At 66.5% G+C, this 113867-nt stretch carries 98 protein-coding genes (2 of these 98 running past the window's edge); 40 read left to right on the top strand and 58 right to left on the bottom strand.

Annotated features, from left to right (window positions below):
- A protein-coding gene (accD, locus tag B2P87_RS18490; protein ID WP_058285400.1) for an acetyl-CoA carboxylase, carboxyltransferase subunit beta crosses the window boundary here: on the bottom strand, window positions 1-472 show its start. Its footprint begins 479 nt before the window's first position; the window shows 472 of its 951 coding nt (coding positions 1-472); it begins with the start codon at window positions 470-472; the stop codon falls past the left edge of the window.
- Window positions 473-535: 63 nt separating this feature from the next.
- Window positions 536-1426, bottom strand: coding sequence for a CPBP family intramembrane glutamic endopeptidase (locus B2P87_RS18485; RefSeq protein WP_141891874.1), 891 nt, complete (start codon window positions 1424-1426; stop codon window positions 536-538).
- Window positions 1427-1653: 227 nt separating this feature from the next.
- Between B2P87_RS18485 and B2P87_RS18480 the strand changes: the two genes are divergently transcribed.
- The 3 genes from B2P87_RS18480 to B2P87_RS18470 all read left to right on the top strand — a co-directional run bounded on the left by B2P87_RS18480 (window position 1654) and on the right by B2P87_RS18470 (window position 3679).
- Window positions 1654-2406 carry a hypothetical protein gene (locus B2P87_RS18480; protein ID WP_244940756.1) on the top strand — a complete coding sequence of 251 codons (753 nt, stop codon included), beginning with the start codon at window positions 1654-1656 and terminating at the stop codon, window positions 2404-2406.
- A gap of 92 nt (window positions 2407-2498) precedes the next feature.
- On the top strand, window positions 2499-3260 hold the full coding sequence (locus B2P87_RS18475) for a DUF6478 family protein (protein WP_141891872.1): 762 nt from the start codon (window positions 2499-2501) through the stop codon (window positions 3258-3260).
- A 41-nt stretch (window positions 3261-3301) separates the two neighbouring features.
- Complete coding sequence (locus B2P87_RS18470; RefSeq protein ID WP_141891871.1) at window positions 3302-3679, top strand: hypothetical protein; 378 nt, start codon at window positions 3302-3304, stop codon at window positions 3677-3679.
- 75 nt (window positions 3680-3754) lie between these two features.
- Here the strand turns inward: B2P87_RS18470 and B2P87_RS18465 are convergent, their stop codons facing one another.
- The 6 genes from B2P87_RS18465 to B2P87_RS18440 all read right to left on the bottom strand — a co-directional run bounded on the left by B2P87_RS18465 (window position 3755) and on the right by B2P87_RS18440 (window position 13156).
- Window positions 3755-4498, bottom strand: coding sequence for an isocitrate lyase/PEP mutase family protein (locus B2P87_RS18465; protein ID WP_141891870.1), 744 nt, complete (start codon window positions 4496-4498; stop codon window positions 3755-3757).
- Complete coding sequence (locus B2P87_RS18460) at window positions 4495-5559, bottom strand: bifunctional transcriptional activator/DNA repair enzyme AdaA (protein ID WP_141891869.1); 1065 nt, start codon at window positions 5557-5559, stop codon at window positions 4495-4497. The genes B2P87_RS18465 and B2P87_RS18460 overlap by 4 nt, the downstream gene beginning before the upstream one ends.
- 529 nt (window positions 5560-6088) lie before the next feature.
- A complete protein-coding gene (locus B2P87_RS18455; RefSeq protein ID WP_058285505.1) occupies window positions 6089-7426 on the bottom strand; it encodes a S41 family peptidase in 1338 nt (445 codons plus the stop codon).
- A gap of 7 nt (window positions 7427-7433) precedes the next feature.
- A complete protein-coding gene (locus B2P87_RS18450; RefSeq protein ID WP_058285393.1) occupies window positions 7434-8567 on the bottom strand; it encodes a murein hydrolase activator EnvC family protein in 1134 nt (377 codons plus the stop codon).
- Window positions 8564-10081, bottom strand: coding sequence for a 2,3-bisphosphoglycerate-independent phosphoglycerate mutase (gene gpmI, locus B2P87_RS18445; protein WP_141891868.1), 1518 nt, complete (start codon window positions 10079-10081; stop codon window positions 8564-8566). Before gpmI ends, B2P87_RS18450 begins: the two co-directional genes overlap by 4 nt.
- A 147-nt stretch (window positions 10082-10228) precedes the next feature.
- Window positions 10229-13156 carry an error-prone DNA polymerase gene (locus tag B2P87_RS18440; protein WP_141892140.1) on the bottom strand — a complete coding sequence of 976 codons (2928 nt, stop codon included), beginning with the start codon at window positions 13154-13156 and terminating at the stop codon, window positions 10229-10231.
- 230 nt (window positions 13157-13386) lie between these two features.
- On the opposite strand from B2P87_RS18440, the gene B2P87_RS18435 reads away from it, so the two are divergent.
- A complete protein-coding gene (locus B2P87_RS18435) occupies window positions 13387-13851 on the top strand; it encodes a DUF1203 domain-containing protein (protein WP_141891867.1) in 465 nt (154 codons plus the stop codon).
- 170 nt (window positions 13852-14021) lie between these two features.
- On the opposite strand, the gene B2P87_RS18430 is transcribed toward B2P87_RS18435, so the two are convergent.
- Window positions 14022-14954 (bottom strand): ABC transporter ATP-binding protein, encoded by a 933-nt coding sequence (locus B2P87_RS18430; RefSeq protein WP_141891866.1) that lies wholly within the window; start codon window positions 14952-14954, stop codon window positions 14022-14024.
- A 71-nt stretch (window positions 14955-15025) separates the two neighbouring features.
- On the opposite strand from B2P87_RS18430, the gene B2P87_RS18425 reads away from it, so the two are divergent.
- Entirely contained in the window at window positions 15026-15208 is a 183-nt protein-coding gene (locus B2P87_RS18425; RefSeq protein WP_058285389.1) for a zinc-finger domain-containing protein, read from the top strand.
- 131 nt (window positions 15209-15339) lie between these two features.
- Window positions 15340-15825, top strand: coding sequence for an NAD(P)H-dependent oxidoreductase (locus B2P87_RS18420; protein ID WP_141891865.1), 486 nt, complete (start codon window positions 15340-15342; stop codon window positions 15823-15825).
- A gap of 42 nt (window positions 15826-15867) precedes the next feature.
- Here the strand turns inward: B2P87_RS18420 and B2P87_RS18415 are convergent, their stop codons facing one another.
- Window positions 15868-16575: an SDR family NAD(P)-dependent oxidoreductase gene (locus B2P87_RS18415; protein ID WP_141891864.1), complete on the bottom strand. Its 708-nt coding sequence runs from the start codon at window positions 16573-16575 to the stop codon at window positions 15868-15870.
- Window positions 16576-16780: 205 nt separating this feature from the next.
- On the opposite strand from B2P87_RS18415, the gene polA reads away from it, so the two are divergent.
- Complete coding sequence (gene polA, locus B2P87_RS18410) at window positions 16781-19591, top strand: DNA polymerase I (RefSeq protein ID WP_141891863.1); 2811 nt, start codon at window positions 16781-16783, stop codon at window positions 19589-19591.
- Between the two features lie 94 nt (window positions 19592-19685).
- Window positions 19686-19949, top strand: a complete 264-nt coding sequence (locus B2P87_RS18405) for a hypothetical protein (protein WP_141891862.1) — start codon at window positions 19686-19688, stop codon at window positions 19947-19949.
- A gap of 105 nt (window positions 19950-20054) precedes the next feature.
- Here B2P87_RS18405 and B2P87_RS18400 read toward each other — a convergent pair whose 3' ends face one another.
- The 4 genes from B2P87_RS18400 to B2P87_RS18385 all read right to left on the bottom strand — a co-directional run bounded on the left by B2P87_RS18400 (window position 20055) and on the right by B2P87_RS18385 (window position 22269).
- Window positions 20055-20291: a DUF2798 domain-containing protein gene (locus B2P87_RS18400; RefSeq protein WP_141891861.1), complete on the bottom strand. Its 237-nt coding sequence runs from the start codon at window positions 20289-20291 to the stop codon at window positions 20055-20057.
- A 91-nt stretch (window positions 20292-20382) separates the two neighbouring features.
- Window positions 20383-20619 (bottom strand): DUF2798 domain-containing protein, encoded by a 237-nt coding sequence (locus tag B2P87_RS18395; protein WP_141891860.1) that lies wholly within the window; start codon window positions 20617-20619, stop codon window positions 20383-20385.
- A gap of 102 nt (window positions 20620-20721) precedes the next feature.
- Window positions 20722-21474: a hydroxypyruvate isomerase family protein gene (locus tag B2P87_RS18390; protein WP_141891859.1), complete on the bottom strand. Its 753-nt coding sequence runs from the start codon at window positions 21472-21474 to the stop codon at window positions 20722-20724.
- A gap of 210 nt (window positions 21475-21684) precedes the next feature.
- The gene (locus tag B2P87_RS18385; RefSeq protein ID WP_141891858.1) at window positions 21685-22269 is read right to left on the bottom strand and encodes a DUF1285 domain-containing protein; all 585 of its coding nucleotides are present in this window, start codon (window positions 22267-22269) and stop codon (window positions 21685-21687) included.
- A gap of 64 nt (window positions 22270-22333) precedes the next feature.
- Between B2P87_RS18385 and B2P87_RS18380 the strand changes: the two genes are divergently transcribed.
- The 4 genes from B2P87_RS18380 to B2P87_RS18365 are packed head-to-tail and all read left to right on the top strand — an operon-like array spanning window position 22334 to window position 29076.
- Window positions 22334-23341 (top strand): AAA family ATPase, encoded by a 1008-nt coding sequence (locus B2P87_RS18380; protein ID WP_141891857.1) that lies wholly within the window; start codon window positions 22334-22336, stop codon window positions 23339-23341.
- Window positions 23338-24231 (top strand): DUF58 domain-containing protein, encoded by an 894-nt coding sequence (locus tag B2P87_RS18375; protein WP_058285380.1) that lies wholly within the window; start codon window positions 23338-23340, stop codon window positions 24229-24231. The genes B2P87_RS18380 and B2P87_RS18375 overlap by 4 nt, the downstream gene beginning before the upstream one ends.
- Window positions 24228-27023, top strand: a complete 2796-nt coding sequence (locus B2P87_RS18370) for a DUF4159 domain-containing protein (RefSeq protein WP_141891856.1) — start codon at window positions 24228-24230, stop codon at window positions 27021-27023. Before B2P87_RS18375 ends, B2P87_RS18370 begins: the two co-directional genes overlap by 4 nt.
- A 10-nt stretch (window positions 27024-27033) precedes the next feature.
- On the top strand, window positions 27034-29076 hold the full coding sequence (locus B2P87_RS18365) for a hypothetical protein (RefSeq protein ID WP_141891855.1): 2043 nt from the start codon (window positions 27034-27036) through the stop codon (window positions 29074-29076).
- 149 nt (window positions 29077-29225) lie between these two features.
- Here the strand turns inward: B2P87_RS18365 and B2P87_RS18360 are convergent, their stop codons facing one another.
- The 3 genes from B2P87_RS18360 to B2P87_RS18350 all read right to left on the bottom strand — a co-directional run bounded on the left by B2P87_RS18360 (window position 29226) and on the right by B2P87_RS18350 (window position 37719).
- Window positions 29226-30074, bottom strand: coding sequence for a 2-keto-4-pentenoate hydratase (locus B2P87_RS18360; protein ID WP_141891854.1), 849 nt, complete (start codon window positions 30072-30074; stop codon window positions 29226-29228).
- A 26-nt stretch (window positions 30075-30100) separates the two neighbouring features.
- Complete coding sequence (gene pbpC / locus B2P87_RS18355; RefSeq protein WP_141891853.1) at window positions 30101-32122, bottom strand: penicillin-binding protein 1C; 2022 nt, start codon at window positions 32120-32122, stop codon at window positions 30101-30103.
- A 149-nt stretch (window positions 32123-32271) separates the two neighbouring features.
- On the bottom strand, window positions 32272-37719 hold the full coding sequence (locus tag B2P87_RS18350; RefSeq protein ID WP_208764510.1) for an alpha-2-macroglobulin family protein: 5448 nt from the start codon (window positions 37717-37719) through the stop codon (window positions 32272-32274).
- 149 nt (window positions 37720-37868) lie between these two features.
- Between B2P87_RS18350 and B2P87_RS18345 the strand changes: the two genes are divergently transcribed.
- Window positions 37869-40139, top strand: coding sequence for a response regulator (locus tag B2P87_RS18345; RefSeq protein WP_141891851.1), 2271 nt, complete (start codon window positions 37869-37871; stop codon window positions 40137-40139).
- A 447-nt stretch (window positions 40140-40586) separates the two neighbouring features.
- On the opposite strand, the gene yaaA is transcribed toward B2P87_RS18345, so the two are convergent.
- From yaaA to B2P87_RS18330, 3 genes are all read right to left on the bottom strand, one after another.
- Window positions 40587-41351, bottom strand: coding sequence for a peroxide stress protein YaaA (gene yaaA, locus B2P87_RS18340; protein ID WP_141891850.1), 765 nt, complete (start codon window positions 41349-41351; stop codon window positions 40587-40589).
- A gap of 42 nt (window positions 41352-41393) precedes the next feature.
- Window positions 41394-43460 (bottom strand): DNA helicase RecQ, encoded by a 2067-nt coding sequence (gene recQ / locus B2P87_RS18335; protein WP_141891849.1) that lies wholly within the window; start codon window positions 43458-43460, stop codon window positions 41394-41396.
- 140 nt (window positions 43461-43600) lie between these two features.
- Window positions 43601-43888 carry a YggT family protein gene (locus B2P87_RS18330; protein WP_008553493.1) on the bottom strand — a complete coding sequence of 96 codons (288 nt, stop codon included), beginning with the start codon at window positions 43886-43888 and terminating at the stop codon, window positions 43601-43603.
- Between the two features lie 133 nt (window positions 43889-44021).
- On the opposite strand from B2P87_RS18330, the gene B2P87_RS18325 reads away from it, so the two are divergent.
- The 11 genes from B2P87_RS18325 to B2P87_RS18275 all read left to right on the top strand — a co-directional run bounded on the left by B2P87_RS18325 (window position 44022) and on the right by B2P87_RS18275 (window position 53764).
- On the top strand, window positions 44022-44570 hold the full coding sequence (locus B2P87_RS18325; protein WP_141891848.1) for an acyl-CoA thioesterase: 549 nt from the start codon (window positions 44022-44024) through the stop codon (window positions 44568-44570).
- A gap of 17 nt (window positions 44571-44587) precedes the next feature.
- Window positions 44588-45985: an MFS transporter gene (locus tag B2P87_RS18320; protein ID WP_333868703.1), complete on the top strand. Its 1398-nt coding sequence runs from the start codon at window positions 44588-44590 to the stop codon at window positions 45983-45985.
- Window positions 45982-46851 carry a penicillin-insensitive murein endopeptidase gene (gene mepA, locus B2P87_RS18315; protein WP_141891846.1) on the top strand — a complete coding sequence of 290 codons (870 nt, stop codon included), beginning with the start codon at window positions 45982-45984 and terminating at the stop codon, window positions 46849-46851. Before B2P87_RS18320 ends, mepA begins: the two co-directional genes overlap by 4 nt.
- Window positions 46824-47738 carry an esterase-like activity of phytase family protein gene (locus tag B2P87_RS18310; protein ID WP_141891845.1) on the top strand — a complete coding sequence of 305 codons (915 nt, stop codon included), beginning with the start codon at window positions 46824-46826 and terminating at the stop codon, window positions 47736-47738. The genes mepA and B2P87_RS18310 overlap by 28 nt, the downstream gene beginning before the upstream one ends.
- 192 nt (window positions 47739-47930) lie before the next feature.
- Window positions 47931-48566: a queuosine precursor transporter gene (locus tag B2P87_RS18305; protein WP_141891844.1), complete on the top strand. Its 636-nt coding sequence runs from the start codon at window positions 47931-47933 to the stop codon at window positions 48564-48566.
- A gap of 258 nt (window positions 48567-48824) precedes the next feature.
- Window positions 48825-49244 (top strand): alternative ribosome rescue aminoacyl-tRNA hydrolase ArfB, encoded by a 420-nt coding sequence (gene arfB, locus B2P87_RS18300; protein ID WP_141891843.1) that lies wholly within the window; start codon window positions 48825-48827, stop codon window positions 49242-49244.
- 63 nt (window positions 49245-49307) lie between these two features.
- Window positions 49308-50054, top strand: coding sequence for an SDR family oxidoreductase (locus B2P87_RS18295; RefSeq protein WP_141891842.1), 747 nt, complete (start codon window positions 49308-49310; stop codon window positions 50052-50054).
- A gap of 85 nt (window positions 50055-50139) precedes the next feature.
- Window positions 50140-51162, top strand: a complete 1023-nt coding sequence (locus B2P87_RS18290) for a P1 family peptidase (RefSeq protein WP_141891841.1) — start codon at window positions 50140-50142, stop codon at window positions 51160-51162.
- A gap of 109 nt (window positions 51163-51271) precedes the next feature.
- Entirely contained in the window at window positions 51272-51733 is a 462-nt protein-coding gene (locus tag B2P87_RS18285; protein WP_058285363.1) for a c-type cytochrome, read from the top strand.
- A 153-nt stretch (window positions 51734-51886) separates the two neighbouring features.
- Complete coding sequence (gene idi / locus B2P87_RS18280; protein ID WP_141891840.1) at window positions 51887-52429, top strand: isopentenyl-diphosphate Delta-isomerase; 543 nt, start codon at window positions 51887-51889, stop codon at window positions 52427-52429.
- Between the two features lie 78 nt (window positions 52430-52507).
- Window positions 52508-53764, top strand: coding sequence for a flavin-dependent oxidoreductase (locus tag B2P87_RS18275; RefSeq protein WP_141891839.1), 1257 nt, complete (start codon window positions 52508-52510; stop codon window positions 53762-53764).
- A 237-nt stretch (window positions 53765-54001) separates the two neighbouring features.
- On the opposite strand, the gene glpK is transcribed toward B2P87_RS18275, so the two are convergent.
- The 3 genes from glpK to panB all read right to left on the bottom strand — a co-directional run bounded on the left by glpK (window position 54002) and on the right by panB (window position 57433).
- Window positions 54002-55492 (bottom strand): glycerol kinase GlpK, encoded by a 1491-nt coding sequence (gene glpK, locus B2P87_RS18270; protein ID WP_141891838.1) that lies wholly within the window; start codon window positions 55490-55492, stop codon window positions 54002-54004.
- Window positions 55493-55718: 226 nt separating this feature from the next.
- A complete protein-coding gene (gene panC, locus B2P87_RS18265; protein ID WP_141891837.1) occupies window positions 55719-56579 on the bottom strand; it encodes a pantoate--beta-alanine ligase in 861 nt (286 codons plus the stop codon).
- An 8-nt stretch (window positions 56580-56587) separates the two neighbouring features.
- On the bottom strand, window positions 56588-57433 hold the full coding sequence (gene panB / locus B2P87_RS18260) for a 3-methyl-2-oxobutanoate hydroxymethyltransferase (protein WP_141891836.1): 846 nt from the start codon (window positions 57431-57433) through the stop codon (window positions 56588-56590).
- 164 nt (window positions 57434-57597) lie between these two features.
- Here panB and B2P87_RS18255 point away from each other — a divergent pair, with 164 nt between their 5' ends.
- Entirely contained in the window at window positions 57598-59076 is a 1479-nt protein-coding gene (locus B2P87_RS18255) for an ABC transporter substrate-binding protein (protein WP_141891835.1), read from the top strand.
- A gap of 109 nt (window positions 59077-59185) precedes the next feature.
- Here the strand turns inward: B2P87_RS18255 and B2P87_RS18250 are convergent, their stop codons facing one another.
- Entirely contained in the window at window positions 59186-60310 is a 1125-nt protein-coding gene (locus tag B2P87_RS18250; protein ID WP_141891834.1) for an acetoin utilization protein AcuC, read from the bottom strand.
- 175 nt (window positions 60311-60485) lie between these two features.
- On the opposite strand from B2P87_RS18250, the gene B2P87_RS18245 reads away from it, so the two are divergent.
- The 5 genes from B2P87_RS18245 to B2P87_RS18225 all read left to right on the top strand — a co-directional run bounded on the left by B2P87_RS18245 (window position 60486) and on the right by B2P87_RS18225 (window position 65897).
- Complete coding sequence (locus tag B2P87_RS18245) at window positions 60486-61433, top strand: ABC transporter permease (RefSeq protein WP_141892139.1); 948 nt, start codon at window positions 60486-60488, stop codon at window positions 61431-61433.
- Window positions 61434-61572: 139 nt separating this feature from the next.
- Window positions 61573-62388, top strand: coding sequence for an ABC transporter permease (locus tag B2P87_RS18240; RefSeq protein ID WP_141891833.1), 816 nt, complete (start codon window positions 61573-61575; stop codon window positions 62386-62388).
- A complete protein-coding gene (locus tag B2P87_RS18235; protein ID WP_141891832.1) occupies window positions 62385-63977 on the top strand; it encodes an ABC transporter ATP-binding protein in 1593 nt (530 codons plus the stop codon). Before B2P87_RS18240 ends, B2P87_RS18235 begins: the two co-directional genes overlap by 4 nt.
- Complete coding sequence (locus B2P87_RS18230; RefSeq protein ID WP_141891831.1) at window positions 63974-64447, top strand: GNAT family N-acetyltransferase; 474 nt, start codon at window positions 63974-63976, stop codon at window positions 64445-64447. Before B2P87_RS18235 ends, B2P87_RS18230 begins: the two co-directional genes overlap by 4 nt.
- Complete coding sequence (locus B2P87_RS18225) at window positions 64440-65897, top strand: aldehyde dehydrogenase family protein (protein WP_141891830.1); 1458 nt, start codon at window positions 64440-64442, stop codon at window positions 65895-65897. The genes B2P87_RS18230 and B2P87_RS18225 overlap by 8 nt, the downstream gene beginning before the upstream one ends.
- An 83-nt stretch (window positions 65898-65980) precedes the next feature.
- Here B2P87_RS18225 and pncB read toward each other — a convergent pair whose 3' ends face one another.
- From pncB to pncA, 3 genes are all read right to left on the bottom strand, one after another.
- On the bottom strand, window positions 65981-67270 hold the full coding sequence (gene pncB, locus B2P87_RS18220) for a nicotinate phosphoribosyltransferase (protein WP_141891829.1): 1290 nt from the start codon (window positions 67268-67270) through the stop codon (window positions 65981-65983).
- A gap of 64 nt (window positions 67271-67334) precedes the next feature.
- On the bottom strand, window positions 67335-69596 hold the full coding sequence (locus tag B2P87_RS18215; RefSeq protein WP_141891828.1) for an ATP-binding protein: 2262 nt from the start codon (window positions 69594-69596) through the stop codon (window positions 67335-67337).
- A 69-nt stretch (window positions 69597-69665) separates the two neighbouring features.
- Complete coding sequence (gene pncA, locus B2P87_RS18210; RefSeq protein WP_141891827.1) at window positions 69666-70262, bottom strand: bifunctional nicotinamidase/pyrazinamidase; 597 nt, start codon at window positions 70260-70262, stop codon at window positions 69666-69668.
- Between the two features lie 179 nt (window positions 70263-70441).
- On the opposite strand from pncA, the gene B2P87_RS18205 reads away from it, so the two are divergent.
- Window positions 70442-71353, top strand: coding sequence for a rhodanese-related sulfurtransferase (locus tag B2P87_RS18205; protein ID WP_141891826.1), 912 nt, complete (start codon window positions 70442-70444; stop codon window positions 71351-71353).
- Between the two features lie 80 nt (window positions 71354-71433).
- Here the strand turns inward: B2P87_RS18205 and B2P87_RS18200 are convergent, their stop codons facing one another.
- The 8 genes from B2P87_RS18200 to B2P87_RS18165 form a co-directional block, all read right to left on the bottom strand.
- The gene (locus B2P87_RS18200) at window positions 71434-72102 is read right to left on the bottom strand and encodes a NapC/NirT family cytochrome c (protein ID WP_141891825.1); all 669 of its coding nucleotides are present in this window, start codon (window positions 72100-72102) and stop codon (window positions 71434-71436) included.
- Window positions 72102-72572 carry a nitrate reductase cytochrome c-type subunit gene (locus B2P87_RS18195; protein WP_058285349.1) on the bottom strand — a complete coding sequence of 157 codons (471 nt, stop codon included), beginning with the start codon at window positions 72570-72572 and terminating at the stop codon, window positions 72102-72104. Before B2P87_RS18195 ends, B2P87_RS18200 begins: the two co-directional genes overlap by 1 nt.
- Before the next feature lie 8 nt (window positions 72573-72580).
- The gene (gene napA / locus B2P87_RS18190; RefSeq protein ID WP_141891824.1) at window positions 72581-75079 is read right to left on the bottom strand and encodes a nitrate reductase catalytic subunit NapA; all 2499 of its coding nucleotides are present in this window, start codon (window positions 75077-75079) and stop codon (window positions 72581-72583) included.
- Window positions 75076-75354 carry a chaperone NapD gene (locus tag B2P87_RS18185; RefSeq protein ID WP_058285347.1) on the bottom strand — a complete coding sequence of 93 codons (279 nt, stop codon included), beginning with the start codon at window positions 75352-75354 and terminating at the stop codon, window positions 75076-75078. Before B2P87_RS18185 ends, napA begins: the two co-directional genes overlap by 4 nt.
- Window positions 75351-75866 (bottom strand): ferredoxin-type protein NapF, encoded by a 516-nt coding sequence (gene napF, locus B2P87_RS18180; protein ID WP_141891823.1) that lies wholly within the window; start codon window positions 75864-75866, stop codon window positions 75351-75353. The genes B2P87_RS18185 and napF overlap by 4 nt, the downstream gene beginning before the upstream one ends.
- A 12-nt stretch (window positions 75867-75878) precedes the next feature.
- Window positions 75879-76028 carry a periplasmic nitrate reductase, NapE protein gene (gene napE / locus B2P87_RS18175; RefSeq protein ID WP_008553292.1) on the bottom strand — a complete coding sequence of 50 codons (150 nt, stop codon included), beginning with the start codon at window positions 76026-76028 and terminating at the stop codon, window positions 75879-75881.
- Between the two features lie 436 nt (window positions 76029-76464).
- Window positions 76465-78882: a DNA topoisomerase (ATP-hydrolyzing) subunit B gene (gyrB, locus tag B2P87_RS18170; RefSeq protein ID WP_141891822.1), complete on the bottom strand. Its 2418-nt coding sequence runs from the start codon at window positions 78880-78882 to the stop codon at window positions 76465-76467.
- 85 nt (window positions 78883-78967) lie between these two features.
- A complete protein-coding gene (locus tag B2P87_RS18165; RefSeq protein ID WP_141891821.1) occupies window positions 78968-79561 on the bottom strand; it encodes an NAD(P)H-dependent oxidoreductase in 594 nt (197 codons plus the stop codon).
- A gap of 108 nt (window positions 79562-79669) precedes the next feature.
- Here B2P87_RS18165 and B2P87_RS18160 point away from each other — a divergent pair, with 108 nt between their 5' ends.
- Window positions 79670-80263, top strand: coding sequence for a TetR/AcrR family transcriptional regulator (locus B2P87_RS18160; RefSeq protein ID WP_141891820.1), 594 nt, complete (start codon window positions 79670-79672; stop codon window positions 80261-80263).
- Between the two features lie 9 nt (window positions 80264-80272).
- Here B2P87_RS18160 and B2P87_RS18155 read toward each other — a convergent pair whose 3' ends face one another.
- From B2P87_RS18155 to B2P87_RS18105, 11 genes are all read right to left on the bottom strand, one after another.
- Entirely contained in the window at window positions 80273-80893 is a 621-nt protein-coding gene (locus B2P87_RS18155; protein ID WP_141891819.1) for a LysE family translocator, read from the bottom strand.
- Window positions 80890-81987, bottom strand: a complete 1098-nt coding sequence (gene recF / locus B2P87_RS18150; protein ID WP_141891818.1) for a DNA replication/repair protein RecF — start codon at window positions 81985-81987, stop codon at window positions 80890-80892. Before recF ends, B2P87_RS18155 begins: the two co-directional genes overlap by 4 nt.
- A gap of 96 nt (window positions 81988-82083) precedes the next feature.
- A complete protein-coding gene (gene dnaN, locus B2P87_RS18145) occupies window positions 82084-83205 on the bottom strand; it encodes a DNA polymerase III subunit beta (RefSeq protein WP_008555993.1) in 1122 nt (373 codons plus the stop codon).
- Window positions 83206-83461: 256 nt separating this feature from the next.
- Window positions 83462-85912 (bottom strand): GcvT family protein, encoded by a 2451-nt coding sequence (locus B2P87_RS18140; RefSeq protein WP_141891817.1) that lies wholly within the window; start codon window positions 85910-85912, stop codon window positions 83462-83464.
- A gap of 83 nt (window positions 85913-85995) precedes the next feature.
- The gene (locus B2P87_RS18135; protein ID WP_141891816.1) at window positions 85996-87009 is read right to left on the bottom strand and encodes a GlxA family transcriptional regulator; all 1014 of its coding nucleotides are present in this window, start codon (window positions 87007-87009) and stop codon (window positions 85996-85998) included.
- Window positions 87010-87039: 30 nt separating this feature from the next.
- A complete protein-coding gene (locus tag B2P87_RS18130; RefSeq protein WP_141891815.1) occupies window positions 87040-87936 on the bottom strand; it encodes a homocysteine S-methyltransferase family protein in 897 nt (298 codons plus the stop codon).
- 124 nt (window positions 87937-88060) lie between these two features.
- Window positions 88061-90508, bottom strand: coding sequence for a GcvT family protein (locus tag B2P87_RS18125; RefSeq protein ID WP_141891814.1), 2448 nt, complete (start codon window positions 90506-90508; stop codon window positions 88061-88063).
- A gap of 15 nt (window positions 90509-90523) precedes the next feature.
- Window positions 90524-90895, bottom strand: a complete 372-nt coding sequence (locus tag B2P87_RS18120; RefSeq protein ID WP_141891813.1) for a GFA family protein — start codon at window positions 90893-90895, stop codon at window positions 90524-90526.
- Window positions 90896-90904: 9 nt separating this feature from the next.
- Complete coding sequence (locus B2P87_RS18115) at window positions 90905-91474, bottom strand: helix-turn-helix domain-containing protein (RefSeq protein WP_141891812.1); 570 nt, start codon at window positions 91472-91474, stop codon at window positions 90905-90907.
- A 197-nt stretch (window positions 91475-91671) separates the two neighbouring features.
- The gene (locus tag B2P87_RS18110; RefSeq protein WP_141891811.1) at window positions 91672-92127 is read right to left on the bottom strand and encodes a GAF domain-containing protein; all 456 of its coding nucleotides are present in this window, start codon (window positions 92125-92127) and stop codon (window positions 91672-91674) included.
- Between the two features lie 95 nt (window positions 92128-92222).
- Window positions 92223-93395 carry a thiolase family protein gene (locus B2P87_RS18105; protein WP_141891810.1) on the bottom strand — a complete coding sequence of 391 codons (1173 nt, stop codon included), beginning with the start codon at window positions 93393-93395 and terminating at the stop codon, window positions 92223-92225.
- Between the two features lie 94 nt (window positions 93396-93489).
- On the opposite strand from B2P87_RS18105, the gene B2P87_RS18100 reads away from it, so the two are divergent.
- From B2P87_RS18100 to B2P87_RS18090, 3 genes are all read left to right on the top strand, one after another.
- A complete protein-coding gene (locus B2P87_RS18100) occupies window positions 93490-93834 on the top strand; it encodes an STAS domain-containing protein (protein ID WP_058285320.1) in 345 nt (114 codons plus the stop codon).
- A 34-nt stretch (window positions 93835-93868) separates the two neighbouring features.
- Complete coding sequence (locus B2P87_RS18095) at window positions 93869-94318, top strand: ATP-binding protein (protein WP_027245331.1); 450 nt, start codon at window positions 93869-93871, stop codon at window positions 94316-94318.
- 312 nt (window positions 94319-94630) lie between these two features.
- Window positions 94631-96205, top strand: a complete 1575-nt coding sequence (locus B2P87_RS18090) for a gamma-glutamyltransferase family protein (protein WP_141891809.1) — start codon at window positions 94631-94633, stop codon at window positions 96203-96205.
- Between the two features lie 48 nt (window positions 96206-96253).
- Here the strand turns inward: B2P87_RS18090 and hspQ are convergent, their stop codons facing one another.
- Entirely contained in the window at window positions 96254-96580 is a 327-nt protein-coding gene (gene hspQ / locus B2P87_RS18085) for a heat shock protein HspQ (protein WP_027245329.1), read from the bottom strand.
- Between the two features lie 86 nt (window positions 96581-96666).
- On the opposite strand from hspQ, the gene B2P87_RS18080 reads away from it, so the two are divergent.
- Both B2P87_RS18080 and B2P87_RS18075 read left to right on the top strand, forming a co-directional pair.
- Window positions 96667-97554, top strand: coding sequence for an AEC family transporter (locus B2P87_RS18080; protein WP_141891808.1), 888 nt, complete (start codon window positions 96667-96669; stop codon window positions 97552-97554).
- A 67-nt stretch (window positions 97555-97621) separates the two neighbouring features.
- Window positions 97622-98209 (top strand): hypothetical protein, encoded by a 588-nt coding sequence (locus B2P87_RS18075; RefSeq protein ID WP_058285317.1) that lies wholly within the window; start codon window positions 97622-97624, stop codon window positions 98207-98209.
- A gap of 242 nt (window positions 98210-98451) precedes the next feature.
- Here the strand turns inward: B2P87_RS18075 and B2P87_RS18070 are convergent, their stop codons facing one another.
- The 4 genes from B2P87_RS18070 to B2P87_RS18055 all read right to left on the bottom strand — a co-directional run bounded on the left by B2P87_RS18070 (window position 98452) and on the right by B2P87_RS18055 (window position 104894).
- Window positions 98452-99036, bottom strand: coding sequence for a LolA family protein (locus B2P87_RS18070; RefSeq protein ID WP_058285316.1), 585 nt, complete (start codon window positions 99034-99036; stop codon window positions 98452-98454).
- 79 nt (window positions 99037-99115) lie between these two features.
- On the bottom strand, window positions 99116-102160 hold the full coding sequence (locus B2P87_RS18065; protein ID WP_141891807.1) for a DNA translocase FtsK: 3045 nt from the start codon (window positions 102158-102160) through the stop codon (window positions 99116-99118).
- A gap of 114 nt (window positions 102161-102274) precedes the next feature.
- Window positions 102275-103453: an aminotransferase class I/II-fold pyridoxal phosphate-dependent enzyme gene (locus tag B2P87_RS18060; protein ID WP_141891806.1), complete on the bottom strand. Its 1179-nt coding sequence runs from the start codon at window positions 103451-103453 to the stop codon at window positions 102275-102277.
- A 109-nt stretch (window positions 103454-103562) separates the two neighbouring features.
- Window positions 103563-104894 carry an amidase gene (locus B2P87_RS18055; RefSeq protein WP_141891805.1) on the bottom strand — a complete coding sequence of 444 codons (1332 nt, stop codon included), beginning with the start codon at window positions 104892-104894 and terminating at the stop codon, window positions 103563-103565.
- A 111-nt stretch (window positions 104895-105005) separates the two neighbouring features.
- Here B2P87_RS18055 and B2P87_RS18050 point away from each other — a divergent pair, with 111 nt between their 5' ends.
- Window positions 105006-106232 (top strand): FAD-dependent monooxygenase, encoded by a 1227-nt coding sequence (locus B2P87_RS18050; protein ID WP_141891804.1) that lies wholly within the window; start codon window positions 105006-105008, stop codon window positions 106230-106232.
- Window positions 106233-106374: 142 nt separating this feature from the next.
- Here B2P87_RS18050 and B2P87_RS18045 read toward each other — a convergent pair whose 3' ends face one another.
- From B2P87_RS18045 to B2P87_RS18025, 5 genes are all read right to left on the bottom strand, one after another.
- The gene (locus B2P87_RS18045) at window positions 106375-106563 is read right to left on the bottom strand and encodes a Trm112 family protein (RefSeq protein ID WP_141891803.1); all 189 of its coding nucleotides are present in this window, start codon (window positions 106561-106563) and stop codon (window positions 106375-106377) included.
- Entirely contained in the window at window positions 106560-107204 is a 645-nt protein-coding gene (locus B2P87_RS18040; protein ID WP_141891802.1) for an LON peptidase substrate-binding domain-containing protein, read from the bottom strand. The genes B2P87_RS18045 and B2P87_RS18040 overlap by 4 nt, the downstream gene beginning before the upstream one ends.
- Window positions 107205-107231: 27 nt before the next feature.
- Entirely contained in the window at window positions 107232-108158 is a 927-nt protein-coding gene (locus B2P87_RS18035; RefSeq protein WP_141891801.1) for a thioredoxin family protein, read from the bottom strand.
- 424 nt (window positions 108159-108582) lie between these two features.
- Window positions 108583-109371 carry an exodeoxyribonuclease III gene (locus B2P87_RS18030; RefSeq protein ID WP_141891800.1) on the bottom strand — a complete coding sequence of 263 codons (789 nt, stop codon included), beginning with the start codon at window positions 109369-109371 and terminating at the stop codon, window positions 108583-108585.
- Between the two features lie 234 nt (window positions 109372-109605).
- Entirely contained in the window at window positions 109606-110292 is a 687-nt protein-coding gene (locus B2P87_RS18025) for a response regulator transcription factor (protein ID WP_027245320.1), read from the bottom strand.
- Between the two features lie 173 nt (window positions 110293-110465).
- Between B2P87_RS18025 and ribA the strand changes: the two genes are divergently transcribed.
- Together ribA and B2P87_RS18015 are read left to right on the top strand one after the other, a co-directional pair.
- On the top strand, window positions 110466-111554 hold the full coding sequence (gene ribA, locus B2P87_RS18020) for a GTP cyclohydrolase II (RefSeq protein WP_141891799.1): 1089 nt from the start codon (window positions 110466-110468) through the stop codon (window positions 111552-111554).
- On the top strand, window positions 111554-112063 hold the full coding sequence (locus B2P87_RS18015; RefSeq protein ID WP_208764509.1) for a L,D-transpeptidase family protein: 510 nt from the start codon (window positions 111554-111556) through the stop codon (window positions 112061-112063). Before ribA ends, B2P87_RS18015 begins: the two co-directional genes overlap by 1 nt.
- Before the next feature lie 57 nt (window positions 112064-112120).
- Here the strand turns inward: B2P87_RS18015 and B2P87_RS18010 are convergent, their stop codons facing one another.
- Window positions 112121-112771 (bottom strand): YggS family pyridoxal phosphate-dependent enzyme, encoded by a 651-nt coding sequence (locus B2P87_RS18010; RefSeq protein WP_141891798.1) that lies wholly within the window; start codon window positions 112769-112771, stop codon window positions 112121-112123.
- Window positions 112772-112894: 123 nt separating this feature from the next.
- Window positions 112895-113867 carry the 3' portion of a porin gene (locus tag B2P87_RS18005; protein WP_141891797.1) on the bottom strand. The gene runs 41 nt beyond the window's last position, so 973 of the gene's 1014 nt are visible here — the last part of the coding sequence; its start codon lies off the right edge, out of view; it ends in the stop codon at window positions 112895-112897.

The raw sequence follows: 113867 nt of genomic DNA, 5'->3' as shown, positions 1-113867 counted from the left end.
GCGGGCGGCCCAGCTTCACGGCTTCCTCCGCCGCGGCGATGATGGCGTTGCCCACATACATGCCCATCGAGCCGCCCATGTAGGAGAAGTCCTGCGCGGCGGCGATGATCGGCGTGCGGCCGATCTCGCCCGCGGCGACCAGCATCGCTTCCTTCTCGCCGGTCTTCTTCTGCGCGGCCTTGATCCGCTCCGGGTATTTCTTCTGATCCTTGAACTTCAGCGGATCGGTCAGCGGCTCCGGCACCGCGACCTCGGTGAACACGCCGCCGTCAAACAGCGCGGTGAAACGGTCGCGCGGCGAGATATGCATGTGGTGGCCGCAGCTGGTGCAGACGTTCTGATTGTCGCTCAGCTCGCGGTGAAACAGCATGGTGCCGCATTCATCGCACTTCTGCCACAGGTTCTCGGGCACTTCGCGGCGCGAAAAGATCGAGTTGATCTTGGGCCGGACGTAGTTGGTGATCCAGTTCATATTGCTTGCCTCTCCGGGGGCGCGGTTTGCCCCCCAGATAAGGCGCATTTGCCGCAATTGCAATCAGCGGCGTATGGCAAGCCGTGCTGTCAGCCAGCTGACCAGCATCAGCGCAAAGTCGACGGCCATCCACGGGCGCAGGTTGCCGGTGTCGCCCATATCGAAGGGGATCAGGTACAACGCCAGCCCGTTCAGGCTGGTCGGCGAGGCAAACAGCAGGAGTGCTGCGGCGTTGTTGAAGAAATGCACCGCCATCGCCGGGCCCAGGGTGCCGGCCCGCGCCGTCAGGTCCGCCATCAGCAGCCCGAACAGCCCGGCCCAGGCGGTGATCAGCAGCGCATTCTCCCCGGCGTCGGCGGGCAGGTAGTGGCCCAGCGCAAACAGCGCCGAGGGCACCACCAGCCAGACCACGGGGCTGCGGAACCGCGCCGCCAGCGCCTGCTGGATATAGCCGCGGAACAGGATTTCCTCAGACCCGGTCTGCACCAGGACCGCGGCGGCGGACAGCGGCAGGATGCCCAGCCAGGTCCAGAACGGCAGGTTCGGGGTCATCGGCGGGCCCATGCCATAGGGCGGCAGGGTCATCAGCAGCAGGCCGAGGCCCAGCAGGTACAGGCTGACGCGGCCGAACTGCCGCACCAGCGGCCGCAGATGCCCGGTCACGGTGGCAAAGCTGCGCTGATGGAACAGCCGCGCCGCCATCGCCACCCCCAGCGACAGGAAGGCAAAGCTGCCCAAAAGCACCAGCATCGCGCCCGGATTGCTGCCATCGGCCAGCCCTTGCAGCCAGGCGCCGGGGAACAGCCCCGCCACCGTCACCTGCAGCGCTGCCGTCATCGCAAAACTGACCGCCGCCACCAGCACCAGCCCCAGCATCAGCCGCCACAGCTGCGGCTGCACCCGGGCAAACCGCACCAAGGCCTCATGCGCTCTGTAGCTGTGACTGTGCAGCATGGTTCCTCCGGACCGGGTGGCGGCAAGGTGCGCCAACGTTATGCATTGCTGCAACGCCAAGGCAAGGCACCGGTGCCCGGGACCGGTTCGCTCTTGCCCGTCTGCGCGCCCGCCCGCTATGAATTTGGGAAAAAACAAGACCGGCAGGGGCAGAAGTGAGCAGAACAACCAGCGGAAAACCCGCGCCTTTTCCGCCAGACGGCGGAAAGGCGCCGATCTTTGGGCAAATGGCCAAGGCCGTTGCCGCGGCGCTGACCGGTGCGCTGCTGACCGCCTGCAGCCCTGCGCCGCAGGAGCTGTCCTTTGCCGCCCGCAGCGCAGACCCCGTTGCCCGGAAGGACGGCCAGGTGATGCCCTTTGCCAACGGCGAGGTAATGCTGGCCGCGCCGGCAGGCTACTGTTTCGACCGCCGCAGCAGCCTGCCGCAGGCCGGCGGCGGCTTTGCCCTGATCGCCCATTGCAGCCGCCTGGAAGGGCGCGGCTGGTTCGGCGCCCGCAAGGCGGCGGTGCTGACCGCCTCCATCGGCCCCGCCAGGCAGAACGCCCTGGCGCCGCGGGCCAGCGACATCGCCGCCATGTTCCCCGGCGCCCGGCTGCTGGAAAGCCGCGAGGACCAGCTGCTGCCGCTGGTGCGGCTGGAATTCCCTCAGGCCGTGGCAAAGGGCGCCAGCCCGGTGCACTGGCGCGGCGCCTTTGTGCTGGACCGCCACCTGATCGCGCTGGCGCTTTACGCGCCCGATGGCAGCAGCGCCCTCGGTAGCCATGGCGCCGCCCTGCTGAACGAGGCGGCCCACCGCACGCTGGAGGCCTCCACCTTGCCGGCCCTGGAACAGGCGCAGGCCGCGCAGGCCCCGGCAGCAGCCGCACCCGCAGCGCTGCGGCCCCGGTTCCGACCCGCAGGCCCTGATACGGGGGCCAAAGCGGCCGCCCCCCGCAAAAAACGCGGGCTCAGCCAGCGGATTGCCGGTTTATTTCAATAGCGCGGCCCGGTTACACTGCCGCCAGCCCCCGCGGCCAGCCGCGCCGGGGCCGGACAGGCCAGCAAGACCTCGAACAGGCAAGAGAGAGCACGATGGGCAGGATTTTGGACCGGCTGATGCATCTGCGCAGCCTGCGCCGCTGGCGCGCAGCGGCTGAGGACTCGGCGCGCGCACCGCTGGCGGAGCTGCGCCGCCAGCGCAACCAGGCCCGCCAGCTGCGCACCCATCTGGACCGGCTCATTCACACCGCCGACGGCCGCCTGGCGCTGCCGCAGATCGGCTCTTCCTTCTTTCCGCGCCCGCATGGCACCGACTGGTCCTGGCGCCCGGAGCTGTGGCGCGGCCCCCTGCCCGAACGCGGTCTGGCCTCGGCCCCGCCCAAGGCGCGGCTGGGCGATGAGGTGCAGCTGTTCCACGACTGCGCCTTCTCCGAACTGACCCTGCGCCAGCTCCGCAACACCCGCGAGGAGGATCTCGCCCCCTTCGGGCTGCGCATGGACGTGTTCAAATTCGACGGCTCCTTCCTGTCGCTGGTCATTGACCTGCCGCCCGAAGCCGCCACCGGCATGACCCGCCAGCACCTCCTGCGGGTGGACAGCATCATCGAGTCTGAAAAGCCGATCGAGATCTTCGCCCGGCTCAACATCCAGCACGGCCCCAACACCGAACAGATCGTGCGCGAGCTGCCGATGGAGGAAAAGAACATCGTGGTGGAATTCGACCTGGCCTATTCCCGCCTGAACGAAAAGCGGATCGAAAAGATCTGGTTCGACCTGATCTTCGAGGCGCCCGACATGAACCAGGTGATCCTGCGCGACCTGACCTTCTCGCGCCACCGCCGCGCGGCGATCTGAGCCGCCCTGCCCCATGTGTGACTGGACATGAGTGACCTGACATGAGCGATCTGACACTGACCAAAATCCGCTTCCGCAACGGCGTCTGGGAAGGCCGGATCGGCAACGCCCCCGCCAGCGGCGCCAGGCCGGACATTACTGTGATGTTCCAGGATCAGCCGGTCCAGGACGTCCGGCTCAGCGAGGGCGAGACCGGCGGCGAATGGACGCTGGCGGTGCCGGTCCCGGCTGAGGCCGTGGCCGACGGGGTGCAGACCTTCGTGGTCTTCGACGCCGCCAGCAGCACCCGGCTGGGCGATTTCACCCTGATCGGCGGCGAGGCGGTGGCCGACGACCTGCGCGCCGAGGTGGAGCTGCTGCGCGCCGAGCTGGACATGCTCAAGCGCGCCTTCCGCCGCCACTGCCTGGAAACGTCCTGAATTGATGTCCCGGCGCTGCCCGGCCTGCCGGCCGGGCGCAAGATCAGCAATTGATCGAACGCACAGCCAAGCCGCCTACTCCAGCGCCTGAAACTGCTCCGCCAGCACCTGCATCAGTTTCGCGTGCGGGATCGGCCCGTAGCTGCAGCGCGCGACGCCCGCCTGCCGCGCGGTCTCCAGCGTAATGCCGCGCATCATCGTGTTGACCGGCAGCGCACTCGCCTCGCAGACCCGGGCAATCAGGTCGGGATCGCTCAGCCCCGGCACGAAAAAGCCGTTGGCGCCCGCTTCGGCATAGGCCGCCCCGCGCTCCAGCGCCTCCGACAGCAGGGCGCCGTGCTTGGCGGCATCCTTTTCCTTCAGAAACAGATCGGTGCGCGCGTTGACGAACATATCCGCATGGGCCGCCCGCACCGCGGTCACCCGGCGGGCCTGCTCGATGATGCCGTACAGATCCGCAGTGCCGACCACCTGATCCTCGAAGTTCAGCCCCACCGCGCCGGTGTGCGCCAGCCGCGTCGCATTGACGGTCAGCTGCTCCGGTTCGCTGGCATAGCCGCCCTCGAAATCAATCGTCACCGGCAGATCCGTGGCCGCAACGATGCGCTCTGCATTGCCCAGCACGAACTCCAGCGGGATCTGCTCGCCATCGGGAAACCCCTGCGCCGCCGCCACCGGGAAACTGCCGGTCGCCAGCGCCTTGGCCCCGGCCCCGGCAACCGCCTTGGCGCTGCCGGTGTCCCAGATGTTGTAAAGCACCACCGGATTGCCCGGCTGGTGCAGCGCCGCAAAAGCTCCCGCGCGGTCGGAATATGTCATGCTGAAATCCTTTGTCTGTAGCCTGTCTCAATTTCTATCAGCCTTTGCTTGCGCCACAAGCCGCCGCCATAGCCGGTCAGCGCGCCATCCGCCGACAGCACCCGGTGGCAGGGCACCACCAGCGCCAGCTGGTTGGTGCCATTGGCCCGCGCCACCGCCCGCGCGGCCGAAGGCCGCCCCAGCTCCCGCGCGATCTGCGAATAGCTGCGGGTCTCCCCCGCCGGAATGGCCAGCAGACAGCGCCAGACCTCGCGTTCAAACGCGGTGCCATGCAGCGCCAGCGGGGTGCGGAAATCCGCGCCCGCGCCGGCAAAGTAGCCGCGCAGCTCCCCGGCAATCTGTTCGGTCGGCGCAGGGCGGCCAAAGCCCAAACCGCCGGGCTGCGCCTTTTGCAGTTTCGCCACCTCCCGCGGCAGCGCCTTGCGATCGGCAAACTCCAGCAGATGCAGCTGATGGGCGCAGCTGATCGCAATCATCGCGCCCAAAGGCGTGTCGATCCAGTCCGCCAGCAGCAGCGCATCCTTGCGGAAGGCGCCGGGCGCAATCCCCACCAGCCTGGCAAAGGCCGCGCGAAAGGCGCTGGCGCTTTCAAACCCCGCATCGATCTGCGCCGCAATCACCGGCTCGCCCGCCTTCAGCGCGGTAAAGCCCTCGCGCAGCCGCCGCTGCCGCGCCATCTCCAGGAAAGTCATGCCGAAATGCCGCTTGAAGGCGCGCCGCACGGTCGAGGCATCCAGCCCCAGCCGGGCAAGGTCGCCTTCGCCCCAGCGGTAGGCCGGCCGTTCCTCCAGCCGCGCCAGCAGGTCCTGCACCATCGGATCATCGCCGGCGGCAGCGGCCAAGGGCTTGCAGCGCTTGCAGGCGCGGAACCCCGCCTCGATACAGTCGCCGGGGGTGGCATGGAACCGGCAGTTCTCGAACTTCGGCTTGCGCGCCGGGCAGGTCAGCCGGCAGAAGATGCCGGTGGAGGTCACGCCGACATAGGCGCGCCCCTCATAGGCGGCGTCACGGTCCAGCAAAGCTTGATACAGGGTCTTGGAATCAGGCAGGTCAAACATCATGGCCGGAGCATAGACCAGCCCGCCCGGTCAGTACGCCGGATATCGGGCGTTTATTTTCGCGATGACGCAAGGGCGCGGGCGAAGCTGCCTGAAAAGAAAACGCGGACCTCTTGGTTTCGGTTTCCCGTTTTCCACAGAGGGCTGCGCACCTTCATCCGGGCAAGGTGTTGCGTCCCCGCCGCACGCCCCCTTCACCTGATCCTCACCCCGCTATGCCATCCTGCCAGGCGATCGAGATCACCCGCCATGGCCCCGCGCAAGGGCCATGATACGAGGCGCAGGCATCTGTGCGGCTGCCTGCGCAACACCCGGAGACCGGCCCTGATAAAAAGGGGGTCGTCCAAGCGAGCTTGTCCGAGCAGGCCCCCCGCAGGGTCTGTCCACCTCCACCCGGCGGCGCCGCCCCCTTTCATCGGGACACAGCGCTTAAACGGCACAGCAACCACCCCCGCCAGACCCGGCGGCCATGCAGACAGAAAAAAGGCCGCCCAACCGGACGGCCCCTTTGTGCTGCGGTGTTGCGGCGGGTTTACTTCGGCCCCAGCGCGACCATCCCCTTCAGAATGTCGATGGCATAGGCCAGCTGGTAATCCTCCTCGCGCAGCTCGGCGGCTTTCTCGGCCTTCTCGCGCTCTTCCTCGATCTGGCGGATCTCATCCTCGCTCAGGGAGTCATTGCTCAGACGGCCGCGCAGGTCGGCTTCCGAACGGGAGCGGCGGGCGGCAGCAGCGTCCTCCTCCTCCTCCGTCGCGGCCACCCGGCGGGGCTGCTCCACCACGATATCGGGCGACACGCCCAGCGCCTGGATCGACCGGCCCGACGGCGTGTAATAGCGCGCGGTGGTCAGGCGCATGGCGCCGTCGCCCTTCAGCGGCATCACCGTCTGCACCGATCCTTTGCCAAACGACTTGGTGCCCACGACAATCGCCCGGCGGTGGTCCTGCAGCGCACCCGCCACGATTTCCGACGCCGAGGCCGAGCCGCCGTTGATCAGCACCACGATCGGCTTGCCGTCGGCCAGATCGCCCGGGGTGGCATTGAACCGCTCGCCATCCTCCGGGTCGCGGCCGCGGGTGGAGACGATCTCACCCGACTCCAGGAAGCTGTCGGCCACCTGGATCGCCTGGTTCAGCAGGCCGCCCGGGTTGTTGCGCAGGTCCAGAACGATGCCGTTCACCTGATCCAGGCCGCCAGCTTCCTCGATCTGCTCCTTCAGGCCCGCTTCCAGGTTCGGCGTGGTCTGATCGTTAAAGGTGGTGATCCGCATCACCACGGTATCGCCTTCGATACGGCTGCGCACCGCGGTCAGCGTGATGGTGTCGCGGATGATCGAGACGTCGAACGGCTCATCCTCGCCCTCGCGCACCACGGTGATCACGATCTCCGAGCCGACCGGCCCGCGCATCATGGTAACCGCCTCGTCCAGCGACAGGCCCAGCACGCTTTCGCCGTCCACATGGGTGATGAAATCGCCGGCTTCCATGCCGGCCTCATCCGCCGGGGTGCCGTCGATGGGGGAGACGACTTTGACAAAACCCTCTTCCTGGGTGACCTCGATCCCGAGACCGCCGAATTCGCCGCGGGTCTGCACCCGCATGCTGGCCGCGTCATCCGGCGACAGGTAGCTGGAATGCGGATCCAGCGAGGTCAGCATTCCGCCGATCGCCGCCTCGATCAGCTCCTTCTCGTCGACTTCCTCGACGTATTGCGCGCGGATGCGCTCGAAGATGTCGCCGAACAGGTCCAGCTGCTCATAGACATTGGCCTCGCGCGTGCCTTCCTGCGCCAGCAAGGGGCCTGCAACATATGTCGTGGCGACAATCCCTGCCAGCGTGCCGCCCAGGGCGGCCATCGCAAATTTTTTCATCAAGCCTTCATCCACCTTTTCCAGTGCGGAACCATGTTTCCGGATCCACCGGGCTGTTGTCCATTCTCACTTCTATATAGAGCGTTTCTGTCCGGTCAGTTCCACCCCCTTCACCGCTTGTTGACAGAATTGCGTCCGGCCCGGGGTTTTCGCCGCTCATCAGGCCGACGGGGGTGCCCTCGGGGATCACCTGCCCCGCCTCGCCGAACACCTCGGCCAGCCCGGACAGCACAAACAGGGTCTCCGGCTGCGGCTCCAGAATCACCACGTTGCCCAGATCCAGAAGCGGCCCGCGGTACCGGATGGTGGCGGCGGCGGGCGCGGTCACCAGCGCCCGCGGGCGGGCGGCGATCAGCAGGCCCGGGCGGGCAATCCCCGCCGCATCGCGCTCGCCGTAGCCGCGCAGCACCAGCCCTTCGACCGGCAGCGGCAGGGTGCCGCGCAGATCGCTGATATCGGCGCTGGATTCGGCGATTTCGCCATCCGCGATTTCGGCCAGCCCGTCGGCAAACCCCGACAGCGTCTCGGTCGAGGAGATCAGGATCGCGGTGCGCACCGGATCGGCGGTGAAGCGCTTGGGCAGCGTGGTGCGGTCGGCAATCGCGGTCGACAGCTGCACCCGCGCGGACTGCACGCCCGCCAGCCCCTCCTCCAGCGTCCTGGCGGCGTTCTGCTGCAGCAGCCGCAAGCTCTGCACCTCGTCCAGATCCGTCTTCAGCGACTGCGCCTTGGCGTGCAGCGCCGGCGTCACCTCGGCCAGCATCATGGCGGAGCGCGCCGCGCCCAAAGGCCCGGAGGGATGCACCATCAGGACCGGCGGCGGCGAGGTCTCAATCGTCTGGATGATCCCCAACAGCCCCGAGACCTCCTCCTGCCGCGCCGCCAGCTGGGCGCTCAGCTGCGCCTCGCGCCGCGCCACCCGGCGCAAGCCGTCGCGCATCGCCGCCAGCCCGGCCTCATAGGCCTGCACGGCCGAGGTCAGCGCCTTCACCCGGTCGCGGGAACTGGCGGCTTCCTGCAATTGCACCGAGGCAGCCTCCAGCTCTGCCGCCGCCTCGCGCGCCGCGGACGCCGGGTTGGCAGCCGCCGGCAGGGGCGCCGCCAGCAGCCCCAGCAGCAACAGGCCCGCCCGCCGGATCATGACAGCAGGCTCTCCCCGGTCATTTCGGCCGGCTTCTCCAGCCCCATAAGCTCCAGCAGGGTCGGCGCCAGATCGGCCAGCCGCCCGTCGCGCAGCCGCGCGCCCTCCGGCCCGCCGACCAGCACCGCCGGCACCAGGTTCAGCGTATGGGCGGTATGGGCGCCGCCGGTCACCGGGTCCACCATCACCTCGCAATTGCCGTGGTCGGCGGTGACGATCATCGCGCCGCCCGCCTTCTCCAGCGCCTGAACCACCTGGGCCAGCCCCTGGTCCACCGCCTCGCAGGCACGGATCGCCGCCTTCAGATCACCGGTGTGGCCGACCATGTCGGGATTGGCATAGTTGGTGACAATCAGGTCATAGCCCGCCTCGATCGCCTCGACGAATTTCGCCGTCACTTCCGGCGCGCTCATCTCCGGCTGCAAATCATAGGTCGCCACATTCGGCGACTTCGGCATAAAGCGGTCCTCGCCCACCTCCGGCTCTTCCTTGCCGCCGTTCAGGAAGAAGGTGACATGCGGGTATTTTTCGGTCTCGGCCAGGCGGAACTGGCGCTTGCCCTGTTTGGCCACCCATTCGCCCAGCGTGTTGACGATGGCCGCCTTGGGATAGCAGGTGGTCATGTAATCATTATGAGCATCGGAATATTCCACCATGCCCATCAGCGCCGCCAGCTTGGGCCGCGCGCCGGGATCGAACTCCGCAAAGCCCGGCTCGCCGATGGCGCGCAGGATCTCCCGCGCCCGGTCGGCGCGGAAGTTCAGGCAGAAAAACCCGTCGCCGTCCTTCACCCCCGAATAGCCCTGCAGCACGGTGGCCGCGATGAATTCATCGGTCTCGGATTGGTTATAGGCATGGTCCACCGCGCCATGGGCGTTCAGCCCCGGGCGCCCCTTGGCATGGATCATCGCGTCATAGGCTTCGCTCACGCGGCCCCAGCGGTTGTCGCGGTCCATCGCAAAATAACGCCCGGTGACGGTGGCGATCCGCGCGCCTTCGGGCAGCTTTTCTTCCAGTTCGCGGAAATAGCCGAACGCCGATTTCGGCGCCACGTCGCGGCCGTCGGTGATGGCATGCAGCCAGACCGGCACGCCGGCACTGGTGATCGCCTTCACCGCCGCCAGGATGTGGCTGATATGCCCGTGCACGCCGCCGTCCGAGACCAGCCCCATCAGATGCGCCGCACCGCCGGTCTCCTTCAGCTTGGCGGTAAACGCCTGCAGCGCCTCGTTTTCAAAGAAGCTGCCATCCTCGATCGCCAGGTCGATCTGGCCCAGGTCCATCGCCACCACCCGGCCCGCGCCGATGTTGGTGTGGCCGACCTCGGAGTTGCCCATCTGCCCGGTCGGCAAGCCCACATCCGGCCCGTGGGTGATCAGCTTTGCGCTCGGCCCCTTGGCCATGATGGCGTCAAACGCGGGGGTGTCCGCCAGATAAGGCGCGTTGGCCTTGCCCGGCTCCGCACTGCCCCAGCCATCGAGAATGCACAGGACAACGGGTTTGGGTGCGGTCATGGGTCAGACTCCGGGGCAAGGAAAGGTTCGCAAGCCTTCTAACGCCTCGCCGCGCCGGGGTGAACCGCCATTCCTGCCGCAGTTGGCGTTATCAGCCGCAAGATCAGGCGCAAACCCGCCCTGCGCCTTTCATCTTTCCCCAAATACTCAAATCCCCGGTCCGCCCTCCGCCCCGCCGCCGGTGTCCTGCGGCGTCAGCAGATGCCGGATCAGCGCCACCGGATGCGCCCGCAGGCTCAGCCGCATGGCGACGTAATCCTCCACCACCTCCTCGCCCAGCCCCATCTGCGGCAGGCTGGCCTCCGGCTCATGAATCGCCTCGCCGTCCAGTTCGCGGGCAAACAGCGGCAGCGGCTTGCGGGCCGAGACCGCCTTGGCCGCCCATAAGGCTTCCCGCCGGTTCATCCCCAGCGCGGCAAAGGCATCCGCCTCCGCCAGCCGCTCGATCACCGGCGGCGCCAGCCCCGCCTTGCGCCAGACGTCCTCCACCTCCGTGTAGCCGTTGCCGCGCGCCGCGGTCAGCCAGGCGGCGTCCTCATCCCGCAGGCCCTTCACCTGCCGGAACCCCAGCCGCAGCGCCAGCCCGCCGTGGCCGTCAGGCTCCATCACGTTGTCCCAGTAGGAATTGTTGATACAGACCGGGCGCACCTCCACCCCGTGCGCGCGGGCATCGCGCACGATCTGGGCGGGCGCGTAAAACCCCATCGGCTGGGCGTTCAAGAGCGCGCAGGCAAAGATCCCCGGATGGTGGCATTTGATCCAGGCCGAGGCATAGACCAGGAGCGCGAAACTCGCCGCATGGCTTTCCGGGAAGCCGTAGGAGCCGAACCCCTCGATCTGCGAAAAGCAGCGCTCGGAGAACGCCGCATCATAGCCGTTCTGCGCCATGCCGCGCAGGAACAGGCTGCGGAACTCGCTGACGTTGCCGTGTTTCTTGAAGGTCGCGAGCGAGCGGCGCAGCCGGTCGGCCTGTTCCGGCGTGAAACCGGCGCCGACGATGGCGATCTGCATCGCCTGCTCCTGAAACAGCGGCACGCCCAGGGTCTTGCCCAAGACCTCGCCCAGCGCGTCGGACGGGAAATGCACCGGCTCCTCGCCGTTCCTGCGGCGGATATAGGGGTGCACCATGTCGCCCTGGATCGGGCCGGGGCGGACGATGGCGACCTCGATCACCAGGTCATAGAAACAGCGCGGCCGCATCCTGGGCAGAAAGTTCATCTGCGCCCGGCTTTCGACCTGGAACACCCCGATGCTGTCGGCCCGGCACAGCATGTTATAGACCGCTGGGTCCTCCGGCGGCAGGGTGGCGAGGCTGTAGTCCAGCTGGTGGTGCTGGCGCATCAGATCAAACGCCTTGCGGATGCAGGTGAGCATACCCAGCGACAGCACATCGACCTTGAGGATGCCCAGCGTGTCGATGTCATCCTTGTCCCAGCAGATCACCGTGCGGCCCTCCATGGTGGCGTTCTCAATGGGGACCAGCTCGTCCAGACGGCCTTGGGTGATGATGAAGCCGCCCACGTGCTGGCTCAGGTGGCGCGGGAAGCCGATGATCTCCTCCACCAGCTGCATCGTCAGCTGCAGGCGGCGGCTGTTCGGGTCCAGCCCGATCTCGCGCATCCGCTCGGCCTCCACGCCCTTGGTGCTGAAAAAACCCCAGAGCTGCGAGGAAAGCGCCGAGATGGTGTCTTCGGTCAGGCCCATGGCGCGGCCCACCTCGCGGATGGCGCGCTTGCCGCGGTAGTGGATCACCGTGGCGCACAGCCCTGCGCGCTCCCGCCCATAACGCTCATAGATCCACTGGATCACCTCCTCGCGCCGCTCATGCTCGAAGTCGACGTCGATGTCGGGCGGCTCGTCGCGGGCCTCGCTGACGAAGCGTTCGAACACCATGGTGCCCAGTTCCGGGCTGACCGAGGTGACGCCCAGGCAGTAGCAGACCACCGAGTTCGCCGCCGAGCCGCGGCCCTGGCAGAGGATGCCGCGGGAGCGGGCAAAGGCGACGATGTCGCGCACGGTGAGGAAATAGGGGTCGTATTTCAGCTTGGCGATCAGGGCCAGCTCATGCTCCAGCAGGCCGCGCACCTTGTCCGGCGCGCCGCCCGGGTAGCGCCATTGCAGGCCCTCTTCGGCCAGCCGCCGCAGCCGCTGCGGCGGGGTTTCGCTGCCGCGCCCCTCGTCCGGGTAGTCATAGCGCAGCTCATCCAGCGAGAAGGTGAGCCGGTCCGCCAGCCGGGCGGCATTGTCCACCGCCGCCTCATAGCCCCGGAACAGGCGGCGCATTTCACCTTCGGACCGCAACCGCTGCTCGCCATTGGCCATGGCGGCACGGCCCAGCTCCTCCACCTTGCAGCGCAGGCGGATGGCACTCAGCACGTCGCCCAGGCGGCGGCGGCGGCCGTGGTGCATCCTGGGCGCGGCACTGGCGAGAAGCGGCAGATCGAGGCGGCTGGCGAGATCTGCGAGCTGCGCAAACCGCGCCCGGTCGCCGCCGTCATAGGCGGGCGTCATCAGCAGGTGCATCCGCCCGCCAAAGCGGCGCGTCAGCGCGTCCGTATGCGGCCCCCATCCGCCCGCGCCGCCCCGCAGGTGTTGCGCCTGCGGCAGCAGGAGCAGGTGCAGGCCGTCCGCAAATTTCAGAAGGTCGGCAAGGTGCAGGGTGCAGCTGCCCTTCTCGGCCCTCAGCCGCCCGGTGGAGACCAGCCGCGTCAGGCTGCCCCAGCCGGTGCGGGTCTGCGGCAGCGCGATCACCTCCGGCGCGTCGGTGAAGACCAGCCGCGCCGCCGGGATCAGCCGCACGGTGTCATAAACCGGGAAAGACGGGGGCTGCGGGATGCCCGCGGGGCGCGGCGGGCCGATCGGGGTGTTGCGGCGGTCCCAGGCCTGCCGCTCGCGCACCCGGCGGGCGATGCTGCGGCACTCCGCATGGGCGCGCACGATGCCCGCCACCGAGTTTTCGTCGGCAATGGCGAGGGCCGCGATGCCCAGCTCCAGCGCGCGGGCCGCATACTCCTCGGGGTGGGAGGCCCCGGTGAGGAAGGTGAAGTTGGACAGGCAGGCGAATTCGGCAAACATGGGCCGCATGATATTCCCGTTTTGTTCTTATGTGGAGTCGCACCGGACGCACCTGCCGCGACGTGCCCCGCGCCGCGCGCCAGCGCGGCGCCCGGCCCAACCGCCGCAGGGCATTTCCAATGCCCGCCCGGCGGGCGGGAGCGCCCCCGCGGCCTGCGGGATGCGCAGGATCCGGGTCGATTGCCGCGCGCGGGATGCGGCAGGATCCCGGCAGCAAAAGGAGACAGACCATGCCCAGAATCACCGCCCTGCCCACAGAGATTGTCCGCGCGCTGCAAGAGGGCGGGCCAGACGCACATGGCCAGATGCCGGAGCGCACGGTATCGGACGGCGGCGCCAACCCCTGCCGCCATTGCCTGAAATACATCCCCGAAGGCGCAGAAATGCTGATCCTGGCCCACCGCCCCTTTCCCGAGGCGCAGCCCTATGCCGAGACCGGGCCGGTCTTTCTGTGTGCGGATCACTGCAAGCGGCATGAGGGCGAGCAGGTGCCGGAGGTTCTGGAAGGCTCCCCCGATTACCTGATCAAGGGCTACAGCGCGGATCACCGGATCGTCTATGGCACCGGCAGTGTCATCCCGCAGGCGGAGATGATGGGGCGGGCCGAGGCGATTTTCGCGGATGAGCGGGTCGCCTACATCCACATCCGGTCGGCGCGCAATAATTGCTATCAGGCGCGGGTTGACCGGGGGTGAGGAGGAGTTGGTGTGCAGAACTCCACGTTGGCCTCAGGACTCTGAAGGCAGCGCACGTCCCGGCGGGGTGGGAAGCGAAGCGCCCGCGTCGTGCTGGAAGCGCGCCTCCGGCATGACGGGGGGCGGGACGGGCGCTGCCCGGCCTATCGGCCAGGCGGTGCAAATGGAAATTATGACACCGTTTTCGTCAGCGAGAGGAAGACATCCTCCAGATCGGCTTCCTCGGTCTTCACGTCGCGGATACTGATCCCGGCGGCGCGGACCGCGGCCAGCACGTCCTCGGCGCTGGTTGCCTGGCTGCGGTAGCGCAGCACCACGGCGCCGTCTTCGCGCAAGCTGGCCTCGATGCCTGCGCCCTGCGGCAGCGCCGCGGCGGGCTCTGCCGGATGCACCACCATGGTCTTGGCATCCAGCCGGCCCAGCAGGCTGGCCTTGGTGTCGCGCGCCACCACCTCGCCCTGGTTGATGATGGCGATCTCGTCGCACATCTCCTCCGCCTCCTCCAGGTAGTGGGTGGTGAGGATGATGGTCATGCCTTGGGCGTTCAGTTTGCGGATGTTCTCCCACAGCATCTGGCGCAGTTCGATATCGACGCCCGCGGTGGGTTCATCCAGCACCAGGACCGAGGGGCGGTGGACCAGCGCCTTGCCCAGCAAGAGCCGCCGCCGCATGCCGCCGGACAGGGTCCGGGCATAGGCCTCCGCCTTGTCCTCCAGACCCACCATGCGCAGGATCTCGTCGCTGTGGCGCTCGTTCTTCGGCACGCCGTAAAGCCCCGCCTGCACCTCCAGCGCGCCGCGCGGGGTGAAGAAGGGATCAAGGTTCAGTTCCTGCGGCATCACCCCGATGGCGGCGCGGCTCTGGCGCGGGTTCTCGTCCTGGTCAAAGCCCCAGATCGTCACCTTGCCGGAGGTCTTGCGCACCAGCCCCGCCAGGATGTTGATCAGCGTCGATTTGCCCGCACCATTGGGCCCCAGCAGGCCAAAGACGGAGCCGCGCGGCACCGTCAGATCGACCCCCTTCAGCGCGTGTTTCTCGGGCTGGCCTTTATAGCCGCCATAGATTTTGCGCAAAGCTTTGAGTTGGATTGCATCTGCGCTCATCGCCGCTCTTGCCCCCGGTATTTGCTTGGCTCATAAATGCGCCTAGCCGAAAACCGAAAGGACTGCCAGCCATGAGCATCGAAGCGCCGGAAACCAAGATCGTGGACAGCCGCAAGGTGGCCTGTGACGGCAGCGAAGGCGCGCTGGGGCATCCGCGGGTGTATCTGCTGATCCCCGAGGACGAGAATTTCGTGGAATGCCCCTATTGCGACTGCAAATACGTCTACCGGGACACGGCCAAGGCGGCGGAGTGACCCGGGCAGCGTGACACCGTTCAGGCGGAGGCCGGGTCCCGGAAAATCCGGATTTTCCGGCCAAATTTCTTTGAAGAAATTTGCAGGCACCCGGTAAGCTGCCGCGGGAGCGCAACAGGCGGGCGGCAGCGATGGCACAGCTCTTGATCGTTTACCACACACGCACCGGCGGCAGCCGCCAGATGGCGGAGGCTGCGGCAGCGGCGGCGCGGGAGGAGATCGGGACCGTCCTGAAACGGGCCGAAGACGCCGGGCCAGGCGATCTGCTGGCCGCAAGCGGCTATATCTTCTGCGCGCCGGAGAATCTGGCGGCCTTGTCCGGCCAGATGAAAGAGTTTTTCGACCGCTGCTATTACCCGGTGCTGGGAAAGATCGAGGGGCGGCCCTATGCGCAGATGGTCTGCGCCGGATCGGACGGGGAAAACGCGGCGCGGCAATGCGCGCGGATTGCCACCGGCTGGCGCCTGAAAGAGGTGCAGGCGCCGCTGATTATTTGCACCCATGCGCAGACGCCGGAGGCCATTTTGGCAGAAAAGGTGATCCCCGAGGATCAGCTGCAGGCCTGCTGCGACCTGGGGCTGGCCTTGGGGGCGGGCCTCAGCATGGGCGTGTTCTAGGCCCCTGCCCCGCGGCGGCCCCGGCAGCAGGCTGTGCTGCGCTTACAGCTCGACGCGGACCTCGTGCATCCACAGTTTCGGCGGGCGCGACAGCATGAAAACCACCACATCCGCCAGATCCTCCGGCTCGGTGAAGATGTGGTTGGGGACGTCTTCGCCCGCCTTGGCGAACATCCCGGTGTTGGTGCCGCTTTGATAGAGGCCCGCGACGCGCACGCCGGTCTCCGCCTCATCCAGCTTCAGCACATCGGTAAAGCCGCGCACGCCGTATTTGGTGGCGGTGTAGACCGACTGCCCCGCTTGGGCGGCCACCCCGGATTTGGAGGCGACGTTCAGAATCGCGGCCTCGTCGCGGGTGCGCAGCGCGGGCAGCAGGTGGCGGGTCAGCTGCATCAGGCCGGTCAGGTTGGTCTGCACAGTGGCCATCAGCATCTCCTCTGAAATGCTGTCGAGCGGCCCCGCCTTGTGCCAGATGCCCGCATTGTTGATCAGGATATCGACGCTGCCGAAGTCCCGCAGGATGTCTGCTGCGGCAGCCGCAACCGCCGCCGGATCGGTCATGTCCGCCGCGTAGCTGCGCGCCTCGGGGGCGCCGAGGCTGCGGGCCTCCCCTGCCGCCTGGTCCAGCCGCGCCTGGTTGCGGCCCAGAATTGCCAGCTTGCAGCCCGCGGCGGCCAGTTTCAGGCAGATGTGCTTGCCGATGCCATCGCTGCCGCCCGTGACAATGACCGTTTTTCCGTTGAGCTGCATGGGGTTCGATCCTGCTGTGCAATGAAGGGAGGCCGCAGGTCTATCACAGGCGGGCCGCGGCTGGAACATGGGCGGCGCGAGACGGCGCCGGACCGCCGCTGCCGGTTCCCGCCGCCGCCGGCAAACGGCAATTGCCCTTCCCCGCAGGATCACCGATAACCGGGAAACAGAACACGAACGGATTTCCAACGGGAGCGCGGCGCACATGAGCGGGACAACATTCGGCAAGGGCTGCCATCTGCATCTGATCGACGGCTCGGCCTTCATCTTCCGCGCCTATCACGCGCTGCCGCCCTTGACCCGCAAATCCGACGGGCTGCCGATTGGGGCCGTGGCGGGCTTTTGCAACATGCTGTTCAAGCAGGTGGAGGACAACAAGGGCCCGGATGCGCCGACCCATGTGGCGGTGATCTTTGACCATTCCGGCATGTCCTTCCGCAACGAGATGTACGACCAGTACAAGGCCAACCGCCCGCCCGCGCCGGAGGATCTGGTGCCGCAGTTCCCGCTGACCCGCGAGGCGACCAAGGCCTTCAACATCGCCTGCAAGGAAGTCGAAGGCTTCGAGGCCGATGACATCATCGCCACGCTGGCCTGCCAGGCGCGCGCGGCCGGCGGTCGGGTGACGATCATCTCGTCGGACAAGGACCTGATGCAGCTGGTCGGCGGCGGCGTCGAGATGCTGGATGCGATGAAGAACAAGCGCATCGACAGCGACGGCGTGGTGGAGAAGTTCGGCGTCGGCCCCGACCGGGTGGTGGACGTGCAGGCGCTGGCGGGCGACTCGGTCGATAACGTGCCGGGCGCGCCGGGGATCGGGATCAAGACCGCCGCGCTGCTGATCAACGAATTCGGCTCGCTTGAGGAATTGCTGGACCGCGCGGAAGAGATCAAGCAGCCCAAGCGCCGCCAGACGCTGATCGAGATGCGGGAGCAGATCGAGCTGTCGAAGAAGCTGGTGCAGCTGGACTGCGATATGGAGCTGGACTTCACCCTGGACGATCTGGAGGTGATGGAGCCGGACGCGGACACCCTGATGACCTTCCTGACCGAGATGGAGTTCCGCACCCTGTCCAAGCGCATGGCCGACCGGCTGGGCGTGGAGGCGCCGGCAATCCCGGAGGCGCCCGCCGCAGCGCCCGTTTCCGCGGCGGCAGAGGCGCCGGAAGCCGTGCCCTTTGACAAGGAAAAATACGAATGCGTCCGCGACGCCGCCGCCCTGCAGGTCTGGGTGGACCGCATCCGCGAGCGCGGCTGGGTGGCGGTGGACACCGAGACCACGGGTCTGGATGAGATGGTCGTCGATCTGGTCGGCATCTCGCTGTGCGTGGAGGCGGGCGAGGCCTGCTATATCCCCTTGGCGCATAAGGCCGGGGGCGATGACCTGTTCGGCGGCGAAGGCCTGTCGGAGGGGCAGATGCCGCTGGAAGAAGCGGTCGCGATGCTGAAACCGGTTCTGGAGGATCCGGCGATCCTGAAGATCGGCCAGAACATGAAATACGACGCCAAGATCCTGCACCGCTACGGGGTGGATGTGGCGCCGATCGACGACACCATGCTGATGTCCTATGCGCTGCACGCGGGCCTGCACGGGCATGGCATGGATGCGTTGTCGGAGCGCTATCTGGATCACACGCCGATCCCGATCAAGCCGCTCTTGGGCAGCGGCAAATCGGCGATCACCTTTGACCGGGTGCCGATTGAGGACGCGGTGCCTTATGCCGCCGAGGACGCCGACATCACCCTGCGCCTGTGGCAGACCTTCAAGCCGCAGCTGCATCAGGAGCGGGTGACGACGGTCTATGAAACGCTGGAGCGGCCGCTGGTGCCGGTGCTGGCGGAGATGGAGCGCAACGGCATCAAGGTGGACCGCGATACGCTTTCCCGCATGTCCAATGCCTTTGCCCAGAAGATGGCCGGTCTGGAAGCGGAGATCCATGAACTCGCGGGCGAGACCTTCAACGTCGGCTCGCCTGCGCAGCTGGGCGAGATCCTGTTCGACAAGATGGGGCTGGAAGGCGGCAAGCGCGGCAAAAACGGCAAGTACTCCACCGGCGCCGATATCCTGGAGGATCTGGCGACCGAACATGACCTGCCCCGGCGGGTCTTGGACTGGCGGCAGCTCAGCAAGCTGAAGTCGACCTACACGGATGCGCTGCAGGACCATATCAATCCGGACACCGGGCGGGTGCATACATCCTATGCCCAGACCGGGGCAAGCACCGGGCGCATGGCCTCGACCGATCCGAACCTGCAGAATATCCCCGTCCGCTCCGAAGAGGGGCGGCGCATCCGCGAGGCGTTTGTGGCGGAAGAGGGCAATGTGCTGCTGTCGCTCGACTACAGCCAGATTGAGCTGCGGATCCTGGCCCATATGGCCGGGATCGAGACGCTGCAGCAGGCCTTTGCCGAGGGGCAGGACATTCACGCCCTGACCGCCTCGGAGATGTTCGGGGTGCCGCTGGAGGAGATGACGCCGGAAATCCGCCGTCAGGCCAAGGCGATCAACTTCGGTGTGATCTACGGCATTTCCGGCTTTGGCCTGGCGCGCAACCTGCGCATCCCGCGCAAAGACGCGCAGGGCTTCATCGACCGCTATTTCGAGCGCTTCCCGGGCATCCGCAAGTACATGGACTCCACCGTGGAGTTCGCCAAGGAGCACGGCTATGTGCAAACCCTGTTCGGGCGCAAGATCCACACCGCGGAGATCAACGCCAAGGGGCCGAAGGCGGGCTTTGCCAAGCGCGCGGCGATCAACGCGCCGATCCAGGGCACCGCGGCGGATGTGATCCGCCGGGCGATGATCCGGATGCCGGAGGCGATTGCCCACCTGCCCGCGCGGATGCTGCTGCAGGTGCATGACGAACTTTTGTTCGAAGTGCCGGAGGCGGCCGTGGAGGAGACCATCGCCGCCGCCCGCGAAGTGATGGAAAACGCCGCCGATCCGGCGGTGCATCTGGACGTGAAACTGGTGGTGGATGCGGGCCGCGGGAAGAACTGGGCCGAGGCGCATTGACACAGCGCCGCCGGGCTGGAATGCCTGTGCCCGGGGCCGCCGCCGCACGCGGCTGAGGCCCCGGGATTGAGACCGGATATTTCAGGACGGACCATTGAAAACACTGATTTTTGCCGGCGTTCTCGCCGTTGCAGGCGGCTGCGCGCATCACATCCGGCCCGCGGTTACGGAGTATAACGGGGACAGCGTGACCATCGCCACGCCGCAGCATCACCCGCGGCATTGGGCGCTGAAAGCGGCGGCGCAGGAGGCGGACCGGATCTGCCGCAAGGGGCATGGGAAGCAGGCCGAGCATGCCTCCGCGCGCAAGGATTCAGCGGCCAGGACGAATTACGACCTGTTTCTCTGCCTGAACTGACAGCGGCACCGGGCGCAACCGCGCCGCGCCAGCGGCGCGCGGCCCAACGGCTGCTGCTGCATCTGTGATGCAGCGGGCAGCGGGCGGGAGCCGCCCCTGCGGCCTTTAGCCCTGCAGCGGCTGCCTGACCAGTTTCGCCACCAGCCGGCGCACCAGCGGCGCGGCGGTAAAGGCGACCGCAAAAGCAATGGGCCAGCTGAGCGACCAAGCCTGCATCCAGGCCGCGGTCAATCCGGTGGTGAACCCCAGCGCCTTCCAGGTCGCGACGCAGGTCACGATGCAGGACATCAGCCCCGACAGGATCAGGCTGAACAATACAGGTGCAAATCGGGCGGGCAGCATTGGCGTTGTCCTTTCGCTTATCGCGGACCTTTCTGCCCCGGGCGCGGTCACATTTCAATTGCTGAATGTGTATCCCCGCCCTCCGCGGGCATCATGCCGCATCCGGCGTGCGGATGGCGATGGCCACGGCGCGGCGCACCAGCGGGGCCACCACCAGCACGACCGGAAAGGCCACCGGCCAGCTGTAGGCCCAGGCGGAAAGCCAGGCGGCGGTGAAACCCTCCTCCGCGCCCACGGCCCGCAGGGTGGAGATGCCGGACACGATCGAGGACATCATCAGCGACATCAGGAAACCGGACAGAAGCGGGGCGAAGCGGGCGGGGATCATGGCTGTCTCCTTGGCGGCGGGATGCTGACGGAGATATGCGTTTGCCGGAAAGGGGAGCAATCTGCGCCGCTGCACAGGTTTCTGCGCAGAACGGCCGGGAGCTCAGCGCATCCAGCCCAGGCTGTCTTCGGTCCTGCGGGTGGAGGGGGTGTATTCGGCGCTGACCCAGCCGTCGTAGCCGCTGGCGTCGATGGCCGCGAACAGCCTTTGGAAGTCCACCGGCCCGGTGCCCGGCTCGCAGCGGCCCGGCGCGGCGCCGATCTGCACATGCACCGCGCGGCTGCCGAAGGTCTCCCACACCTTGGCCGCGTCGCCGTGGATCAGCTGGGCGTGGTAGGCGTCATACTGCAAGCCGACATTGGGCCGGTCCACCGCGTCCAGCACCTCTACCGCCAGGCTGTAGTCATCGAGGAAATAGCCGGGCTGATCGCCGCTGTTCAAAGGCTCGATGGTGAACTGCTGTTCCGGCGCCCGGTCTGCAGCCCATTGCAGGTTTTGGACAAAGGTCTTTTGTGCCTCTGCGCCCTTGGCATAGCCCGCCATCACGTGGATCTTGCCCGCCTTCAGCGCCTCGGCGTAGCGCAGCACCCGGCGGATGTCGCGCTGGAAGCGGTCGATGCCCTCCGGCACCGCCGCATAGCCGGGCATGCCGCCGGTGTAATTCGGCGGCGGCGCGTTGATCAGCAGCAACTGCAGCCCGTTGGCCAGCAGCGCGCGCTGGGTTTCCTTGGCGGCCAGTTCATAGGGATAGAGGATCTCCACCGCCTCGAACCCGGCGGCGGCGGCGGCCTGGAACCGGTCGAGATAGGGCAGCTCGGCAAACAGCATCGAAATGTTGGCCGCGAAGCGGGGCATAGGATTCTCCTTGTTGACTGTTGGTCTAGCGCCGCAGGACGGGCCAGCCAAGGCGTCAAAAGAGCAGAATTTTCATGTTAAACTTTCGTTAACCGCGGGTTGGCCGGATTCCGCCGCCTGTCTGCCAGGCTTGAGCTGCCTGCGGCAGACCGCAGCGGGCAGCGCCCGGCCTTTCGGGTGGAAGGCAGGCTGGCAAAGTGCCGGGGGTTATCAGCTTTCGTCCAGCTCGGCAGACGGAATCAGCGGGAAGAATTCCCCGCCGGACCAGACGCCGAACCAGTCATCGTGGTGTTCGCCCAGCTCCGCCAGCCGGTAGAAGCTCTTGCGGTCGATCAGCGCCTCAAGGCCTGCGCGGATCATCACATAAGGCGCAGGTTCGCCGCTATCACCATCGCGCGCCACCCGGACCGGATGCTCCGGCCCCGCCGCCGCGGTGTCGCCGATATTGGTGGTGAAGGTGATCACCTGCGCGCGCCCCTGCCCGGCCGCATCGAAATCCACCGCCACAAAGGGCGCGTCCTCGACGGTGATGCCGACCTTTTCGACAGGCGTTACAAGGTAGTACTTGCCGTCCTCCAGCTTGAGGATGGAGGCAAACAGCTTGACCAGCTCAAACCGGGTAAAGGGGGTGCCGAGGTAATGCCAGCTGCCGTCGCGGGCGATGCGGATGTCCAGATCGCCGCAGAACGGCGGGTTCCACAGGTGGACGGGCGGCAATCCCCTGCCCTTGCCGGCCGCTTTTGCCGCCGCGGCGAGGCCTTCGGCATCGGGTGTCACAGGTTTTTGTCCGCTCATTGCTTTTGCCATTTCCTGTCAGCACGATAGAGTAACAGCATATATCCGGGAAACGAGGAATGTCATGCCTGAAACGGACGATCTGCTGGCCGGTATCGAAGCGCTGGAAGCCAAGCTGCAAGAGGCGCGCGCGTCGATCACCAAGCGCTTTATCGGACAGGAGCGGGTGGTGGACCTCACGCTCTCGGTGCTGCTGTGCGGCGGCCACGGGCTGCTGATCGGTTTGCCCGGCCTCGGCAAGACCCGGCTGGTGGAGACGCTGAGCACGGTGATGGGGCTGGATGGCAACCGGATCCAGTTCACGCCCGACCTGATGCCCGCCGACATTCTGGGGTCGGAAGTGCTGGACACCGCCGCCGACGGGCACCGCTCGTTCCGGTTTGTGCCGGGGCCGGTGTTCTGCCAGCTTTTGATGGCGGATGAGATCAACCGCGCCAGCCCGCGCACCCAGTCGGCGCTGCTGCAGGCGATGCAGGAGCGGATGGTGACGGTGGCGGGCGAGGACCGTTCGCTGGGGGCGCCGTTCCATGTGCTGGCGACCCAGAACCCGATCGAGCAGGAGGGCACCTATCCGCTGCCGGAGGCGCAGTTGGACCGCTTCCTGCTGCAGATCGACGTGAATTATCCCGACCGCGCGACCGAGCGGGATATCCTGCTGGCCACCACCGGGGCCGAGGAAGAGCAGGCCTATCAGGTGTTCACCGCCGCAGAGCTGATCGCGGCACAGGCCCTGCTGCGGCGGATGCCGGTGGGCGAGTCGGTGGTGGAGATGATCCTGGACCTGGTCCGCGCCTTCCGCCCCGAAGAACCCGGCGTCTCTGACCACGTGGCGCAGACCGTGGCCTGGGGGCCGGGGCCGCGGGCGGCGCAGGCCTTGATGCTGGCGGTGCGGGCGCGGGCGCTGTTGCAGGGGCGGCTGGCGCCCAACGCAGAGGACGTTCTGGACATGGCGAAACCGGTGCTGAGCCACCGGATGCAGCTGAACTTTGCCGCGCGGGCGCGCGGGGAGAGCCTGGCGGCGCTGATCGAGGAAACCGCGAGCGAACTGGCCCGGACCGGGGCCGCCGCGTGACCAGGCCCGCCGCCTCTGACGCTGCAACCGGATTGCGGCACCGGGCGGAGGCCGAGGCCAGCGCCCTGCCCCCCTTGCTGGTGCAGGCGCGGCATCTCGCCGGATCGGTGCTGATGGGCGAGCATGGCCGCCGCCGTGCCGGCACCGGCGATGATTTCTGGCAGTACCGCCCGGCGCAGGCCGGTGACAGCCGCCGGATGATCGACCACCGCCGCTCCGCCATGGGCGACGTGCAATATGTGCGCGAGCGGGAATGGCATATCGCGCAGACCGTGCATCTGTGGGTGGATACCGGCGCCTCGATGCGGTTTGCCTCCTCCCCCAAGCTGCCGCAGAAGGTGGATCAGGCCCGGCTGCTGGGCCTCGCCGCCGCGGTTCTGATGGTGCAGGGCGGCGAGCGGGTGGGCCTGACCGGCGGCGGCCTGCCGCCCCGGCGCGGCAATGTGCAGATCCTGCGGCTGGCCGAGGCGCTGTCGGCGGATGAGGCGGAGGATTACGCCCCGCCCGGCCACCGCGCCCTGATCCCGCACGCGCGGGCGCTGTTCATCTCGGACTTTCTGGGGCCATTCGAGCCGGTGGAGCAGGCGTTGTCCAAGGCCGCCGCGCGCGGCGTCCGGGGGGTTCTGCTGCAGGTGCTGGACCCGGCGGAGGAAGCCTTTCCCTTCACTGGCCGCACCCTGTTTCAGAGCATCGCAGGCGGTGTCACACATGAAACACTGAAGGCCTCTGCCCTGCAGGAGCGCTATCTGGACCGGCTGGCGGAACGCCGCGATGCGCTGGAGCGGCTGTGCCGCGCGGCCGGCTGGCGGTTCGGTCAGCATCACACCGGCGACCCGGCGCAGGCGGCGCTGATGTGGCTTTACCACGCATTGGAGCGGACCGCGCCATGACCATGATTGCAGGCATCGGCTTTACCGCGCCCTGGCTGCTGCTGGGGCTGCTGGCCCTGCCGGTGCTGTGGCTCTTGCTGCGGGCGATCCCGCCCGCGCCCAAGCGCCAGCCGTTTCCGGCGGTGACGCTGCTTTTGGGGCTGAAGGACGACGAAAGCCTGTCGGACCGCACGCCGTGGTGGCTGCTGCTGCTGCGCTTGCTGGCGGTGGCGGCGGCGATCATCGGCTTGGCGGGGCCGGTGCTGAACCCCGCGACCGAGGAGGCGGGCGGCAGCGGGCCGCTGCTGATCGTGATGGACGCCAGCTGGGGCGGCGCGGCGGGCTGGGACCAGGCCAGCGCGCAGGCCGAAGTGCAGCTGGAGGAAGCGGGCCGCTCCGGACGCCCGGTGGCGGTCTTGCGCCTGAGCGCGCCGGAGGCGTTGCAGTTCCGCGCCGCCAGCGACTGGCAGCGGCAGCTGGCCGGGCTGGCGCCGCTGCCCTGGCAGCCGGGGCCGGAGCAGCTGGAACAGGCTTTGGCGGCGATTACCGGCACGGAGGGCGGTTTTGACAGCCTCTGGTTCAGCGACGGGCTGGAATACCCGGGCCGCGAAGGGCTGATCGAAGCGCTGAGCCGCCGCGGCGGGATCGAGGTGTTCGAACAGCCCGCGCCGGTTCTGGGGCTGCTGCCCGCCAGCTATACCGGCGGCGCGATCGAACTGACGGCGCTGCGCAGCCATGCCGGTCCCGCGCAGGAGGTTGCGGTGGTGGCGCAGGGCAAGGATCCCGGCGGCACCGAACGCAGCCTGGCGTCGCTCTCCCTGCGGTTTGCCGATGGCGCCCGCGCGGCCTCGGCTGAGCTGTCGCTGCCGGCGGAACTGCGGGCGCGGCTGTCGCGGTTTGAAATCCGCGGCGAGGCATCGGCGGGCGCAGTGGCGCTGACCGATGACAGCTTGCGGCGGCGCGAGGTGGCGCTGGTGTCCTCCGAAAGCGCCGATGAAGGGTTGGCGCTCTTGTCGCCGCTGCACTACCTGCGCCAGGCGCTGGCGCCCTCGGCGGAACTGCTGGAGGGCGCGCTGCGGGATCTGCTGCCCGCCAACCCGGATGTGATCGTGCTGGCCGATGTGGCGCGGCTGGCGCCCGCGCAGGAAGAGGCGGTGATTGAGTGGGTGGAAAACGGCGGCCTGCTGCTGCGCTTTGCCGGGCCGAGGCTGGCGGCCAGCGACACCGCGCGCAGCGGCGAGGAACCCCTGATGCCGGTGCGCCTGCGCATTGGCGGGCGCAGCATCGGCGGCGCGATGAGCTGGGGCGAGCCGAAGACGCTGGCGCCGTTTGCCGAAGGCTCTCCCTTTTACGGGCTGGAGGTGCCGCAGGAGGTGGCGATCAGCTCGCAAGTGGTGGCGCAGCCCGATCCCCAGCTGGCGGACCGCGTCATCGCGGAACTGGCCGACGGCACGCCCTTGGTGACCCGCAAGACGCTGGGACAGGGCCAGGTGGTATTGTTTCACGTGACGGCGAATGCGGAGTGGAGCAGCCTGCCGCTGTCGGGCCTGTTCGTGTCGATGCTGGAGCGGCTGGCGGTGTCTTCCTCTGCCGCCGCGCCCAAGGCCGAAGACCTGGAAGGCACCACCTGGACGCCGGTGGAGGTGCTGGACGGCTTTGGCCGGCTGGAGGCGGCGGAGACGCTGCCGGGGGTCAAGGGGCCGGATCTGGTGGCCGCGCCCGCGGGGCCGGAGCTGCGGCCCGGGGTCTATGACGGCGGGCGGCGGATGCTGGCGCGCAACGTGCTGCGCCCCGAAGATGAGCTGCTGGCGGCGCGCTGGCCTGCCTCGGTCCGGGTCAGCGGCTATGACGCGCCGCAGGAGATGCCGCTGGGCGGGGCCTTGCTGACGGGGGCGCTGATGCTGCTGGCGCTGGATGTGCTGGGCACGCTTCTGGTGTCCGGCCTCTTGGGCCGGGCCCGCACTGCCGCGCTGGCGGCGGCGCTGGGGCTGGCGGCGCTGGTTCCAGCGCAGGAGGCGCGCGCACAGGAGGGTCCGCCGCAGCAGCAGGCACAGGCGGATTTCCGGGCGGCGGAGCTGGCCTCGGAACTGGTGCTGGCGCATGTGCTGACCGGCGACGCGGAGGTCGACCGGATTGCCGAGGCGGGCCTGCGCGGGCTGTCGGACACGCTGTTCTTCCGCACCTCGGTGGAGCCGGCCAACCCGGCAGGCGTCGATCTGGAGCAGGATGAGCTGGCGTTTTTCCCGCTGCTCTACTGGCCCGTCACGCGGGACCAGCCGCTGCCCTCCTCCGAGGCTTACGGCAAGCTGAACACTTATCTGCGGGCGGGCGGGATGATCCTGTTTGACACCCGCGACGCCGATCTGGCCTCTGCCGGCGCCACCAGCCCGGCGGCGCGGCGGCTGCAGCAGATTGCGCTGCCCTTGGACATTCCGCCGCTGGAGGTGGTGCCGGAGGACCATGTGCTGACGCGGGCGTTCTACCTGCTGCAGGACTTCCCCGGCCGCCACAGCCGCGGCCCGGTCTGGGTCGAGGCGGCGCCGCCGGATGCGGAACAGGCCGAGGGCATCCCCTTCCGCAACCTCAATGACGGGGTGACGCCGGTTGTGATCGGCGGCAACGACTGGGCGGCGGCCTGGGCGGTGGATGAAAACGGGCGGCCCTTGCTGCCGGTCGGGCGCGGCTATGCCGGCGAGCGGCAGCGGGAACTGGCGTTCCGGTTCGGCGTCAACCTGGTGATGCATGTGCTGACCGGCAATTACAAATCCGACCAGGTGCATGTGCCGGCCTTGCTGGACCGGCTGGGGCAATGAGGGTGGTTTCATGACGCAGACGATCCTGTTCGACCCGCTGGTGCCCTGGCCCGTGATCTGGGCCGCGGGGGCTGTGACCCTGGCGGCGCTGCTGCTGGGGCTGTGGAAGGGCCTGTCCGGCTGGGCCTTGCGTGCCTTGGCGGCGCTGGTCTTGCTGGCCGCCCTGTCAGGTCCGGTGCATCAGAGCGAGGACCGCGCGCCTCTGGATGACATCGTGATCGTGGCCGAGGATCAGACCGCCAGCCAGCAGCTGCGCGACCGCCCGGAGCAGGTGGAGCGCGCCCGCAGCCAGCTGAAGGCGGCGCTGGACAACCGGCCCGGCACCGATGTGCGCTGGGTCACCGTGCCGGACGGCGAGGGCGACGAGGGCACAAGGCTGATGGCCGCCATTGCGCAGGCGCTGGCGGATGAGCCGCGGGCGCGGGTGGCAGGGATCATCGCCCTCAGCGACGGGCAGGTGCATGACACCGGTCAGGCGATCAGCCTGCCCGCGCCGATGCACCTGCTGCTGAGCGGGCGCGAGGACGACTGGGACCGCCGCCTGATTGTCCGCAACGCCCCCGGCTTTGCCATCATCGGCGAGCCGGTGACGCTGACGCTTCGGATCGAGGATCAGGGCGCGGCGCCGGTTGAGGGCGGCTTTGCCGATCTCGACATCTCGGTCGGGGGCGATGCGCCGCAGCGCTTCACCCTGCCCGTCGGGGTGGATTTCGAGCTGCCGATGGTGCTGCAGCACGGCGGGCGCAACGTGATCCAGTTCAGCGTGCCGGAAGAGCCGGGCGAGCTGACCGCGCGCAACAACCAGGCGCTGGTGCAGATCAACGGGGTGCGCGACCGGCTGCGGGTGCTGCTGGTGTCGGGCGAGCCGCACGCGGGCGGGCGCACCTGGCGCAACCTGTTGAAGTCCGACAGCGCGGTGGACCTGGTGCATTTCACCATCCTGCGTCCGCCGGAGAAGCAGGACGGCGTGCCGGTGGAGGAGCTGTCGCTGATCGCCTTCCCCACCCGCGAGCTGTTCCTGGAGAAGATCGAGGATTTCGATCTGATCATCTTTGACCGCTACAAGCGGCGCGGCATCCTGCCGGCGGTCTATTTGGACAATGTCGCCAATTACGCGATGGGCGGCGGCGCGGTGCTGGTGGCGGCGGGGCCGGATTTCGCCAGCGCTGACAGTATCTACCGCTCGCCCCTGTCGCTGATCCTGCCCGCCGAACCCTCGGCGCGGGTGCTGGAGGAGGCCTACCGCCCCGCGGTGACGGATCTTGGCAAGCAGCATCCGGTGACTTCCGGCCTGGAGGGGGCGGAGGACTGGGGCCGCTGGCTGCGCCAGATCGAGCTGCGCGCACCGGAGGGCCATGTGCTGATGAGCGGCGCGGGCGAACGGCCCCTGCTGGTGCTGAACCGGGTGGGCGAGGGCCGGGTGGCACTGCTGGCGTCGGATCACGCCTGGCTGTGGAGCCGCGGATATGAGGGCGGCGGGCCGCAGCTGGAGCTGCTGCGCCGTCTTGCCCACTGGATGATGAAGGAGCCGGAGCTGGAGGAAGAGGCGCTGTGGGCCGAGGTGACGGGCCAGCGGATGCGCATCCTGCGCCGCACGCTGGCGGAGCAGGCGGGGCCGGTGACGGTGACCGCGCCCGATGGCTCGGCAGTGGCTCTGGAGATGCGTCCGAGCGCGCCGGGGCAGTGGGAAACCCGCTATGAGGGGCCGGAGCCGGGGCTGTACCGGCTGCAGGAGGGTGAGGAGAGCGCGGTTGTGGGGCTTGGCCCTGCCGCGCCGAAGGAGTTTGAGGAAACCATTGCCACAGGTTCTGTGCTGGCGCCGGTGCTGGAGCCGTTGCGCGGCGGGGTTCTGCGGCTGGAGGACGGGATGCCCGCCCTGCGCAGCGTGCGGGCCGGGCGGCCGGCCTCGGGGCGCGGCTGGATCGGCCTGACCCCGCGGGAGGCCTATGAGACGCTGTCGGTTTCCCAAGGCCCGCTGCTGCCCGGCTGGCTGGCGCTGTTGATGGCGTCTTTCTTCATCGTTGCGGGCTGGCTGCGCGAGGGGCGGCGCTAGGCGGCTCTCGCAACCGGGGCGCTCCCGCCTGCCGCAGGTTTTCTTGCGAAACCCCGCGACAGTTGGGCCAAGCGCCGCGCCGAAGGCGCGGCGCGGGTCGCTTCGGGCGCAGCCCGAAGCGAAACACCTCATACCCGGCGGCCTGCCGGTTAGTCCTTGAATGCCACCTGCACCACCGGATCGCCGGGCAGCCCTTCATAGGTGACGCTGACGCCCCCCTTGCCCGCCTGCGGCGGGAACAGCGGACCGAAGGAGCCGACGGAAATCAGGTCGCCCGGCTTGAACGCGACGCCCTTGGAGCGCAGCCACAGGGCGGCGTTGACCGGGTTGCCCAGCACCGCGCGGCCCGGCGCCTGCACCAGCACGCCGCCCGCTGCGTCGCGCATGGTGACGGACATCTCTTCCAGCATCCGGGCCATTTCTGCCGGGTCCTCCACCGGCACCGGGGCGCCGAGGACGCCGAGGCGGGTGCCGACGCCCATGGCGGTGATCGTCTCAGCCGTGAAGGGCTGACCCTTGGCGAGCGTCAGGTCGGGCAGCTCGATGAAGGGGCGGATGGCGGAGATATGGGCCAGCGCTTCCTCAGGCGTTGCAGCGCTGTTGATCCCTGCGTCCGCAACCACCAGCACCAGGTCGGCCTCCACCATCGGGATCGCGCCCCAGGGCGCGTCCAGCGCGGCGCCGTCCTCCAGCATCATGTTTTGGAACAGCAGGCCCCGCACCGGCTCGGTTGCGCCGAAACGCTCCTGCGCGGGTTTGCTGGTGAGGCCCGCCTTGTAGCCAATCACCGGCCCCATGTGCGGCTCCAGCGCGGCGGCGAGTTTGGCCTGCGAACACAGCGCGTCCTCCATGCTGCCGTCGGGCGATAGCGCCTGGGCCGGAGTCTTGGCCAGGTAGCTGTCCACGAAGGCGGCGATTTCCGCGTCAGTGGCGCAGGCGGCCAGGGCGGCGGGGGCCGTGAAGGCGAGGGTGCAGGCGGCAAGGAGGGGTTTCAGCATGGAAAGGGCCTCGATCAAGACGGGGATCAGTCGATCCGCAGGTTAACCCGGTCGGAACGCCCCGCGCCATCGACAATCACCAGGGATGAAAAGCCGGGGCCGGGGCTGGGCAGGGCGAACTCGCGGCGGCGCTGGCCGGACAGCACCGGCTGGCCGTTTGCCAGCACCAGGAAGGGCGCGGTGCCGCCGCGGAGTTTGAGCGTGAGGTCCATGCCGTCCAGCGCCAGCCGGGCGCCGTCGGGCGGGAAGATCAGTTCCGGCGCATTTGCAGGCTCTGAGAAGGCGGCGTCGCGGGGGCGGAAGCGCTGCAGCGGCTGCGGCAGCTCGGCGGAGCTGACGATCAGCGTGGCGGGCGGCGGCGGCGGCAGCGGATCGAGCGCGGGTTTCAGGCGGCCGAAAGCCTCGAACAGCACCGGGGCGGCCAGATCGCCGCCGAAGATGCCCGGCACCGGGGTGCCGTCGGCCCGGCCCATCCAGACGCCGACCGCGTGGCGCCCGTCCCAGCCGATCGCCCAGGCATCGCGGTGGCCGTAAGAGGTGCCGGTCTTATAGGCGATGCTGCCTGCGCGCGCGCCAGCGGGAACCGGCAGGCCGCGCAGGATGTCGGCAACCTGCCAGGCGGCCTCGGGCGAGACCAGGCGGCCTGCGGGCTGGGGGGCGTCGCCCTGCATCACGCGCAGCTTCGGCCCCTGCCCGCCTGCGGCCAGCCCGGCATAAAGCTGCACCATGTCCTGCAGGCTGATGCCGAGGCCGCCGAGCGACAGGGCCAGGCCCGGCGTGCCGCCGGGGAGTTCCGGCCGGGCGCCGCTTGCCCGCAACGAGGCCAGCACCCGCGCCGGTCCCAGCTCCTGCGTCAGCTTCACCACGGGGATGTTCAGGGACAGCTGCAGCGCCTCGCGCACGGTTATGTCGCCGCGGAATTCGCCGTCGAAATTCTGCGGCGCGTAGCCTGCGAAATTCACAGGCCCGTCGTGGATCAGGGTTTCCGGGTGCGCCAGCCCCTGGTCGAAGGCGAGGCCGTAGATCAGCGGTTTCAGGGTCGAGCCGGGGGAGCGGATCGCCTGGGTCATGTCGACAAAGCCGCGCCGTTGCGCATCCGAATAGCCCGGGGAGCCGGCCAGCGCCAGCACCTCGCCCGTCTTATGGTCGGCGGCGATGAGGGCGGCGGAGAGGCGGTCCCCGCCCGTGCGCACGGCCTCTGCCAGCAGCGTCTCCATCCGCGCTTGCACCGCGCCGTCGAGGGTCAGGCGCAGCTGGCGCTGGCCGGGGTGCTGCGCCGCCATGCGGTCGGCAAGGTGCGGGGCAAGGCGCGGGAAGGCGGCCATTTGGTGCGGCAGCTGGGCGCGGCGGGCGGCCTCGGCCTGTTCTGCGCTCAGGAGGCCTTGGCGTTCCATGCGCTCCAGCACCCGGTCGCGGGCGGCGCTGGCGGCCTCGGGGAAGCGGTCGGGGCGGCGGCGTTCGGGGGATTGCGGCAGGGCAACCAGCAGGGCGGCCTCTGCCGGGGTGAGGCGTTTCGGTTCCTTGCCGAACCAGCTGTAGGCGGCCGCGCGGATCCCCTCTGCCGCGCCGCCATAGGGGGCGTGGGTCAGGTAGAGGGTGAGGATTTCGTCCTTGCTGAGGCGGCGTTCCAGCGCCAGCGCCACCCGCATCTGGCGCAGCTTGCCGGACCAGCGGCCGGTGGTGCCGTCCTCCAGCAACCGCGCGACCTGCATGGTGAGGGTGGAGCCGCCGGAGACCGTGCGCCCGTTCCACATCGCCTGCCCTGCGGCGCGCAGGAGGGCGATGGGGTCGACGCCCGCGTGCGAGCGGAAGCGCTTGTCCTCGTAGCGCAGGAGCATGGCGAGGAAGCGCGGGTCGACGCCGGCGGGCTGCACGGCGAGGCGCCAGAGGCCGGTGCCGACGGGGTAGGCGCGCAGGAGCTTGCCGTTGCGGTCGAGGACCTCGGTGGAGGTTTCAGTGAGGGTGAGGGGGAGGATTGTGCTGCCGATCCAAGTGTCGAAGCTGCGATAGGCAGAGGACGTCACCGCAACCAGAAGCGCCAAGGCCAAAGCGCTCCGCCTCCACCTCCTGCCTGGCCGATAGGCCGGGCATCGCCCGTCCGCCCCCGTCACGCCAGAGGCGTGCTTGCAGCACGACGGCGGGCGATTCTCGCCCCCCCGCGGACGGGCGCTGCCCTCTGAGCTGTTCAGCCAGCGTTTCACCTGACCTCCACGCGCCCCGTGCCGGTGCGGGCGCGGTAGGCGGGGCGGTACATGTCCTCGACCGAGGCGGCGGGGTGGTGGAACGTGCCGGGCGTCACCGCGCGGACCACATAGGCCAGCGTCACCGGCGCGGCATCGCGCACATTCACCGCCGCCAGGAAGCGGTCGCTGCGGAACTCAGCGTGTTCGGCCTCTGCCGGGTTCAGCCAGTCGAGATCGCGCAAATCGCCGGAGCGCAGCAGGTTGGGGTTGTCGATCTCAAATCCCGCGGGCAGCGGGTCGTTGATCATCAGCCGGGCGCCGGTCTCTTCATGCGGCATCACCCGCAGAACCGCCACGAACCGCGCGCCTGTCTGCACGGACTGCGCGTCCAGCGGCTGGCCCTCCAGCGTGTAGTAGCTGCGCTCGATGGTGTAGCCGAAGCCGCCCGCGGCAGGCGGGACCTCTGGCACGCCAAGGGTGGTGAGGGTGATCTCAGCCGTGCGGCCGCTGGCGGCGGTCAGGGCGAGTTCCGGCATGTCCTGACCGTCTGCGGCCTGCACAAACGGGCCTTTGACGGGCTGGCCGTTGACCAAGAGACCGGCCTCCTCGGGCCGCTGGGTCAGCGCATGGGCGGCCATCAGGGTCCAGGCGGCCTCCTGCGTGGAGCGTTGGCCGCTGGCGTTCGAGATCCGCGCCGACAGGCGGGTCCGGTCCACCGCCTCCGATCCGGCCTCCGCCGCCAGCGCCAGAACGCCTGCGGTGTCGCGCAAGGCGGTGCCGAAGTCGGCGCGCCAGAGGCGGGCTTCGCCCTGCGCTTCGGAACCGGTCATCCGGGCGGCGCGGGCAAACATCCGGTCGGCGCGGCGCTGGTCGCCATAGGCCGCCAGCGCGGCGCCGAGCTGGGCGGCGGCGAGCGGGGTGGCAAAGGCCTCCCCCTTCACATCCGCATAGTAGCGCAAATCGCCCATCTGGGCGGCGCCTTCACGCGCCAGCACCAGGAGGGCATAGGCGATCTCCTCGCCGCCCGTGTCGAAATCGGCGGCGTAGCTGATGCGGTTGCGCAGGTTATCCATCGCCTGGGCGAAGGCTTGCTGCGGCACCTCATACCCTTGCGCGCGGGCGCGGCTGAGGAAGTCGCTGGCGTAGGCATCCAGCCAGAATTCGCCGCTGTCGGCGCGCCACATCCCGAAGGCGCCGCTGGGGGCCTGGCGGGTCAGCACCTGGCGGATGGCGGCGTTAATGCGCGCGTCCACCGCCGGGCCGTTGCCCAGCCCAGCTGCCTGCGCGACGCTGCTGAGGTAGAGGAGCGGCAGCGCCTTGGAGGTCACCTGCTCGGTGCAGCCGTAGGGGTACTGGTCCAGCTCCGCCAGAAGGCCCGGCACGTCGAACTTGGCAAGCGGGCCGGAGGAGATGGTGGCCCGCGCGGTGCCGGGGCGCAGGCCCGCGAAGACGTCCTTGCTGAACAGGAAAGTGTCGCCTGCTGCGAGAGTGAAGCGGCGGGTTTCCGACGTCACCGGATCATTGGCGCGGACCGGCATCCGCAGGTCCTGCCGCAGCTGCTGCCCGTCGGGAGTGGTGAGGGTGAGGGTCAGCGCGTGGTCGCCGACGGTTTCTGCCGTGACCGGCAGGTCCAGCACGGTCTTGCCCTGCTCCTGCAAGGTGACAGCGGCGGGCAGGCTGCCGAGCGTCAGGCCGCCTGCGGTGCTGGCTGTCAGCTTCATCTCACCTGCCGGGCCGTCGGCGTGGACGATTTCGATGCGGGCGCGGCTTTGATCGCCCGGCGCCAGGAAGCGCGGCAGGGCGGCGGTGACTACCACCGGGTCGCGCACCAGCATGTCGGCCTCTGCCTGGCCCACGGCCTTGCCCGACCACGCCACCGCCATCAGCCGCACGGTGCCGTTGAAGGCGGGCAGCGTCAGGGGAAAGTCAGCCTCGCCATTGGCGTCCACTTGCAGCGGGCCGGAGAACAGCGCCACCAGATCCTGGGTTGGGGGCGGCGATTGCATCTTCATGCCGCCGTCCGCATCGCCGCCGGAGCGGATGCGGCCCATGGCGCCGTTGCCGGGATCGATGAGGCGGCCATAGACGTCGCGCAGCTCCATCCCCAGGCGGCGCTGGCCGAAGTAATGCGCGCTGGGATCGGGGCTTTGGAACCCTGTCAGATTGAGGATACCGAGGTCGACGGCGGCGGCGGTGAGCCAGACCTCTTCGCCCTCCGCCGCGCCATCCACACGGATTTTAGCCACTTGCGTGCCGCGCGGGCGGGCCACTTCGGGGACGTCAATCGCGACCTCCAGCTGCTGGCCGGGCTGGGTCACGCTGGCGTGGGCGAGGCCCAGGGCGCGCAGCGGGGTACGACCGCGGTCGCCTGCCACTGGCTGGATGACGGTTGCGGTCACATAGGCGCCGCTGCCCCAGTCCTGTGTCACCTCCAGCGGGATCACGGTTTCGCCGGCGGGGACTTCGACGGCCATGCGGTGGATCAGATGGCTGGAGACCACCGAGACCAGCGCGGTGCCCGCGGCCTGCGGCACGATGCGCAGGCGGGCGGTGTCGCCGGGGGTGTAGCTTTCGCTGTCCAGCGACAGGTCCAGCCGGGCGGGTGTCTCGGTGCTGCCCTCGGGCGCGTACCAGCCGGCATAGAAGTCCAAGGCGGCGGAGGCATATTCGCCGTCGAGGCGCTCCACCACCAGTTCATAGCGGCCCCAGTCGACCGGCTGCGACAATGGCAGGGGATCGCTGCCCAGTTGCGCCTCGCCGGTGGCGATGCGGGTGCGGCGTGTCACCGGCTCCCAGTTCCAGTTGCCGTAGAGCTGGTACCACTGATAGCGCGTCTCGACCCGGTTCAGGGTCCATTTGACGCGCATCGGCATCGGGGTCAGGTCCGGCGACAGGGCAATGAGTTCAAAGCCTGCTTCAGAACCTTCTGCCGCGGCCTCGTCAAACTGCGGCTTGATGCCGAGGACAGGGCCAGCGGGGCGGACGGGCAGGTCCAGGGAGCGCTCCACCGGCCGGGCGGACCCATCCGCGACGCGGGTGGTGAAGGTGGCGAGCAGCGGCTTGCCTTCTGCCGGGGGGACGGCTGGCAGGCTGACGGTGAAGGCCGCGGCGCCGTCAGGGCCGGTTTCCTGGCCGCCGAAGTGTTCGGTCTGGGCCGAAGACGCCTCATCATAGCGGCCAAAACGGAAACCCGGCCATTGTTCCAGGGTATTGGCGGCGGTGAGGCGGACGCTGCCTTCCACCTTCAGGCCCGCGCCCGGCGCGCCGAACAGGTAGTCGGCTTGCAGCGCGATCTGAGCTGTACCGCCGGGCTGGAGGCTTTCTGCATTCGTTACCTGCTGTTCAAAGTCGATGCGCTCCGGCAGGAAATCCTCAACCAGGATTTGGCGGCTGGCGAGCGCGGGGGCCTTGAGGTCGCTTTTGATCTCGATCCGCCAGGTGCCGCGCGGGGCGGCCGGGCCGGTGGGCAGCGCAAAGACATGGCCGCCCTGATGGCCTGCGGCGGAGGTCTGGCGGGTGTATTCCACCCCGTCCGGGCGCAGCAAGATCGCGGTGAGCGGCAGGCCGTCGATGGCTTTCGCCTGGCTGTCGCGGGCCAGCGCGGTCACATGCACGGTTTCGCCTGCGCGGAAGGCGCCGCGGGTGGTGGCGAGGAAGACATCCACCGGCCCCGGCGCGGGGCGGCCGGCCACACCGCGGTCAGAAAGGTCAAAGGCGGCATCGTTCAGGGGCAGGAAGGTGAAGTCGCCCTCCCCCGCGCGCGCGGTGATCAACGCGGGTGCCGCGCCGCCGGTGCCGCGGGTGAGGCCGGGGGCGAAATGCACATAGCCGCTGGCGTCGCTGGCTGCTGTCGCCAGAACCTCGTTGGCGGAGGAGATCAGGCTGACCTCGGCGCCGGCGTGCGGCTTGGCGTCCGCCAGGCCCTGCACCTGAACATGCAGGCCGTCGCTGCCGGACATGGTGGAGAGGCCCAGGGAAGTCAGCACAAACCACTGGGTGGCACCGGCGTCTTCATAAGGATCGGCACCCGGCACCCGGGCGGTAAGGGCATAAAGGCCCGGTTTCGCGCCCGTTAGAGCCTGATCCAGCGGCAGGCGGCTGGTCATCGCCTGATTGAGCGCGGTGTCCACTTCGGCGCTGCCGGTCCAGATTTCCTCGGCAATGTCCGCGGCGAAATGCTTGTCCTCCCACTGTGAGAGCGGCTTGGCAAAGTAGCCCTCCTGCAGGGTACGCAGCACGTTGCGGCTGCTGACCCGGCGCAGGCGCAGGTCGAGTTCCGTGAGGTTCACGGTTTCCACTGGCAGCGCCGCCAAGCCGCCGGCCGGCAGCACATAGGCACGGCCCGGGAAGCGGACCTGCGGGGCGCGGTCGCGCACGTAATGGGTCAGCTCCACGTCCTTATACAGCTGCTCGCCGCTGGCCGCGGGCAGGCCGCGGCGCAGGGTCAGGCGGTAGCGCTTGCCGTGCTCTGCACCGTCGAGGCACAGCTGGCGGCCCTGCACGGTGACGGCCAGGCTGGCCTCGGCCATGCGGACGTAGTTTTCGTAATCGGTTCCGGCCTGTTCCAGATCCTCCGAGAATTCGGCGCAGATGCGCGGCGCGGCGCTGTCGCTTTCAACGGTGCTGGCCAGCACGCGGAAGCCGTGTTTGGCAATCGCATCCTCCAGCCGGGCGGCGCGGGCCTCATCCGGGGCGATGTCCTGCGCCAGCCGCAACAGCGGCAGCATGGCACGGCCCCTGCCCTGCAGCTGCTGCGCCTCGGCTGCTGCCGCCAGCGCCTGGGCCTGCGCCGCCGGGTCCGCGGCCCGCAGATAGCCGTTCAGCGCGGCATGATAGGCCTGCGCGCGGTAGCGGTTCTGCTGGCTGCGGCTGCTGCTGTCCTTGGCCGCGCGCAGCAGATACGCGGAAAACTGCGTCCAGTCCGCGGCCGCGTCTTCCAGCACCACCGCTTGCGCCATCCAGCGCAGGGCAGCCGGGGAATCACCGTCCCGCAACAGGCTGCGGGCGGCGGCGCGGGCCTCTGCCGGGGCATTTGCGGCCAGCGGATAGTCCAGCCCCAGGGTGCGCGCCAAGGCGGCGGCGTCCTGCAACTCCTGCGCGGGCAGGAAATCCAGCCGCGCCGCGCGCGCCGCAGCCGCTGCAGCCAGACCCGGGGCGGCGGGCTGCTTCACGGCAGAGAGGGCGCCTGCGTAGGGGCTGGATTGCGCCAGCGCCGATTTGGGGAAACAGGCATTGGCGCGCTGGTTGAAAACAAAGCCTGCGCAATCCGCCTGCGCGGAGCAGGCGCGGGCGCAGGACTGCACGTCTGTGCCGTACAGAGGCTGCAGGTCGGAGCCGAAGAAATCCGTGTCCGCATAAGAGCGGTAACGGTAATCGGGCACCTCCGGTCCGGCCCAAGCCGAAGGTAAAAACGCAATAAAAGCAATAAAGTAAAATAAGGCAGAAGCAAACAGACGCGGCATGGCACCCTCCAATACTGGGGACAGGCTGGCACGGGCTTAACGTCATAGCAAGATTCCTCCGCGTAACACATGAGGGGCAGCCCTGCGGCCGCCTGTGCGGGAATTTGCCGCGCGTTGTATGTTTTGATGCATTGCCGGAGTTTGCAGGGATGAGCCTTGCCGACAAATTATCGGAAGAAAGGCGGGCCCGGCTGGCCGCCGAGCGGCTGCTTGAGCTGAAGCAGGCGGAGCTGTCTGCTGCCAACCGCAAACTTGGCCGCCACGCGCTGGCATTGACCAAGCAGATCGGCCAGACCCAGGCGGAAGTCGCCACCGTGCGCGACGAAAACGCCAAGGTGAAATCCGATCTCCACACCGCCAACGAGAAAATCGAAACCGCAGAGCGGCGCCTGTGGCATTCGATCCAGGCGTTTCAGGACGGGTTTGCCTTTTTCGACACTGACAGCAACCTCATTGGCGCCAACACCGCCTATCTCAACATCTTCGACGGTCTGGAGGAGGTGGCGCCCGGCATCTCCTACATGCGCATCCTGCAGCTGCTGACCGACGAGGGGCTGATCAACACCGGCGGCATGGCCCCGGATGCCTGGCGGGCGATGATGAACGAACGCTGGCTCTCCCCCGCGCCGGAACCGGTGGTGGTCCAGCTTTGGGATGAGCGGTACCTGCGCCTGATCGACCAGCGCGGCCATGACGGCGACATGGTGACCCTGGCGCTCGATATCACGTCGACCGTGCGCTATGAGGAGGAGCTGCGCGCCGCCCGCGCCCGGGCCGAGGCCGCCAACCGCGCCAAATCGGCCTTCCTCGCCAATATGAGCCATGAGATCCGCACGCCGATGAACGGGGTGGTGGGCATGGCGGAACTGCTGTGCGACACCGAGCTGGACGAGGAGCAGCGGCTGTATGCCAGCACCATCAAGAATTCGGGCGAGGCGCTGCTGGTCATCATCAATGACGTGCTCGACTACTCCAAGATCGAAGCCGACAAGCTGGAGCTGCATCCCGAGCCCTTTGACCTGGAGCGCAGCCTGCATGAGGTGGTGATGCTGCTGCAGCCCACCGCCCGGGACAAGGGGATTGCGCTGCTGGTCGATTACGACCTGTTCCTGCCGACCCGCTTTACCGGCGATCCGGGCCGGATCCGGCAGGTGCTGACCAACCTGGCCGGCAATGCGGTGAAGTTCACCAAGGAGGGGCATGTGACGCTGCGGGTGACCGGCATCACCTCTCCCGACGACAAGCAATGCGCGGTGCATGTCAATATCGAGGACACCGGCATCGGCATCCCGGAGGAGAAGATCAGCCACATCTTCGGCGAGTTCAACCAGGTCGAGGACGAGCGCAACCGCCAGTTCGAAGGCACCGGCCTGGGGCTGGCGATCTCCAAGCGGCTGATCGAGATGATGGGCGGCGAGATCTGGGTCGACAGCGAGGAAGGCAAGGGCTCCTGCTTTGGCTTCCGCCTGCCGCTGCCGGTGGAAGCCGGCCCCGAGGCGGCGGTTCAGGCGCTGCCCAGCACCCTGCGCCACGTGCTGCTGGTGGATGACATGCCGCTGAACTGCGAGATCCTGCAGAAGCATCTGCTGATGCTGGGCATCCAGGTCACCACCGCCGGCACCGCCGCTGCTGCGCTGGCGGCGATGCAGGACGGGATCGACCTGGTCATCAGCGGCCACAACCTGCCGGTGCTGGACGGTGTGAAGCTGGCCCGGAACCTCAGGTCCGGGCCGTGGAGCGGGGTGCCGGTGCTGCTGCTGAACTCCAGCCCGCAGGCGGCCAATGATCCGGAAATCCGCCAGCTGGTGAACGGCGTGCTGCAGAACCCGGTGCCGCGCGGCGAGCTGTTCCGCCAGCTGGCGCGCCTGGCCGGCCCCGGCAGGCCCGCCGCGGTGCAGGCGGCCCCTGTCGCGAAGCCGGAGCCTGCCGCCGCCGCCATTCCGCTGGCCGCGCCGCCGGAACCGCCCGCGGCGCCGGCCTCCCCCGAAGCCCGGCGGATGCGGGTGCTGGCGGCAGAGGACAACAAGACCAACCAGCTGGTGTTCCGCAAGATGGTGAAGGAGCTGGACATCGACCTGAAATTCGCCGGCAACGGCCTGGAGGCGGTCGACGCCTACAGCAGCTTTGAGCCGGATCTGATCTTCATGGACATCTCGATGCCCAAGATGGACGGCAAGGAAGCCACCGCCGAGATCCGCAAGATCGAGGCCGGAACCGGCCGTCACGTGCCGGTGGTGGCGCTGACGGCGCATGCCATGGCGGGCGATTCCGAGGGCATTCTGGCGGCCGGGCTGGACCATTACCTGACCAAGCCGCTGCGCAAGGCGCTGATCCACGAGAAGATCCGCGATTTCGCCCCGGCCGGCACAAGGCCGCTGGACCCCGGCAGCCCGCCCGCCGTCTCCGCCGCCGGAGCCTGACCGGCGTCCCGATTGCGTCTGCGCCGGGCTGCGCGCAGCTGGGATAACCGGCCTTCGGGAGCCGCGGCAGTGCCGTGCCCTGGCCCGGCCGCCGGACCAGCCGGTCAGGCGGAAGCCGGTGAGATGAAGGCCAGTCATGCCGAGGCCGGTCAGACGCAGGCCAGATATGCAGAAGCCAGTCAGGCTTCGGGCAGTCAGACGGAGACCGCTCAGGTGGAAGCTGCTCAAGCTGAAGGTGCTCAGCCCGGGCTGCAGCCTGCGCCGGGCAGGATTGCAGCCGCCAGGCCCTCCCGCGCCCGCGGGCGCACCGGCTGCGCCGGAACGCCCTCTGTGCGGCCTTGGGCCCGGCAGCGCGCGTGCCGCGCGCTGCCGGGCCCAACCGGGACGGTGCATTCTTTGAATGTGCCGGAGCGGGCGGGAGCTGCCCTCTTTTATGTCAAGTTCAGGTCAAGCCTTGCGCAGGAAGACGGGCTTGTCCGGCTCCGACATCTGCGGCTGATAGGCATAGCCGCCGGCGTCAAAGTCCTTGAGGCTCCGTGCATCCGTCAGCCGGTGCTGGATGATATACCGCGCCATCGCGCCGCGGGCGCGTTTGGCGTAGAAGCTCACCACCTTGGGGGTGCCGTTCTTGTCTTCCATGAAGACCGGCGTGATCACCCGCGGCTTCAGCGCCGCCAGATCGACCGCGCCGAAGTATTCCTGGCTGGCGCAGTTCACCAGCACCTGCGCGCCCACCGCGTCTGCCTGTTCATTCAGTGCTTCCGAAATCCGGCTGCCCCAGAAGTCGTAGAGGTTCTTGCCGCGCGGGGTTTTCAGGCGCGAGCCCATTTCCAGCCGGTACGGCTGCATCGCGTCCAAGGGCCGCAGCACGCCGTACAGGCCGGACAGGATGCGGAAATGCTCCTGCGCCCAAGCCATTTCCTCAGGCTCCAGCGAGACGGCCTCCAGCCCCTGATAGGTGTCACCGGCAAAGGCCAGCGCCGCCGGGCGGGTGGCGTCTGTCTTGGGGTCGGCGGCAAACTCCTGGAACCGCGCATAATTCAGCTTCGCCAGATCCTCGCTGATTTGCATCAGCTTCATCAGATCCGCCACCGATTGGCCGCGGGCCACCTCTGCCAGCGCCACCGCATCGTCATGCAGCGCGGGCCAGGTCATCTCCTGCTCCCGTTCCGCCCAGTCCAGCTTCTTGGCCGGAGAGGTCACTACCAGCATATCTGCCCCCAAATTTTCCTAGCCCGGTTTCTTGGCGCGACCCTAGCCCGCGCCGCGCAAGACGTCCAGAAACGCCGCTGCGAAACGTTCGGCGCGGCGCTCCCCCAGCAGTTTGGTGACGCCGGTCTCGTCCTCCGGGCGCATCTGCGCCACTTTGGCCAGGAGCGACGCAGAACAGGTGAGCGGTTTCAGCGTGCCGCACGCGCCGCGCGCCAGCTGCGCCTGCACTTCCAGCAGCGAATCGTAGACAGAGCCGGACTCCCGCCCCGCCAGCTTGCGCCGCGCGGGATGCAGCTGCTCCGCCGCGCCGGTGATCACCCCCAGGAAGTCGTCGCCGTAGCGTTCCAGCTTCTTGGCGCCGACGCCATTGATGCGGGCCATCTGGTCCAGCGTTTCCGGGCGCATCTCTGCCATCTCGATCAGGGTGCGGTCGGGGAAGATCACATAGGCCGGCACTTTCTGCGCCTCGGCCAGGGCGCGGCGCTTTGCCTTCAAGGCCGACAGCAGCGGCGCGTCCTCCTCGGAGACCAGCGCCTTCACTGCCGGGCGGCGGTCTGCGGATGTGATGGTGTCGCGGCGCAGCTCAATGGTTTGCTCGCCGCGCAGGATCGGCAGCGCGGCTTCGGTAAAGCGCAGGGCGCCGTGGCGTTCGGGGTCGGGGCGCAAGAGGTCGTGGCCCATCATCTGCCGGAACACCGCCTGCCACTGGCGCTTGCCGAATTCCTTGCCGCAGCCATAGACCGACAGCTCATCATGGCGCTTGGCGCGGATGCGCTCGTTGTCGGCCCCCAGCAGAATGTCGATCAGATGGCCGGAGCCGAACCATTCCTCGGTCCTGAGCACCGCTGACAGCGCCTTCCTCACCACGGTGGTGCCGTCGAACACATCCGCTGGCGTGTCGCAGAGGTCGCAGTTGCCGCAAGGCTCTGCCGCCTCGCCAAAATAGCCCAGCAGTTTCTGGCGGCGGCAATGCAGCGCCTCGGCGAGGCCAAGGAGAGCGTTCAGGCGGGCGTGGTCGGCGGCGCGGCGTTCGGGCGGGGCGAGGCCCTCGTCGATCTGCGAGCGGCGCAGGCGGATGTCGTCGGGGCCGAACAGGGTGAGGGTTTCGGCTGGCGCGCCGTCGCGGCCGGCGCGGCCGATTTCCTGGTAGTAGGCTTCGATGCTTTTCGGCAGGTCGGCGTGGGCGACCCAGCGGATGTCGGGCTTGTCGATGCCCATGCCAAAGGCGACGGTGGCAACCACGATCAGCCCGTCCTCGCGGGCGAAGCGGGTTTCGACGATGCGGCGGTCCTCGGCCTCCATGCCGCCGTGGTAGAAACAGGCGCTGTGGCCTGCGTCGCGCAGAGCGGCGGACAGCGCTTCGGTCTTGGCGCGGGTGCCGCAGTAGACAATGCCGGATTGCCCCTTGCGGGCGGCGGCGAACTCCAGGATCTGGCGGCGGGGGCTGTCCTTTGCGCCAAAGGCCAGGTGGATGTTGGGCCGGTCGAAACCGCGCAGGAAGCTGCGGGGGGCCTCGCCGTCGAACAGTTTCTGGACGATTTCTTCCTGGGTTTCCTGGTCGGCGGTGGCGGTGAAGGCGGCCAGCGGCACGTCCAGGGCGCGGCGCAGCTCGCCGATGCGCAGGTAGTCGGGGCGGAAGTCGTGGCCCCACTGGCTGACGCAATGCGCCTCGTCCACCGCGATCAGGCTGACGCCGATGCGGCGCAGCATCCCCATCGCGGCACCTGAGGCGAGGCGTTCGGGCGCCATGTAGAGGAGCTTGAGCCGCCCGGCCTCAATCGCCTGCCAGACCATTTCGGTCTCTTCATCGGTATTGCCGGAGGTGAGCGCGCCTGCTGTGACGCCGGCCTCCTGCAGGGCGCGGACCTGGTCGCGCATCAGGGCAATGAGGGGGGAGATCACCACGGTGATGCCGTCGCGCAGCAGCGCGGGCAGCTGGTAGCACAGCGACTTGCCGCCGCCGGTGGGCATGATCGCCAGCACGTTTTCCCCGGCGGTTACTGCGTCGACGATCTCTTCCTGGCCGGGGCGGAAGGCGTCGAAGCCGAAGATCTCGCGCAGGATCGGGGACGCGCCAGGGAGTTCTGCCGGGGATGCCGGGGCTGTCATGGGGGCGAAGGGCCTTGTTGTGGTGGTCTGCTCTTACTTGGCAGGCACAATCCCACAGGAGGCATGGGGCGGCAAGGGGGGCTTAGGCCAGCAGTGGGAATGCCCGGCGGTGCCGCCGGGCGAAACACTTTCAAGCTGGTTCAGTAAAACGCCGCCATGTTGTTCATCAGGATGATGCGCAGCGCGTAGACCGCGACCAGCACCACCAGCGGCGCCAGATCCAACCCGCCCATGTTCGGGATCACCCGGCGCACCGGGGCGTAAAGCGGTTCCAGAATCCGGTTCAGCCCGTACCAGATCTGCGCCACCAGCTGCTGGTGCAGGTTCAGCACCTGGAAGTTGATCAGCCAGCTCATGATCACATGGGCAATGATGAAGAACCAGACGATGTCCAGGATCAGCATCAGGATTTGGAACAGCGAGACCATCTGTATTTCCCTTTTTCGAACAGCCACACAGGTAAGCAGCCGGCGGGAAATACGCAAGGCTTCCGCGAGGTTGCGGTTGACGCGCTGTAAACGGGTGGCATCACGGGCACATGCGAAACAGGAGCGCCGTGCGATGTACCCGATTTTCCGCCTGATCAAGGATACCGTTCTGGCCAGCCGGATGGAGCGGCTGCCGATCACCGGCCTGCATGTGTCCAGCCACATCTGCTGGCCCTGGGATCTGGACATGTGGATGGAGCTGAACAACGGCCGCACAATGACCCTGTACGACCTGGGCCGCACCATGCTGGCGCAGCGGGTCGGGCTGATCCGCTGCCTGCGCGAGAACCGCTGGGGGCTGACGGTGGCCGGGTCCTCGGTGCGCTACCGCCGCCGCATCCGCGGCTTCGAGAAGTTCGAGATGCGCAGCCGCACCGCGGGCTGGGATGATAAATTCATCTATGTCGAGCAATCCATGTGGAAGAAAAACGGCGACTGCGCCAGCCATGTGATGCTGCGCACCGCGGTGACGGACAAAAACGGCATCGTGCCGCCCGCCAGGGTGCTGGCGGCGCTGGGGCAGACTGCGGAAACCTCGCCCGAGCTGCCAGCCTGGATCAAGGACTGGTGCCAAGCGGATGCGGGCCGCCCCTGGCCGCCGATGCAGGACGGGCTTGCCTAGGCCCCTGCCCGCCTGTCATACCTGAAGGCAACAATAAAAAGAGGCCGGGTATGCAGCAGGTGTCCACGCGCAAGCGGATCTGGGGGTGGTGGTTCTTCGATTGGGCCAGCCAGCCGTATCAGACGCTGCTGGTCACCTTCATCTTCAGCCCGTTCTTTGCCGCCGTGGCCGCCGAGCACTTCATGGGCCAGGGGCTGGACGGCGAGGCCGCCAAGGCGCAGGCGCAGACCGTCTGGTCGATGTGCCTGACCGTGACCGGGCTGATCATCGGCTTCGGGGCGCCGTTCCTGGGCGCGCTGGCGGATATCACCGGGCGGCGCCTGCCCTGGATCATGGTGTTTTCGCTGATGTATCTGATCGGCGCCTGGGGCCTTTGGTACATGGATCCCGCGGGCAGCAACCTGTGGTGGATGCTGGTCAGCTTCGGCTTTGGCTTCATCGGCGCCGAGTTTGCCCTGATCTTTGTCAACGCCCAGCTGCCGACGCTGGCCAGCCGCGAGGATGTCGGCGCCATTTCCGGCTCCGGCTTTGCCTTTGGCTACCTGGGCGGGGTGATCGCGCTGTTCATCATGCTGCTTTTGTTCGTCGAGCAGGGCAGCGGCAAGACCCTGATCGGCCTCAGCCCGGCCCTGGGCCTGGATGCGGCTTCGCGGGAGGGCACCCGCGCTGCCGGGCCGTTTACCGCGGTCTGGTTTGCCGTCTTCATGATCCCCTATTTCCTGTGGGTGAAGGACCGCGGCGCGACCGGGCGCAAGGCGACGCTGGGCAAGGCCTGGCAGATGGTGGTCAAGCTGGTCGCCGGCCTGCGCCGCCGGCTGAGCCTGGCGAGCTACCTTGGCTCCTCGATGCTGTACCGCGATGCGCTGAACGGGCTTTACGGCTTTGGCGGCGTCTACGCCAAGCTGGTGCTGGGCTGGGAGATCACCCAGATCGGCATCTTCGGGATTGTCGCCGCCCTCGCCGCCACCCTGTTCAGCTGGCTGGGCGGCAAGGCGGACCGGCGGTTCGGGCCGAAGCCGGTGATCATCGCCGCGATCCTGGTGCTGTCGCTGGTCTGCCTGATCATCGTCAGCATGTCGCGCACCCAGTTTTTCGGCGTCGCGCTGGCAGAAGGCTCCACCCTGCCGGACACGGTGTTCTTCGGCTGCGGCGTGCTGATCGGCGGCTTTGGCGGCATCCTGCAGGCCGCCAGCCGCAGCCTGATGGTGCGCCACACCAGCCCCAGGGACGCGACCGAAAGCTTTGGCCTTTACGGCCTGTCGGGACGGGCCACAGCGTTTCTAGCGCCCGCACTGATCGGCCTGGCGACCACGCTGACCGGCAGCGCCCGGCTGGGGATCACCCCGGTCATCGGGCTGTTTCTGATCGGATTGATACTGTTATTCTGGGTTCAAGGAGAAGGAGATCAGGGTTGAGACTGTTATTTGCCATATGTTTAGCGGTTGCTGGTTTACTCAGTCCGGCAAGCGCGCAGACCCCCGCCAAAGCCCTGTTCGGGGCCAAACCCGTTGCCTCCCCGCACCGTCCGGCCCCCTTCGGCTCTTACGCCAAGGGCTGTGTTGCCGGCGCCGAGCAGCTGCCGGAAACCGGCCCCACCTGGCAGGCCATGCGGCTGAGCCGCAACCGCAACTGGGGGCACCCGGCAGCGATTGATTTCGTCAAGGACCTGAGCCGCGTGGCTGCGAAACAGCGCGGCTGGAAGGGGCTTTATATCGGCGACATCAGCCAGCCGCGGGGCGGGCCGATGCTGTCGGGCCATCGCAGCCACCAGATCGGCCTGGACATCGACATCTGGATGCGCCCGCCCGACCGGCTGAACCTGAGCCGCAGCGCGCGCGAGAACATCTCCTCGATCTCGATGCGCCGGGCCAATGGCGCCTATGTGAACGCCAGCTGGACGCGGGCGCATCACGAGATCCTGAAGGCGGCCGCCAAGGACAAGCGGGTGGCGCGGATTTTCGTCTTTCCAGGCGCCAAGGTGCAGATGTGCAACGACGAAAAGGGCGACCGCCGCTGGCTGCGCAAGATCCGGCCCTGGTGGGGGCACCATTACCATTTTCACGTGCGGCTGAACTGCCCCCGCGGCGCCCGCGGCTGTGTCGATCAGGCGGCTCCGCCCAAGGGCGACGGCTGCGCCGATGCGCAGCAGTGGGTCAGCAACATCCTGAACCCGCAGCCGCCGAAACCGGTTGACCCGAACGCGCCAAAGCCTAAACCTCGGCGGGACTACACCCTTTCGGACCTGCCTCAGCAATGCGCCGCCGTTCTGCACTCAAACTGATCCTGGCATTTACCGCCGCCGCCGGGCTGGCGGCGGCGGCTTTTGCGGCCAGCCGCCCGGCCGCTGCCGTGACCGCCAAGGCGCAGTATCTGGGCAGCTATACCTGGAACCTGAAACAGCCCTGGTTCGGTGGCTTCTCCGCGCTGAAGATCAGCGCAGGCGGAAGCGAAATGACGGTGCTCAGCGACCGGGCCACGCTGGTGACAACCAGCATCCGGCGCAAGAAGGGGCAGATCTCCGGCGTGACCGCCCGCACCGCGCACGGGCTTCGCGCCTCCACCGGCAAGATGCTGAGCGGCTTTGCCGGCGACAGCGAGGGCCTGGCCATCGCGGCGGACGGCAGCCGTTACATCTCCTTTGAGGGCGCGGCGCGGGTCGCCCGCTACCGCCACGCGCAAGGCCGCGCCAAGGTGCTGCCGCGGCCCGCGGCGTTCCGCAAGCTGCCGGTCAACAAGTCGCTGGAAACGCTGGCGATCGATGCCCGCGGCGATCTCTACACGCTGCCGGAACAGGCCTTTGACCAGAACGGGCAGATCCCGGTCTGGCGCTGGAACGGCCGCCGCTGGTCGCGCCCCTTCAGCCTGCCGCCTTCAGGCAGCTTCCTGCCGGTGGATGCCGATTTCGGGCCTGACGGGCGCTTTTACCTGCTGGAGCGGGACCTGACCTTTCTGGGCTTCCGCAGCCGCCTGCGCCGCTGGGACATGACCGCTGGCGGGCCGGTGAACGAGACGGTCCTGCTGCAGACCGGCCCCGGCACCCACGACAATCTTGAGGGCCTGTCGGTCTGGACCGATGACACCGGGCGGCTGCGCGCCACCATGGTGTCCGACGACAATTTCCTGCCGCTGCAGCGGACGGAACTGGTGGAATACGCTCTGCCCCGCTGATCTGCGCCCTGCGCCGCGCCAGCGGCGCCCGGCCCAACCGCGGGCGGGGCATTTCCCGGATGCACCGCCCGCGGGCGGGAGCCCCTGCCCGCACAAGGGAGGCTTGCACCGCGGGCCGGAGCATTTTAAACGGGCCGGTCTTTTGCTGCCGCGGAGAAATTTTCCGCGCCCCGAAACAAACGGATCCGATCCATGACCCGCTCGCATATCCCCGGTATTCTTGCCATGGCCGCCGTGGTGGCAGCCTCCAACATATTGGTGCAATTCCTGTTCGGTCAGTGGCTGACCTGGGGCGCCTTCACCTATCCGGTCGCCTTTCTTGTCACCGACGTGATGAACCGGGTCTACGGCGCCGCCGCCGCGCGCAAGGTCGTGGCTGCCGGCTTTGTCGCCGGGGTGATCTGCTCGCTCATCGGCACTCAGGTAATGCTGCAGGGCGATGGCTTCACCTACCCGGCGGTGACCCTGCGGATCGCGCTTGGCTCCGGCCTTGCCTTCCTTACGGCGCAGATGCTGGATGTGGCCGTGTTCTCTGCCCTGCGCGAGGGCAAATGGTGGCGCGCGCCGCTGGCCTCCACCCTGATCGGCTCCTCCGTCGACACCGCGATTTTCTTCACCCTGGCGTTTTCGGCCGCGCTCAGCTGGCTGGAACCGGCCAACGACGTGTCCTGGGCCGCAGAGATGCTGCCGCTGCTGGGCATTGGCCCCGAATCCCCCTTGTGGGTTTCGCTGGCCGTGGCCGATTGGCTGGTGAAATTGTCGCTGGCCGTGGTCGCCCTTGTGCCCTTCCGCATCATCGTGCGTAAGCTCACCGCAAAGACCACATGATTTTGTTTTGACATTAACCGAATCTGTGGCAGGCTGGACTTACACGAAACATCAGAAAGGAGGTGCCCATTGTCTAGAGAAGCTATGGAGAGCAGTGCCGGAACAGTTCAGAAGGAGTGCGGCCGAGGCAGCCCTTGGCACGTATAGCCCGCTGAATTGGTGCTGACCTAACCGGTGCACCTCCTATCATCTCGAAGGGCTGTTCCCCCGTGTGGGAACAGCCCTTTCGATTTTCCGGTGGCTATTTCATAAAGAGCCATGATCCGCATTAACGACCAAATCAGCCTGCAGGACTGGGAATTGACCGAGAGCTTTGTCCGCGCCTCGGGCCCGGGCGGGCAGAATGTGAACAAGGTGGCCACCGCCGTGGAGCTGCGGTTCGAGGCCGCCCGTTCGCCCGCGCTGGCGCCTGCGGTTAAATCGCGGCTGAAGCGGCTGGCAGGCCGCCGCTGGACCAAGGACGGCGCGATCATCCTGCAGTGCGACGAGACCCGCTCGCAGCAGAGGAACCGCGACATCGTGCGCGAGCGGCTGGCGGAACTGGTGCGCCAGGCGCTGGTCGCACCGAAGCGGCGGATTGCCACCAAACCCACCCGCGGCTCGGTCCGGCGGCGGCTGGACGCCAAGAAGCAGCGCGGCGAATTGAAAGCGACGCGCGGTAAAATCGACCCGGATTGACATGGGATTGCGTCCGCCGCCCGCTCCCCGCATTCTGACGCCAAACAGTTCGGGAGGGAAATCATGCGGCTGGACGGAAAGACCGCCATTGTGACCGGCGGCGGCTCGGGCTTTGGCGCAGGCATCGTGCGCAAGTTCCTGGCGGAAGGCGCAAAGGTGATGATTGCCGACATCAACGGCGCCGCGGCAGAGGCGATGGCGGCAGAGCTGGGCAGCAGCGCCATCGCGCAGACCGTGGATGTCTCGGACGGCGCCTCGGTCACTGCGATGGCAGAGGCGGCGCTGGCGGACTTCGGGCATCTCGACATCCTGGTGAACAATGCCGGCGTCACCCACCTGCCCGCCCCGCTGGAGGAGATCAGCGAGGACGACTTTGACCGGGTGATGGGCGTCAACATGAAATCGGTCTACCTGACCGCCCGCGCGCTGGTGCCGCATATGAAGGCCAACAAGGCGGGCGCGATCCTGAACGTGGCCTCCACCGCCGGCGTGTCGCCGCGCCCCAACCTCAACTGGTACAACGCCTCCAAGGGCTGGATGATCACCGCCACCAAGACCATGGCGGTGGAGCTGGCGCCGCATGGCGTGCGGGTGAATGCGATCAACCCGGTTGCCGGGGAAACGCCGCTGCTGAAATCCTTCATGGGCGAGGACACCCCGGAAATGCGCGCCAAGTTCCTGTCCACCATCCCGATCGGCCGCTTCTCAACGCCGGAGGACATGGGCAACGCGGCCTGCTTCCTGTGCTCCGATGAGGCCAGCATGGTCACCGGTGTCGCGATGGAAGTGGACGGCGGGCGCTGCATATAGCGTCCAGGCTTTCATCTTTCCAAAAATACTCCCGCCGGAGGCAGCGCGCGCCAGCGCGCTTCATTCAGCAAAAGGACATCCCGCCATGCTCCCCGGCCCCAGGAACCTGATCACGGACGTGCCCGGCATCCTGGTCGGCAACGCCCAGGACGCGGCGCTGAAATCCGGCACCACGGTGCTGACCGCGGACAAACCCTTCACCGCCTCAGTCCACGTGATGGGCGGTGCGCCGGGCACGCGGGAGACGGATCTGCTGGCGCCGGACAAATCGGTCGCCAGGATCGACGCGCTGGTGCTGTCGGGCGGCTCTGCCTTCGGGCTCGACGCCTGTTCCGGCGTGATGGATGCGCTGCACGGCCAAGGCCGCGGCTTTCCGGTCGGGCCTGCGCGGGTGCCGCTGGTGCCGGGCGCGATCCTGTTTGATCTGCTGAACGGCGGCAGCAAGGACTGGGATCAGAACCCCTACCGCGCCCTGGGCCGGGCGGCGTTTGAGGCGGCGGCAGAGGATTTCGAACTTGGCACTGCCGGCGCCGGCACCGGCGCGCTGACTGCGATGCTGAAGGGCGGGCTGGGGTCTGCCTCGCTGGTGCTGGAGAGCGGCGTCACGGTGGGCGCGCTGGTGGCGGCCAATCCGCTGGGCGCTGTCACGACGCCGGGCGAGACGCATTTCTGGGCCGCCCCGTTTGAGATCGGCGATGAATTCGGCGGGATCGGACCGGACCGGGCCGCCGGGCTGGGCCGCAGCCTGCACAGCCGCAAGATCGAAGCGATCCAGACCCTGGGCGGCGCGCCGCTGCCGCCGGAGCGCGCCAATACCACCATTGCCATCGTCGCCACCGATGCGGCGCTCAGCAAGGCGCAGTGCCAGCGGCTGGCCGCCGCCGCCCATGACGGCATCGGCCGCGCCATCGTGCCGGCCCATGCCCCCGGCGACGGCGATCTGGTGTTTGCCGCCAGCACCGGCGCGCGGGTGCTGGAAGCTGCGGACGCAGAACTCGGCACTCTCTGCCATGCCGCCGCCCTGTGCCTCAGCCGGGCCATCGCCCGCGCGGTCTTTCACGCGCGCCCGGAACCCGGAGACCTGCTGCCCTGCTGGTCAGCGCCTTGAATTGCCGCAGTTTCCTGCCGGAACTTTGATGCGCGTCAAACTGCCGGTTGACACTGCCGGGTATTGGATCATGAGTCACACGTGCCAACTCATAACCGGAGCAAGCAATATGAAACCTCTCGTTACAGCCGCCATTTTCGGCCTCCTCGCCGCCCCTGCCTTCGCCGAAGGCGACCCCGAAGCTGGCGAGAAAGGGTTCAACAAATGCAAGTCCTGCCACATGGTCGTCTCCGATGACGGCGACGTGATCGTCAAGGGCGGCAAGACCGGCCCCAACCTGTGGGGTGTTGCCGGCCGTGCCGCGGCCAGCGTGGAAGACTTCAAATACAGCGATGACCTGACCGCCGCAGGCGAAGCGGGCCTGGTCTGGGATGAAGAGAAATTCGTCGGCTTCACCACCGACCCCAAGAAGTTCCTGCAGGCCGAAACCGGCAATTCCAAAGCCAAGTCGAAAATGTCCTTCCGCCTGAAAAAGGGCGGCGAAGACATCTATGCCTTCCTGGCCAGCCACGGCCCGGCCCCGGCAGAGGGTGCCGAAACTGAGGAAAGCGCAGAAGCGGCCACCGAATAACGCCCGGATTTCCGGCAAGCATTGCATCAAAGCCGCGGCATTTTCGCCGCGGCTTTTCGCGTAATTGCTTTCGCAACCCGCAGGCGTTAGCGGTAAGAGCCAGGCCATCGCATTTGCGGCAGGCCGGCCAGGGAACCACGTCACGGACACAGTATGAGCCACATGATCCCCGCCTGGGTGAACGGCGATTTGACACCTGTTGACAAGCTCGCCGCACATGAGCGCGGGCTGAAACACAAGGCGGTTTCCGTCTTTGTGGTGAAAGGCGTGGAAATCCTGATGCAGCGCCGGGCGATGGGCAAATACCACACGCCGGGCCTGTGGGCGAACACCTGCTGCACCCACCCGATGTGGGAGGAGCAGCCTTCGGCCTGCGCGGTGCGGCGGATGCAGGAGGAGCTGGGGATCACCGGTCTTTACCCGGAGTTCCGCCACCACCTGGAATACCGCGCCGATGTCGGCAACGGGCTGGTGGAGCATGAAGCGGTGGATGTGTTCCTGGCCCACGCCCACCGCCCGCTGAAGGTCACCCCGAACCCGGATGAGGTGATGGAGACCCGATGGGTCGACTATCACGACCTGCTGGCGGAGGTGAGCCGCCATCCTGAACGCTTCACCCCCTGGCTGAAGATCTACCTGCACAATTATGCCGACGTGATCTTTGGCCCCGACCTGATCATCGCCGGACGGCGCTGACCTCAATCCGCCTCTGCCCGCTTGCCCTGCTGCCTGCGCCGTGGTTATCTGCCCGCGCCATTAGGGAGTATGCTTATCATGTCCATTCTCATCGCCGGCGGCGGCATTGCCGGGCTGACCCTGGGGCTGACGCTGCAGCAGGCCGGGGTGCCCTTCCGCATCTTCGAGGCCGCGCGGGAGCTGAAGCCGATGGGGGTTGGCATCAACCTGCAGCCCAATGCAGTGCGGGAGCTGTTCGATCTGGGGCTGGAGGCGGAGCTGGACGCGATTGGCGTCAGAACCCGGCAGCTGGGGTTTTACAGCAAGCTGGGCAAGACCATCTGGGAGGAGCCGCGCGGCACCGGCGCGGGCTATGCCTGGCCGCAGTATTCGGTGCACCGGGGGGCGTTGCAGATGATGCTCTGCCGCGCGCTGGCGGAGCGTGCGGGGGCGGATTGCATTGAAACCGGCGCGCGGGCGGCGGGGTTTGAGAACACGGACGGCGGCGCGGCGCTGCTGCTGGCAGACGGGCGGCGGATCGAAGGCGCGCTGGTTGTGGGGGCGGATGGCATCCACTCTGCCCTGCGCGCGCAGATGGTGCCGGATGAGGGCGCGCCGGTCTGGAACGGCCGCATCCTGTGGCGCGCCACCACCCAAGCGCCCGCATTCAAGGGTGGCGCGTCAATGGCGATGATCGGCCATGACCATCTGCGGCTGGTGGCCTATCCGATCTCGGCGCCGGACGCGGACGGCCGCGTGACGATGAACTGGATTGCGGAGAAAAGCTTTGATCCCTCCGCGCCCTGGCGGCGGGAGGACTGGAACCGGCCCGCGGATATCACTGAGTTCCTGCCGGATTTTGCGGATTGGCAGTTTGATTGGATCGACGTCCCGGCCCTGATCCGCGGGGCGGAGGCGGTTTATGAATACCCGATGGTGGACCGCGATCCGCTGGCGCGCTGGACGCATGGCAACGTCACCCTGATGGGCGACGCGGCGCATCCGACCTATCCGGTCGGGTCAAACGGTGCCAGCCAGGCGATTGTGGACGCGCGGGTGATCGGCGCCAAGCTGCTGGAGCACGGCATCAGCGCCGCCGCGCTTGAGGCCTATGAGGCAGACGTGCGCCCGGTGACAACGGCAGTGGGCCTGGCCAACCGCGCGGGCGGCGGGCCGGACGGGGTGCTGCAACAGGTTGAGGACCTCTGCGGCGGCGACTTCGGGGACATCAGCGAGGTGATCCCGCAGGCGGAGCTGGCCGCCCATGCCGCCAAGTACAAATCCATTGCGGGTTTCTCGATCGAGGAACTGAATGCGCGCCCTGCTACCATCCCGGCAGGTGCCCGCGTCAGTTAGGGAACGCCTGCGGCCGGCCGCGGGTCAAGGGCGGCGCAGCCGCCGTGCCGCAGGCACGGTTCACCCTTGAGGCGCGGATGGGCGCACAGACCCTCGGCAAGGCGCGTTTCAGGGCAGCCCTGCCCTTAAACCGCTTCCCGGCAAAACGGGAACGCCGCGCAAAGCGCGGCGCCACGCCCAACTGTGAGGCGCATTCTGCGAATGCGGCGGAACAGGCGGGAGCCCCCGCCTGCTGCTTTAGACGCCGATCACGGCCTGCACCGCGCGCTGCCAGCGCCCGTAGGCGGCCTCGCGCGCGGCGGGCTGCATCAGCGGCGCGAACTGGCGGTCGAGCTTCCAGGTGTCGGCAAAGCCGGTCTGGTCCGGGTAGATCCCGGCCCGCATCCCCGCCAGCCAGGCGGCGCCAAGTGCTGTGGTTTCCTGCATCACCGGGCGGTCGACGGCGGCGCCCAGGATGTCCGACAGGCTCTGCATCGTCCAGTCGCTGGCGCTCATGCCGCCATCGACGCGCAGGGTCACGGTGTGGTGGCTGTCGTCCTCCCAGTCCGCCCGCATCGCCTCATAGAGATCGCGGGTCTGGTAGGCGACGCTTTGCAGCGCCGCGCGGGCAAACTCTGCCGGGCCGGAGTTGCGGGTGAGGCCGAACATGCCGCCGCGGCAGTCAGGCTCCCAATAGGGCGCGCCGAGGCCGGTGAAGGCGGGCACCAGGATCACGTCCTGGCCCGGATCGGCGCGCAGGGCCAGTTCGCCCGAATCCGAGGCCTGTTCGATGATGCCCAGACCGTCGCGCAGCCACTGCACCGCCGCGCCGGCGATGAAGATCGAGCCCTCCAGCGCATAGGTCGGCTTGCCGTCCAGCTGATAGGCGATGGTGGTCAGCATCCGGTTCTTTGACACCACCGGCTCATCCCCGGTGTTCAAGAGCGCGAAGCAGCCCGTCCCATAGGTGGATTTCATCATCCCTGGCTGGAAACAGGCCTGGCCGATGGTGGCCGCCTGCTGGTCGCCGGCCACCCCCAGGATCGGGACCGGCCCGCCCAGGATTTCCGGATCGGTGGTGCCGAAGTCCGCAGCGCTGTCCTTCACCTCCGGCAGCATCTGCTGCGGCACGTCCAGCAGATCGCTGATGGTGCGGCTCCAGCGGCCCTTGCGGATGTCATACATCAGCGTGCGCGCGGCATTGGTGGCATCCGTCACGTGGGAGGCGCCGCCGGTCAGGCGCCAGATCAGGAAGCTGTCGACGGTGCCGAACAGGAGATCCCCCGCCGCCGCCCGGTCCCGTGCGCCCGGCACGGTATCGAGGATCCATTTCACCTTGGTGCCGGAGAAATAAGGGTCCAGCAGCAGCCCGGTGCGGTCGGCCACCATGTCCGCGTGGCCCGCCTGGCGCAGCTGCTCGCAGATGGCGGCGGTGCGGCGGTCCTGCCAGACGATGGCGTTGTGGATCGCCTTGCCGCTGGTCTTGTCCCAGACCACGGTGGTTTCGCGCTGGTTGGTGATGCCGATGCCCGCAATATCCGCAGCGGAGACATCCAGATCCGCCATCACCTTGCGGCAGACCGCGACCGTGGTGCCCCAGATCTCCTCCGGGTCATGCTCCACCCAGCCCGCCTGCGGATAGTGCTGGGTAAACTCCTGCTGCGCGGTGCCCGCGACCTGCATTCCCGCATCAAACAGGATTGCCCGGGTCGACGTGGTGCCCTGATCAATTGCCAGAATATAGGTCATCTGCTGCCCTCCAGTCTCCTCTGACCGGAGAGCATAAACGCAAACGTGTTACCGCTGCCAGCCCCTACTAAGAATTTAGTTGAGGAACTTCCGGAAACATCGGCACCTTCGCCCGGCGGCACTGCCGGGCGGCGCCCGATCCTCCCCGCGGGAGGGCGCTTTGCACCCGCCCAGGGTCAGGCGCCGCCCTTGGTTAATCTATGCAGACCTGTCCGCGCGTGAGCCTTCAGGATTGTTTCTGTGGCACGTCGATATTGTCGATCAGCCGGATCCCGTCCATCCAGGCGGCGGCCAGCAGGCGGGCGGGGCGGGAGGGGGTCTCCAGCGCCTCCAGCGTTTCGGCGCAGCGCAGGTCGAAATACTCCACATCGCCGAAACCTGCCTCTGCCAGCGCCTTGCGCGCGGCGGCTTCCAGCGGCGGCCAAGGCATGCCTGCGGCGGCTTCGGCGGCAGCCTTGCGCATCTCCGCATTCAGAGCGGCGGCCTTGGCCAGCGCCTCCGGCGACAGGCGCAGATTGCGCGAGGACATGGCAAGGCCCGACGGCTCGCGCACGGTTTCGCAGCCGTGGACCGTGATCGGGATGTCCAGATCGCGGGCCATGCGGGTCACCACCATCAGCTGCTGGTAATCCTTCTGGCCAAAGAACGCCTGATCCGCGCCGGTCTGCAGGAACAGCTTGGCGACCACAGTGGCAACCCCGTCGAAATGGCCGGGGCGGAAGGGGCCTTCCATCACATCCGTGATGCTGCCGCCGACAGAGACATTGGTGGCATAGCCGCCGGGGTAGATCTGGTCCGGGTCCGGGACATAGATCAGATCGACGCCATAAGGCGCCAGCTTTTCCGCGTCTTCGGTTTCGGTGCGCGGGTAATTCGCCAGATCCTCGGCGTTGTTGAACTGCTTGGGGTTCACGAAAATGGTCACGATCACCCGGTCGCAGGCCTGATTGGCGGCCTCCACCAGCGACATGTGGCCGGCGTGCAGTGCCCCCATGGTCGGCACCAGGCCGATGGTTTCGCCATTGCTGCGCCATTCAGCCGTCTTAGCGCGCAGGTCAGCCAGACGGCGCAGGATCGGGGCAGTCATGTCAGCAGTCATCCTTTGGAGGGGGTCTTGGCCGCCGGGGCCTGGTCGGCAAAGACATGCTCCGCCCCGGGGAAGGCGCGCGCCCGCACGTCGGCGGCGTATTCGGCGATGCCGGCCTCGGCCAGCGGGCCAAGATCGGCGTAGCGTTTGACGAATTTTGGTTTGAAGGCGGTGAAGAAGCCCAGCATGTCGTCGACCACCAGGATCTGCCCGTCGCAGCCCGCGCTGGCGCCGATGCCGATGGTGGGAATCGCGACCTCAGCGGTGATCTTGTCGGCCAGTTTCTGCGGCACCTTTTCCAGCACCACCGAGAACGCGCCGGCCCCGGCCACCGCGCGGGCGTCGGCCAGAACAGCCTCAGCCTGTGCATCGCGGCCCTGCACCTTGTAGCCGCCCAGGGTGTTGATCGACTGCGGTGTCAGGCCGATATGCGCCATCACCGGAATGCCGCGCTTGACCAGAAAGCGGATGGTCTCGGCCATCTCGACGCCGCCTTCCAGCTTGACCGCGGCGCAGCCGGTCTCGGCCATCAGCCGGGCGGCGTTGCGGAACGCCTGCTGCGGGCCTTCCTCGTAACTGCCGAAGGGCATGTCGATCACCAGCATCGCCTGGCTGAGGCCGCGCGCGACCGCCTGGCCGTGCAGGATCATCATCTCCATGGTGACGCCCAGGGTGGAGGTCAGCCCGTGCAGCACCATGCCGACGCTGTCGCCGACCAGCACGAAGTCGCAGTGCTTGTCCATCAGCCGCGCCATCGGCGTGGTATAGGCCGTGAGGCTCACCAGCGGGGTGCCGCCCTTGCGGGCCCGGATGTCTTCGGCGTTGGGCGCCTGTTTCTTGGCTGTTGCGCTCATGGCTTCCTGTCCGCGGTTTAAAAGTGGGCACGGGTTATCAATTTACGCCGCGTGCTTCCAGTGGGCGAAATGTCCCCCGCCCTTGATTACGCATGGGAAACAGGGAAACTCGTTTCCAATAGGCGCCGCACACGGCCCGCAGATTGTACACGGGGAGTTCTTCAATGGCACTGAAATCATTTGTTTTTGCGGCAGGTTCCGCACTGGCCCTGGCCGCCGGCGGCGCCTGGGCCAAGGACAGCGTCACCATCGCCATGCAGCTGGAGCCGCCGCATCTGGACCCGACCAGCGCCGCCGCGCAGGCCATCGACTCGGTTGTCTACACCAATATTTTCGAGGGGCTGACCCGGTTCATGGGCGATGGGTCGGTGGTTCCCGGCCTCGCCGAGAGCTGGGAAATTTCGGAAGACGGCACCGTCTACACCTTTAAGCTGCGCCAAGGCGTCACCTTTCACGATGGCAGCGCGATGGATGCCGAGGACGTGAAGTTCTCGCTCGACCGCGCCCGCGCCGAGGACAGCACCAATGCGCAGAAGGCACTGTTTGACGGGATCGCCTCGGTCGAGGCGGTGGACCCGCAGACCGTGCGGATCACGCTGGAGGCGCCGAACGGCAGCCTGCTGTTCAACCTCGCCTGGGGCGACGCGGTGATCGTGGCGCCGGAGAGCATTGAGGGCATCAAGACCAATCCGGTCGGCACCGGCGCCTATACTTTCCAGGAGTGGGTGCAGGGCGACCGCATCACGCTGGCGCGCAATCCGGATTACTGGGGCGATCAGCCGGCGCTGGCCTCGGCCACCTTCAAGTTCATCTCCGACCCGACTGCCGCCTTTGCTGCGATGATGGCGGAGGATATCGACGCCTTCGACAACTTCCCGGCGCCGGAGAACCTGCCGCAGTTCGAGGCCGACCCGCGGTTTCAGGTGCTGGTCGGCTCGACCGAGGGCGAGACGATTCTGTCCATCAACAACAAGCAGCCGCCGTTTGACGATATCCGGGTGCGGCAGGCGGTTGCTCATGCCATCGACCGGCAGGCGATCATCGACGGCGCGATGTTCGGCTACGGCACCCCGATCGGCACGCACTTTGCGCCGCACCACCCGGCCTACAAGGACCTGACCGGCAAGTCCGCCCATGACCCCGAACAAGCCAAGGCGCTGCTGGCGGAGGCCGGGTTCCCGGAGGGGTTTGAGACCACGCTGCACCTGCCGCCGCCGTCTTATGCGCGGCGCGGCGGCGAGATCATTGCGGCGCAGCTGGCCGCAGTGGGGATCAAGGCCGAGATCATCAACGTCGAATGGGCGCAATGGCTGGAAAGCGTGTTCAACGGCAAGAGCTTTGGCCTCACCATCGTCAGCCATACCGAGCCGATGGACATCGGCATCTATGCCCGGCCCGAGTATTATTTCCAGTACGACAGCAAGGCGCTTCAGGAACTGATGAACCGGCTGACCGCGACCACCGGCCCGGACAGCCGCACCGCGCTGCTGCAGGACGCGCAGGAGATGATCGCGGCGGATTACGTCAACGGCTACCTGTTCCAGCTGGCCAAACTGGGGGTGGCCAAGGCCGGGCTGCAGGGCCTGTGGGAGAATGCGCCGACGGCGGCCATCGACCTGACGGCGGTCAGCTGGGCGGAGTAGCGATCGCCCCTATTCACGAAGGGCAGCGCCCGTCCCGGCGGGGTGGGAAGCGAAGCGCCCGCCCCGTGGGGGGCGGGACGGGCGCTGCCCGGCCTGCGGCCAGGCGGTGCTACATTTGGAGCCTGCGTCTTCTTCGCAAGAACTGCACGCGCTCCCGGATTTCCTGACGGATCTCCCCGCCCCGCGGCTGATCCCTGAGCGTGGTGAACCAGTGCTCTGGCGGATTGCGGCCCATGCGGTTGCCGTTGAACTCCAGCCCGCGCAGCACCGCTTCGCCCGCCGCGGGCAGCCGCTCCGGCACCTCAATCCCGTTCAGCGCCGCCCAGACCCCGGTCCAGAGCCGCCCGACCGACCACGGGTTATAGCCGCCGCCGCCCAGCACCAGATAGCGCGGCGCCATGCCCATCAGCGCCCGCACCACCGCCCAATGGGCGTTGTTTGACAGGTCCAGGTGCGGCAGCGGGTCCTCCGTCACCGCATCCGCCCCGCATTGCAGCACGATGGCGTCCGGCTGAAACGACTGCACCGCGGGCAGGATCAGCGCATCGCGCACCAGCGCCATCTCGTCATCGTTGAACCCGCGCGGCACCGGCAGGTTCAGGGCCGAACCGCCGGCATCCTCCGTCAGCGTGCCGGTCTTGGGCCAGAGGTTTTCCTCATGCACTGAGATCATCAGCACGTCAGGGTCGCCGGCAAAGCCATGCTCCACCCCGTCGGAATGATGGGCGTCGATGTCGACATAGGCGATCCGCTGCGCGCCGTGGTGGCGCAGCGACAGCATCGCCAGGACGGGATCGTTCAGATAGCAAAACCCGTTGGCCCGGTCCGGCATCCCGTGGTGGGTGCCGCCCGCCGGGTTGTAGACGATGCCGCCATCCGCCAGCAGCTCCCCGGCCAGGATCGAGCCGCCCGCAGCGGTGGCCGGGCGGCGGAAGATTTCCGGGAACACCGGGTTGGAGAGGGTGCCGAGGTGATGGCGCGCGCGGACTTCCGCGCTGACCGCCTGCGCGGCCTCCGCCGCCTGCAGCGCGGCGACATATTCGGGCGTGTGCCAGACGGTCAGCGCCGCCGGTTTGGCGCGGGGGGAATTCACATAGACCGCATCCGGCAGCCAGCCCAGCGCGCGGGAGAGGTCCATTACGGTAGACACCCGCGGCACCCGCAAGGGATGGGTGCGGCCATAAGAGGAGGTGCGGTAGATTTCCGAACCGATGAACAGGGGGCGGGACAGCATGACAGAGTGATAGACCGTTTCCGCCCGCTGCCAAAGAGCCTGCCGGACGCCATTGGCCTGTTTCCGGCCGGATTGCGCACAACCTTTTGACGCTGCGCATTTTTCGCCGCCTGCGGTTCGTTTCCCTCCGCGCTCCCTCTGGACCCGTTCCCCGCAGGCTCCTAACGTGGCAGCCATGCTCCGCTATGCCCTCAAACGCCTCCTGTCGCTGATCCTCAGCCTGGCTGTTGCCTCTCTGGTGATCTTCCTCGTGGTGGAGGTGGCACCGGGCGACCCCGCGTCGTTCATGCTGGGGGTCAATGCGCAGGCGGACACGGTGGCGGCCCTGAAGGCAGAGCTGGGGCTGGATCAAGGCAAAACCGCCCGCTACCTCAGTTGGGTTGCGGGGATGCTTGGGGGCGATTTCGGCACCTCCTACACCTACCGCACGCCGGTGGCGGGGATGATTGCCGACCGGATGTGGGTATCGCTGCCGCTGGCGCTTTATGCGCTGACGCTGTCGACGCTGATTGCCTTTCCGGCGGGCATCTACGCCGCTGCCCGCCGCGGCAAGGCCGGCGACATGGCGGTGATGGGGGCGACCCAGCTGGGCGTGGCGGTCCCGAACTTCTGGTTTGCGATGATGCTGGTGCTGATCTTTGCCATCAACCTGCGCTGGTTCGGGGCGGGCGGGTTTCCGGGCTGGGAGGCCGGGATCGGCGCGGGGCTTCATGCGCTTACCCTGCCGGCGATTGCGCTGGCGCTGCCGCAGGCGGCGATCCTGACGCGGGTGATGCGCTCAGCCCTGCTGGACATTCTGGACGAGGATTTCATGCGCACCGCCCGCGCCAAGGGGCTGACCCGGCGCCAGGCGCTGTGGCGGCACGGGGTCAGGAACGCGCTGATTCCGGTGCTGACCATCATCGGGCTGCAGTTTTCCTTCCTGCTGGCGGGCGCCATCATCATCGAGCAGGTGTTTTACCTGCCCGGCCTTGGGCGGCTGGTGTTCCAGGCGATTTCCGCGCGCGATCTGATCGTGGTGGAGTCGGTGGTGATGCTGCTGGTCTTTGCCGTCATCACGGTGAATTTCCTGGTCGATCTTGCCTATGCGCTGGTCGACCCGCGGCTGAGGAGCCGGGCATGATCCGGAAATTCGGACAACCATTTCTGTCTCTTGGCCCGGCAACGCCGGGCCGCGCACTCCCCTTCCCCCGGGAGGGCGCTTCGCCCCCCCCCAGGCTCGGGCGCGCCCCTCGGATCATTGACACAGCCGGGGGCGACAGATGACCCGCAACCTGATCCTTGGTGCCGTTTTATCCTCGCTGGTGCTGCTGGCGGCGGCGGTGTCGTTCCTGTGGACGCCATTTGACCACACCGCGATGAACATCCCGGCCAAGCTGCAAACCCCCAACGCGCAGCACTGGCTGGGGACAGATCATTTCGGGCGCGACCTGATGTCGATGATCATGGTGGGCGCGCGCACCTCCATCGCCGTCGCCCTGGTGGCGGTTGGCATCGGCATGGGCGCGGGCGTGCCGCTGGGGCTGACGGCGGCGGCGCGCAAGGGATCGTGGCTGGATGAGATGATCATGCGCGGCAACGATCTGGTCTTTGCCTTCCCCTCGCTGGTGATTGCGATCCTGATCACCGCCGTTCTGGGGGCGGGCGCCATCAACGCGATCATCGCCATCGGCATCTTCAACATCCCCGTCTTTGCCCGCATCACCCGCGGCGCGGCGCTGTCCCTTTGGGAGCGGGAGTTCATTCTGGCCGCCCGCGTGGCCGGCAAAAACGCGGCGCGGATCTCGGCGGAGCATATCCTGCCCAACGTCACCAACCTGCTGATCGTGCAGGGCACAATCCAATTCTCCCTTGGCATTCTGGCCGAGGCCGGCCTGTCCTATGTCGGCCTGGGCGCGCAGCCGCCCACGCCCAGCTGGGGGCGGATGCTGGCCGATGCGCAGACCATGGTGAGCTTTGCGCCGCATCTGGCGCTGGTGCCGGGCACGGCCATCATCCTGACGGTGCTGGGGCTGAACCTGCTGGGCGACGGCTTGCGCGACTGGCTGGACCCGAAACTGAGGATGGCGCGGACATGACGCTGCTGGACGTGACCCGCCTGTCGCTCAAGATCGGCTGCTACCCGGTGCTGAAGGACGTCTCCTTTCACATCGAGCCGGGCGAGATCGTCGCGGTGACCGGCGAAAGCGGCTCCGGCAAGTCGATGACCGCATTGGCAGTCATGCAGCTGCTGCCGGAACAGGCCGAGGCAAAGGGATACATCACCCTGGACGGCACCCAGCTGCTGGACCAGTCCGAGGCGCAGATGTGCGCCCTGCGCGGCCAGTCCATCGGCATGGTGTTTCAGGAGCCCATGACCGCGCTCAACCCCGTGAAGACCATCGGCGCGCAGGTGATGGAGACGATCCTGATCCACAAGGCGATGCCGCGCGGCCAGGCCGAGGCCCGCGCCCGCGAGGTGCTGGAGCGGGTCGGGCTGCCCGAGGACCGTTTCCCGCTCAGCCGGTATCCGCATGAGCTGTCGGGCGGCCAGCGCCAGCGGGTGGTGATTGCCATGGCAATTGCCCTGCGCCCGAAACTCTTGATCGCGGATGAGCCGACCACCGCGCTGGACGTGACCACACAGGCGCAGATTCTGGAGCTGCTGAAGGACCTGGTGCAGGACACGGGCATGGGGTTGCTGATCATCACCCACGATCTGGCGGTGGTGGCGGATCTGGCCGACCGGATCGTCGTCATGCGCCACGGCGAAGTGGTGGAGACCGGCGGCACGCGCCAGCTGCTGCGCCACATGCGCCATCCCTATACGCAGATGCTGTTTGCGGCTTCCAGCCACCAGGTGGCACTGCCGGAACCGCCCGCGCCGGCGCCGCTCTTGGAAGTCCGGAACGCCGTCCGCGACTATAAGACCCCGCGCAAGTCTCTGTTTGCCAAACCCGGCCGGTTCCGCGCCGTTAAGGATGTCTCCTTCACCCTGAACCGCGGCGAGCGGCTGGGGCTGGTGGGGGAGTCGGGCTGCGGAAAATCGACCCTGACACGGGCCATTCTGGGGTTGGAGCCGCTGCAGGGCGGGGAGATTCGACTAGATGGCGAACCGGTGACCGCCCAGCTGGATCCCGCGGTCCGGCGCAAAATGCAGGTGGTGTTCCAGGACCCTTACGGCAGCTTCAACCCGCGCCACCGGGTGGAGCGGCTGATCACCGAACCCTTCCATATGCTGCCGGATCCGCCCGTTGGGGCCGCGCGCAGGGAACTGATCGCCGAAACCCTCACCGCTGTCGGGCTGAAACCGGAAGATGCCGGCAAGTACATCCACCAGTTCTCCGGCGGGCAGCGCCAGCGCATCGCCATTGCCCGCGCGCTGATCACAAGGCCGGAGCTGATCATCTTTGACGAGGCGGTCTCAGCGCTCGACGTTTCGGTCCGCGCCCGCATCCTGGACCTGCTGGCGGAACTCTGCGCGGCCTATTCGCTGACCTATCTGTTCATCAGCCACGACCTGAGCGTGGTGCGCACGATCACCGACCGCTGTCTGGTCATGAGGCAAGGCGAGATCGTCGAGCAGGGCGAAACCGAAGAGGTCTTTTCCAACCCGCAGCACCCCTATACCCGGCAGCTGATCGCTGCGGCGCCGGTGCTGCCCGATCTGGATCAGGGGGCCGCATGAACCTGACGCTGTCGCTGATCCTGCCGCGGGAGCAGGCGCTGCTGACAGCAGCGCTGGCGCCCTACTTGGCCGAGGTGGCGCCGCGTGCTTCCATTGATCCGGCACGCCGTGCGGGCCAGATGCTGAACCGCAAGGACGTGACTGCCTTCTGGATCAGGAATGGCACCCAGCGCATCGGCTTTGCCATCGTGCTGAACCTGCCCGATGACCGGCGCGAGCTGTCGGAGTTCTGCATCCTGCCGCAGCACCGCCGCCGGGGCTGGGGCCAAGAGGCCGCCCGGACCCTCCTGCGCGAGTTTCCGGGCCGCTGGCGCATGGGGCTCTCGGCATCCTCTGCCGATGCGGTGGCCTTTTGGGGCACCTGCCTTAGCGCGATGCCCGGCATCCGGGACTTGCGCCAGGGGGCGCCGTTCACCGAACATCAAATCAAAAGCTACAGCTTTGAGATCGCAGGAGCGCATGATGACTGACACTTCCCCGCTTTGGTTCGACCCCGCGCTCTGCCTTATCGGCGGCACCTGGCAGCCTGCGGCAAGCGGCGGCACCCTGCCGCTTGTGAACCCCTCGGACGGCAGCGAAATCTGCCAGATCGCCCGCGGCGGCGCGGCGGATATCGAGGCCGCGGTACTGGAAGCAGAAGCGGCGCTGGATGGCGGCTGGGGGCGCATGACCGCGCTGGAGCGGGGCCGCATCCTGACGCGGATAGGCCAGTTCGTGCTGGAGCGAGTGGAGCTGCTGGCCGCGATCGAGGCGATGGACGTGGGCAAGCCGCTGAGCCAGGCGCGTGCCGATGCGGTGGCGCTGGCGCGCTACTGCGAGTTCTATGGCGGCGCGGCGGACAAGGTGATGGGGGAGACCATCCCGTATCTCGACGGCTACACCGTCTATACCCTGCGCGAGCCGCATGGGGTCACGGGGCATATCGTGCCCTGGAACTACCCGATGCAGATCATCGGGCGGTCCGTCGGCGCCGCACTGGCGATGGGCAACGCCTGTGTGCTGAAACCGGCGGAGGAAGCCTGCCTGACGGCCCTGGCTTTCGCCCATATCGCGATGGAGGCCGGGCTGCCCGCGGGTGCGCTGAACGTGGTGCCGGGGCTGGGGGCCGAGGCCGGCGCGGCACTGGCGGCGCATCCCGGCGTGCATCACATCTCCTTCACCGGCTCGGTCAGGACCGGCGCGCTGGTGCAGCAGGCCGCTGGCGCCAATGTGGTGCCTGTGACGCTGGAGCTGGGCGGCAAGTCCCCGCAGCTGGTGTTCGACGATGCCGACCTGGATGCCGCCCTGCCGTTTCTGGTCAACGCCGGCATCCAGAACGCAGGCCAGACCTGCTCGGCCTCCTCGCGCATTCTGGTGCAGCGCGGAGTGTATGAGGCGGTGAAGGCGCGGATGGCCGAGGCCTATGGCGCGCTGACCGTGGGGCCGGCGGCAGAGGACCTGCGGGTCGGGCCGCTGATCTCTGCCCGGCAGAAGCAGATTGTCGAGGCCTATCTGAAACAGGGGGCGGACCTGCCGGTTGCGGCGCAGGGGGCGGTTGTGCCCCATGCGCCGGAAAGCGGCGCCTATGTGCCCCCCACCCTGTTCGCGGACGTGCCGGAGGATCATGTGCTGGCGCGGGAGGAAATCTTTGGCCCGGTGCAGGTGCTGATCCCGTTTGAGACCGAAGAGGACGCCCTGCGGATCGCCAACGCGACCGAGTACGGGCTGGTGGCCAGCGTCTGGACCCGCGACGGGGCGCGGCAGATGCGGCTGGCAAAACGCCTGCGCGCGGGGCAGGTGTTCCTCAACAACTACGGCGCCGGCGGCGGGGTGGAACTGCCATTTGGCGGGGTTGGCAAATCCGGTCACGGGCGGGAAAAGGGCTTTGAGGCGCTTTATGGGTTTTCGCAGCTTAAGACCGTGGCGGCCCATCACGGCTGAGGGCGCCCGCCGCTTTCATCTTTCCAAAATACTCCGGGGGTGAGGCCGCCAGGCCGAGGGGGCAGCGCCCCCTATGTGCGCCCTCAGACGATAACGTCCTGCCGCTCCTGCTTGCCGACGCCGAAAACCCGCTTGTAGCGCGCGATTTCCTCCGCCGGGCCCATCGCCTTCTCCGGGTTGTCGGACAGTTTCACGGTGGGCCGCCCGTTGGCCGCAACCGCCTTGCAGACCAGCGAGAACGGTGCCAGCGCATCGCCCGGAACCAGACCGCGGAAATCGTTCGTCAGCAGCGTGCCCCAGCCGAAGGAGACCTTGGTCCGGTCCGAGAACTGCGCGTGCAGGTCCTGGATCTGCGGCACATCGAGGCCATCGGAGAAAATCACCCGCTTTTCCGCCGGATCCTCGCCGCGGTCCTTCCACCAGTTGATCGCCACCTCGGCACCCTTGGCCGGGTCGCCGCTGTCGATGCGGATGCCGGTCCAGCCCGCCAGCCAGTCCGGCGCCCGGTCCAGGAAGCCTTGGGTGCCGTAGGTGTCGGGCAGGATGATGCGCAGGTTGCCCTCATGCTCGTCATGCCAGTCGGACAGCACGTCATAGGGGGCCTGGGCCAGTTCCGCGTCGCTGCCCGCCAGGGCGGAATAGACCATCGGCAGCTCATGGGCATTGGTGCCGATCGCCTCCACCTCGCGGCGCATGGCGATGAGGCAGTTGGAGGTGCCGGTGAACTTCTCCCCCAGCCCCTCGATCATTGCCTGCACGCACCAGTCCTGCCACAGGAAGGAGTGGCGGCGGCGGGTGCCGAAATCGGCAATCGTCAGCCCGTCGATCTCCCGCAGTTTCTCGATCTTTTCCCAGACCCGGGTCATGGCGCGGGCATACAGCACCTGCAGCTCAAACCGCCCCATCTTGTCCAGAACCGCGCGCGAGCGAAGCTCCATCAGCACCGCCAGCGCCGGGATTTCCCACAGCATGACCTCGTGCCATTTGCCCTCGAACGCCAGCTCATACTGATCGCCCTTGCGTTCCAGATGGTAGGGCGGCAGGCGCAGGCCCTCGAACCACTCCATGAAGTCGGGGCGGAACATCTGCCGCTTGCCATAGAAGGTATTGCCGCGCAGCCAGGTGCTTTCCCCGCGGCTGAGCGACAGCGAGCGGATGTGGTCCAGCTGTTCGCGCAGCTCGCCCTCGTCGATCAGCCGGGCCAGCGGCACATGGGTGGAGCGGTTGATCAGCGAGAAGGTCACCGTGGTGTCCGGCTTGTTGCGGAACACCGACTGGCACATCAGCAGCTTGTAGAAATCAGTGTCGATCAGCGACCGGATGATCGGGTCGATCTTCCATTTGTGATTGTAGACGCGGGTTGCAATATCCACCGGCGGCCTCGTGCTTAAGGGGTCATTGATTGATAGGATAGCGCGCCTGCGGGGGCAAAGGAAATCAGCCCGCGCGGCGGGACTGCGCCTGCGGCGCCAGATGCGCCAGCAGGTCCAGCAGCTTGCCGCGGTTGACGGGTTTGCTCATGAATTCGTCCATACCAGCAGCAAGACAGGCCTCGCGGTCAGAGTCAAAAGCGTTTGCCGTCAGCGCGACAATCGCGGGCTGCGGCCGCGCCAGGGCGCGGATCGCGCGGGTGGCGTCCAGCCCGTCCATCTCCGGCATCGACATATCCATCAGGATGATATCCGGCGCAAACGCCTCAAACTGCGCCACTGCTTCGCGGCCGTTCTGGGCAAAAGCCACCTCCGCCGGGGTGGGCAGCAGAAATTTCTCCATCAGAACACGGTTCACGGCATTATCCTCCGCCACCAGCACCCGCAGCCCCTCCAGCGCGGCAGAACTGCCAGCCTGCGGCGTTGCGGCGGGGGCTGCTGCCGGCTCTGCCCGCGGCGGATCCAGGTGAAGCCGCACGGTAAAGCAGGACCCAAGCCCCAGGTCGGAGGTCACCGAAATGCTGCCGCCCATCGCCTCAGCCAGGCGGCGGGAAATGGCGAGCCCGAGGCCGGTGCCGCCAAAGCGGCGGCTGATTGCGGCATCCGCCTGGGAGAACCGTTCGAACACTTTGGAGAGCATTTCCCTGGGGATGCCGATCCCGGTGTCTGTGACCGAGAAGACCAGGCCGGTCCCCTGCCCCGCCGGTTCGGCATCCAGCGTCACCTGCACCTGGCCGTGTTCGGTGAACTTGATCGCATTGCCGGCAAGGTTCAGCAGGATCTGGCGGATCCGCCGGTCATCGCCGTGCAGCTGCGCGGGCACACGCTCCTTGATGTCCAGAAGGAGGTCCAGCCCCTTGGCCTCCGCCTGGGCCGTCAGCAGGCGCATGGTGTCTTCGAAGCAGGCGCGCGGGTCGAAATCGGTGCAGCTGAGGCTGACCCCCTCGGCATCCATTTTGGAGACGTCCAGGACATCATTGATCAGCGCCAGCAGGGTATCCGCCGAGCTGAGAATGGCGCCGGCATAAAGCTCCTGCTCTTCGTTCAGGCCGCTGTCGCGCAGCAGCTGGGCCATGCCGATCACCCCGTTCATCGGGGTGCGGATCTCGTGGCTCATGGTGGCCAGAAAGTCCGCCTTGGCGCGGGCGCCTTCCTCAGCCGCGATCCGCGCCTGCTCCAGCTGCCGGGCATGTTCCTTGGCGGCGGAAATGTCGCGTTCCACCGCGATCAGGGTCTCCATCTCCCCGGCGCTGTTCAGCATCGGCACCTGGCTGGTCTCGATCCAGATGTGCTGCCCGTCCTTGCGCCGGTTGCAGATTTCCACCCGCACCGGCCGGGCCTCGCGGACGCTGTCCCGCAGCAGGCGGATGGTTGCGGCGTCGGTCCGGCCGCTGTTCAGCAGATCGCCGGGCAGCTGGCCCAGCGCCTCGCCGAAGGAATAACCGGTGAGGCGGGTAAAACTGTCATTGACCCAGGTGATCCGCCCCTGGCGGTCCATCAGCATCACGCTGTCATTGGCGTTTTCCGCCACCAGCGCCAGGCGCTTGGCCTCCATCTGCTGATCAGAGAGTTCAGCATAGGCGGCTTCCAGCTCCTGCTGCTGCTGGGCCTGGGCCAGCATATTGCTGCGCGTCCGGCTGAAGTTGCGCCTGACAAAGCCCAGAAACCACAGATACGAGGTATAAAACACCAGCAGCCCTGCCAGGTGCAGCTGATAGGAGGCCGCCAGTTCCGGGGACTGGAGGATTTCGAAGGCCAGGAAGGCAAGCGGCATCGCCGCATAGGTGACCAGCTTGGCGACGACGGCCTGCGGATGGTAGGGCAGCACCAGCCCGGCATTGATTGCCGAGCCCAGAAGCAGGCCGACGGTAAACAGCGGCTCTGCATGGACCTGCGGCTGCAGGGACTGGAATTCAACCCAGAACGGAAGCGAGGCAGCCGCGCTGAGCGCCAGCGCGTGCAGGAGGGCGGTCAGTGCTGTCAGCAGCCGCAAGGCCCGCTCGCTCATCCCGCGGCTGGCCAGGTATCCGGCCCGGTGCAGCAGCAGGCAATCCGCCGCATCGCCGGCGCAGGTCACGGCATAGGCCAGCAGCGCATACTGGAAGGGGACGATCAGCCCCAGCACAAGAAAGGCCAGCGCCATGTACAGCTGGCGGCCCCAGAACATCCGCACGCGGCCGCGGGCATAGCGCAGCAGCAGCTCGAGCGAGCCGTACCGCTTGTCGTAGCTGGCCAGCGGGCCGGTGGCGGCCCCGTCCGAAATATCCATCAAAACGCCTTGCCGTCGGTGTGCCGGCCCAGTTTAAGCCGGGTATTGTTAATAAATCGGCAAATCAACTCAGGATTGAAGCACAATTCCCGCCTCTTTCATCTGATCCAGCGCCGCCTGCAGCGAGCCATCCAGATCAATCGCCCGGCAGGCGGCCAGATCAACCGTGACCTCAAACCCAAGCCGGGCCGCGTCCAGCGCCGTGAAGGCAACGCAAAAGTCGGTGGCAAGCCCGGCCAGGGCCAGCCGCGTGATGCCCCGGCTGCGGAGGTATCCTTCCAGTCCGGTGGGCGTGGTCTTGTCGTTTTCGAAAAAGCCGGAATAGCTGTCGATCGCGGGGCGGAACCCCTTGCGGATAATCAGGTCGCCATCGGTGCGCAGATCCTTGTGAAAGGCCGCCCCGCCGGTGCCCTGCACGCAGTGATCGGGCCACAGAACCTGGGTGCCATAGGGCATCTCCACCGTTTCGAACGGGGCCTTGCCCGGGTGCGCGGAGGCGAAGGAGGAATGCCCCGCCGGGTGCCAGTCCTGGGTCAGAATCACCGTCTCGAACTGCGCCATCATGGCGTTGATGGGGGCCACCACTTCGTCCCCGCCGGGCACCGCCAGCGCCCCGCCCGGACAGAAGTCATTCTGCACATCCACAACGATCAGGGCCTGGGTCATCGGCAACTCCTTTGCTGGCTTGCACAATTTGTAACGGCACAAGTGCCGCTTGGGAACTGCCGCTGGCGGGCGGCGGGCTGACGCAGGCGAAAACATACATGCCAAGCCCTTGTTTTATTGGCCCCGCGCAGGAGGTTCTTGGTCTTGAAAACCGCGCGCCATGGTTCTAAGGCCGGGGCATGTACACGATTGCTGCCCTCTATCACTTCACCCGTTTCCCTGATCCCGCCGCCATCCGCCCGGCGCTCTTGGACCTGTGCCAGGCGCAGGGCGTCAAAGGCTCGCTGCTGCTGGCGCAGGAGGGGATCAATGGCACCATCGCAGGCCCGAGGGCCGGCATTGATGCGGTGCTCGCCCATATCAAATCCCTGCCCGGCTGCGCGGGGCTGGAATGGAAAGAGGCCACTGCGGCAGAGCCGCCCTTTGGAAAGATGAAGGTGCGGCTGAAGAAAGAGATCGTCACCATGGGCCAGCCGGACGTGGATCCGCAGGCCTCGGTCGGGCATTACGTCGAGCCGGAGGAGTGGAACGACCTGATCCGGCAGGACGATGTGGTGCTGATCGACACCCGCAACGATTACGAAGTGGCGATCGGCACCTTTGAAGGCGCGATCGACCCCAAGACCGAGAGCTTCCGCGATTTCCCCGCCTGGTGGGAGGAGAACAAGGACCGCTTCCACAACAAGCGTGTTGCGATGTTCTGCACCGGCGGCATCCGCTGCGAGAAGTCGACCAACTACCTGCTCGGACAGGGGGTGGAGGACGTCTATCACCTGAAGGGCGGCATCCTGCGCTACCTGGAGGAAATGCCCGCGGAAAACAGCACCTGGGAAGGCGAATGCTTTGTCTTCGACAACCGGGTGTCGGTCGGCCACGGGCTGGTCGAAGGCCCGCATGAGCTGTGCCACGGCTGCCGCCGCCCGATCCTGCCGGAAGACAAGGCGCGGCCTGAATTCGAGCAGGGCGTCAGCTGCCACCTGTGCATCGATCAGACCTCGGAAGAGGACAAGGTGCGGTTCCGCGAGCGGCAGAAGCAGATGAAGCTGGCGCGGGAGCGCGGCGAAGACCATCTGGGCAGCATCCCGCTGTAAGCCTGAGCCTGAAAACAGGCACGAAAAAGGCCGCTGCCCATCGGGACAGCGGCCTTCTCGTGTTTTTTGGGCTGGCAGCGTCAGTTGCCGTTCAGACCCAGATAGCTGCGGGTGCTGGCCAGGAGACCCTCGCCATGGGCCGGGGCCAGCAGGCCTGCGTGATCCTCGCCTTCGGCTGCGGCCATGTCGGGCAACTGGTGGGCGATGCCCTTGTGGCAGCTGATGCAGGTCTTCTCGCCGGTGAACAGGAAGCGCTCATGCGCGTCCGCCGCCCGCTTGGACTGGCGGGTGATGTCCATCGATTCGTCCGAGTGGCAGTTGCGGCATTCCAAGCTGTCATTCGCCTCAAGCCGCGCCCATTCGTGCTGCGCCAGCTCCAGCCGGTGCTCCAGGAACTTCTCCCGGGTGTTGATGGTGCCGAAGATCTTGCCCCAGACTTCCTTGGAGGCCTGCATCTTGCGGGCGATCTTGTTGGTCCAGTTATGCGGCACGTGGCAGTCCGGGCAGGACGCGCGCACGCCGGAGCGATTGGAATAGTGGATTGTCGGCTTCAGCTCCTCGAACACGTTGTCGCGCATTTCGTGGCAGCTGGTGCAGAACGCCTCGGTGTTGGTCACCTCAAGCGCGGTGTTGAAGCCGCCCCAGAAGATGATCCCCATCACAAAGCCGCCCATGGTCAGGAAGCCGAGCGAGAAATAGGCGCTGGGTCGCCTGATGATCCACCAGAGCCGTTTCAGGAAAGCAATCATCAGTCCGCCCCGCCCTGTTTGGAGTGGACGTAATCCAGCACCTTGTCGACATCGACGAACTCATTCTCGACCAGCGGCCGGGCGTTGGTCTGCACCACATGGCACTGGGTGCAGAAATAGCGCCGCGGGCTGACCGCGGCGAGGGTCTGGCCCTCGCGGTTCATGAAGTGGGTGACCGAGATCATCGGTGCCTGGCTGACTTCCACGGCGGTGCGGCTGTGGCAGGTCAGGCATTTGTTGGAGTTCAGATCGACCTGGTAGTTGTCGGTCTTATGCGGGATCAGCGGCGGCTGATCCGGATAGTTGCGCACCTGGCGGATGTCGGTGTTGACGATGCCGGGGATCTGGGTGGCTTCGCCCTCTTCCGCCAGCGGCGCATTGTTGCGCAGCGTGGCGACCTGGTTCTGGGCGAAAGCGGCCGAGGCCAGCAGGATCGGTGCGGCCAGGATGGCGAGACGGAGATGTTTCATGACGGGCCTCACACTGCTTCGATACGGACTGCGCATTTTTTGAAGTCCGTCTGTTTCGAGATCGGGTCGGTGGCATCCAGCGTGACCTTGTTGATCAGCCGGCGCGCATCGAACCAGGGCACAAAGACCAGGCCTTTGGGCGGTTTGTTGCGGCCGCGGGTTTCCACACGGGTGCGGATTTCGCCGCGCCGCGAGATGATCCGCACCTCGGTGCCGCGCCTAAAGCCCTGGGCCTTGGCGTCGTCGGGGTGCATGTAGCAAAGCGCGTCAGGCACCGCCTGATAAAGCTCCGGCACCCGCTGGGTCATCGAGCCGGAGTGCCAGTGCTCCAGCACACGCCCCGTTGCCAGCCACATCGGGTATTCGTCATCCGGGCTTTCCGCCGGCGGCTCATAGGGCAGCGCAAAGATCACCGCCTTGCCGTCTGGCTTGCCGTAGAATTCATAGTCCGCGCCGGGTTTGACGTAGGGATCGGAGCCTTCCTTGAAGCGCCAGAGGGTTTCCTTGCCGTCCACAACCGGCCAGCGCAGGCCGCGCACCTCGTGGTAGGTGTCAAATGGTGCCAGGTCATGCGCCTTGCCGCGTCCGAATTCAGCGTATTCCTCGAACAGGCCCTTTTGGATGTAAAAGCCGAAGTCCTCGGATTCGTGGTTGCCGTATTCGCGGGCCTTCTCGGACAGCTCGTATTTGTCGACCTTGCCGTTGGCGAACAGCACCTCGAACAGGGTCTTGCCCTTGTATTCGGGGTTGGCGTCCAGGATTTCGGCCGGCCAGACCTCATCTGTTGTGAAGCGCTTGGAGAATTCCGCAAGCTGCCACAGGTCGGATTTCGACTCACCCGGCGCGTTGACCAGCTGGTACCAGAACTGGGTGCGGCGTTCGGCGTTGCCGTAGGCGCCTTCCTTTTCCACCCACATGGCGGCGGGCAGGATCAGGTCAGCGGCTTCGGCCGTCACTGTCGGATAGGCGTCCGACACCACGATGAAGTTGTCGGGGTTGCGGTAGCCCGGCAGCCCTTCCTCCATCATGTTGGGGGCAGCCTGCATGTTGTTGTTCACCTGCACCCAGTAGCAGTTGATCTTGCCGTCCTTCAGGTCGCGGTTCTGCTTCACCGCGTGGGAGCCGACCCAGCCCGGAATGGTGCCTTCGGGCAGTTTCCAGATTTTTTCGGCATAGGCGCGGTGTTCCGGGTTCTTGACCACCATGTCGGCGGGCAGACGGTGCGAGAAGGTGCCCACCTCGCGCGCGGTGCCGCAGGCGGAGGGCTGGCCGGTCAGCGAGAACGGCGAGTTGCCGGGAGTGGAGATTTTGCCGGTCAGCAGGTGGATGTTGTAGAGCAGGTTGTTCACCCAGACACCGCGGGTGTGCTGGTTGACGCCCATGGTCCAGAGCGACATCACCTTGGTATCGGGATCGGCGTAGAGCTTGGCGATCTTCTCCAGCGTCTCAGCCGGGACACCGGACATTTCCGCCGCTTTTTCAAGCGTGTATTCGGAAACGAATTCGGCGAATTCCTCAAAGCTCATCGGCTCGGCGCCGCCGGCCTTGTCCGCATTCTCTGCCGCCTGCTCCAGCGGGTGCTCCGGACGCAGGCCATAGCCGATGTCCTGGTTGCCGCGTTTGAAGTTGACGTGCTTGGCGACGAAGTCCTTATGCACTGCATCGTTCTGGATGATGTAGTTGGCGATGTAGTTCAGGATCACCAGGTCGGAGTGCGGGGTGAACACCGCCGGAATGTCCGCCAGGTCGAAGCTGCGGTGGGTGAAGGTCGACAGCACCGCCACCTTGACATGCGGATGGCTGAAGCGGCGGTCGGTGATGCGGGTCCACAGGATCGGGTGCATCTCCGCCATGTTAGAGCCCCACAGCACAAAGGCGTCGGCGTTCTCGAAGTCGTCATAGCAGCCCATCGGCTCGTCGATGCCGAAGGTGCGCATGAAGCCGCCCACGGCAGAGGCCATGCAGTGGCGCGCGTTGGGGTCGATGTTGTTGGAGCGGAAGCCCGCCTTCATCAGCTTGGAGGCTGCATAGCCTTCCCAGACGGTCCACTGGCCGGAGCCGAACATGCCGATGCCCTCGGGGCCCTTCTCGGCCAGGGTCTTTTTCCACTTCTCGGCCATGATGTCGAAGGCCTCGTCCCAGGAGACCGGGGTGAACTCGCCGTTCTTGTCATATTCGCCGCCCGTTTTCCGCAGCAGCGGCTGGGTCAGGCGGTCGGCGCCATACATGATCTTGGACAGGAAGTAGCCCTTGACGCAGTTCAGGCCGCGGTTGACCTCGGCCTGGGTGTCGCCATGGGTGGCGACCACGCGGCCTGCCTTGGTGGCCACCATGATCGAGCAGCCGGTGCCGCAGAAGCGGCAGGCGGCCTTGGACCATTTCAGCTCGGTCACATTGGCGTCGGTGACAAGGTTCTGTGCGGCCGCGGGGATCGGCAGCCCGGCGGCAAGGGCCGCGGCTGCAGCGGCCTGCGCCTTGATGGCGTCACGGCGTGTAAGTCCGGTCATTGGGGGGTTCCTTCCTGAAGGGCGAGTTCCTGGGCATCACAGGTCTGATGGAAGACAAGCGCCGCGCTGGCGACGCCGTCGAGAAGCTGGATTTCGGCCAGGGCATCGCCAATGGCACGGTCACTGTCCGCTTCGAACAAGACGACAATTTTGCCCGAGGGGTCTGTTTGCGAAATCTCGGCGTTCGGCATGGCTTTGATGGTGTCCAGCACGGCGGCCATGCGGGCCGGGTTGCTGCGCACCAGCAGGCTGGAAATATGAACCTCTTTTGTCACCCGTGGCTCCTTTGCTGGCGGGGGTCGCGGATCGCGATGGCGTTGTTGGGACAGGTGGCAAGGCAGGCGCCGCAGCCGGTGCAGGCATCCGCATCAACCTGGATGGCACCCGCCGGGCGGACCGACAGATCCATCCGCAGGGCGCGCGCGTCGCAGATGTCGGTGCACAGCTGGCAGGTGATTCCCGCGGCCAGCAGGCAGCTGCTGCCGATGTCCACGGTCACCGGCCAGGGGGCAGGCTGCGCCAGGTCGAACACGGGTTCCGGGCAGGCCTCAGCGCAGGCCGCGCAAAAGGTGCACTCGCCGCCGCGGAAATTGATCCGCGGGCGGCCCCGGCTGTCGCATTCGATAACCTCTTCCGGGCACGCCTCCACGCAGGCATTGCAGCTGGTGCAATGCGCCTGCACCCGGGCCTCATCGGTCCAGGGGGGGCGGAATTCCGGCTTGGGCCTGGCGACCCGTCCGGTCAGGAAGGCGCGCCGGGAAGGGGCTGTGCTGGCATGGGCTGGCATCGGCCTGGCCTCTTAACCTGCGGGCGGGCCCAGGAAGATCTGGGAGATCCAGATAATCAGGCCGTAACCGCCGACAATTCCCACCGCCAGAACCGGCGCCAGGATGACGGCGAGAAACAGGAAAGTGTTCCGCTCTTCGGCTTTGGTTGGCTGTTCGGACATATGTGCCCTCCTTGGCTCTCACTTTCTCAGCGGAGCAGGCCAGCCAGGAAACGGTCATCTCAGATGCTGTTTTTCCAGGTCGGTCGCGCTTCGCTGGACCGGAGAATGCGGAGGACCAGCGACCGGCACCTTGATCTGAGTCATTTTCTAAGTGGTTGATTTGGAAATTCAAAACATTCAAATAATCAGAAGTAAGATTTGGTTGACCTAGCGCAACCTCTTCTGCTGCTGGTTGTTAAGAATTTCCAAAAGTAGCAACGCGGCGGCCGATCAAACGGCCTGAAGCCTGCGGGCGGCCGCGATCACAGAAGCGGGCAGACCCGTAATGGCGGCGCAAAGCCGCCGCCGGGTCCGAGGCGGGCAGCCCTCACCCGCACGCTCTGCCGGCCCTTGCCCCACAGCCGCAGGCGGTGGGGCAAGGGCTGCAAGGGAGGTTTTAGAAGTCCAGGTTTTCGACGCTGAGGGCGTTTTTCTGGATGAATTCCCGGCGGGGTTCCACGACGTCGCCCATCAGCTTGGTGAACAGGTCATCCGCTTCGACCATATCGTCGACGCGCACCTGCAGCAGCGTGCGGGCGTCCGGGTCCAGGGTGGTTTCCCATAGCTGGTCCGGGTTCATTTCTCCCAGGCCCTTGTAGCGCTGCAGGGTGAGGCCCTTCTCGCCCTCCTCCAGAATCGCCTGCAACAGGCCCAGCGGCCCGTGGATGAGCTGGCTGCGGTCGCGGCGCACCAGTTGGGCGGTGGCACCATAGATTTCCTGCAGGCTCTTGGTGAAGCTGCCGGTCTTGCGGGCCTCGCCGGAGCGCAGCATCGGGCCGTCCAGGGTGCGCACTTCCTCCACCCCGCGCAGGATGCGGGCCAGGCGGATGCCGTGGTCCTGGGTGATCCGGCCCTGCCAGCCGCGCTCGTATTCCAGCGCGATGGCGTCGAGGCGGGTCGCCACTTTGTCAGCAACCCCCTGCAGGTCGGAGTCCACAGCCCCGGGCACAAAGGCGCCGGCCACCGCGGCCTGCTCCAGAATGTGGCGCGGGTAATGGGTCGGGAAGGCATCCAGCACGCGCTTGAGCTGGCGCGCCTCATCCACCACGCGGGTCAGGTCGGCCCCGGCAATCTCGGAGCCGTCGCCCAGTTTCAGCAGCGCGCCATCGACGCCCTGGTTGATCAGATAATCATCCAGCGCCGCCTGATCCTTGAGGTAGACCTCCGACTTGCCGCGCGCGACCTTATAAAGCGGCGGCTGCGCAATGTAGAGGTAGCCGCCCTCGATCAGCTCCGGCATCTGGCGGTAGAAGAAGGTCAGCAGCAGCGTGCGGATGTGGGCACCGTCGACGTCAGCGTCGGTCATGATGACGATCTTGTGGTAGCGCAGCTTGGAGATGTCGAACTCATCCCGGCCGATGCCGGTGCCCAGCGCCATCACCAGGTTGCCGATCTCCTGGCTCGACAGCATCCGGTCGAAGCGCGCCCGTTCCACGTTCAGGATCTTGCCGCGCAGGGGCAGAATCGCCTGGGTCATCCGGTCCCGGCCCGTCTGGGCGGAGCCGCCGGCCGAGTCACCCTCGACCAGGAAGACTTCGGTCTTGGAGGGGTCTTTCTCGGAACAGTCCTTCAGCTTGCCCGCCAGATAGTTCACGTCCATCGCGGTCTTGCGGCGGGTCAGCTCGCGCGCCTTGCGGGCGGCCTCGCGCGCCAGCGCGGCTTCGACGATCTTGCCGACGATCTGCTTTGCCTGGTTGGGGTTTTCCTCGAACCATTCGGCCAGCTTTTCGCCCATCAGGCTCTCCACCACCGGGCGCACCTCGGAGGAGACCAGCTTGTCCTTGGTCTGGCTGGAGAATTTCGGGTCCGGCACTTTGACCGACAGAACACAGGTCAGCCCTTCGCGGGCGTCGTCACCGGTGAAGGAGACCTTCTCCTTCTTGGCGATGCCCGAACTCTGCGCGTAGTTGTTGATGGTCCGGGTCAGCGCACCGCGGAAGCCCGCCACATGGGTGCCGCCATCGCGCTGCGGAATGTTGTTGGTGAAGGGCAGCACCGTCTCATGGTAGCTGTCGTTCCACCACATGGCGATCTCGACGCCGATGTCGTCCTTTTCCCCCACGATGTAGACCGGAGTGTCCATCACCGGGGTCTTGTGCCGGTCAAGGTATTTGACGAACTCCCTGACGCCGCCTTCGTAATAGAGTTCGGCCATGAGCTTCTCCGCCGGGCGTTCGTCCTCCAGAATGATCCGCACACCGGAATTCAGGAAGGCCAGCTCACGCAGGCGTTTTTCCAGCGTCTCGAACGAATACTCCAGATTCGAGAACGTATCGGTCGACGCCATGAACCTGACCTCGGTGCCGGTCCGGTCGCCGCAATCGCCGACCACTTCCAGATGCTTGACGGTATCGCCGCGCTCGAACCGGGCGATGTGTTCCTTGCCGTCGCGCCAGATGCGCAGTTCCAGCCAGTCGGACAGCGCGTTCACCACGGAGACACCCACCCCGTGCAGACCGCCGGACACCTTGTAGGAATTGCTGTCGAACTTACCGCCGGCGTGCAGCTGGGTCATGATGACTTCGGCCGCCGAAACGCCTTCTTCCTCGTGGATGCCCACCGGAATCCCGCGCCCGTTGTCGCTGACGGAGACGCTGGAATCGGCGTGGATCTTGACGGTCACATGGTCGGCGTGGCCTGCCAGCGCTTCGTCGATGCCGTTGTCCACGACCTCATACACCATGTGATGCAGGCCCGAGCCGTCATCCGTGTCCCCGATGTACATGCCGGGGCGCTTGCGAACTGCCTCCAACCCTTTGAGAACCTTGATGGAATCCGCGCCATATTCTGCGGGGGCCTGCTCGTTTCCGGACATTCACATCTTCCTGTCTTAGCTTCGGGATTTTATACGAAGTCTGACCGGGAATGTCACGCGCAACCCCCCTTTTTTCTTGGCAGAATCAAGCCGCTTTGGCCCCCAGCCCGCTTGCCGTTCTAAGCCAGGTTCCGACCTTGGCCTGCGGCGCGTCCGTGGCCGGCGCAAACGTGGTGAACCGCGTGGGTTTGATGCCGACAAAGCCAAGGATTTGGCGGCTGATGAATTTCTTCACCGCGTTGCCGTAGAACAGCCGCAGCCACAGGGAAGGCGTGTCAGAGGTCAGCAGCACCCGGGCGGTCTTGCCGGTCAGCATCGGTGCCGGCAGGCCCATGAAATTGACGTTGCGGGTGTCAAAGGCGCGGCCTGGCAGCAAGGCCCGGTCAAACACCGCTTTCAGCTTGGCCGGCACCGCCCCCCACCACAGCGGCGCGGCCATCACCACGTGCTCCGACCACTCCAGATCCTCCAGAAAGGCGGCCAGATCCGGCTCCAGAGGTTTGGGGTTTTTGTACCCGCTCTGCCCGTAGTCCATATCGAACTGCATCTGCGAGATGTCGTGGCAGCGCACGTGGTGGCCGTTTGCCTCAGCCGCGGCCTGATAGGCGGCGCAGAGCGACTTCGACAACGAGGTTTGGCCAGGGTGGCCGTTCAGAATCAGGATTTTCCGGGAAGACATATCGGGCTCCGCAAGTTAAGTTGACCATGGTCACTTTATTGAACAAAAAATGACCTTGGTCAATTATAAAAATGACCGCGGTCAGTAATGAACTCGTGAGGCTGAGACATGACACGCGCACCGCAGAAACGGCGGCTGGAAACCCGGGCGAAACTGCTGCACGTGGCGGCCGCCATCGTGCAGGAGCAGGGCTACAGCGGATTGCGGGTGGAGGATGTGGTCGCCCGGGCCGGCGTGGCCAAGGGCACCCTGTTTTCCCACTTCAAGGACAAGGACGGGCTGCTGGCGGTCCTGATCGGGGAAGAGGTGACGCGCCTGCTGGACCGGATGGAAGATGAAGGCACCCCCGCAGACGTTGCCGCCCTGACCGCCCGGCTGGCGCCGCATCTGGACTATGTGGCGCAGGACCGGGTGATCTTTGACCTGCTCCTGCGCTATTCAGGCACCACCGCCGCGGAACCGGACGAAGTGGTGGCGGCCAGCTTCATCCGCCAGGTCACCATGCTGACAGGCTGGCTGCAAACCCTTCAGGCATCGGGCAAGGCCCGCCAGGACCAGCCGCCGGACCTGCTGGCGGAAGGCATCCAGGGTTTTCTCAACCATGTGCTGGGGGTGTGGTTCTGCGCCGGGCACGCAAACGACGCATCGCCCGCCCAGGCGCTCGAACCTTATCTGCAGGCCTGGCTGCAGCCGCCCGGCTAGAGGCGGCGCTCAGGTGAACGGAATCACCAGCCCCACCCCGATCAGCAGCCCGCCCGACACCAGGTTGATGCGCCGCCGGATCCGCGGGGAGGTCACCGCGCGCCGCACCCGGTGCACCATGCCCGCCAGCGCCAGGTTGCCGACCAGCGGGATCACGAAGGACAAGGTCACGATCGCAGCCACATCCGGCCAGGAGGTGCCCGACAGGTCAAAGAACCCCGGCAGCACCCCCATGTAGAACAGGATCGCCTTGGGATTGCCCAGGATCGCGGCAATCCCCGCCATGAACCCGGCCCAGACACCGGGCCGGGTGAGCGCCCGGTTTTCCTCTACCGCGTCGCCGGCATGACGGATCAGCAGATACCCCATGCCAAGGAACATCAGGCAGGCCACCCAGCGCAGCGCGGTCATGATGCCAGTGAATTCCGACACCACCCAGGACATGCCCGCCACCGCGATCAGCGGCCACAGGATATCGCCGCAGGCCACCCCCAGCGCCAGCGGCCAGGCCGCCTGGAACCCGCCCGAGACCGAGCGCGCCACCAGCGCCAGCCAGACCGGACCCGGGGTCAGGAACAGGATCAGCAGTGCGCCCGCATAAAGGGTCAGGTCCCAAGGCGTGACGGTCATTTCTGCAAAACCTCCGAGGTGCCGCCGCGGTCGGAGACTTCCAGCATCTGCGCGCGGCCTTCCAGTTCGGCGAACAGCTCCGGCCCGGTGCCGGTCATCCAGGCCTGGGTGCCAAGCGCGCAGATCTCGTCATAAAGCGCGGCCCGGCGGCCCGCGTCCAGATGCGCCGCCACCTCGTCCAGCAGCAGGATCGGCGGCGCCCCCTCGCGCTGCGCCAGCGCCCGCGCGTTGGCCAGGATCAAGGACACCAGCAGCGCCTTCTGCTCTCCGGTGGAGCAATCCTTGGCCGGGATGCCCTTGGCCCGGTAGGTGCCGATCAGGTCGGTCCGGTGCGGCCCCACCAGGGTGCGGCCCGCCGCCAAATCGCGGAACCGGCTTTCCTGCAGCGCCTCTTTGAAATCGGTCTCGGAGGACGGCATGCTGCCCTCCGACTGCAGCAGTTCCAGCTCCGCGGCGGGGAAGGCGGTTTCCGCCTCCGCCTGCGCCTGCTGCAGCAGCTCCACCGCCTGCACCCGCGCCGCATGAATCCGGTGCCCGGCGGCGGCCATGCGGTCCTCCAGAACCCGGTACCAGGCGGCATCGCGCACCTGCTCCTTCAGCAGCCGGTTGCGCTCACGCATCGCTTTTTCATAGGCCAGCGAGGCCTCGGCATGGCCGGGCTCGAAACTCAGCGCGATCCGGTCCAGAAACCGCCGCCGCCCCTCCGCCGCCTCGATCCACAGCCGGTCCATTGCCGGGATCAGCCAGACCACCCGCGCCACCTGCCCCAGCGCCAGCTGGCTGGCGGACTTGTTGTCGATCTTCACCTGCCGGGCAGCGCCGCCCTCGGACCAGGTTTCCACTTCATAGGCCTGCGTGGGCGCCCGCAGCTCCCCCCTCAGCTTCCAGCCCAGCGCTTCCGGCTGGCGCGCCATCTCCGCCGCGCTGGCCCGGCGCAACCCGCGGCCCGGCGAAAACAGCGACACCGCTTCCAGGATGTTGGTCTTGCCCGCACCGTTGTCGCCGCAGATCGCCACCGGCCGCCCGTCCAAACGCAATTCCGCCCGCAAATGCGAGCGGAAATGGGACAGGGTCAAGGCAGTCAGGGCCAGCACGAGGCGCGCTCCCTTTTCATCTTTCAAAAATACTCGCGTCCCGCTGCCCGGCAGGCGGCTTTGCCGCCGAGAGGGGAGGCAGCGCCGTCAGGCGCTTCAGACCCGCATCGGCATGACGACGTAAACGGCACTTTCGTCGTTGCCTTCGCGCATCAGGGTCGGATCACCGGAGGAGTTGAACATGAACACGGCGTTTTCGCGGTCCACCTGGTTGGCAATCTCCAGCAGGTATTTCGCATTAAAGCCGATCTCCAGCCGCTCGTCATTATAGGCAACCGCCAGTTCTTCCTCGGCGGCACCGCTGTCGGGCGCATTGACCGACAGGATCAGACGGTCCTCTTCCAGCTGCAGCTTCACCGCGCGGGAGCGTTCGGAGGAGACGGTGGCAACCCGGTCGACCGCCTGGGCAAACTCGGCCGCATCGACCTCAAGGCGGCGGGTGTTGCCGGCCGGGATCACGCGGGTGTAGTCGGGGAAGGTGCCGTCGATCACCTTGGAGGTCAGGGTGATGTTCGGGGTCGCAAAACGCACCTTGGTTTCAGAGACAGACACGGCAATGTCCATGTCATCCTCGTCCAGCAGCTTGCGCAGCTCGCCCACGGTCTTGCGCGGCACGATCACGCCCGGCATGTCCTCGGCGCCCAGCGGCAGCTCCGCGTCGATGCGGGCCAGGCGGTGGCCATCGGTGGCGACCGCGCGCAAGGCTTTGCCGCCTTCGGCGCCATTGGCAACGTGCAGGTAGACACCGTTCAGGTAATAGCGGGTTTCTTCGGTGGAGATTGCGAATTTCGACTTGTCGAACAGGCGGCGCAGCACTGCGGCCTTGGCGGCGAAATTCGAGTGGTATTCGGACGATGCCATCACCGGGAAATCCTCCCGCGGCAGGGTCGCCAGCGAGAAGTTGGAGCGCCCGGCCTCAACCGCCAGACGGCCGGTTGCGGCGTCAGCGGTCAGCGTCACCAGCGCGCCGTCGGGCAGCTTGCGGACAATCTCGTGCAGGGTGGTGGCGGCCACGGTGGTGGCGCCGGCCCGCTCCACCTGGGCGGGGGCCTTGTCGACCACCTCGATATCCAGGTCGGTGGCACGGAACTGGACGCTGTCGCCCTCGGCTTCGATCAGCACATTCGCCAGAATCGGAATGGTGTTGCGGCGCTCGACCACAGACTGCGCCTGAGCCACAGCCTTGAGAAGCGTGCCGCGTTCGATGCTGATCTTCATATCCCAAATCCTCTTCGTCAGGCCCGTGTCATTGGCCGGGACAAGCAACCTACCTGTTTACCCCTGCCGTACAAGGCTTTTTATGGATTTCTCCAAGGGATTTCCGGCGGGGTCAAGAGGCGGCGGACGGCCAGACGGCGAAACCCCGGGAAGCGTTGCAGCGGAACCCGCAAGGTTCCCGTAAGGCAGCCGCAAAAAACGCCCCGGCGCCGGGACCGGGGCGCGGCAGAGGCTGGTGAAACCGCTAAAGGAAGGTCTAGGCCTTCACCCGCTCCGATTTCGGATCGTACATCGGCTTCAGCGCGGCCTCGGCCTTCACCTTCACGCCGCAAACGTCGATTTCGTAGGTGGAGCCCAGCACATCGGCTGCGCTTTCGCCCTCGCACGGGACATAGCCCATGCCGATCGCAGCGCCCAGCGTGTGGCCGTAGTTGCCGGAGCTGAGGTAGCCCACGTATTTGCCGTCGCGGATGATCGGTTCGTTGTGAAACAAGAGCGGCTCGGGGTCGGTCAGCTTGAACTGAACCATGCGGGCCTTGGGGCCGGTTTCCTTGCGCTCCAGCACCGCAGCCTTGCCGATGAAGTCATCCTTGCCGGTGGCGACCGCAAAGCCCAGGCCCGCGTCGATCACATTGTCCTCGCAAGTGATGTCGTGGCCGAAGTGGCGGAAGCCCTTCTCGATCCGGCAGCTGTCCATCATGTGCATACCGCAGAGCTTCAGCCCCATGTCCTGGCCAGCCTCCCAGAGGGTTTCGAACGCGTGGCCGGACATCTCAGCCGGGATGTAGATCTCCCAGCCCAGTTCGCCCACATAGGTCACCCGGTGGACGCGGGCGAGGCCCATGCCCAGCTCGATCTCCTGCGCGGTGCCGAAGGGGTTCACTTCGTTGGAGAAATCATTGGGCGAGACCCTCTGCAACAGCTTGCGCGCGTTCGGCCCCATCACGGCCAGCACACCCTCGCCTGCGGTCACATCGGTGAGCACGACGTTGAAACCGCCCTTGTTGCGCATCATCCAGGTCTGATCCGCCAGACGGGTCACTGCTGGGGTCACCACCAGATAGACGGTCTCAGACAGTCGGGTGACGGTCACATCCGCCTCGATGCCGCCGCGCGGGTTCAGGAACTGGGTGTAGACGATCTTGCCCGCGGGGACCGAGACATTGGCGCCGCAGATGTAATTCAGGAACTTCTCCGCATCCGGGCCTTCGACGCGGATCTTGCCGAAGGAGGACATGTCGTACATGCCGGCATTTTCCCGCACGGCGCGGTGTTCGGCGGCAGCGTTCTCGAACCAGTTCTGGCGCTTCCAGCTGTACTGGTACTCCCGCTCCTGGCCCGCGTTTGCGAACCAGTTGGCGCGCTCCCAGCCGCCGATCTCGCCGAAGACGGCACCCTGTTCCTTCAGATGATAGTGGAACGGGGTCCGGCGCACGCCGCGGGCGGTGGCCTTCTGGCGATAGGGGAAGTGGTCCGCATAAAGCAGGCCCAGCGTCTCTTTCGAGCGCTCGAACAGGTAATGCTTGTTGCCCTGGAACGGGTGCATCCGGGAGATGTCCACATCGCCAAGGTCAAACGGCTTCTGGCCGTCCTTCATCCACTGCGCCAGCGCCATGCCGGCACCGCCTGCAGACTGGATGCCGATCGAGTTGAAGCCTGCCGCGACCCAGAAATTGTCCATCTCCGGCGCCAGGCCCAGATGGTAGGCGTCGTCCGGGGTAAAGGATTCCGGGCCATTGAAGAAGGTGTGAATGCCCGCCTCCGCCAGCATCGGCATCCGGTTGCAGGCGGCTTCCAGGATCGGCTCGAAGTGGTCGAAGTCCTCGGGCAGCTGGTCGAATTCAAAGCTGTCCGGAATGCCGTTCATCGCCCAGGGTTTGGCGTTCGGTTCAAAGGCGCCCAAGAGGATCTTGCCGGCGTCCTCCTTGTAGTAGGCGCATTCATCCGGCACCCGCAGCACCGGCATCTGGGTCAGGCCTTCGATGCCTTCGGTCACGATGTAGAAGTGCTCGCAAGCGTGCAGCGGCACGTTGACGCCTGCCATGCGGCCGACCTCATGCCCCCACATGCCGGCGCAGTTCACCACCATGTCGCATTCGATATGGCCCTGCGCCCCGCCATCGTCGCTGACCCAGTCCACACCGGTGACGCGGCGGCCCTGTTTGGCGATGCCGGTAACCTTGATGCGTTCCTTGACCAGCGCGCCGCGCTGGCGGGCGCCCTTGGCCAGGGCCAATGCGATGTTGGCCGGATCCGCCTGCCCGTCGGTCGGCAGCCAGACGCCGCCGGTCACGCCGTCCAGATTGATGTGCTCATAGCGCTCCTTCACCTCCTTGGGCGACAGCTCCTCCACCGGCACGCCAAAGGCGCGGGCCATGGCGGCGTTGCGGTACAGCTCCTCAAGCCGCTCATGGGTCAGCGCCGCCGACACCGAACCGACCTGGCGCATGCCGGTGGCGACGCCGGTTTCCGCCTCAAGCCCCATGTACAGCTCTGCCGAATAGCGGGCGAGCTTGGTCATGTTGGAGGACGCGCGCAGCTGGCCGATCAGGCCCGCTGCATGCCATGTGGTGCCGGAGGTCAGCTGCTTGCGCTCCAGCAGCACCACATCCTGCCAGCCGAGCTTGGTCAGGTGATAGGCCACCGAGCAGCCGATCACACCGCCGCCGATAATGACCACGCGGGCCTTGTTGGGAAGATCGCTCATGTCATCGCTCCACAATCAGTGTCCTGGCCGGATTATCACGGACAGGCGGCGCAAAATGCATCAAAAACGTCAGACCCCCGGCGCTATTCTCCGGCCTTCAGGATATTTTCCGATCCGTCCTCCCCCAGCCTGCGGCGCTTGCGCAAGGCAAAGGGGGTGATGCCGAAAAAGCTTTTGTAAAGGCTGGAAAACCCGTTTGGAAACCCGCAGGCGAGGCCGATTTCGCGCACGCTCATGGTGGTGTTGAGCAGGAGGTTGTTGGCCTTGGACAGCCGCATTTCGCGGTAGAAACCGTTGGGGGTGGTGCCGAGGAACGTCCTGAACTTGCGCTCCAGCGAGCGGGTGGAGATGCCCAGCTCATCGACGATATCGCTGATTGGCACAGGTTCTTCGATATTGTCCTGCATGATGCGGATGCAGTGGTCCAGGTCGCTGTCGCCGGTGATGGTCGGCTTGGCGCCGGCAAAGGGCTGCAGCGAGGAGAAATCGCGCACCTGTTCATGCAGCATGATGTTGCCCACGGTCATCTGCGCGGCGGCAGAGGTGAGCCGCCCGACCAGCGCCAGGATGATATCCACGGTCGATCCCATGCCAGCGCAGGTCACCACCAGCCCGTCCTCGCTGGCCAGCGCGTGGCTGGAATCGGTCAGCCCCATCCGTTCGCGCAGAAGGGCGGAGTTTTCCCAATGGGTGGTGAGCCGCCCGGACGCCCCGCCCTGGTCGCGGATATACCGCGCCGCAGCCTCAGCCAGCAGGTAGACCTTGATGCCGCGGCAGGTGTAGCTGGAGATCACCCGGCCCAGGCTGAGGCCCGGGTGGTCAGGGTCGGAGTTGCCAAGGAAGAAGGCGAAATCGGCGTCCGGCTTGGCCGCAAAAGGTTCGGTATCAAGGCTGAGGCCCGCGCGGCAGCCGACGCGGCCGCCCTGCAGCGAGCGTACCCTCCATTTGAACGGTGGCTGGGCCAGCACCCGGTTGGCGATCCTGAGCACCTCAAGTATCGCCGACATTTCGACCAGGACAAAGCCTTCGGTGACGATGATGTCGATGGTCCAGACCCGGGCCGGATCCGCGGCTTTGGGTTTTTCCGGAGCAGCCATGCCAATCCCCCCTCCCCTGGGCAGACGATGTCAGACGATCCGATGCCCGGCCGCACGCAGCTGGCGGGCCAGTTCGGCAATGTGATCCGGGCCGATTTCGCAGCAGCCGCCGACGATGGTTGCGCCCTGGGCAACCCAGCCCATCGCAAGGGCCGCATAAGGTTCGGGCCCCAGATCCCGGCGCTGCTCCAGCGCGTCGACGGTCGGCGCATCCTTCAGGAAGCCTTCGGAGATCCGGGTGAAGCCGTTGGCATAGGCGCCAAACGGCTTGCCGAAGCCTTTGATGATGTCCAGCCCGCTGCCGACAACCTCAGGCCGCGAACAGTTGATCAGGACCGCATCGGGCTGGAACTCCTCAACCAGCGGCGCAAGCGCTGCCAGCGGTTCTCCGGAACGCAGCCGGGTGCCATCGTCGTCCTTCACGGACACGGCCAGCCAAACCGGCTTGTCGGTGCCCGCGCAGCCCAGCAGCGCGCCTTTGGCCTGCTCAACGGAAGACACGGTTTCGATCAGGAACAGATCAGCCGAAGGGTCAAGCCGCGAGACCAGCTCTGCATAGATATGTTTCGCTTCATCGTGCGGCGGGCAGATGTCCGGACGGTAGGAGGCAATCAGCGGCCCCAGCGCAGCAGCGATGCGCCCGGAGCCATGCGCATCCCGGGCAGCCGTCGCCTGTGCCGCGGCTTTCTCCAGCAGCTCTTCGAAATGGTCCTCGATGCCGGCGCGCTTCAGACGGTCGCGCAGCACGGCATAGGTGTTTGTCGTGGCAATCGTCGCGCCTGCGGCGAAATAATCGGCATGGATGCTGCCAACCACTTCGGGCCGGTCCATCATGACGGCAGTAGACCAGAGCGGCGTTGCCCGGTCGCCGGAGCGTTTGACAACCTCCTGCCCGATCGAGCCGTCCAGAAGCGTGATTTCCGCCATACCAAACCATCCTTTTTACCGGTGCCAAGCGCCGCCAGGTTACAGGAACCGGTCCGGCGGCGCAGGCTGTTTTGCAATGCGGCACCAGCCCGGGCAGATCGCGGCCCGGGCAGTTGCCGTTAGATCAGGCGCGCAACCGCGCGTTCGCCGGATCCCACAGCGGCTCGTCCTTCTGAACCACCGCGCGGTATTTCTCGCCGTAGATCTCGACCTCCAGCCCGGTTCCCGGCACCGCCAGATCGGCGCGCACCATGCCCAGCGCGATGGAGGCATTCACACGGTAGCCCCAGTCGCCGGAAGTGGTTTCGCCCACGATTTCCCCGTCCTTCCAGATGCAGGACATGTAGGGCGCATCCGCCTCACCGGCGTCGACAATCAGGGTGACAAAGGATTTCTTCACCCCCCGCTGCTTTTCGGCCTGGATCGCGGCCTTGCCCGGGAAATCCTGCGGTTTGTCCAGCTTGACGAACCGTTCCAGCCCGCCTTCAAGCAGCGAATAGTCGGTGCTGAGATCACCCTTCCAGGTGCGGTAGCCCTTTTCGATGCGCAGGGCGTTCAGCGCGTACATGCCAAACGGCTTGGCGCCGCCCGCCAGCAGGGCCTCGTAAATCTCCTGCTGATGCGCGTTGGCGCAATGGACCTCCCAGCCCAGCTCGCCGGCAAAGGACACCCGCGCCAAAAAGGCGGGCTTGCCCGCGACGGTGGCTTCCTGATGGGTCAGCCAGCCCAGCGACAGATCGGCATCCGAGATGCCCGCCAGCAGCTCCCGCGATTTCGGGCCGGTGACGATCATGGTCGCAAAGTCCGTGGTGCGGTCGGTCAGGGTCAGCCCCTCGGGCAGTGCTTTGCGCAGGATCTCGAAGTCGTGCCACTGGGCCGACCCTGCGGTGATCAGGGTGAAGTGGTCCTCGCCATGGCGGATGCAGGACATCTCCGTCAGGATGCGGCCGCGGTTGTCCGAGAAGTAGACCAGGTTCATCCGGCCCGCCTTGGGCAGACCCCCGGTGATCATCCCGCGCAGAAACTCGGCTGCGCCCTCACCGTCCAGGTTGAAGCGGGAGAAACCCGGCAGGTCCAGCACGCCAACACCGTCGCGGACCGCTTCGCATTCTTCCTTGATCCGCTGCTGCCACGGGCCGGAGCGGCCCCAGGTATGGGTGGCCTCCTCGGAGGTGTCGTCACCGTCCTTTGCAAACCAGTTGGCGCGCTCCCAGCCGTTGTAGGCGCCCATCTGGCCGCCCAGTTCCTTGATACGGCCATGCACCTGGCTGACCTTCTTGCCGCGCGCGGCCGGCCATTCGTGGTGCGGGAAGTGCATGGCGTATTCGTTGCCGTAGACCTCCATGCCTTTCTTGTTGCAGTAGTCCTGATCGGTGTAGTCGGTATAGCGGCGCGGATCGACCGCCCACATGTCCCACTCGGTCTGGCCGTCGGCGATCCATTCCGCCAGCACCTTGCCGGCACCGCCGCCCTGAGCGATGCCAAAGGTAAAGACGCAGGCCTCAAACGCGTTGTCCACACCCGGCATCGGGCCAATCAGCGGCAGCCCGTCGGGGGCATAGGGGATCGGGCCGTTGATCACGCTGGAGACACCGGAGGACGCCATCAGCGGCACCCGCTCCATCGCGTCGGTCACGATATCCTCGATCCGGTCCAGATCGTCCGACCACAGCTGGAACGAAAAATCGTCCGGCATCCGGTCGTCCTCGGTCATCCAATGGCCTTTGCAGTTCGGCTCATACGGCCCGAGGTTGTAGCCATTCTTTTCCTGACGCAGGTAATAGGACACATCCACGTCGCGGATCAGCGGGAGTTTCTTGCCGGTCTTCTTGGTGTGCTCTTCGATCTCGGGGATTTGTTCGGTCAGCAGATACTGGTGGCTCATCACCATCATCGGCACGGTGCGGCCGCCATAGGGCTTGAACCACTCTCCGACACGCTGGGCATAATAACCGGCGGCGTTCACCACATAATCACAGGCGATATCGCCCTTCCCGGTATGCACGATCCAGGTCTTGTCTTCCTTCTGGGTGACACCGGTTGCCGGGCAGAAGCGGATGATCCTCGCGCCCATGTCGCGGGCGCCCTTGGCCAGCGCCTGCGTCACCTGCGCCGGGTCGATGTCGCCGTCTGACGGATCCCACAGCACCCCCTTCAGATCGTGGGTTTCCAGGAACGGATAGCGCTCCTTGGCCTGCTCAGGCGTCCAGATTTCCATCCCGATGCCCTGGTAGCGGCCCATCGAACAGGCGCGCTCAAACTCCTGCATCCGCTCCTTGGTATGGGCCAGACGGATCGAACCGGTCTGGTGGTAATTCATCGGGTAATCGACCTCTTCGCCGAGGCGGGAATACAGTTCGGTCGAATAGCGCTGCATGTTCATGATCGACCAGGAGGTCGAAAAGGTCGGGACATTGCCCGCCGCGTGCCAGGTCGAGCCTGCCGTCAGCTCGTTCTTCTCCAGGAGCACGCAGTCGGTCCAGCCCTTCTTGGCCAGGTGATAGAGTGCCGAACAGCCGACGACGCCGCCGCCGATGATGACCACACGGGCCTTTGATGGAAAATCGGACATGATTGCTCCCTGATGTCAGTCCTCTTGCGGCACGCCGTCCGCGATGTCGTAGTAATCGCCCTTGGAGGCGGTAAAGATGTGCTTTTCGATGCTGAGTCCGGTGGCCCCGTCGACAGCGCCCAAAGCGAAACTGGTGGTGTCTTCGCCCTTGCCTTTCCAGAACAGGAAGCAGCCGCAGCGCGGGCAGCTGCCGCGTTTGGCCTGCGGCGTTGCCTCGAACCAGCTTACCGGACCAGTGATGATAAGATCCTCGTCGCGCACCTGCGCAGAGGCCCAGATGCCGCCCGACTGCTTGCGGCACTGGCTGCAATGGCACATCGAGGCACCCTGCGGCCGGGCCGCGGTTTCAAACCGGATGTCGCCGCACAGGCAGGAACCCTTGATCATCATCCCCTCCTAATAAACCGGCGGCGCGATCACCCAGACCGCCACGGCGGGCGCGTCATAGGGGTTCGACCACTGATAAGGCTCGTGCCTGATCCGGAAGCTGTCGCCAGGACCGACGGTGAAGCTGCGGCCGCCGATCAGCAGGTCCAGCCTGCCCGAGATCATGTAGCCGACCTCCTGCGTGGGCCGGTTGGCCGGTGTCTGCATCTGCGAGTGCGGCCGGAAGGTGGAATGCACCATCTCGAAATCGTCGGTCAGATCGGGCGACAGAAGCTCTTCGATCAGCCCCTCCTCGCCCGAGCCCATCGGACGGCGGGAGCCCGCGCGCACGATATAGCCGTGCTCATCCGCCGGGGCGCCGGAGTGGGCAAACAGCATCGACATCGGCACCCCCAGCGCCTCGGCAATCTGCCGCAGGTCGGAGATCGACGGCTCGGACATGTCGCGCTCCACCTGGCTCAGCCAGCCGACCGAGCGGTTCAGCACCGCGGCAATATCCGTCAGCGTCAGCCCGCGCGCCTTGCGCAAGGCCCGGATATCGGCCCCCAGTGTCGCTGCTGCCAGGGTTTGGTCGTTCACAGCCTCTCTCCCCGCTCGTGAAAAATTCCGCTCTATTTTCACGATGACCTGAGTCTGTGAAATTTCCAAGCATTTTTTCACGGAAGGCTTTTCCCATGAAAAAAACCCTGCGCATCAAGGCGCCGGGTTCTTTCATCTTTCAAGAAATACTCTGGGGTGAGGCCGCCAGGCCGAGGGGCAAAGCCCCTGCAGCCGAATCAGCTGCGGCCGAACACCTGCCGCAGGATCGCAGCCAGCTTGTCCGCGTCTTCCTGGGTGAAGGCATCGGGCTGGTCACTGTCGATGTCAAACACCCCGATCAGCTCCCCGGCGCCGTTCCAGACCGGCAGCACCAGTTCCGACCGGGTGGAAGAGGCACAGGCGATATGGCCGGGAAAGGCGTCCACATCGGGCACCAGCTGCACCGCGCCGCTGCGCGCAGCCGCACCGCAGACGCCGCGGGAGAACGGGATCTGCAGGCAGCCATGACCGCCCTGATAGGGGCCGATCTTCAGCAGCTCCGGTGCCGCAACGCGGTAAAAGCCGGTCCAGTCGAACCGGCCGTCGGCGTGATGCACCTCGCAGGCGACGGTGGCCATCAGCGCCACTTCGTCCGTCTCGCCTTCGGTCAGCGATGCGACGGTCTTGGCCAGGGTTTCGTAATCGGCCCGCATGGGCTTGCTCTCCTTCAACGCAGCAGAGGGGGCTGTCTGCCCCCTCTTGACCTCGCGGTCAATTCACCCCCGAGAGTATTTTGCAAAGGTGAAGGTCACACCCGCTCGATCGCAATCGCGGTGCCTTCGCCGCCGCCGATGCAGATGGCGGCCACGCCGCGCTTGAGGCCGCGCTTTTCCAATGCGTTCAGCAGGGTCACCATGATCCGCGCACCGGAGGCGCCGATCGGGTGGCCCAGCGCGCAGGCGCCGCCGTTCACATTCACCTTGTCGCGCGGCAGGCCCATTTCGTGCATGAAGGCCATCGGCACCACGGCAAAAGCCTCATTCACCTCCCACAGATCGACGTCCTCAACCGTCCAGCCGATGGATTTCAGCAGCTTCTGCGCGGCCGGAACCGGTGCGGTGGTGAACCAGCCCGGCGCCTGCGCGTGGCTGGCATGGCCCAGGATGCGGGCGCGGGCCTTCAGGCCCTGGGCCTCGGCAGCCTCAGCGGAGGCCAGCACCAGCGCCGCGGCGCCGTCCGAAATGGAGGAGGCATTGGCGGCGGTCACGGTGCCGTCCTTGCGGAACGCCGGTTTCAGCGTCGGGATCTTTTCCGGGCGTGCCGATTTCGGCTGTTCATCCGCATCCGTCACCACTTCGCCCTTGCGGGTTTTCACGGTCACGGCGGCGATTTCGCCGTCAAAGGCGCCGCTCGCCTGCGCGTCCAGCGCGTTGGACAGCGATTTCAGCGCATATTCGTCCTGGGCTTCGCGGGTGAACTGATACTTTTCCGCGCAGTCCTCGGCAAAGGTGCCCATCAGGCGGCCCTTGTCATAGGCATCTTCCAGCCCGTCCAGGAACATGTGGTCGATCACCTGGCCGTGGCCGATGCGGGCGCCGCCGCGCATTTTCGGCAGGATGTAGGGGGCATTGGTCATGCTCTCCATACCGCCGGCGATCATCGTGTCCGCGTGGCCCAGCGCAATCTGGTCAAAGGCGATCATTGCCGCCTTCATGCCCGAGCCGCACATCTTGTTGAGAGTGGTGGCCGGCACCTCTTCGCCCAGACCGGCCGCAAACCCGGCCTGGCGCGCCGGCGCCTGGCCCTGGCCCGCAGGCAGCACACAGCCCATCAGCACCTCGTCGACAGTGGATGCGCCGGCCCCTTCGAGGGCCGCCCGGATGGCCGCGCCGCCAAGCTCCGAAGCCGTCACCCCGTCGTACATCCCCTGGAACCCGCCCATCGGCGTCCGGGCTGCTCCGGCGATAACAACATCTTTCATGCAATTTTCCTCCAATCGTCAAAATTATACCTACAGAAAAGTAAGCTTTGCGGTCTAGAGTGCATCCAAATAACGTTACATCCCGGGGGAAGAAATGAGCCTGACGACCACCATGACGGACGATGTCCAGATCGTCAAAGTCAATGCCGAACGTATTGACGCCGCCATGGCCATCCAATTCAAAGAGGACATGCGGACGGAAACCGAAAGCGGACCCAGCCGCGTGATTCTGGACCTGTCCGAAGTCCAGTTCATCGATTCCAGCGGGCTTGGCGCGATTGTCGCTGCGATGAAGCAGCTGGGCGGCAGCCGCAAGCTGGACCTCGCCGGGCTGACCCCGATGGTGGAAAAGGTTTTCCGGCTGACCCGGATGGACACGGTCTTTGACCTCTATGGTTCGCTGAGCGAAGCAACCGCGCCTGCTAACGCAAATTCCTGAAGACGATGCGCTGGCGGCGCAAAGCGAGAAATTTATGGTAAAAACCTTTGCCTGCTCGTTCACAGCCACAAATCTGGATGCCCGCCAGGGGATCCAGTCCGTGGTCAGCAAACTGCGGTCCCTGGGGGTTCCAGGGGCCCGCGTGGACGAGGTGCAAATTGCCCTGACCGAAGCCGTGAACAACGTGGTCGAACATGCCTATGAAGGCAGCCCCCCCGGCGACGTCCGGATCAGGGGAGAGCTGTTCCCGGAACGTCTGTGGATCAGCATTCAGGATGCCGGCAGCCCGTTCCCCAAGGGCGAACTGCCCGAGGGCAAGCCCGCCGACGTCAGCGGACCCGCCGACAGCCTGCCCGAAGGCGGCTTTGGCTGGTTCCTGATCCGGGAGCTGGCAAGCCAAGTCCAGTATGAGCGGTCGGAGGGAAACAACAACCTGTCGCTCTGCTTTGAAATCCAGGTCACCAGCCCTTCTGCAAACTCCTGAGCCAGATCCTGCCCCCGCCCGCAGGCAGCCCGCCGGTTAGCTGCATTTTTAACGCTCCGCCACACCGGCGCCGCATTCCCGGCCAACCGCAGCCCAATACATATGCGAAACCTTACCTGTAGCTGAAACGAGCTTCCCCTGGTGCCGCGTATCCTAGCCCCCACCAGTGCACGGCACCGGGGACACTTCTTTCGGACTGCGCTCCCGCTTTTTGGCCCGTAACGTTCCGTCCCGCTGCACCGGGCAGGAAATTTTATTGCCTTCCCGCACCGCCTGCCTAGGCTCTGTCCGGCAGCAGCAAGGAGCCGGAGCATGCGCGACTTTCATCTTCCCGGGCGGTCAGCCGTTTTCGCAGGCAACGGCCTGTGTGCAACCTCTCATCCGCTGGCGGCCGGCGTTGCGGTGGATATCCTCAAGCGCGGCGGCAATGCGATGGATGCGGCGCTGGCCGGGGCTGTGCTGCTGGGCATTTGCGAGCCGCAGATGACCGGGATCGGCGGCGACTGCTTTGTGCTGTATTCGCGGCCGGGCAGCGGCGTTCAGGCGCTGAACGGATCCGGCTGCGCGCCCGCGGCCGCCAGCGCCGGCGCCATGCGGGAGCAGGGCCTGGGCGCAGTGCCGCTGGGCAGCCCCGAGTCCGTTACCATCCCTTGCGCAATCGACGCCTTCTGCCGCCTTGCCGAACGCGAGGGCCGGCTGGGGCTCGATACGCTGCTTCAGCCCGCGATAGATTATGCCGCAGAAGGCGTGCCGGTGGCTCCGCGCACGGCTTTCGATTGGAAGAATGGCGCCGCCACCCTGCAAGGCGCGGCCCGGCGCCACTACCTGCGGGACGGGCAGCCCCTGCGCAGCGGTGAGGTGTTCCGCGCGCCCGGTCAGGCCGAGGTGCTGCGCCGCATCGCCAGGCACGGGCGGGATGCGTTTTATACTGGCGAAGTGGCCGAGGATATGGTCCAGGCGCTGGCCGCAGCAGGCGGCGTTCACACGCTGGAGGATTTTGCCGCCGCAACCAGTTTTGCAACACAGCCGGTAACCGGCCAGTACAAGGCACGCGAACTGGCCGAGCATCCGCCCAACGGCCAGGGCGCCACGGCGATCCTGCTGCTGAATATCCTCAAGCACTTTGACCTTTCGCGGATGGAGCCGTTCGGGGCCGAGCGCGCGCATATCGAGGCCGAGGCCGCCAAGCTCGCCTATGATGCGCGCAACCGGTTTCTGGCCGATCCTGACCACACCTCGCGGCTGGCGCATATGCTGGCGCCGGAAAACGCTGCCAGGCTTGCCGCGCTGATCGATCCCAAACGCGCCATGCCCGCCGCCGCGCCGCTGAGCGAGGCTGTGCACAAGGATACGGTCTATATCACCGTGGTGGACAAGGACCGGATGGCAGTGTCGCTGATCTATTCTATTTTCCACGGCTTCGGGTCCGGCCTCGCGTCGGAAAAGTTCGGCATCCTGCTGCAGAACCGCGGCGCGGGGTTTTCGCTGGAGGAAGGCCACCCGAACGAGCTTGGCCCCGGCAAACGGCCGATGCACACGATTATCCCCGCCATGCTGCAACAGGACGGAGAGGTGATCATGCCCTTTGGCGTGATGGGCGGCGGTTACCAGCCCGCGGGTCATGCCCGGCTTGTCTCGAACCTCTTGGATTTCGGCATGGATCTGCAATCCGCCATAGACGCCCCGCGCATCTTTGCAGACGGCGGCGTCCTGAAGGTCGAGCGCGGATATGCGGCACCGGTTCATCAGGCCCTTGCGGACCTGGGGCACCGCATAGAGGTCCCGGACACACCGCTGGGTGGGGCGCAGGCCATCCGGATCCATGCCTCAGGCGTTCTGGAAGGCGCCAGCGATCCGCGCAAGGACGGCTGTGCGCTGGGGTATTGACGGGCAGATCTGCCGCTGCTCCGGGCAACGGCCCGGCAGGTGCGGCCCTCAGTTCAGCTGGTAGTGCAGCGCATAGGCGCCGCCGTCAAAAGTGCCGAACATCTCCGGCACGTCCGGGTGGCCGACCGGCTCGCCGGAATAATCCGCCACCAGGTTCTGCTCCGAGACATAGGCCACGTAGTAGCTTTGGTCATTCTCCGCCAGCAGATGATAAAAGGGCTGATCCTTCACCGGACGGCTGTCTTCGGGAATTGCTTCGTACCATTCTTCGGTGTTGGAGAATTCCGGATCGACGTCGAAAACCACCCCGCGGAAGGGGTGCTTCCGGTGGCGGACGACCTGCCCAAGATTGTATTTCGCTCGTGTTCTCAACATGGTCATGTTAGCCCCCGTTCTTTGTAAATAGCGCGCGCGCGCAGCAATTGTCCAACTCTTGACGCAAATTTTCGGGGAAACAGATTGTGAACCTGGCTTTGACAGTGCTCGAAATCACCGCTCCGGTGTTCTTCCTCGCCTCTGCCGGGTTCGTCTGGGTAAAGCTCGGGTTTGAGTTCCGGACCCAGTTTGTCACCCGGCTGGCGATGACGCTGGCGGTGCCCTGCCTGATCTTCACCGCGCTGATGAACACCAGCCTGGACAAGGGCGCGCTGGGGACGTTTGTGCTGGCCGCGCTGGCGGGCCATGCGGTGATGGCGGCGGCGGGTGAAATCCTTTGCCGCTTCAGCGGGCTGGAGCGGCGGACCTATCTGGCGCCGTTCATCTTCGGCAACACCGGCAACCTGGGTATTCCGCTGGCGATGTTTGCTTTTGGCGAGGCCGGGCTTGGCTATGCCGTCGTCATGCTTGCGGTGTCTGCCATCCTGTCCTTCACCTATGGCATCTACCTGGTGGCCGGGCACAGCGCGGGCAGCAAGGCCATCCGGGAGCCGATGGTCTGGGCGACGCTGCTGGGGGCGCTGTTTCTGTGGCAGGACTGGCACACTCCGCGCTTTCTGACCAACGCGCTGGAGCTGACCGGACAGATGGCGGTGCCGCTGATGCTGATTACGCTGGGCACCGCCGTGGCCCGGCTGACACCCGGGGAGACCGGCAAGGCAGTTGCGCTGTCGCTGGTAAAGTTTCTGGTCAGCGCCGCCGCGGGCTGGGGGCTGGCGGCGGCTTTCGGGCTGGATCCGGCGGCCTCTGGCGTGCTGATCCTGCAGCTGGCCACCCCCGTCGCCGTCACCGCCTACCTGCTGGCGGAGAAATTCGAGGCCGATTCCAGCGCCGTGGCGGGTCTTGTGGTGGTCTCGACCCTGATGTCAGCGCTGCTGTTGCCGCTGTTGCTGAGCCAAGTGCTGGAAATTTGATTTTCACACCCGCCGCAATCCGCTAGACTTTCAGAAAACATAGCCAATACAAAAATGGGCTGAGGCAATGAGCAGATTCCTGAGCGCCCTTGTTCTCCTGATGGCGGTAGCGTCATGCGGAGGCGGGCACAAAGCGCCGCCGCGCAACCTGGATAACGCGTGCAGCATTATCCAGCAGCGGCCAGAGTACCTGAAAGCATTCCGCGCCACCCAGCGCCGCTGGGGCGTGCCGGTGCATGTGCAGATGGCGACCATCTATCACGAAAGCCGCTTCCGCGGCGATGCCCGCACGCCGCACCAGTTCCTGCTGGGCGTGATCCCGGTCGGGCGGCAATCCAGCGCCTATGGCTACAGCCAGGCCCTGGACGGCACCTGGGACGATTACCGCCGCGACACCGGACGCCGCCGGGCCAAGCGCGACCGCATCAGCGACGCCACCGATTTCATGGGCTGGTACATGCGCAAGAGCTACGAGAAAAACGGCATCCCGCTTTATGACGCGCGCAACCAGTACCTGGCCTATCACGAAGGCCATTACGGCTATGCCCGCGGCAGCTACCGCTCCAAGTCCTGGCTGATGCGCGTCGCCGGACAGGTGGAGTCCCGCGCCCAGACCTACCAGGCGCAGCTCGCCACCTGCCGCAAATTCCGCTGAGGCGCAGCAGGCGGGGCACTCCCGCCCGCTTCGGAGGCTTTCTGGCGAAAGCCACTCAGCCGTTGGGCCGGGCACCGCGCTGAAGCGCGGTGCGGTCCCGTGCCGATTGCCCCGTTACAGCAGGAAAAACGCGGTTGCGCGCCGGGCGCCAGCCCGGCGCCGGGCCCAAGGCCGCCAGGCGGTTCCGGCAAAGCCAGCGCCGCCGCGGGCGCGGGAGCCGCTGTTGCGCTGAGGATCGTGCCTTAGCGGGACCTGCCGCTGGTGGTGAACAGGCTGGAGGACAGCTTCTGGCCGGTTTTCATCGCGCCCAGGATCACGGTTGTCTTGCCGCCTGCGCTGTCATGGATCACCCATTTGCGCAGCTCCACCGGATCACCGGTGAACATCATCTCGATACTGCCGTAATCCGGATGCTCCGGATCCTGCGCCCGCACGATGGTCGAGGTGCCGTCAAAGCTGTGCCCCACCACCATATTGGCGCGGCCCAGGTCCACCCGGCGGTCGAGGATGATCGACAGCGGCGTCCGCTTCAGCGGATAGGTCTCCGGCGGCTGGTTCGACTTGGGGTCGTGGATCACCACCGCCCCGCCGCCGGCCACCACCGTGCCGCCGCCTTTGCCGTCATACTCAAACCGCATCCGGCCCGGCCGGTGCATGTACAGCTTGCCGGTCGACAGGCTGCCGTCCTCGTTGATTTGGGTGAAGGGGGATGACGCCGTGGAGATCCCGTTCAGATAACGGGAAATCTCGTTCAGGCTCAATTTCTCTGCCGCCCAGGACGCCGGCGCGGCGAGGGTCAGCGCAATGGCAAGTGCAATCCGTTTCATGAGTCCAACATAGGTGCGGCATTGCAGATGTGAAGATGCCGGACCCTCGCGAATCCGGCATCGGCAGATTTTTGTCAGCTTACTGTTCGGGAACCAGAATTTCCCGCTTGCCGACATGGTTCGCGGCGGAGACGACGCCCTCTTCCTCCATCTGCTCCACCAGCCGCGCCGCCTTGTTGTAGCCGATTGCCAGCTTGCGCTGGATGTAAGAGGTCGAGCACTTGCGGTCCTTGATCACGATGGCAACTGCCGTGTCATAGAGCGCGTCCTCGGTGTCGGTGTTGCCGCCGGTATTCAGCCCCAGCACCGCGTCGATATTGTCGGCCTTGTCGTCATCCGGGCCATCCAGCACGCTTCCGACGTAGTCCGGCGGGCCGAACTGCTTGAGGTGGTTCACCACCTCCTCGACCTCTTCGTCCGAACAGAACGGGCCGTGGCAGCGGGTGATCTTGGCGCCGCCCGCCATGTACAGCATGTCACCCATGCCCAGCAGCTGCTCGGCGCCCATTTCGCCCAGGATCGTCCGGCTGTCGACCTTGGAGGTCACCTGGAAGGAAATCCGGGTCGGGAAGTTGGCCTTGATGGTGCCGGTGATCACATCCACCGAGGGACGCTGGGTGGCCATGATCAGGTGGATGCCGGAGGCCCGCGCCATCTGCGCCAAGCGCTGGATGCAGGCCTCGATCTCCTTGCCCGCCACCATCATCAGGTCAGCCATTTCGTCGACGATCACGACGATATAGGGCAGCGCCTTGGGCTCGAACTGTTCGGTCTCGAACACCGGCTCGCCGGTGTCGTCATCAAATCCGGTCTGCACCGTGCGCGAGAACATTTCACCCTTGGCGAGCGCATCCTTCACCCGGCCATTGTAGCCCGCGATGTTGCGCACGCCCATCTTGGACATCTTGCGGTAGCGGTCCTCCATCTCGCCCACCACCCACTTCAGGGCCACAACGGCCTTTTTCGGGTCTGTCACAACGGGCGAGAGCAGATGCGGGATGCCGTCATAGACCGACAGTTCCAGCATCTTGGGGTCGATCATGATCAGGCGGCATTCATCCGGGGTCAGCTTGTACAGCAGCGACAGGATCATGGTGTTGATCGCCACCGACTTACCGGAGCCGGTGGTGCCCGCGATCAGCAGGTGAGGCATCTTCGCCAGGTTCGCGACCATGGCGTCGCCGCCAATATCCTTGCCCAGCGCCAGCGGCAGCGCATGGTTGCCATCGCCGAAGTCGCGGGACGACAGGATTTCGCGCAGCACCACTTTCTCGCGCTTCTCATTCGGCAGTTCGATGCCGATCACGGTGCGGCCCGGCACCGTCGACACCCGTGCCGACAGCGCAGACATCGAGCGCGCGATGTCATCCGCCAGGCCGATCACGCGGGAGGCCTTGAGGCCCGGGGCCGGCTCCAGCTCGTACATTGTCACCACCGGGCCGGGACGGACCGAGACGATCTCGCCCTTGACGCCATAGTCGTCCAGCACCGTTTCCAGCATCCGGGCGTTTTCTTCCAGCGCCTCATCGCTGAGGTGGTGGCGCTCGATGCCGACCGGGTTGGTCAGCAGGCTCAGCGGCGGCAGTTCGAAATCGCTGCCGCTGTCGTCAAAGGCCAGATTGGGCTGGGCCTCAGCCTTGGCACGCGCCGAGGGCTGCACGGTCTTGCGCACCGGCTGTTCCACGACAGCCTTGCGCGGCTCTGCCACCGGCAGATCGACCGTCAGGCGCGGTCCTGCCGTCTTTGGCGTTTCCGGGGCGGGCGCGGGCGGCACAGCAGGCGCGGCATGATCCGGCAACGCCTCAGACGGCACGTGGTCCGGGGTCAGCATCCCGGCCTCAGCGGCAAAGTCCGCGTCATCGGTATCTTCGTGCAGATCCGCAACCGGTGCTTCGGGGATCGCGGGTTCGTCTTCCGGCGCCTGCCAGGCCAGAACCGGCTCTTCCGCCAGCGGCGGCACCGGGACCATCGCAGCGGTCAGCGGCGGCTCCGGCGGCAGACCGCCTTGAGCGGCAGCCGGGTTGAAGATCAACGGCGCAGGGCGCTGGCCGCGGCCCTTGGTCAGGGGCAGATTCGGGTCGTATTCCAGCGGCACATCGGCGGCGCGGCGGATGCGGACGGCGTTGGCGATCTTCTGGGAAATCCGGTCCTCGCCGGCCTCTCCGTCCGCCAGATCTTCTGCGCCATCGGCCTCCTGCAGCGTTGACGCGTAGGCGTTTCCGGCCTCCGGCGCAGGCGCGGCGCGGCGGATCAGCGACGGAACGCGGGACAGCAGCCCGCCCTTGGCCGGGGCTTCCGGCACTGCCGGGGCGGTCTCGGCCATGTAGTCGCCATAGGGGTCTTCGGGGTAGTCCTCGAACATCTCGGCGTCTTGGTCCGTGCTGTCATAGGCGGCGGCATCATCCGCAGCAGAATGCGCGCGCCCGCCCCGCTCCTTGCGGTAGGTCATCGCGGCCTGCAGCCCGCTGGAGGCCCCGCGGCCCAGCAGCGCGGCAACCGCGCCATAGCCCAGGATCAGCCCGACCGTGACCTTGTGCAGGCCCTTCTTCACCTCGGGCCAAGTGAAGCCCAGCACGGCGCAGCCCAGCGCCAGCATACCTGCCGCGCTCAGCAGCGACATGATCTTGACCATGAAATGCAGGCTGACCGGCAGCAGCGCCAAGAGCGCGCCCAGGAAGGTATAGCCGACCATGCCGCCCAGGCCGAAATCGTAATTCTGCTGCCAGGCGGAGCTGGCATTGAGGGTTTCCATATGCAGCGCCACCACCAGCAGCCACGGCACCGACAACAGGAGCGGCCAGACCACCCGGTCCTCGCCCCGGTGCAGCACAAACCGCAGGCCCCAGGCCGACAGGAACAGCGGCAGCGCCCAGCTGGCCTTGCCAAACAGGGTGATCAGAATGAAAGAGACAGAGGCCCCCGGCCGGCCCAGCCAGTTCTGCACCGGCGCGTCGGTCGACACGGTCCAGTTCGGATCCTCCGGCGTGTAGGAGCCGAGCATGGCTGCAATCATCAGCCCCGCCAGGATCAGGGCAATCCCGATCAGTTCCTTGCCGCGCTTTTCAATGGCCGCCTGCATGTTGCTGTCGAGCAGCGGATCGCGGCTGCGAGTTTGAAATGCCATGCCTACCTCAGTTCCGTTTCTTGTGCCTGTGCCCCGCTGTTCACCGCAGGGTCACGCGCCTGTCCGTTTTTTGGTCTTGGCTGTGCGGCCCCGGCAGGCGCCGCGCAGCAGAATTCAGTAAAGGCAGCCGCGCAGCGTGCTCAGCGCCTTGCGGGTGTCCTCGGCGGGGGCGACAAGCGCCACCCTGATGTAGCTCTCGCCCGGGTTCTGCCCAGGTTCGCCCTGCGCCAGATAGGCGCCGGGCAGCACCCGCACGCCGGTTTCCGTCCACAGCTTCAGCGCGGCCTGTTCGCCGTTGTCCACCGGAAGCCACAGAAAGAAGCCCGCTTCGGGCGCCATATAGCCGTTGAGGCCGTCAAAGACCTCATCGGCAATCTTGAATTTTTCCTGATAAAGCGCGCGGTTCTCCGCCACATGCGCCTCATCTGCCCAGACCCTGGCGGCGGCGGCCTGCAAGGGGCCCGGCAGCGGGGCACCGGAATAGGCCCGCAGCTGCTTCACCCGCTTGATGGTCTCCGCCCCGCCCGCAATCAGCCCGGAGCGCAGGCCCGGCAGGTTCGACCGTTTCGACAGCGAATTGAACAGCACCACCCGTTCCGGATCAGCGCCCAGCTCCTGTGCAACAGTCAGCGCCCCCACGGGGGCCTCGCCGCGGTAGATCTCGGAATAGCATTCATCCGCAAAGATGCGGAAATCGTATTTCTCGGCCAGCTGGATCAGACGGGTCCAGTATGCGCGCGAGGCCACCGCGCCCTGCGGGTTGGCAGGCGAACAGATATAGGCCACCGCGGTGCGGTTCAGAACGTCCTCGGGCAGGTTTTCATAGTCCGGCAGATGGCCGGTGGCTGCGGTTGCGGGGACAAACACAGGCTCTGCACCGACGGAGATCGTCGCCACCATGTAGACCTGGTAAAAGGGGTTCGGGATCAGCACGACGGGCGTCTGGCCGTTCTTCTGCTCCGGGCACAGCGCCATCGCGGCGTTATACAGCCCCTCGCGGGTACCGTTCAGCGCCATGATCTGCGTTTCCGGGTCCGCAGTCACGCCATAGCGGCGGCTGATCCAATCGGCGATGGCGCCGCGCAGTTCCGGCGTGCCGTCATTGTTCGGATACTGATTAAATCCGGCAGCATTCTCGGCGATGACATCGGTGACCCAGGCCGGGAACGCATGTTTCGGCTCGCCAATGGTCATATGCACCACATCCCCGCCGGGAGTGTGATGGTCCAGAAGCGCCCTCAGGCGCGGAAACGCATAGGCTGGCAGGTTCGAAAACCGCTCAGGAAAATCCATGTCTTGTGCCTCGGTCACGGGATCATTGGCGCCCCGTTTGCGCCTCAGGTTACAGATGGCGGGCGGGTGCGTCCACCCGGTGATGCGGCCGATGGGCCGAATGTGGCTTTCAGGCCAAGGCGGCCTCGATCGCGGCGCCGGTGCGCAGCAGCGCCTCCTCGCAGTCCGGCTGCCCCAGCACCTGCAGCCCGCAGCTGGGCGTGCCGGTGGGCAGCGACAGCGCGCAAAGGCCCATCAGGTTGCCGACCCGCGTGTTGCGCAAGGCCAGCAGGTTGGACTGCACGTAATAGTCATGGTCGCTTTGCAGCCTGTCCAGGTTGGGCGGCAGGTTCGGCGAGGCCGGGCTGAGCACCGCATCAAAGCCGGCAACCGCCTGATCCCAGGCCATCCGGCACTGTTCCAGCTTGGCCCAGGCCGCAACGTAATCCGGGCCGCTGAACTGCGCGCCGGTGCGGAAGCGCTCCAGGATCTCCGCATACATCAGCTGCGGCGCGGCCTCGATCACGTCTTTCCACAGCCCATAAGCTTCGGTGGTGTAAAGAACCGGGCTGAGGCCCATCGCCTCCTCCAGCTCCGGCACTTCCAGCGGCACGATCAGCGCCCCGGCCTGTTTCAGCCGCTCCAGCGTCTCCCGGTAGGCCGCGGCAATTTTCGGGTCCAGATCATCCTGCACAACATTCTGCAGGTCAGCAAAGCGGCGCCCTTTAAGGGCTGCGGGATTGCGCAGATCAGGCCCCGCGGTGCCCTCCAGCAGCCCCAGCAGCAGCCCCGCGTCCTCCACCGAGCGGGCCAGCGGGCCGATGGTGTCGAACTTCAGGCACAAGGGCACCACGCCCTCCAGGCTGATCCGGCCCGATGTGGTCTTGAGGCCCACCAGATCGTTCCAGGCAGAGGGGATGCGCACCGACCCGCCGGTGTCAGAGCCGATACCAGCCGCCGCCAGTCCAAAGGCCACCGATGCCGCGGCGCCGGAGGACGACCCGCCCGGCGCTGCGCCCTGGTCATTCACGCAGGGCGGCGTTTGTTTGACGGGGTTAAAGCCAAGGCCGGAAAAGGCCAGCTCGCTCATATGGGTTTTGCCCAGGCAGACCGTCCCCATAAGGGTCGCGTTGCGCAAGACAGCCGCGTCCTGATCCGGCACCCGGCCTTTCAGCAGGTCAGAGCCGGATTCGGTCGCCGTGCCGGCGCTGTCGAACAAGTCCTTCCAGCTGAGCGGAACCCCATCCAAAGGCGACCGGCGCAGGCCCAGGCCGGCGCGCTGCTCAGCCGCTTCCGCCTCCGCCAGCGCCCGGTCACGGGTCACCTGCGTGTAGATCCGGTCTGTCAGGGGGTGGGCGTCAATGGCGTCCAGATAGCAGCGGGTCAGCGCCACCGGGCCGATTTCACCCGTCTCAATCCCGCGTCCCAGATCGGCGGCCGTCATCGTCAGCCAGTCTTGCATAGGCCCGTCTCCCCATAAGCAGTTGCCGGTGACGGTAGCGGCAGCAGGACGCAGGCACAATCCCGCGCTTCCTGCATGGACAATCCCGCCAGCAGGCGCATATTGCGGGGCATGAAAAATGCGTCCGATATCCTGATCGTGGGCGGCGGGCTGAATGGCCCGGCGCTGGCCCTGGCCCTGGCACAGACCGGCCACAGCGTTACCGTGGTCGACTCGCTGACCCCGGACAAACTGGCCGATGACGGGTTCGACGGCCGCGGCTACGCGCTGGCGCTCGCCTCGCAGCGGCTGCTGCAGCAGACCGGCGTCTGGCAGCATGTCGGGGACAACGCGCAACCGATGCTGGAAATCAAGGTGACGGACGGGCACGCTGGCCACGGCCCCTCACCGTTCTTCATCCATTTCGACCATGCCGAGCTGGAAGAAGGCCCGATGGGATACATGGTCGAGGACCGCTTCCTGCGCCGCGCCTTCCTGCAGGCGATGGAAGACCAGCCGCAGATTACGCTTGTGTCCGGCAGGACCGTGACCGCACAGGCTCCGGACCAGACCGGCGTGACAGTGACTCTGGACGACGGCGGAGAGCTGCGCGGCCAGGTTCTGGTCGGCTCCGACGGGCGCCGCAGCGGCACTGCCCGGCGGGCGGGCATCAAGCGCACCGGATGGGACTACGGCCAGACTGCGCTGGTCTGCGCCATCGACCATGAAAAGCCGCACCACGGCATCGCGCATCAGTTCTTCATGCCCCCCGGGCCGCTGGCGATCCTGCCGCTGCCGGGCAACCGGTCCTCCATCGTGTGGAGCGAGCGGACGGAGACCGCCAAGGCCATTCACGCACTGAATGACGCAGAGTACATCCAGGCTTTGCGCCCCCGGTTCGGCGACTTCCTGGGGGAGATTTCCCTGGCTGGCAAACGCTTCACCTACCCGCTGAACCTGACCATCGCCAACAGCTTCATTGGCAACCGCATGGCCCTGGTTGGCGACGCCGCACACGGGATGCATCCGATTGCCGGCCAAGGCCTGAACGCCGGCCTGCGCGATGTCGGAGCGCTGGCCGAAGTGATCACCGAAGCCACCCGGCGCGGTGAAGATATCGGCTCGCCGCTGGTGATGGAGCGCTATCAGCAATGGCGCCGCTTTGACACGGCTTCTCTGGTGGCGGCCACGGATGTGTTCAACCGGCTGTTTTCCAACGACAACCCGCTGCTGCGGCTGGGCCGGGACATCGGCATGGGCGTGGCCGGCGCGATCCCGGGGCTGCGCCGCAATTTCGTGCGTGAAGCGGCCGGGCTGACCGGCGACCTGCCCCGGCTGCTGAAAGGCCAGGCGATCTAGACGGCGCCGCGCCGAAGCAACCTGCGGGCGGGCTCCCGCCTGCTCCGGACCATCCCCAGGGATGCCCCTGCACAGTTGGGCGCGGCACCGCGCTGGCGCGCAGTGCTGCGGCTGTCCGGACCGTTCCGTGCTGGAACCGGACCTAGTTCAGCTCGCGCGCCTCATCCACCAGCATCACCGGGATGCCGTTGCGGATCGGAAAGGCGAGATTGGCCGCGCGCGAGATCAGCTCCTGTGCCTGGGCATCATAGTCCAGCACCGTCTGGGTCAGCGGACAGACCAGCGCTTCCAGCATCCGCCGGTCAAAGGCCGGCACCTGTGGTTCGGTCATTGCAGGGTTTCCTCCTGAGAGCCGCCGCGCAGGGCGAATTCGATCAAAGTGACAAGCGTTTCCCGCCTTGTCGCAAGGCAGGGCGCCTCGAGCAAGGCCTGTTTGTCCTCGGGGTCGAACTCCAGCAGCATCGCCAGCGAATTGATCAGCAGCTCATCCTCAGCCTCTTTCAGCGCCTCCCAGTCGGTCGACAGGCTGCGGGCGGTAAAGAACCGTTCCAGCAGGTTCAGGAACGAGGGGCGGTCGAGCGCCGCATCCGCCTCGGTCCGGCCCAGGTCGCGTTCAAATCCTGCCCAGCTGACATCGCAGCGCCGGTACGGGGCAAACCCGCTGGACTCGCGGGTGACGCGGAACCGGGACACGCCAGACAGCGTGACCAGGTACCGCCCGTCTTCGGTCTCGGAGAACTGGGTGACCCGCCCGGCGCAGCCGATCGCATGCAGGTCTTCGCCCTGCCCGTTCGGCCCCGGGCAAGGCTGCACCATGCCGATCAGCCGCTGCCGCGTTTTCAGCGTGTCTTCAAGCATCTGCAGATACCGCGGCTCAAAGATGTGCAGCGGCAGGCGTGAGCGGGGCAGCAAAAGCGCCCCGGGCAAGGGAAACACGGCAATGGTGTCCGGCAGATCGGCTGGCTGGATCATAGGACAGAGTGTAGTGCTGCCCCGATCTTAGGCAAATATCATCGAGCTCAGCTTGCGCCGCCCGTTCAGAACCACCGGGTCGTTCGGCTTGAGCGCGTCGAAGATGGTGAAGAGCTGCGTCTTGGCGGCCCCGTCATTCCAGTCCCGGTCGCGGCGGAACAGCTCCAGCAGTTCAGCAACGGCTGCATCGGCGTCGCCGGTTGCATGCAGCGCCTGCGCCAGATCGAAGCGGGCCTGGTGATCGCCGGGGTTTGCCTCGACAGCGGCCCGCAGCTCCACCACCGGACCGGCATTCTCCGCCTGGCGGGCAAGCTCGATCTGCGCAAAAGCCGCTTCGATTTCCGCCGCGGAGGCGATGTCCGCAGGGGCGCCGTTCAGCACCGCTTCGGCCTGATCCAGTTCGCCCAGGGCAATATGGGCCCGCGCCAGACCGCCGTAGGCGGCGGCGCTCTTGTCGTCCTCGCCCAGGATGGCTGCAAAGGTCTGGGCCGCATCCGCAACCGCGCCTTCGGCCAGCATCTGTTCCGCGGCCTCCAGCGCTTCGCCAAGCCCGCCATCGGCGGTGCCGCCCGCGGCCTCGATCACTTTCTTCAGGAAGGCGTCGATTTCCGACGCCGGCAAGGCGCCCTGGAACATGTCGACCGGACGGCCCTGCACAAAGGCGACAACGGTCGGGATGGATTGCAGCGGCAGCCCCTGCTGCGCCAGCGCCTGCGCCAGGCGCTGGTTCTCGTCGACGTTGATCTTGGCCATGGTTACAGCGCCCTTGGCCTTGGTGACGGCCGCCTCCAGCATCGGACCCAGGGTCTTGCAGGGACCGCACCAGGGGGCCCAGAAATCCACGATCACCGGAGCCTGCATCGACGCATCGACAACGTCCTGCATAAAGGTGGCTTCGGTCACGTCCTTGATCAGATCGCCCGCCGGTGCGGCGCTGCCAAAAATGTCGCTCATCAGTTTGTTCTCCGCTTGGAACTTACCCCCTATATGGAATCCTGCGCGCCGGAAACCAAGAGAGGAGTTGACCGCGGCGCGGCCCCGGTCTGACCTCTTTGCCGCATCGCAACGGCTGATGCGGCCGGATGATGCCGCCTGCAACCGGCACGCACATCCCTGGAGCGTTAGCAGCCGCATGGCGGTGCTGCCGCTGATGACCCTGACCGCGTGATCCAAGGTCGGGCTGGGCTGGCCCGGCGCGCTCCCGCCCCCGCTGGCAGGCCCTGGCTGCGCCAGCTCCCTGGCGGCGTTGGGCCGCGCGCCGCGCTGCCGCGCGGCGTGCCCGCACTGCGCGCCAGCGCAGTGCCAGGCCCAACGGAGAAGGGTCCTCTAGCGGAGGACCCGGATCAGGCGGGAGACCCCCACCCTCCCCCGCCCGCGGTCAGAGATCGAAGGTTGCAAACACCGGCGCGTGGTCGCTGGGTTTTTCCCAGCCGCGGGCATCGCGCAGAATGCGGCTGGAATGGCCCGCCCCGGCAATATCCGGTGTCGCCCAGACATGATCCAGCCGCCGCCCCTTGTCCGCCGCATCCCAGTCGCGCGCGCGGTAGGACCACCAGCTGTAGAGCTTGCCCTCAGGGATATCGCGTCGTGTGATGTCGATCCAGCCGCCCGCCTCCTGGGTTTCGGCCAGATGCGCGACCTCCACAGGCGTGTGGCTCACCACCTTCAGCAGCTTCTTGTGATCCCAGACGTCATCTTCGCGCGGCGCGATGTTCAGGTCGCCGACGAGAACGGATTTCTCCGGCTTGTCCGCATGGAACCAGTCGCGCATGGCTGTCAGGTAATCCAGCTTCTGGCCGAACTTTTCATTCACCTCCCGGTCCGGCACATCGCCGCCCGCCGGCACATAGAAGTTGTGGATCACCACCCCGTTCTCCAGCCGCCCGGCCACATGCCTGGCATGGCCAAGGGCGGCAAAGTCCTGCTCCCCGGCATCCTCGATCGGCAGCCGCGACAGGATTGCAACGCCGTTATACCCCTTCTGCCCGCGCGCAACCATGTGGCGGTAGCCGAGCGCCGCAAACCCCTCCACCGGGATCTTCTCCACCGGGCTTTTGCACTCCTGCAGGCACAGCACATCCGGCCCTTCCTCCTGCAAGAGCTTTTGCACAATCGGCTCGCGCAGGCGGACCGAGTTGATGTTCCAGGTGGCAAGGGTAAATGGCATCGCGCGCCTCATCATGAAATCCGGGTTCGGGCGCGATACTGCCCGCCCCGGCCAGGAAGGGCCAGAGAGGAATTGCGCAAAGGCCCCGTGCGGCCCGGCGCCCAAAAAAAGGCCGGGCAAGAGGCCCGGCCAAGTCCAACAGGGAGGTGCATATCGTAACCCGGATATGCGCGGGATCGAATACAGTCTAAAGATGAACTCTAGTGTCTTCTTTGATCTGGCTCAACGCGTGTGTCAGGCAACCAGCCGGTATCCGCCTGATTCCGTCACCAGCAGGCGCGCATTCGACGGGTCGGGCTCGATTTTCTGCCGCAGCCGGTAGATATGGGTTTCCAGCGTGTGGGTGGTGACACCCGCATTGTAGCCCCAGACCTCATGCAGCAGCACATCGCGCGGCACCACACCGTCGCTGGAGCGGTAGAGGAACTTGAGGATATTGGTCTCTTTCTCCGTCAGCCGGATCTTGCGGTCATCCTCGGTGATCAGCAGTTTCATCGCAGGCTTGAACGTGTAAGGCCCCAGCGCAAAGACCGCATCCTCCGACTGCTCATGCTGGCGCAGCTGGGCGCGGATGCGGGCCAGAAGCACCGGGAACTTGAACGGCTTGGAGACATAGTCGTTGGCGCCGGCATCCAGCCCCAAGATGGTATCGGCATCGCTGTCGTGGCCGGTCAGCATCAGAATCGGCGACTTCACCCCCTGCTTGCGCATCAGGCGGCACAGCTCCCGCCCGTCGGTGTCCGGCAGGCCGACATCCAGAATGATAAGGTCATATAGGGCTTCCTTGGCGCGCTCCATCGCGCTTTGACCGTTCTCAGCTTCAAAGACATCGAAGTCCTCGGTCATCACCAGCTGCTCGCTCAAGGCTTCGCGCAGGTCTTCGTCATCATCAACCAGCAGAATTTTCTTCAGTTGCGCCATCGGCTCACCCTCCTGTTCTTGAAACCACAAATGCGCATCCCTTGCGCCCGCGGCAAGATTTGCTGCAAAACTCTCACGCCGACGTGTCCATGACATGGAAATTGTTTCACATCCGTTGCATTTGGGCGTAAAGACGGCGAGCCTTTGTTACAGAATAACACCGGATACCCCGCATGAGCCTGATGCCCACGATGATCGAACTGCTGGCCCGCGCCCGGGTCGATCTGCGCATGGGGCTGCCGGTGGTGCTGGCAAACGGCGAGGAAGCGGCCCTGGCGATTGCTGTCGAATCCCTGACAGAGGCACGCTTGGCAGACATGCGGGCGCTGGGGGACCTGTCGCTGGCCCTGACCGCGCGCCGGGCGGATACGCTGAAAGCCCGGGTTTACGACGAGGATATCGCCCGCGTGGCCGTTCCCGCATCCGAAGGGCTGCATTGGATCCAGGCGCTGGCAGACCCGGCAGACGACCTGAACACACCGATGAAAGGCCCGCTGTCGAGCCAGCGCGGCGGCAGTGCGGACCTGCACCGGCTGGCGATTGCGCTGGTGAAATCCGCGCGCCTGCTGCCGGCCGCGGCCCTCGTGCCGCTCAGCGGGGCGGCTGAATTTGCCGCGGGTCACGGGCTGACCACCCTGTCCCGGACTGCCGCGGCACCGCTGCTCAGTGAAAGCTCGCCCCTGCATCCGGTGGCTGCGGCCCGCCTGCCGATGGACGCCGCCGAAGCCGGGCGCCTGCACATCTTCCGGCCCGAGGATGGCGCCGAGGAGCATTACGCCGTCGAAATCGGCCGCCCCGACCGTTCCAAACCGGTGCTGGCGCGGCTGCATTCGGCTTGCTTCACCGGCGATGTGCTGGGCTCGCTCAAGTGCGATTGCGGCCCGCAGCTGCGCGGCGCGCTGGCGCAGATGGGCGAAGAAGGTGCAGGTGTTCTTCTGTACCTCAACCAGGAGGGGCGCGGCATCGGTCTCGCCAACAAGATGCGGGCCTATTCCTTGCAGGATCAGGGCTTTGACACGGTGGAAGCCAACCACCGGCTCGGCTTTGAAGATGATGAGCGCGATTTCCGCCTGGGCGCCGCGATCCTGCAGAAGATGGGGTTTTCCCAGGTGCGGCTGCTGACCAACAACCCGAACAAAATCGCGATGATGGAAAAAACCGGAGTGCATGTGGCGGAGCGGGTGGCGCTGCATGTCGGTGAAAACGCCCACAACCAGCATTACCTGGCGACAAAGGCCCGCAAATCCGGGCACATGCTGTAATGACGCCGGCCGATCTGGTCCTCACTCCGCGCGGCGTGCGTTTCCTAGGCCGGGTCCTGCCCTGCTCCATCGGCAAAGGCGGGCTGTCCCGCGCCAAACGCGAAGGCGACGGTGCCACGCCCGTTGGCATTCACCGGATTGCGGGAATGCTGTACCGCCCGGACCGCCTCGCCCGCCCTGCCCCCTGGGCAGAGCCGATCGGCCCAGGCGATCTGTGGTCGGATGATGCAGGCCACAGCGCCTACAACCGCCATGTCCGGGCGCCTTATGCCTTCAGCCACGAAAAGCTGCGCCGGGCGGATCCGCTGTATGATCTGATCCTGGTCACGGATTGGAACTGGCCGGACGCCGTGCCCGGCAAAGGCTCAGCCATCTTCCTGCATCAATGGCGGCGTCCGGGGTTTCCCACCGAAGGCTGCATCGCCTTTTCCCGGGCCGGCCTCCACTGGCTGGCCGCCCGCCTCCAGCCGGGCACCCGGCTCATCGTGCCGCCCTTGGGCCGCGCCTGACGCAGCCAAGACTTGTCTAATAAGTCTTGGCAAAAGTTTTTCCAAAACTTTTACGCCTCAGTAAGTCCGGGCACCAAAGATGGCAGAGCCGACCCGGACATGGGTGGCGCCAAGTGCGATGGCTGACTCGAAATCGCCGCTCATGCCCATCGACAGGCCCTGCAGGCCGTTGCGTTTGGCAATCTTGGCCAGCAGCGCGAAATGCAGGCTCGGCTCCTCATCCACCGGCGGGATGCACATCAGGCCCTTGACCGGCAGATCCAGCGCACGGCATTCGGCGATGAACGCATCCGCTTCTGCCGGCATCACGCCCGCTTTCTGCTCCTCTTCGCCGGTGTTCACCTGAATGAACAGGTCCGGGCACGTGCCCAGCTCCTGCGCCAGCCGGGCCAGGGTCTTGGCCAGTTTCGGGCGGTCCACCGAGTGAATGCTGTCAAACAGCTCCATCGCCTGGCGCGCCTTGTTGGTTTGCAACGGGCCAATCAGGTGCAGGTCGATCCCGTCGTAGCGCTCGGCGAAGGCAGGCCATTTGCCTGCGGCCTCCTGCACCTTGTTCTCGCCAAAACAGCGGTGGCCTTCTTCCAGCACCGCTTCGACCCGCTCGTCCGGCTGCACCTTGGACACCGCGATCAGCTGAACACTGCCCGGCGCGCGGCCTGCGTTTGCTTCGGCCTTGGCAATCCTGGATTTGATATCTTCTAGCGGCATGGGTCCGGCCTCATCTCTGTTTGGCCGCAAAAAACACTGTTTGGCCGCCAATGTTAAGAGGCAAAAGAAAAGGGCGGGCCCCGAAGGAACCCGCCCCGAAAGTCACGCTAGGCGTGCTTCAGCTTAGAAGCTGAAGTGCAGACCTGCCTGAACCGAGTTGTCGTTGTCGTCAGCTGCGGTGTTCACGTAGCCAGCAACAAAGGTCACGCCGCCGCCCAGATCGTACTCGTAGTTGATGCCGAAGGCGGTGCCGTCGGTCACGGTCTGACCTGCGGTCACGCCGGTGTCGATGTCGGTGGAGTTGACCCATGCGATCACGGTCGAGGCTGCGCCGACTTCTGCTTCACCAGCCAGGGTGATGCTGTCTGCTTCTTCGGTCTGTGCCAGCTGCAGAGTTGCGCCGAACTGGCCGAAGTCAGCACCACCTGCCAGGAAGATCACATCGTCGTCAGCTTCCACAGCAACGCCACCTTTGGTGATGGTACGGCCGTTGTCTGCGGACTGGTATGCGCCGGTCACGAAGTAGTCGCCGAACGAGTAGTTCAGCATCAGCGCGGTGCGCTCAACACCGTTCGCGTCGGTCGAGGTGCCTGCGGTGCCGTTCTGCTTCGAGTAGGAGACGTGACCGGTGAAGCCGCCAGCGGAGTAGATGGCTTCGATGCCGCCACGGCCAACGCCTGCGGAGGTGAAGGTGTCAAAGCCAGCGCCTTTGATGGCCAGGGAATTGAAGCCCATGCCGTCGATGCCGGTGCCAACCGAGGTGGTGTTCAGGTACAGGCCCGGTGCGGAGTCGATCGCGCCCCAGATGTTGCCGACGTTCACACGCAGGCCGCCGTATGCGACGTGGAACTGCGGGCTGGAGAAGGTTGCACGGCCCTGATTGCCGTCACGGTTTTCTGCCTGGGCGCGGATACGGCCGCCAACGGTCACGCCGCCGTCGGTTTCGGTCGACGCGTCAAAGGTCAGACGGAAACGGCTGGTGATGTTGGTTGCGTCGGTGTTGTCCAGGTTACCGGCAACGTCGTTTGCTTCGTTCCAGTCCAGGCCGAAACGGCCGTAGCCGGAGATTTTGACTTCTGCCGCGGCCATGCCTGCG

The organism is Leisingera sp. UBA4491 (assembly GCF_002388965.1).
GTDB lineage: Bacteria > Pseudomonadota > Alphaproteobacteria > Rhodobacterales > Rhodobacteraceae > Leisingera > Leisingera aquaemixtae.
This window is presented reverse-complemented; position numbering and strand designations above follow the sequence as displayed.

Excerpts from the sequence above, each read along its gene's own strand:
- B2P87_RS18485 (WP_141891874.1), bottom strand. The coding sequence starts at position 1,426 with ATGCTGCACAGTCACAGCTACAGAGCGCATGAGGCCTTGGTGCGGTTT.
- B2P87_RS18480 (WP_244940756.1), top strand. The coding sequence starts at position 1,654 with ATGGCCAAGGCCGTTGCCGCGGCGCTGACCGGTGCGCTGCTGACCGCC.
- B2P87_RS18475 (WP_141891872.1), top strand. The coding sequence starts at position 2,499 with ATGGGCAGGATTTTGGACCGGCTGATGCATCTGCGCAGCCTGCGCCGC.
- B2P87_RS18470 (WP_141891871.1), top strand. The coding sequence starts at position 3,302 with ATGAGCGATCTGACACTGACCAAAATCCGCTTCCGCAACGGCGTCTGG.
- B2P87_RS18465 (WP_141891870.1), bottom strand. The coding sequence starts at position 4,498 with ATGACATATTCCGACCGCGCGGGAGCTTTTGCGGCGCTGCACCAGCCG.
- B2P87_RS18460 (WP_141891869.1), bottom strand. The coding sequence starts at position 5,559 with ATGATGTTTGACCTGCCTGATTCCAAGACCCTGTATCAAGCTTTGCTG.
- B2P87_RS18455 (WP_058285505.1), bottom strand. The coding sequence starts at position 7,426 with ATGAAAAAATTTGCGATGGCCGCCCTGGGCGGCACGCTGGCAGGGATT.
- B2P87_RS18450 (WP_058285393.1), bottom strand. The coding sequence starts at position 8,567 with ATGATCCGGCGGGCGGGCCTGTTGCTGCTGGGGCTGCTGGCGGCGCCC.
- gpmI (WP_141891868.1), bottom strand. The coding sequence starts at position 10,081 with ATGACCGCACCCAAACCCGTTGTCCTGTGCATTCTCGATGGCTGGGGC.
- B2P87_RS18440 (WP_141892140.1), bottom strand. The coding sequence starts at position 13,156 with ATGTTTGCCGAATTCGCCTGCCTGTCCAACTTCACCTTCCTCACCGGG.
- B2P87_RS18435 (WP_141891867.1), top strand. The coding sequence starts at position 13,387 with ATGCCCAGAATCACCGCCCTGCCCACAGAGATTGTCCGCGCGCTGCAA.
- B2P87_RS18430 (WP_141891866.1), bottom strand. The coding sequence starts at position 14,954 with ATGAGCGCAGATGCAATCCAACTCAAAGCTTTGCGCAAAATCTATGGC.
- B2P87_RS18425 (WP_058285389.1), top strand. The coding sequence starts at position 15,026 with ATGAGCATCGAAGCGCCGGAAACCAAGATCGTGGACAGCCGCAAGGTG.
- B2P87_RS18420 (WP_141891865.1), top strand. The coding sequence starts at position 15,340 with ATGGCACAGCTCTTGATCGTTTACCACACACGCACCGGCGGCAGCCGC.
- B2P87_RS18415 (WP_141891864.1), bottom strand. The coding sequence starts at position 16,575 with ATGCAGCTCAACGGAAAAACGGTCATTGTCACGGGCGGCAGCGATGGC.
- polA (WP_141891863.1), top strand. The coding sequence starts at position 16,781 with ATGAGCGGGACAACATTCGGCAAGGGCTGCCATCTGCATCTGATCGAC.
- B2P87_RS18400 (WP_141891861.1), bottom strand. The coding sequence starts at position 20,291 with ATGCTGCCCGCCCGATTTGCACCTGTATTGTTCAGCCTGATCCTGTCG.
- B2P87_RS18395 (WP_141891860.1), bottom strand. The coding sequence starts at position 20,619 with ATGATCCCCGCCCGCTTCGCCCCGCTTCTGTCCGGTTTCCTGATGTCG.
- B2P87_RS18390 (WP_141891859.1), bottom strand. The coding sequence starts at position 21,474 with ATGCCCCGCTTCGCGGCCAACATTTCGATGCTGTTTGCCGAGCTGCCC.
- B2P87_RS18385 (WP_141891858.1), bottom strand. The coding sequence starts at position 22,269 with ATGAGCGGACAAAAACCTGTGACACCCGATGCCGAAGGCCTCGCCGCG.
- B2P87_RS18380 (WP_141891857.1), top strand. The coding sequence starts at position 22,334 with ATGCCTGAAACGGACGATCTGCTGGCCGGTATCGAAGCGCTGGAAGCC.
- B2P87_RS18370 (WP_141891856.1), top strand. The coding sequence starts at position 24,228 with ATGACCATGATTGCAGGCATCGGCTTTACCGCGCCCTGGCTGCTGCTG.
- B2P87_RS18365 (WP_141891855.1), top strand. The coding sequence starts at position 27,034 with ATGACGCAGACGATCCTGTTCGACCCGCTGGTGCCCTGGCCCGTGATC.
- B2P87_RS18360 (WP_141891854.1), bottom strand. The coding sequence starts at position 30,074 with ATGCTGAAACCCCTCCTTGCCGCCTGCACCCTCGCCTTCACGGCCCCC.
- B2P87_RS18350 (WP_208764510.1), bottom strand. The coding sequence starts at position 37,719 with ATGCCGCGTCTGTTTGCTTCTGCCTTATTTTACTTTATTGCTTTTATT.
- B2P87_RS18345 (WP_141891851.1), top strand. The coding sequence starts at position 37,869 with ATGAGCCTTGCCGACAAATTATCGGAAGAAAGGCGGGCCCGGCTGGCC.
- yaaA (WP_141891850.1), bottom strand. The coding sequence starts at position 41,351 with ATGCTGGTAGTGACCTCTCCGGCCAAGAAGCTGGACTGGGCGGAACGG.
- recQ (WP_141891849.1), bottom strand. The coding sequence starts at position 43,460 with ATGACAGCCCCGGCATCCCCGGCAGAACTCCCTGGCGCGTCCCCGATC.
- B2P87_RS18330 (WP_008553493.1), bottom strand. The coding sequence starts at position 43,888 with ATGGTCTCGCTGTTCCAAATCCTGATGCTGATCCTGGACATCGTCTGG.
- B2P87_RS18325 (WP_141891848.1), top strand. The coding sequence starts at position 44,022 with ATGTACCCGATTTTCCGCCTGATCAAGGATACCGTTCTGGCCAGCCGG.
- B2P87_RS18310 (WP_141891845.1), top strand. The coding sequence starts at position 46,824 with ATGCGCCGCCGTTCTGCACTCAAACTGATCCTGGCATTTACCGCCGCC.
- B2P87_RS18305 (WP_141891844.1), top strand. The coding sequence starts at position 47,931 with ATGACCCGCTCGCATATCCCCGGTATTCTTGCCATGGCCGCCGTGGTG.
- arfB (WP_141891843.1), top strand. The coding sequence starts at position 48,825 with ATGATCCGCATTAACGACCAAATCAGCCTGCAGGACTGGGAATTGACC.
- B2P87_RS18295 (WP_141891842.1), top strand. The coding sequence starts at position 49,308 with ATGCGGCTGGACGGAAAGACCGCCATTGTGACCGGCGGCGGCTCGGGC.
- B2P87_RS18290 (WP_141891841.1), top strand. The coding sequence starts at position 50,140 with ATGCTCCCCGGCCCCAGGAACCTGATCACGGACGTGCCCGGCATCCTG.
- B2P87_RS18285 (WP_058285363.1), top strand. The coding sequence starts at position 51,272 with ATGAAACCTCTCGTTACAGCCGCCATTTTCGGCCTCCTCGCCGCCCCT.
- idi (WP_141891840.1), top strand. The coding sequence starts at position 51,887 with ATGAGCCACATGATCCCCGCCTGGGTGAACGGCGATTTGACACCTGTT.
- B2P87_RS18275 (WP_141891839.1), top strand. The coding sequence starts at position 52,508 with ATGTCCATTCTCATCGCCGGCGGCGGCATTGCCGGGCTGACCCTGGGG.
- glpK (WP_141891838.1), bottom strand. The coding sequence starts at position 55,492 with ATGACCTATATTCTGGCAATTGATCAGGGCACCACGTCGACCCGGGCA.
- panC (WP_141891837.1), bottom strand. The coding sequence starts at position 56,579 with ATGACTGCCCCGATCCTGCGCCGTCTGGCTGACCTGCGCGCTAAGACG.
- panB (WP_141891836.1), bottom strand. The coding sequence starts at position 57,433 with ATGAGCGCAACAGCCAAGAAACAGGCGCCCAACGCCGAAGACATCCGG.
- B2P87_RS18255 (WP_141891835.1), top strand. The coding sequence starts at position 57,598 with ATGGCACTGAAATCATTTGTTTTTGCGGCAGGTTCCGCACTGGCCCTG.
- B2P87_RS18250 (WP_141891834.1), bottom strand. The coding sequence starts at position 60,310 with ATGCTGTCCCGCCCCCTGTTCATCGGTTCGGAAATCTACCGCACCTCC.
- B2P87_RS18245 (WP_141892139.1), top strand. The coding sequence starts at position 60,486 with ATGCTCCGCTATGCCCTCAAACGCCTCCTGTCGCTGATCCTCAGCCTG.
- B2P87_RS18240 (WP_141891833.1), top strand. The coding sequence starts at position 61,573 with ATGACCCGCAACCTGATCCTTGGTGCCGTTTTATCCTCGCTGGTGCTG.
- B2P87_RS18235 (WP_141891832.1), top strand. The coding sequence starts at position 62,385 with ATGACGCTGCTGGACGTGACCCGCCTGTCGCTCAAGATCGGCTGCTAC.
- B2P87_RS18230 (WP_141891831.1), top strand. The coding sequence starts at position 63,974 with ATGAACCTGACGCTGTCGCTGATCCTGCCGCGGGAGCAGGCGCTGCTG.
- B2P87_RS18225 (WP_141891830.1), top strand. The coding sequence starts at position 64,440 with ATGACTGACACTTCCCCGCTTTGGTTCGACCCCGCGCTCTGCCTTATC.
- B2P87_RS18215 (WP_141891828.1), bottom strand. The coding sequence starts at position 69,596 with ATGGATATTTCGGACGGGGCCGCCACCGGCCCGCTGGCCAGCTACGAC.
- pncA (WP_141891827.1), bottom strand. The coding sequence starts at position 70,262 with ATGACCCAGGCCCTGATCGTTGTGGATGTGCAGAATGACTTCTGTCCG.
- B2P87_RS18205 (WP_141891826.1), top strand. The coding sequence starts at position 70,442 with ATGTACACGATTGCTGCCCTCTATCACTTCACCCGTTTCCCTGATCCC.
- B2P87_RS18200 (WP_141891825.1), bottom strand. The coding sequence starts at position 72,102 with ATGATTGCTTTCCTGAAACGGCTCTGGTGGATCATCAGGCGACCCAGC.
- B2P87_RS18195 (WP_058285349.1), bottom strand. The coding sequence starts at position 72,572 with ATGAAACATCTCCGTCTCGCCATCCTGGCCGCACCGATCCTGCTGGCC.
- napA (WP_141891824.1), bottom strand. The coding sequence starts at position 75,079 with ATGACCGGACTTACACGCCGTGACGCCATCAAGGCGCAGGCCGCTGCA.
- napF (WP_141891823.1), bottom strand. The coding sequence starts at position 75,866 with ATGCCAGCCCATGCCAGCACAGCCCCTTCCCGGCGCGCCTTCCTGACC.
- napE (WP_008553292.1), bottom strand. The coding sequence starts at position 76,028 with ATGTCCGAACAGCCAACCAAAGCCGAAGAGCGGAACACTTTCCTGTTT.
- gyrB (WP_141891822.1), bottom strand. The coding sequence starts at position 78,882 with ATGTCCGGAAACGAGCAGGCCCCCGCAGAATATGGCGCGGATTCCATC.
- B2P87_RS18165 (WP_141891821.1), bottom strand. The coding sequence starts at position 79,561 with ATGTCTTCCCGGAAAATCCTGATTCTGAACGGCCACCCTGGCCAAACC.
- B2P87_RS18160 (WP_141891820.1), top strand. The coding sequence starts at position 79,670 with ATGACACGCGCACCGCAGAAACGGCGGCTGGAAACCCGGGCGAAACTG.
- B2P87_RS18155 (WP_141891819.1), bottom strand. The coding sequence starts at position 80,893 with ATGACCGTCACGCCTTGGGACCTGACCCTTTATGCGGGCGCACTGCTG.
- dnaN (WP_008555993.1), bottom strand. The coding sequence starts at position 83,205 with ATGAAGATCAGCATCGAACGCGGCACGCTTCTCAAGGCTGTGGCTCAG.
- B2P87_RS18140 (WP_141891817.1), bottom strand. The coding sequence starts at position 85,912 with ATGAGCGATCTTCCCAACAAGGCCCGCGTGGTCATTATCGGCGGCGGT.
- B2P87_RS18135 (WP_141891816.1), bottom strand. The coding sequence starts at position 87,009 with ATGGCTGCTCCGGAAAAACCCAAAGCCGCGGATCCGGCCCGGGTCTGG.
- B2P87_RS18130 (WP_141891815.1), bottom strand. The coding sequence starts at position 87,936 with ATGGCGGAAATCACGCTTCTGGACGGCTCGATCGGGCAGGAGGTTGTC.
- B2P87_RS18125 (WP_141891814.1), bottom strand. The coding sequence starts at position 90,508 with ATGTCCGATTTTCCATCAAAGGCCCGTGTGGTCATCATCGGCGGCGGC.
- B2P87_RS18120 (WP_141891813.1), bottom strand. The coding sequence starts at position 90,895 with ATGATCAAGGGTTCCTGCCTGTGCGGCGACATCCGGTTTGAAACCGCG.
- B2P87_RS18110 (WP_141891811.1), bottom strand. The coding sequence starts at position 92,127 with ATGCGGGCCGATTACGAAACCCTGGCCAAGACCGTCGCATCGCTGACC.
- B2P87_RS18105 (WP_141891810.1), bottom strand. The coding sequence starts at position 93,395 with ATGAAAGATGTTGTTATCGCCGGAGCAGCCCGGACGCCGATGGGCGGG.
- B2P87_RS18100 (WP_058285320.1), top strand. The coding sequence starts at position 93,490 with ATGAGCCTGACGACCACCATGACGGACGATGTCCAGATCGTCAAAGTC.
- B2P87_RS18095 (WP_027245331.1), top strand. The coding sequence starts at position 93,869 with ATGGTAAAAACCTTTGCCTGCTCGTTCACAGCCACAAATCTGGATGCC.
- B2P87_RS18090 (WP_141891809.1), top strand. The coding sequence starts at position 94,631 with ATGCGCGACTTTCATCTTCCCGGGCGGTCAGCCGTTTTCGCAGGCAAC.
- hspQ (WP_027245329.1), bottom strand. The coding sequence starts at position 96,580 with ATGTTGAGAACACGAGCGAAATACAATCTTGGGCAGGTCGTCCGCCAC.
- B2P87_RS18075 (WP_058285317.1), top strand. The coding sequence starts at position 97,622 with ATGAGCAGATTCCTGAGCGCCCTTGTTCTCCTGATGGCGGTAGCGTCA.
- B2P87_RS18070 (WP_058285316.1), bottom strand. The coding sequence starts at position 99,036 with ATGAAACGGATTGCACTTGCCATTGCGCTGACCCTCGCCGCGCCGGCG.
- B2P87_RS18065 (WP_141891807.1), bottom strand. The coding sequence starts at position 102,160 with ATGGCATTTCAAACTCGCAGCCGCGATCCGCTGCTCGACAGCAACATG.
- B2P87_RS18060 (WP_141891806.1), bottom strand. The coding sequence starts at position 103,453 with ATGGATTTTCCTGAGCGGTTTTCGAACCTGCCAGCCTATGCGTTTCCG.
- B2P87_RS18055 (WP_141891805.1), bottom strand. The coding sequence starts at position 104,894 with ATGCAAGACTGGCTGACGATGACGGCCGCCGATCTGGGACGCGGGATT.
- B2P87_RS18050 (WP_141891804.1), top strand. The coding sequence starts at position 105,006 with ATGAAAAATGCGTCCGATATCCTGATCGTGGGCGGCGGGCTGAATGGC.
- B2P87_RS18045 (WP_141891803.1), bottom strand. The coding sequence starts at position 106,563 with ATGACCGAACCACAGGTGCCGGCCTTTGACCGGCGGATGCTGGAAGCG.
- B2P87_RS18040 (WP_141891802.1), bottom strand. The coding sequence starts at position 107,204 with ATGATCCAGCCAGCCGATCTGCCGGACACCATTGCCGTGTTTCCCTTG.
- B2P87_RS18035 (WP_141891801.1), bottom strand. The coding sequence starts at position 108,158 with ATGAGCGACATTTTTGGCAGCGCCGCACCGGCGGGCGATCTGATCAAG.
- B2P87_RS18030 (WP_141891800.1), bottom strand. The coding sequence starts at position 109,371 with ATGCCATTTACCCTTGCCACCTGGAACATCAACTCGGTCCGCCTGCGC.
- B2P87_RS18025 (WP_027245320.1), bottom strand. The coding sequence starts at position 110,292 with ATGGCGCAACTGAAGAAAATTCTGCTGGTTGATGATGACGAAGACCTG.
- ribA (WP_141891799.1), top strand. The coding sequence starts at position 110,466 with ATGAGCCTGATGCCCACGATGATCGAACTGCTGGCCCGCGCCCGGGTC.
- B2P87_RS18015 (WP_208764509.1), top strand. The coding sequence starts at position 111,554 with ATGACGCCGGCCGATCTGGTCCTCACTCCGCGCGGCGTGCGTTTCCTA.
- B2P87_RS18010 (WP_141891798.1), bottom strand. The coding sequence starts at position 112,771 with ATGCCGCTAGAAGATATCAAATCCAGGATTGCCAAGGCCGAAGCAAAC.